Origin of the sequence: Nostoc sp. (assembly GCF_036917655.1) — a bacterium.
GTDB lineage: Bacteria > Cyanobacteriota > Cyanobacteriia > Cyanobacteriales > Nostocaceae > Nostoc.
In genome coordinates this window covers 1-85,094 of the sequence record NZ_JBALCY010000082.1, presented here as the reverse complement: position 1 = coordinate 85,094, position 85,094 = coordinate 1, and the positions used below count along the sequence as shown (strand labels likewise).

Genomic DNA, 85,094 nt, shown 5'->3' with positions numbered 1-85,094 from the left:
TAGGCAACCCCTTTTCTCCCCCTTAAAATGATTATCATTCTTGAAAAAACCTGTCTCTTGTTTTTCTTGGAATAATTTATTCTTTGGAAGTCCCTCAGAAAAACAAAAATTTGCATTATTATTACTAGAAAAAATTAAGAGCGCTCAATCTTTTAAGCGAATTTAACAAAATCTTACTTGCGATGGCTTCAGTAAATTTACTAAGATAACATCGATGTAAATGCTATTACGCAAATCATGTTCAAGACATTGTGGACTTTAAGACAATACACCTTAGCGAGGCAGCGATCGCCGCTAGTTAGAGGCTCATATCTTGCAACTATTAGGAAAGTTTACATAATTCCAACTTAACAAACATTGCTATCTATTCTGCTCAACTAACTCCCGATCTACAATCGCAACATCCCATTGCGGAAACTTCGCTAGCAATTTCTTGATCACAATCTGCAATGCCGGATCATCCCAACACTCCTGCAAGTACTCAAACCCCGGATTCTGCCCTGAATTCGCCGCAACGCAAGAATTTTTGCATACGCTCCGGTCGCATATTTGACAAAAGCAACAATCGCCTCATGCGACCATTTTTCAGTTTGTGACACGGGCAGCGCGGAATTTTCGCCTTCATGAACTGCTTTGACTTCATCACAAGAAACTGAGTTTTCAGCCGTAAACGTTGCAGAGGGGCAACTCAGTTCTATTTTCTGATCTGCGATCGCTGAAGTTGAAGATTTTTTGTAATTGTTCGGCTCGATAGGCGATCGCAGATGGTGTTGGTTCACTCCCCAAGATTATGGTACCAGCTTCAAGCGCTTGGGTGTTGTTCATAGCGCTGGCAAGATTCTTCAACGCCATACCCATGAGTCGTAAGCATTCTTGGGCATTTTTCTTGGGGGGTTCTGCTGCAAGCGATCGCAAATCAATAGTTTTCTCCAAGGCTTGCTTCACTTGCTTGCCATTTTATTAAACCTGCTCTACATATACTTTACGTCAGGTTTTCTTTAATATCATTGTTGTCAATGACACGGAATATTCGCCAAGGGTCGGCGGGAGAGTTGCGACGAAGAAGCCAGCAGTTAACACCGACCACGTTAGTACCAAGAGTATATTTACCAATCGTATAAAAAGTGTTGCCGTCCAAAGGGATGTATTCCCAATTTTCGTATTCCATAACGAGAAGGTTTTTTTGCTCTCCATAGGCATTAACAATTCCTTCATAATATTTATCACGCCCATAGATAAGTCCAGATAGCTCTTTCGAGTCTTTTGCGTTGGCAATTCCCACATCCTCTGTCGCCAGATATTTCATCTCCTCAAACTTTTCCTCTGCGTACAACTCGTTCCAACGTTTGGCAAACTGTTTCAACTGCTCGATCACCTGCTTAGTCTCTTCACTTGTCATTTTTTTCTCCTTTCTACTGAGATGACCATATACTAATATCCTAGAAATACCTTTGCCAGAACGAGAATGAGTTTTTAGACGGGATAAGGGTTTCAGAACAAAATTTGTGTAATTAATTTTGTATTACCACTTACTTGTATCCATTCTTTAAAAGCCAGCAACAGATAGAGCCTTGTATCATCTGTTGCCAAATTTTAGCAAATTGGTATTAGTCAGGACATCCTTGTTGATACAAGCAGCATTCTTTCGGCTGCTCTGGTAACATTTTTGCAATTTTGCTCCAAATCTTTGAATCTGGCTGTTCCATCCGGAAATTTGTATAGTTCTGACTTACTAATGGGGCTTTAGCTTCATTGGGATTACCAGAGAAGTAGAAAGATTGGGGATGGCGATAAGGTTTAGCCGTCTTGTCAAAACTGTCTGGAGTGGGGTTTTTATAAAAAGCGTATCCAAATAAAATTTCTAGTTTATCTTTTGGAAGAAACATGGAGTATGCTTGCAGAGAATTATTGAGATGAGTACTTTGTTTTGGTTGATAAGGCAAATGCTTAATAAAATCAGTGCGTGGAGGGTGGTTATGAGGTGAGAACAAACAGATCCTTGGCTTCTGGTTCGGTTCTTGACCATAATTCAGAAAATAGGCTTTATTCCCCAAAGACACAAAGGCACAGGTATATTTATTGCTACGTGGGAAGATAGGCAAACACCGATCTTGATAATATTCCATCATCGCCCCAGTCCCATCTTTCTGATCTTTGGGAATGTAAGTGGAATCGTAGTACGTTGTACCATACGAAACCTCGTAATCACTGGGGGTCAAATTTTCAGGTGGTGAAGTGTAGGGAGGACGAAACTTATCCTTTTTATAATCTTGAAATACCCGATACATTCTCCAATCACTAATCCACCACTTTGGGTATTGTGGATCGGTTGGTTCACCTTCCTTTCGCTTTGCTAGACAATTATCATCAAAATTTTCTGATTCTTGGCAAGTCTCATTATGTACGGTTCGAGTGGGGTATATATCGTCGGAGCCATCAGAGGCTGTGCGTAATCCAGAGGCACTCGCGTCACCACTGCCTAGAAAGACTATAGTAATTAAAAAACAAACCACTAAGGAAAATAAGACTCGCTTTGTTATCAATAGAATCCAACTGAAATTGTTCATGAAGCCTCTTAAATTTGATGTTGGGTGTTCTTTTCACTAGGCTGTAAACCTGACTCCAAATCTTTAGATTTGGCTTTTCCATGCATAAATTAGTGTAGTTTTGGCTAGTGTAAGGACAGAGGTACTGTTTCCGAGTAAAAAATCTGTTCCACTACCAAAAAAGTGCCAAGTTCCGATTCTAGAAGTTGATTCGGAACTTCATTTGGGAAGTTGGCACTTGATGACACCGACTCTAACACTACCCCTATAAGCGTGCTAAATGACCCATTAGTAAATCTATTGTTGAGGTATGGTAGGGTTGAATTTAAATGAGGGAGCTAATTGCTTTTTCTGCCCTTGACAATTGGTATTCAAATGAAGGTGCAACACGCTTCTCAGCATCAGGCCCTGTTTTAATTTTCAGTTCTGCCATCTCCTCAGCTTGCAACTTTAATTCAAACATCACTCCGATAGTTGTATTTAAGTAATCTGGGTGACCATTGAAAGTCTTTTGCAAGCCGTTCAATAAACTTGTGTAAGAGTAGTTGAACTGATCTACTAAGCGACGCGCTCGGCTACCTTCGGGATACATCTCGGCTTTAGAATTCTTTACAAGTGGATAAATCTTTTCAGAGTCTAGATTGATTGGTTGATTCAGGTCGTAGACAAATCCACCTGGATTTTCTGGGTCTGGCACCAGGCGACCACCTTTGACGATTTGAGCAAAGCGATAGTAATGAGCAGGCTGATGTTGTGGATCAAAGGGACTAAACGTCTGGGTGGCTTGGCTTCTACCCTTACCGTTAAGAGAGCATACTCGTGTCTTCTGTACGGTTGTCGTTCCTTCGCCCTGCACAATAATCAACTTCAAGGCTTCATTGGCTTTGTCCACATCTGTGATTTCAAATAATTCCGTTCTTGGAAACCATTTTTCATTGACAACCTGATTGCGCCGTTGAATAGTTAATGCTCCCTGGTGATGTAAGTCTGTGATTTTTTCAATAATTGCTTGATAGAAGTCTCCAATCGTTTGATACTCTTCGGTTGCTCTCAGGGCGAAGGGGACGGGCTTGGCTGGGTAATCTTCCGGGTCTATAGAGGTTTCTATTTGCATGAAGGTCTTGGTGATTTGTTCTTTCGAGAGAGGCGCAAGTCCTACGATTAGATCCGGTTGCACCAATGGTAAGTGCCCTGGATAGGTGGGGATAAAGTCAGGTTTATTGACTTGGGGTGTACCACCAATGGCATTCAAAACATTGGCTGCAATGACCATATGCAGCATTTCTTCCCGCACCACTGAGAAAAGGATTTCGGCTACCTCCTGATTAGAGTTAGGTTGGATAGAATATAGTGCTGTCAGGTAAAGCGGAATGGTTGAATGTTCTAACTCGATCGCTGCTTGCAGATGTCGATAAAGATCCGCAGCTTGTGTGGCGTTGTGGATCTCTTGAATAATGCGATCGGGAATTTTTAACATACAGTTCTCCTTCTTGTGTAGAGCGTTTTTATTTTATGAGTTGCGTTGAATTCGCCGTAGGGCGATTTGCAAATTTTGGTAACCGTGTGCGGTGCTATCGTCTTCTAATGGTGCGTCTGCGACTTCAGGCTCTAGTGCAAATGATGGGATAGATTTTGTCTCAATTGCTTGTCGCCCTTCTGCTTGGGACGGTTTCTCTCCTAGCCGCAGGACATAGCTGCCATCGGCGTACTGCTCCCGCAACCATTGCAGAATTGTGACTCGCTTGGCACGAGAAAGGTCACGGGTAACGGGCATGGAATTGGGGTCATGAACATTTAAGGAGAAAGCCAATTCTAAAATGGCACGATTCTCCCGCACTGAATCGTAGTCTCCTAGGTCAACCAAGCGCTTACTCATAATCGGATAGAGGTTGCCGTACTGTTGGAAAATGGGGTGAATATGCTCGAACCAGGTAGGGCGATCGGGAATTGGATAGGCATCAAAGAGTAAAACGTAGATGGCATCAAGAAATTGTTTTTGACTGTCTGCTTGCCCTTGCAGAGAGTATAGCAGCGTATAAATTTGCCCATCAATGTAACCACGGGGATTACCAGGGTCTTGCGTTTCAATTAACAACTTGGCTTTACCAGTAGCATCTGTTGTCAGCGTTAGAGGTAAGTTTTTGAGTGCTTCCTGGGGCTTGTTTGTCCAAGGTATTTGAGCCTGGGGAGGTGCGGGATCGTTTGGCGAACCGCCGCCCTCAGTATTATCTGGAGGACTGAAAGCTATACTTACTGAGGCATGGGGTAGTGGCTTACCATAACGACTAGCAAAAAGTTCGATCTCAGCTGTTTCTGTTGGCTCAACTCGTTGCACAAACTTGTCGGCGCGAACAAATAACCCGTCAAGACTCTCTCGAACTAAGACTTTCCCTGTATTACTATCAAGCATCTGAATCAGCGCCAAAGGATGTTCGCGTATTAGCTCCAGTTGTTCGGGACGCACAGGCGTAGCCCAAATTCCAGCCGTTGTGTACAACCAGTCTGGTTTTCGATAGGGAATTAGGTTGCCTAATGCCACAAACCCTTCGTTTTTGGACAGGGTTTCAGACTCCTGAGTATTTTCATCTTTGAGAATTGCTAACTGGAGGTCACCAAGGTCTTGTAATCCCAACTTAAAAGTTAAGGGTAGAGCATTGCCAAAATCAACTAAGACAGAGCTTTTATGGTCATCAATTAAGGCATCAAAGAAGTTGATTTTGTTCAAGGGAGATCCCGTATTTGCATCAACATTCGGTACCATCCGTCGCCCTTTAACAAACGAGCGAGGCTCATTCTCATCGTAAGGGCCGATCGCCCCAATTACAGTACCCAGGGTAAACCGATCCGCGTTCTTGTCTGTACTATAGCCAAAGGTGGTAAACCGGATTGACAGTTTCCCATTTGCTGATGCAGCCTTCAGTGCTTCTAAAAAGCGAGACCCCCGTAAATTCTCCCCCCAGTGCAGGTCTGTCAGCACCGATTGAAAAGCAGCAGAGGCTCCTGTAGAGCCACGTGCTTCCTGACGACGACCAAACATGATATCCCGAAAAGAAGCTGGCTCGAACTGCCCAACTAGAAAATCTTCCTGACCGTCTGTTAACCGGATGGTTAACCCCCAAATTGCAGAGGCCATCTGGAATTGTGGGTCAAGATCCACCATCTTGCCTCCCACTCGGTTGTTAGAACCATCTATGACAAGATTTACAGCAGAATCCTCGCTCATTTCGCCATCAATAACGACGGACTTAACTCTACAGTTGATTAAACGGAATGCTCCTGAACCTGTGGGGTTCCACCAACCATTGAACACTTCGCCCATTTGAAAGTCTTGAAAACGCTGTTCAAAAGTTGCATTGTCATAATGTCTCACATCGTTGTTAACAGTTGAGACATCTGACTGAAAATCACCGGCAAACACCAGACGTAAGTTATTTTGATAACTCATTATTGTCTTTAATTATAAACAGAATAAGACACTACTATTTTTATACACGAGATGCGAATAGCCGAAACGATACTTAACATCAGATAACATCATATATGAGGGCGGAGAATGTCCCAATATCTACGGCTTATGTGAGATGCAGGGCAAACACATCTAAGTATTGACGAGTCTGAATCAGAGTGGGATTTAGCGAAACCCTTATTAAATTCTCATTTATATAGTAATGATAATCATTAGTGCTCTTTTATTACTCTCATGAGAGTATAATTAATTACTAAGAGTTTAACTTAGCAAGGGTATTTAATTGGGTTCAAGAACGGCTACCTCCACGATCACCGTGGTAGATCAGTACTGCGATGCCTATAGAGATTTGTTTCCAGAAGTGAGGACATTTGAAAATTTTAAACATCTTGGTTGAGTCGATGGGGGATATTATTCCCCGCACCTCTCAGTTAGATCCGGACATGCCCATTTCTGTGCATCCGGCTCCCGATGTTATCAGCTTGCGCTTTTGCTCATGTGTTTATAATCGTGGCAACTCTCATGAATTGCTTCCAGATTATTTTTCTTCCAGTTGGTGTGATTTTCATCGATGTGATGCAGATGAATCCTTTCCTCATCGATGAACTTTAAACCGCAGGAAGCACATCTATGGTTTTGCTTCTTAAGAGCAATAGAAGTTCCGCCGTCATAGAGTTTACTGTTACGTTCGCTCCAGTAGGCTGTATCTCCGTCATAGGGGGATTTTGTTTCTTTGACCATGACGTGTTTACTCTCGGAGTAGGAAACTTTTGGGAATGCTTTGTCTAGTAATTTCTTGCTAGAGTAGCGGTTTTGCTTGGTTTCCTTATTAAATACCGTATATGCTCTGTGACTTATGAACCAAAGTGAGAGCTTTGACCCGTCCATCTTGCAGAACTTATGGTAATTTCTCCAACCTCTAACTACCGGGGCTAATTTCTCCGCCTTTGTGGTAGCACCATAATTCGAGTTGTTGACGATGTGTTTTACTTTCTTACGGAACGCTTTGAAGTTGTCCACTGAGGGAATACATCTGAACTTTCCGTTTTTCTGGACTTTGAAGTGCCAGCCGAGGAAATCAAACCCATCTGTCGCGGCGGTAACTTTGGTCTTCTTTTGGCTTACATTCATTCCGCGATTGCGGAGAAACTCGCTGATTCTTTCAAGTATCTCTGTTGCGTCATCTTCGGGTCGGAGTATAATAACCATGTCATCCGCGTATCGGACTGATGGTTCTGTGATTGACTTATTTAAAGTCTTCTCGTGTACCTTGCAACCTTGTTTGTAGTTGTAATGGTATCTGTGTATACTCTCAATTCCGTTGAGCGCAATATTTGCTAATAATGGGCTGACCACTCCCCCTTGTGGGGTTCCTTGTTCAGGAAATTCTGGATTTACCCCTGCCTTGAGGCATCGGAAGATACCGAGTTTTAGTCCTTTAGGGGCGATGAGTTCGTCCATTATTGCCGAGTGGTTAATCTTGTCGAAGCACTTTTCAATATCGAGTTCGATTACTCGTTTTTCTATTCCATTGGCATCAGATTTGAGGTTATTAAAGATGTACTTTTGTGCATCGTGGGCAGAGCGCCCAGTTCTAAACCCATAACTCCTAGCATGGAAGGTGGCTTCGTGTGCTGGTTCTAGTGCATATTTTGCGAGGCATTGCCAAGCTCTATCCGCGATGGTTGGTATTTTAAGCATTCTGGTAGTTCCGTCCTTCTTTGGGATGGGGATTTCCCTTAAGCCTTGATGCTTCCAATTTCCACTATTGCCTCTTAGCCATTCTTCTAAGTAGAATCGTTCGCTAAAAGTCAGGGATTTCTTACCATCAATACCCGCCGTCTTTTTGCCAGCATAAAGCTTAGATACTTGTCTTATTGCAAGAAATCGAGCCGAGGTAGATTTAAGAATAAGCTTTTGCAGTGACCTAGCTTTCCGCTTGTCTCCAACAAGAACAGCTTTGTACACGCGCTTTTGAAGGCGGAAAAGGTTGCGGCGGAATTTCTTCCACGGTAGAGCTTTCCAAGATTCACTAGTTTTGTAACTGTGTCTAATCATTTTCTCTTCTAGAGTTTGTGCATTCTGAACACCTCAGACCAATTACGGTCTGTCCTACCCAAGTTGTGGGGATTCCTCCGCTCGTCTGGACTACTTGGGGTTCGACTGCCCCTTGACCCACAACTCGTTTTTATTCGTTCCCTCGGAGAGATTGATTGTTCCGTTAGATGTAGCCAATTCGATTACTGGATTCCCTAGACTCTTGCCGTTATTAGCACGATATTCGGCGGGATTGGCTCCAGTTAGGTCAGGGAAATTTACGTTGCGCCCTGCCCCATTCAAAATCGCTTTTCTAGGCTCGATTTCATCATAGGAACTCCCTGTTAGCGCCAGTGTCAACCCGCAACAGTCGTCTGATTGCACCCTGTTCCCAGCTTCACTCTACAAGAACCGAGCTTGTTCGGTGTGGGCAGATAAGGAGTCAATTCTGAGTCTGAATGGTAGGGCTTTCACCTACATCTGACCGAGAGTTCAGCCTTTTGGTGACAGTAATCTGCTGTCGGGCTGGATTAGTTATTTACGGGCTGAGTACCGTGATTCACTAATCAACGAATCGCACCACGCTGGAATGTTATCTGATATAGGTATTGAGCCGAGCTCCCCATACACGATTATCATTCTTATTGAGACTATTTTGAGTATTTTAGCTGATTGACAAAAGGCGCTTTATTGTAATCTCTCACGGATGACCCCAGCCAGTCTTGCATGAGTTGTGAATAGCCACCTGCAAAGCGCACTTCCACAGAAATGGCAATGGCTTTTTGCAATTCTTGAACCTGAAATATTGTATATTCAGTCATTTCCCGTTGAAGATTGGCAGCACCAACAGTTCCCAAAGCAGGTATCAGTCGGGTTTTTGTCTTACCTGGTTCTGGATAACGAGTAAAAATAATCAGGTGCTGTTTTGGACTTGCTGGTAAGTTCAGCACGCAATACCTTATTTGAATAAACTAAAAATATCTTAATAGCAATACTTCTCGTTTTCGTTGGCTGTAGCATGATCTTTTCCCGTTCGCATAGCCCCCAAAATTGTAGAAACATAGACACAACGTCTAGCTTTACCACCATTCAAGCTGTAGAAGGTTATCTGTCCTAATCCGCCTACTGTACACTGATTTCCAATTTCAGAGATAGGGCAACCGTGATAGTTAAATAAAACTCGCCACATTTGCTGTGAAGTGTGTTTTCGTAAAGTTGTCTCCTTTTTTCCTTTATTGTTTTCCTCTTCATCAATGCGAGTGTTTGGCTCAAGGTTATGCCATAGATTGTCATTGTTTTTAACAGCATCAGGAATGAATTGTCCTGCTTCTGCTTGATGAACTGCCCATTGCACGACACCATTTTGTATGCGAAAACTGGCTTGCTTAGTCAATTTATCTTTGCTGGCTTGGCTTTGGGCTTGGCGCATCGCATAGTAAACCTCATTTTGGGCAGTATTGAGGCGGCGAATCTCTACAAAAGTTAGCCAGTTAGGTATTCCCAGCGTAGCTAATATACCAATTAATAGAACAACTACTAACATCTCTGGTAAGGTAAAACCACTACTGGAATGCTTATTCAAAGGATTTTTTGCATTAGCTAGAGATTGTAGATGCACCTGGGTATCCATTTTTGTTTTCTGATCGTTTTTCAGCTACCCAGATATTGAGGAATGTTTCAGTTTGTTGGCTTCTTACTTCGCGCCGATTAGTAATACTGTAGAGCAAGGTGGGCGAGGTAAAAATTATGATGGTTTTCAATAACAATTTTAAGGTGAAATTTAGATTCTGAAGCCTTAAGGGGTCGTTAAGAAAATACTTCCACAGAAATCTAGCAGATGCTAGACCTTTTTGCCGATTAAATGGCTTTTGTAGGGCTTTGCAGGTCAAGTATTTGTATAAATTTGCTAGACTTATATTCCAACTCTGCTTAAGTGTAGAAGGTCTTTCTTTGTACGCTCTCTCAAGCACTTGCAAGCAGGCTTTTTCCTGCCTGATAACATTAGTAGAAACTGAATTAGCACTTATGCGATATAATATTTGTACAGATGGTACACAGATAAAATCAAACTTAGAGGCTAATCGCAGCCACATATCCCAATCCTGAGCCGCACTTAGAGATTCGTCAAAGCCACCTAATGTCATTAAAGCTTTTCTACAAATTAAGGGATTGGAACCATTCTCTAGAAAGTTATTTAGTAACAAATTTTCATAAGCACTTCCATTTACATTAATGCGCTTACCTGAAACTATGAATTGACCATTTGCGTCAATATAATCAGTCCAACTATAAGCAACTTTTGCAGTAATGTTTTCTTGCAGAGCCTTTAACTGAGACTGAAGTTTATCAGGTGTCCAAAGATCATCTGCATCTAAGAAACTAACAAATTCTCCAACTGCACGCTGTAGCCCTCGGTTACGGCTGACATTTCCGCCAGCATTGGAATAGGAAAATACTTTTATTCGTGAGTCTTGGATTTGTGTAACAACTTTTAAAGTGGAGTCTTGTGAACCATCATTAATTACAATTAATTCTAGGTGAGTAAAAGTTTGATTTAAAACAGATTGAATAGTGTAATTAATAGTCTTTTCACTATTATAAGCGGGGATAATTACAGAAATTTTTGGCGAATCTTTGCTGGCTTTCATCATTTTATAGGGCTAATTTATTTTTTAATACTCTGCCTAGATTACATTTTAAGTAGTAAAGAGGACTCATCATGCTAGCCAAGTAAAACTCCATCTCAAAAAGTGCAATTAGATTACTTTTCAATTGCCCTCTATACTGAATTAGGTGCTGTAATACTCGGCGTAAATTCCCTAAAATAGTTTTCACAAACACTATTGGTTTTTGCCAATTTTTAGTATTTATCAAGCGTAATTGGAAAATACACAAGCCACAGCCGCGTGCCAAAGTTAGGAGGTAATCTTTTTCAAGTCGCCAATGTGGTATTTGATGATAAGTATGCATAGTAGGGTTATACCAAATTTGCCAGCCTGCATAATGTATGTAAAGCAATGGTTCATAGTCATCACCCTGTACTAAAATACCAGGCAACTTCCCGCTTAAAGTAGGTCGTTGTGGTACATTCTCACACCATACTTGTTTCCGAACAACAAGCGCCGCACCAGGAGGAAGCCTTAAATTATCCGCATCAAACAAAAGTGGATTTGAGCCATGTTCTCTGATAGCTAAAAAAGCTTGAATTCTTTCAAAGTTTTCTGGCGGATTTACTTCAAAATCACCATGAATTTGTCCACTCCAAGCGCCTGCTTGAGGATGCTCTAATCCAAAGGTATATGCTTCTGATAACCAATCAGGAGCAGGTAAGTTATCATCATCTAAAAATGCGATTAGCTGCCCTCTGGCTTCACGTACTGCCCGCAGTCGTGCAAAAGCGGCTCCCTGTTCAGTTTCTAAAAAATATCTTAAATTGCAGTTTCCATCATATATTTTTTGGAAATTCTGGATTATTTCAGATGTGTTATCAGAACTATTGTTATCTACAATAATAATTTCCCAGTTAAGTTTTCCTACTCCTGTCTGGGTTAATAGTTTATCTAAAATTTTAGGTAAACGGGTTGCTCCATTATATGTAGGAATGGCTACACTAATATCTAGATTTTCAACTGCTAATTCAGTCATAATACCTAATATTTTGATAATTTATTTTTTAAAGTATCCATTTTTCCAAAGATAAAAAGGGCTAATGAAACTACTTAAAAAGAGTTCCATTTCGCAAGCAACTACCAAATCTTGTTTTAGCTTAGTTCGATATCTAAGTAAGTGGAGAGCAATTTTCCGCAGGTCATTTATCATATAAGATAAAAGAGCAATTGGTCTATATACCTGTTTTATATTAACCATTCTAGTTACATAACGGCTGAGTCCAATACCTCTAAAAAACGGAATTAAATAATCTTTTTGCAAACGAAAGTTGGGTATTCTGTGAGAAATTTCCATTTCTGGGTTATACCAAATTTCCCATCCTGATTTTTGGATATAAGACAACATTTCTAAGTCTTCACTGGCAAGCATATTGCCTTTAACCCTCCCAGTTAAAATAGGTTTATCTGGTACACTTTCTAACCAGGCTTGTTTACGGACAACAAGTCCGGCAGAAGGAGGTAGTAGTTTTTTGGCAGCTTCATATAATAGCGGTAAATTACCTCGCTCTGTAATTGCCAAGAATGGAGCAATTCGCTGAAAGTTTTCTGGTGGTTCTACTTCCCAATCAGGGTGAATTTGACTACCATAAGCTCCCGCCTTGGGATACTTCTCACCAAAAGCATAAGCTGCGGATACCCAATTTGATACTGGGTAATTGTCATCATCTAGAAAACCTATGAATCTACCTTTAGCTTCTGCAACTGCTTTTTTTCGGGCATAAGCTGCTCCCTGTCGCGCTTCAAAGCAATACTTTAAAGGGTAAGGACACTGCCAATTTTGTTGATAGGTTTGAACAACTTTAGCTGTGTTATCAGTGCTGTTATTGTCTACAACTATAATTTCCCAAGATAAATTTTCGGTGTGAAGTTGGTTTTGTAGTCGTTCTAGTAGTTCAGGCAAACGACTTTCACTGTTGTAAGTTGGAATAGCTACAGTAATATCAAGGTTCTCAGTCATTTGACAAAAGTTACATTTTTATATTTTGATTAGGACGCTTTTTATATGTTCAGCCAATGGCTAATTTATCAGTGGCTCTTAAATAAATCTATCTAACATTAAAACTGCACATGATGTTTTAATTTTGCTATCAATGTGCAGTTTTATGTACAGTATTATTGCGTGTTTTTGAATAAATATTGCTACCTGATGTACTTAACTGCATTTATCGTCTTTTGCTGTAAGCATTGAGCCTAAGAGAGTTTTCACAATGATGCATCGCTTTACGCTACTAGCCGATGTAGAATTTGCAGAGCTTGGTACAGCTACCACTATTTTTAACCCAGGTGGCTCTGTACCTGCTGTCACTGTTCCAAAGTTATTTGGCAGAGTCAGCGCTCCCATATAGTCAAAGGTAATTTTTGCTGATGCATTTAAAGGGTAGGATACAGGAGAATTAGTGGTAGTATTGGCAATATTTTCACCACTAAGATTTCCGCCCAGCAGTAATTTATCAGAATTGGCTCCCACATCTGTCCCTAAAGGTTTCCATGTGCTGATTCCAATATCGGTACGATAAATAGCAACCTCTACATTTTGGGTTGTGCTATTTTTCTGAAAACTAACACTGTAGCTAAGTTTTTTGTTTTTAGCTTCCCGCTGTGCATTTTGTAATGCAGCTAAAACAGCGTCGTTAACCTTATTTACCTGCTGTCGATTTACAAAGCCAACCCAACCAGGAGCAGCGATCGCTGCTAAAATTCCTACCATCAACAGTACTACTGTTAATTCTATCAGGCTAAAACCAGCATCCTTTCGATTGGAGCCATCGTTATAGTATCTATTTGCTAAATATTGCTGCTTTTGTTTTGTTTTCTGGCTATGTAACTGGAAATAATCTAATAATTTCAAACTAGGAATATTCCGCATACTATCCTGCTTTTAGTAATCTTTGTCAAAGATAGAAGCTATTTGGTAAAAATGAAGCTGCTTCCTTGAACCTTAATGTTTGCACTCGGAAAATAACTAGATTTGGTCTGGGCATAACGTACTTTAGTTTCATCATTTTGGATTAAACGAGCTTGTGCGTTACCCCTTAAATAAACTTCAGCAGCACTTCTATTATCTGTGCCAACTGAATTTACACAAGTATAGAAGCCTGTTATGATACTGGTTGCTGCTGCTGGAATTTGTGTAAAGCCAGTAGAACATGTCACTGCTGGCGCTCCCTGTGCTATTGTTGTTTGATCTATAAAATCAACTAGAACCACGGGAACTTGACTGTAAGTATCCCCTACTGCCAAACTATTTGTCCAACTATTCATTTTTACTTGTAATGTTATGCCCTTTTGTGACAAGTCAAATACTTTAAAACCTTTATCTGGACATAGGCTATATTTTTCAGTAAATCCAGTACAAGTACTACCACTACTATTTATAATGCCATCTTTAATTTCCCATCTGGCGATGCGGGCAGCTTGAGACCAGTTAGAATTAGTGTCTTTAATTAAATAGTAAGCTACCAATGAATATACAAAAGAATCGTCTTTTTGAACTACACCGGCAGTATTTGTACTTTGAACAGCTTCTTTGGAAAATTCTCGTTTCCAAAAGACAAGCACAGGAACTCTATCTGTTGTAGTTGAGCTAGCTAGTTGATTCCCACTTGCATTTGGGCAAGTACTAGTATCAGCAGTACCGGTTAGACAACTAATTCCAGTAGCATCATAAATATAGATTGCTTGTTGGAGATCGCGAGTAATATAGTCAAGCGCTGCTTTAATTTCTTGCTCAGAGTTGGCTTTGGCTTGTTCCTGGCCATCAGTGTTTAAAACGCTGATCATAAAACCTAGTAACGGCGTAATTACTAGGAATGCGAGGATCATAGCCACGAGCAGTTCAATGAGGGTGAAGCCATTATTTTTGTTTTGCTTCTGAGAGGGTTTTAGCTGAGTAGTTAACAGCCACCTCAACAATATATTCATTTTGCTACAGGTTCTCCTTAGTGACGGATACTGAGTCATGAAATTATTTATGTTTGCTGGGTTAATTATGGTTGACAACCACCAAGGCGATCGCACAAAGCGTTATAAGAGGGTTGACCTCTGGCAATTTCAGTTGTTATTTCCACCAGTGGTGCCTTGCGATCGCCTAATCCCCCAGTGAATGTTGCTGCTTTTTTTCCACCGCTACCCGCAGTTAAGGTACCAAATTCAGCATCTGAACGATATACCCGAACTCCCAAACGATAGCTTTGACCGCTATCAATTTGAGTGGTACTCGTGCTGATAGTTCCAACTGCATTGCCAAAAGCCTGAATGTAAAACTGAACTGGGCTGGTTGTTTTGTAGGTTGTACAGTCGCTTGGTATAGTGATTTTGCCATCGTTGTGAAAGCAATACAAACTAGTTGCGTCTGTGGGAACCGCCACACTGCTTAATAAATAGCCATTGTTTGAAGTTGACAACGTTCTAGAAGATGCAGCAGTGAGTACTGGGGTCATTGCATCTGTGATGCTGGCTTCTGAGATTGTTTTAGACTTAATAGCATCAATGAAGGCTTTAGCCGCTCCTGTTGCCAATTCCACCCGTTTAGCTTGCACACGAGTTGCTGTTGACATGACTAAGACAGGTGCGATCGCTACTAGCAAAATGGCAACCACAAGCATCGCCACCAGCGACTCAATGATCGTAAAACCAGACTCGTTAGACTGGGCAGATGATTGTTGTAGTTGGTGTGGGATCATAGTTTGTTACTCAATAGGGTTATGTCTTACATCAATTTGCGATCGGGTGTAATACACTCGTAACCTCACTTCCAAACCTCTCGCCCTACAAGGGAAGAGGCTTTGAATTTTCCCCCTTCCCTAGCAGGGAAGGGGGCTAGGGGGTTAGGTTTCTTAACGTGGTCTATTCACCCGAAAAGTGCTGTAAAAACTCTCATTCAGATACTTTAGGATGGTTGGAGTTGGCAGTTACTAGGACGTTCAGTTGCAGGTAGTGCAAATTTGAAACCGCTGCCAAAGTAAGTGGTGTCCGCAGCATCAAACCCATCCGCTGTTTGAGCTTGGACAGCACACAACAGAGTTTGCACCCAAAGGTCATCCCGACCTACTTCTCTGAAGTATTCATTCGGAGGATCTGTCGCTGGAATTACAAAGCGCTGGGCAAACAAGTCGGGGTTTTGCGCCAGTAGGGCCACATCATAACCCCAGTTACGGTTGGGAGGCATATAATAAGGCGCTTCACCAGAACCACTACTAATGAAAGTACTATCTGATGTGTAACCAGGTCTATCAGAATTCAGAACTCTGAAAAAGATACTGTTATTCTTAGCGAGGTTAGCAGCGGTAGTATCATTAGGGTCAGAAGTGGTTGCAGGAGCAGTTGTTGGCCCTGGTCTGACAAGAGCTTGGAATGGTGCAGTAGCATAGATACTGCGTTTAAATTGGATGAATGAACCGTTGATATTGGCATTAACCCCATCCCAGTTTTCTAAGAAGCGCACAAAGTTATGTAAACCCCCATTGATTTCGTAGGTAGTTGAACCCACACGAGCAGGACTATCACCAGCCGCAATTACTAGATTAAAAGTTGTTTCACTTGCCTTAGACAACCATCTAGTACTTTTAACGACACTAGATGATCCTGCTAAACTGGCGTAATCTTGATCTACAGGTGCTGCGGTTGTTACCTGTAATTGCAATACAGGTTCTAATAGCGGCTGGTATGACGCATTTCTGATGGGTGTAGTCGTGAATGGTGATATGGCTCCAGGAAAATCTCTAAGCGAACCAGAAACTGGTATTTTCGGGTATCTGTAGAATATACGATTAGTGCTGTTGTATTTGATCTCGCTCATGGTGGACGCTGGTGGGTTAGGAGAAGTACTTGTTGTGGTTGCAAACCATAGGGCATTAGTTGCTATGTCAGGTATGGGACTTGCGGGGTCTACTTGACCAGTTGCTGGGTTAATAAGTACTGGGAATTCTTTTACTACACCTGATTTAATACCTAGTGGAATAGGAGTAGCGCTACTAAAAGTTATGGGATTATTACTAGTATCAACAAGCTTGGCAAAATTAGCATCAGTCGTTAGTACATTGTATTTCCGTTTGAACGCAACCCTACGAGCAAATCGTTCAAAACCAGCCCTTGGCGATCGCGCAGTTGTACCAGCTAAGAGTTTGTCAGGATCTGCACCTACTACATCACTAGACCTTTTTAGGATTTCTGTGGTTAGGTCTAAAGGATTGGTTTTATTAGTATCACTATCTAAACCCACAAACCAGTCATCCTTATCCATTTTGCACTCTGAAACTGGTATTTTAAAGCACATTTCCATTACATACTCTGGGAAAGCTCCCCGGCGTTGAATGGGTGTGACGAAGTTGTTCAAGTAAGAACTGTTATAGCTTACTGAGTCGGTAGTAATGGGAGTACCTTTATAGTAGGAATCATCATTAGATGTAGTGAAGAAATTAGATGAAGTGACGAAGTTATTATTCCAGAAACCCACCTTCAGTCGGTCGAGTATGAGGTTAGGATCACTCCCTTGGTTATTTCGCAAATCGTAATCACCCTCATTGCGGAAACCTTCGCGGAAGTTAGTAGATAGCAAGGTGACAGCATCGGCAATTACTGATGCTGGTCGCCAGGTTTCGCCTGTTGTGCAATTGGGTAGTCTAGGGTCACTAGGCCGACAAGCAAAGTCAGGATCGCGATTTGTGGCAGCACGAGTGTAAAATTTAGTATCGTAAGTACTATCACTGGGAGCAGGTAAAACATCCGCACCTTTGAATTCTTGTTTAGTGTGCAGATTAAAATCGCCTTTAACATACACTGGTAGCTCAGTTGCTAAAATTAAGCCTTTTTCTTCTGCTCTGTAATTATTCAGGCGACTCACATTACTGCCATTAATCAACATAATGGCATTGGGTCGCCGTTCTGGATCGAGATTGTAGTCACTGGCGCTGACATTTTCACTAGTTGAGCTACTACGATCTTTTTGAGCATCATCACGAGAGGCATAGATAATGCCGCTATTGGGCAATAGATATTCGTTAACAGGTGTAGCAGTGATTGATTGTGTGCGAAGCAGACCTAAATCTATGGTAGTAGCACGAATTTCTAGAGGCTGACGCTGTTCTACTTCTAGATTGTAGTTTCCAGTTAATGCACCACCTTTATCTATAGCTTTAATTTGTCGGGCATCAAGAAATGCAGTTTCTTTGATTGCACCATTAGGAATGTAGGTAGTACTCTGAGCCAGAGTGCCATCGGCAATTGTGATTGCACAGATGGTAGAGTCAATTGCTGATTGCTCAGATAGAGTGAGCTTGCTGGTTGTTGCTTTGGCCAGTGCTTGCCGCAGTAGCGGATTGACGAGCCGACCATTGGGAAATACCAAGTTGGCTTGATGTTTCAAGCGATCTAGCAAAGCTACGCTAGTGTTAGTAACATCATCATCGTTAGTCACCGCTGCAAAAAAACCATTGCTATCTACTGTCTGTCCTCTAGTTATACCAGCGGCTGTAGTAGCGGGAGCAGCGTAAACAACCCCATTATTTGATCTAGCTTCAGTAGTTATGGCACCAACTAGTTCACCGCTCACATCCGGCAGTGTACTTATATTTCTTGCCGTATTCTTGTTTGTGGGATCATAGTAGCTACTTACACAGGCCATGGGTGTCTGATAATCGTCTGCTGTAGCCGCCAGAGGATCGTAGGAATCAAAATTGTAGTGATACACTCCCGTGGCACGCATTACCAAATGGCCGCGTGTTGGCGTACCGTTGAGAGGATCGGCGGATTTAGGCACAAGCATGGGCATTGTGTCAGGCCAGACTACATTTGTGGCGCTGGCATTATTTTCTAATACGCTTGTTGTACTGGGGTCGTCATTGACTGCCGAGGGAGGTGTCGGTAGATCAGAACCTGTACGTCTATATACTCCCGCACCTGTAATCACCCTCAGTCCACCGATCACATCAAGGATATTAGTTCGGGGTGAAGCGGCTGAAATTTCCCAAAAACCATCACGTCCTGTTACCCCTAAATCTGATAACTGTTTGACACGAGTGGTACGAGTCCGATCTTTGGTAGTGCTACTTGTCCACTTCACAGCAGGAGTGATGGGTTGGGGATCATCCTCTCCTACAAACTCTCCTTTTGTGTCGTCCCATATTAGTTCAGGTAGGTTGTTCCCTACTACGATGCGATCGCCTAACTCTATTTCTGTTACAGGAGTATTATCTACAATGTCTGGATCTCTAGTAGGTAGTTGCGCTGTATTTAGTGTTAGTGCTGTATTAGCATCTATTGGATAAATCCAGGCATCCATTGGACGTAGTGTATTAACAGAACCTTTCATAAAAGTTGCTGCATCTGCTATGGTGTAGTCCACACCAGCAGATTTTTGAATACCAGAAGTACCATAAGGAACTTCTTTAAATGGTACACGCCTAGTACGTTTACGGAACCAATTTTCTAATTCTTGCTTACGTACTGTATTCGCATCTAAGCTTGGATCATTTAGAGTCCGACTGCTTATATTAGTTTGGGTTTCTTGAGGATCAGTAGTAGTAGCATTGTTAAATTGTGCGTTCACTAATAAGTCTATGCGTTGAGCATAAGCCTGAGTATTATAGGCAATGTCACTCGAATTATTTGAGGTAGTTTTATTAGTAGGTCCCAAATATTTAGTTGTATCAGGTGCATTATTTTCTACAAATAAATCTACGCGTGTTCCACCTGTATTACTTGTACTGATTGGGCTACTAGTTGCAACATTACCACCAATAACTATCTTGCCATTTTCTCGTTCGTAGTAACATGAATACCTACTACTGACCTGGAATAGGGTTATATCTTGATTAGTTTTAGCAGTAAATAAGTTACTGTTGGTAAAGATGCGTCCATTGAGACGGAATCTAGGCCCGGGTGTAATATCTAAGTCATCTTCATAGACAACAGCATTATTAGTAATAGAAACTTGACTGCGATCTTGTTGCATTTCTAAAGCCGAGAAGCCTTTATTACCTCTATACTTCTCATATTTGGTTGTATCAAGAGAAGCATTATCACTAATGGGAACCGTTGCTGCATATACGAAAAAGCTTTTTTTCAATTCGCCAGTTGGTAGCTTATACCAACCTGAATTACCTACTAAGCTGGCGCTAGTGTCACCCGCTACATCACAAGCTCCACCTGCTTTAGCTGGCAGCATGGGAGGGGTTCTAGCATCTAGTGGGCTTCTTTTTCTCTCTTGAGTTGTACCAGTTTGGGGGGGAGTACGGAAGTAGATACCGTAGAGAATAAAACTATCAAATTTACCGTTATTATCTGTGTCGGCAGGAAATTTCCAGGCTGTTTGTAGGTTTTCTTTATTTTCTAAAGGGATACTACTACCTGCTTCAATTGTGGTATCTTTATCAAGATTGTAAGCCAGGGTTATCGGAGTTTCATCACCAAATGTATAGACAGGAAGTTTATTGGTTAAGGTATTGTATAGTGTTACGTTTGATGGGACAGAACGTGGTAGAGTCGGGTCGGCAAACAGTGCACTTATTTTGGCTTTAGCCCGCTCTAAGGCAGGGGTAGCGGCTTGCATTGTCGCTTCATTCACCCGAACATTACTAGCATTTTTGGAGCGTTCAAAAGACCGAAACAAAATTGCAGTTGTTAACAGCACGACGACCAAAGTTACCATTGCCACTGTTGGCAACAAAAACCCAGCATTCTCTGAGCTGCGTCTTCTTCGAGTGCCAAAAATAGTCCGCAGGAGCCAAATGATTTGCTTGTTAATTGCAGATAAAAACTGCTTGCTAATTTGTCTGAAGGTTTTTTGAATTGTCTTGGCTAGCTGACGTTTTCGAGACATAGCTGCTTCCCTGTCAAGTGATTTGTAGCGGATTTACTATTTTTTAGAAATCCTAAATTATGCCTGTCAAATATTTTTACAGGCAAAATATTAGGCTATATTTATCTAACTACTGCATCTGGTTTTACTAACCTATAAATGAAGTAGCTATAACAAAAAACAATTTATTCAAGTTATATCATTTATAAATTGTTCATTTTATCCGGTAAATACTGATTTTTTGATAATTATTTAATTCAATTCCGATAAAGAGTAAGAGCATAACTTCACAGTAAAATTGCGGAAATGTATTTTAAGTTAAGGCAAATTTATGAAGATGTTGTTAGCAGAGTAAACTTATAATACCCACCCGTTAAAGGAAAGATATCAGTTGGGTGCAAAATAATCAGATATAGCGGTTCTCACTTCGGTGCAATACTGTTGGAACCTCACCCTGTCCTGATTTTAATCCCTCTCCTTAGTAAGGAGAGGGACAGGTTTTGCGTAGCATAACCAGGGTGAGGTTTTCTTGAGCTATTCGATAAACCGTAAATTGCGTCGAGAGCGACTTGTGTGTACACCGCAGCTTTTTAGGGCTGGGGGAGAGGTTCAACTACTATCCCCTTAAATTTCGTATATTCTGAGCAATACTTTCCAGCACCCCAGACAAATTAGCATACACATCATTATTCGTAAATCTAATAAACTTAATTTCTACTGATTCAATAAATTCTTGTCTTGCCTTATCCGATTCAACAGCACCTTCTTGAAAATGGCTTTTGCCATCAATTTCTATAGCTAACTTAAATTCAGAACTATAAAAATCTATAACAAACTTATCCACACTATATTGTCTGCGAAATTTACAGTTTTCAAGCTGTCTATCTTTGATTTTATCCCAAATAACTTTCTCGGCTTTTGTTATATTTTGGCGTAATTGTCGCCTTTTTTCTATTTCAGTATTTTTGTTATAGAGTTTAGTCATTTTAACTTTGATATCTTGAAACTGATCTAAAAAATTGATTTATTTCCAATTACGGTTCCCTCTCCTTTATAAGGCAATACCCTTGGGTTAAGAAGAAAAGTAGGTTGGGTTGAGCAACAGCGAAACCCAACATCCTTCGGACTTTGTTGGGTTTCGTTCTTCAACCCAACCTACATCAGTTTTAGTTTTTAGCCTTAACCCAAGCGTATTGCTTTATAAGGATAGGACTTACGCATTGACAGAAAAGACCAAGTATGAGTGATTTGAAAAACCACATTCATCGTAGGGGCAATTCATGAATTGCCCCTACGACGCGAGTCTACTTACCATCCATGAATTGATTAATAAAAACCTGAAACGGCGTATTTACGTTCATACACAACATGATTATTTTGTACAGTGCGTAAGTCCTAAAGGAGAAGGTTAGGGTAAGGTAAAGCGATCGCTGTAAATGTTTATCCAGTCTTGATTGAGTTGCTCACAATATAATAACCTCACCCCGCCCTTCGGGCACCCCTCTCCTTATTAAGGAGAGGGGGTATGGATTAGGCGCTAAAGTATTTTGCTAGTGGGTGGTAAGCAATAATCGCAGTGGTAGACTGTTCTGGATAAAGTTGTTCACTTTCATCCATATACAAGTTAATTTTGTCAGTCTTCAATAACTCCAATTGTTTGTACTGATCCTGAATATTTGGGCAAGCGGGATACCCAAAACTATACCGTGAGCCACGATAGCGTTGTGCCAATATATCCCGAATATTATCCGGTTCTTCAGCAGTAAAACCCAACTCCCGGCGAATTCTGGCGTGTGTCCACTCAGCCACAGCCTCTGCTACCTGCACCGCCATACCGTGGAAATACAGATAATCTGTGTATTGATTGGCAGCAAACAGCTTTTGCGCGAACTCTGTTGCAATTTCTCCCACAGTCACAGCCTGCATTGGGAAGACATCAATAATTCTCGACTCCTTCGGTGCAAAGAAATCTGCTATGCACAGCCGCCTTAAAGACTTCTGTCTGGGAAACTCGAAAGTTGCAACTTGTTGTGATTGGTTTTCTGAGTCATATATATGTAGAGAATTTCCTTCAGACTGACAAGGGAAATACCCATAAATCACCTGGGGATGCAACAAATTCTCTTCAATAATCCGCTGTTTCCAAGTTTCTAAAACTGGGTATACTTTCTCAGCTAAGAAAGCCTGATATTCTTCCTTAGATTGCTCTTTTGGTTTGCGGAATTGCCACTGTCCAGCAATTAAAGCTTGTAAATCCAGATGCCAGAATATTTCCTCGATGGGAATATCACTAGGCTGCAATAACTGCGTTCCCCAGAAAGGTGGTGTCGGGCGTTCAATATCTATCGCTACAGCATCAGAACGTCTTGTATCTACTTCTTTTAGTTCAGCAGATGTCGTTTCTTCAACAGTTGTAACTTTTGGTTCTTTGTGACCATTCGTCGAAACTTCAGCAGTTTCGACTTCATTCAAAAATCCCTGCAAATCTTCCCAGTTACCAGCAGCCTTTGCTGGCATTAATTTATCCATGAAGTGCAAGTCAGAAAAGGCATCTTTGCCATAAACAACCTTACCTTTGTAGGTTTTTTGGCAATCTTCATGCACAAATTTGGGAGTCAGCGCCGCACCGCCTAAAATCACGGGGACGGTAATTCCTTTTTCGTTGAATATTTCCAAATTCTCTTTCATGAAGGCGGTGGATTTGACCAGCAAACCACTCATGGCAATACAATCAGCTTTGTGCTGTTCGTAAGCGTTGATGATGTTTTCCACTGGCTGCTTAATTCCCAGGTTAATCACCTTGTAGCCATTGTTGGACAAGATGATATCTACTAAGTTTTTACCAATATCGTGGACATCACCTTTCACGGTGGCAATAATAAAGCTTCCCTTCCCATTGTTGCCTGATTCTGACTTTTCCATGAACGGTTCGAGATAGGCTACCGCCGCCTTCATGGTTTCCGCAGATTGCAAGACGAAGGGTAACTGCATTTGTCCAGAACCGAATAATTCCCCGACAACTTTCATGCCATCTAGCAGGAAGGTGTTGATAATTTCTAAGGGGGGATATTCTTCTAAGGCTTTTGTCAGATGTTCTTCTAAACCAATGCGTTCGCCATCGATGATATGGCGCTTGAGACGTTCGGGGATAGGGAGACTTTCATCTAAGGAGCGATCGCGTTTTGTAGTTACCCCGGCAAATACTGTGGTAAGCTCTCCCAAGGGATCGTAAACGCAAACATTACCTTCAAACTTCCGTTCGTCATAAATCAATTGGCGACAGATTTCTTGATGACGTTCCTCAATCTTGGACAACGGTAAAATTTTGTTAGCGCTGACAATGGCTGCATCCATTCCCGCCGTCGTCGCCTCGTGCAAAAACACTGAGTTCAACACCATCCGCGAGGCTGGATTCAAACCAAAGGAAATATTGGAAACACCTAAAATCACATGACATCCAGGCAATTCTTGACGAATGCGGCGGATGGATTCAATTGTGGCCTTGCCGTTTTCTCGATCTTCTTCAATCCCGGTGGAAATTGGTAAAGCTAAGGTATCAAAGAAGATTTCGGTGGGAGCAATGCCATATTCTACAGCTTGACGGTATGCACGCCCCGCGATCGCAAACTTTTTGTCTGCTGTCCGCGCCATCCCATCTTCATCGATAGTACCAATGACTACACCAGCACCGTACTTTTTCGCTAACTCCAGCACTTTCAAAAAGCGCGGTTCCCCGTCTTCGTAGTTGGTGGAGTTCAGCAAACACTTACCACCGGCAACCTTTAAACCCGCCTCCATCTTTTCCCATTCAGTGGAGTCAAGCATTAATGGCAGTGTCACATTATTAACAATGCGCGAAACTAATTCGTGCATATCCCGTACACCGTCACGTCCCACATAATCGACGTTGACATCGAGGATGTGTGCGCCTTCTTTTACTTGCGCCCTCGCCATTGAAACGAGTCCATCCCAATCTTCCGCATTTAGTAAATCGCGGCATTTCTTGGAACCACTGGCGTTGAGACGTTCGCCAACAATCAAGAAGGAATTATCTTGGTCGTAGGGTTGAGTGGTGTAAATTGATGCTGCTGCTGGTTCTAAACTTGGATGTCTAACTTTTGGCTTCAAGTCTTTAGCAAGTTCTGCTAATTGTTGAATGTGTTCTGGACGCGTCCCACAGCAACCCCCGATCACTTGGACACCCAAATCTTCAACAAAATGCATCAATGACATCCGTAATTCCAACGGTGTCAGGCGGTAGTGTGCTTGACCGCCGACGTTCTCAGGTAAACCCGCGTTGGGAATACAGGAAACGATAAAAGGCGAATGTTCTGCCAGATACTTGATATGTGGTTTCATCAAGTCTGGGCCTGTGGCACAGTTCAGACCGAGAATGTCTATTGGGTAATGTTCCAAAATTGTCAGCACAGCACTGATTTCGGAACCTACCAACATTGTGCCCATGCTTTCCATTGTCACAGACACCATCAACGGACGGCGATCGCCTTTTTTGGCAAACACTTCTTCAATTCCATTCAGCGCCGCTTTAATTTGCAGCACATCTTGGCAAGTCTCCACCAGAAATAAATCGACACCACCATCCCACAGCGCTTCTGCTTGTTCAGCAAAAGTAGCTTTCATGGTGTCAAAGTCAATATGTCCCAAGGTGGGGAGTTTAGTTGTGGGGCCGATGGAACCTGCTACAAACCGGGGTTTTTCTGGCGTGGAAAATTCCGCAGCGACACGCTTCGCCAATTCTGCGGCAGTCCTGCTGAGGTAGTAGGCTTGGTCTGCCAAGTCATATTCTGCCAGCACCAGGGACGTACTGCCAAAGGTATCCGTTTCAATCACATCAGCACCAGCGGCGAGAAAGTCGCGGTGAACCTTAGCGACAGCTTCGGGTTTTGTGTGGACTAAGTATTCGTTACAGCCTTCATACTGTGGGCCGCCGAAGTCTTCAGCAGTCAGGTTTTGGGTTTGCAGGTTGGTTCCCATCGCCCCGTCGAATACGAGGACTGGGCTATCTGGACTACGCAGGCGTTCAAGGAAAGAATGAGTCATATTTTCCTAGAATAAATGAGCAAATCAAGTGAGTCTTGTGATACTCTACTTACTTTATTATTTTCCAAAATTTTGAGAGTTTCGGCAGTGTGTAATGGAAAAATTTTGATGCCGTACTGGAATTACTTATGTGTCTATAATATCACTGTATAGTGAGCTAGTTCATATAGAGGTTGTTCTATGGAAAGAAGGAAAATTTTGATTGCAACTAAAACGTACCCTTCAATTAGCACCAAATATCAAGAAACAGTCTGTACAGCAGGAGTTTTGTTAGATGATGAGGAGAAACCAGTTCAGTGGATTCGGATTTATCCCATTCGTTTTCGTCAATTAGATTTTGATAAGCGTTATCCAAGATGGTCAATTATAAGTGCTAAAATAGAGAGAAATGACAAAGATTATAGAGAAGAAAGTTTTCGTATAGATGATTCTTCGATAGAAGTAATACGAAAAATTGATCCTCGCAAGAATTGGGAAGAGCGAAAAGCCTTGGTTCTGCCACTTGAATTCAAATCTATTCGGGAGATTAAAGAGCAAGGTAAGTCTCTCGGTATTATTAAACCACAAACTATAAAAAAATACTTCTGTAACGAGACAGAACGAGAATGGAACCCAAAACAGCAAGGAATCTTGGATCAACTAGACTTGTTTGAGCCTTCAGTACAGTTAGATAAAATTCCTTACAATTTTGGTTACGAATTTATTTCTCAAGATGGAGATAAACATCGTTGTACAATAAGCGATTGGGAAATTCAACAACTTTATAGAGGCTGTAGAGATAGATCAAATGAAACAAGTATGGACAATAAAGAAAAGGAGGCTTTAGAAAAAGTACGCCAAAAACTAGAAGAGGAGTTTTTAAGCAAAAAAGATTTATACTTTATCATGGGAAACCTAAAAAGTCACAAAAATAGCTTTATGATTATTGGGATATTTTACCCACCATTAATAAAAATGTAATATTTAAATTTTATTGTTCCAGGAATTAAAAATGAAGATTAAAGATATTGCCAAAACAAGATGCATACTTACCTTCGGATATGGCAATCGCAAAGACTACAATGCCTTCTTGGAATACCTGCAAAAGTTTGATGTGGGATGTGTTGTAGATGTGAGGATGGTTCCTCGTGCTTGGAGCCGGAAATGGTACGGCGACAAAATTAAAATATTCTGTGAATTAAATAATATTGAGTATATTTCTAAAACTGCTTTAGGTAACACATCTGGTAAAGAAAACTGGATTCCAGTAAATCAAGAAGAAGCAGATAAAGCTCTACATGAAATTGCACAAGTTGCTCAAACGAGTAATGTTTTACTGTTGTGCGCTGAAATGAACCCGAATCGCTGTCATCGGAAAGAAGTTGCTGATTGCTTGGGAAACTTAGTATCAATGCCTGTTAAGCATTTAGAGTAGTAATCTAAAATTTTCTCGATATTTAGGGAAGAGTGTTTAATAAACCTCATTTCACAACAGACGATCGCCTGTTGTGTTGGTGGCGCGTAGCCGTAGCCTGCTAATTTAAACTTCCAGACTGGTCAACAGCTCTTTTAGCTCGGAGAAAGAGTAGATGTAAAAAGTTGCGTTGTCCGCACGCGGCACTCCCGCCCGGAGGGTTTGTACTGTTCTCATGCCTAGACGATTTCCTGCTAGGATTTCTGAATCGGAATTGTCTCCGAGCACGAGAACTTGCATCGGTTTCAATTGATAAGTATCCAAGATACACTCAAAAATTCGCTGCTTGCCTTTCCTGTTCGGCTCGTCAATTGCGTAACGCACCTTTGATACTCGTGAATGAGCCTTTGAACTCCGTTAACGAGTCTTTGAACTGCGTCGATGAACCTCAGAGCTTCGTGAATGAACCTCAGAGCTTCGTGAATGAACCTCAGAGCTTCGTGAATGAATCTCAGAGCTTCGTGAATGAGTCTTTGATACTCGTGAATGAGTGAATGTTATTGCGAGGTTAGCGATCGCACCCTGCTAATTTGACCATTAAAGGCGATCGCACCCTGCTAATTTGAACATCAAACCAGTTCTTATGTAGAACACACTAATCTAACCTCAATGCCCAATGCCCAATACAACTCTTGGAGAGGCTGCGCCAACGGCTTACCTTGGCTCCGCTCGGCACAAGTCGCTCAGTACAAGTGCCCTATGCCCTAGTTGGGCTAAACTATTCTGGTAAATATCGCTACAGAGTTGTTGAGGTTTACAGGTGACAAACGAAGAACTGTTGCAAATTATTGAAAAAGCTGCCAGGGAAAAGGAAACGGTGCTAAACCTCAATCACAATCAACTCAGCAGTCTGCCACCAGAAATCAGCCAACTCTCCAACTTGACTGAGCTATCCCTGTTTAACAATCAACTCAGCAGTCTACCGCCAGAAATCAGCCAACTCTCCAACTTGACTCACCTATACCTCGATAAAAATCAACTCAGCAGCCTGCCGCCAGAAATCAGCCAACTCTCCAGTCTGACAAGCCTATACCTCAATAACAATCAACTCAGCAGCCTGCCGCCAGAAATCAGCCAACTCTCCAGCCTGACAAGGCTATACCTCGATAACAATCCATTAACCTCGCCACCACCTGAAATTGTCGAGCAGGGAATACAAGCGATTTTCAGTTATCTGCGAGAAAGGTTAGAGGGTAGCCAACGGCAGTAGGTTTCTAAACTGCTAGTCGTCGGTGAAGGAGGTGTAGCTAAAAAACATCCTTATTAAGAGCATTGCGCGGTGAAGAGTTACGCGACAAGTAGCCCCAGATTATCGAACACTGTAAAATTAGCTTTGGCGTTGGAGAACTTCAGAAGGCGATCGCAGAATCAGCCACCAAGTTACCTGTGGCTATACGAACATCACATATCAGAGTATAAACGCTAACCATTTTAGATTTGAGATTTCGATTTTGAATTGTAGAGACACAATTCATCAACTATTCCTTAAACCAGTAGCAATGGTTTTAAGAGCATTTAAATAACTCCATAGACAGAGCAAGCATCTAAAACAATTACTTAGCATTGCAACCTATACTAGTAACAACGTATATTTGACTAGAATTAAGGTGTTATAGTGATTCTCGTTTGGATGCCATCTGTGGTAGAGGTTTACAGAAGTGCGCCTCTACCAAAGACATACCTTTTTAGCTATAAGTTAATATCTACCGTTTTACGGGTATTAGAAAAATGAGGTTTAAAGACTGGGCAACTAGGGTGCTACTAATCTCGCTGATGTTCATGGCTCTAATTGTAGTACTGCTAATTGGACGAGCGACAAAATTACACAATAATCCGACAATATCCCATACATCCAATCCACGAGTTACAGCCTGGAGTCAATATCCCCAAGTGCAATTCCAATCAGCGAAATACCCAGAGAAAAAATTTCAAAATGTTATCAAGTCCCCAGTCAAGACTAACAAGCCTGTAGCAAGGTATATAACCACTCAAGCTTTTGCACACTACAGACCTAGTTATCAAGTTGCTTCGGTTGACCCAAGTAACTATGGAGAACGTTACACCCAAGATGTTAACGGCGTTTCTCTCAACAACCAACCGATTATCGTCCTCCATGAAACTGGTTATTCTGCTTCCAGCGCCATTAATTTCTTTCAAGTAGCCCATAGCGATGAAAGTGTGCAAGCAAGTTACCACGCTTTAATCAAGTTAGACGGAACGGTGATTTATTTAGTACCGCCAGAAAAGCGAGCTTTTGGTGCAGCTAACTCAGTATTTGAGAGTCCAGAGGGAGTGGAAACTGTGCAGACTAATCCGAATTTGCCCGCTTCTGTGAATAATTTTGCTTATCACGTTTCTTTAGAAACACCGCCTGATAGTTATGACAGTAGCAGCCAACAAACCCATAGCGGCTATACGGAGGCTCAATATAATTCTCTTGCTTGGTTAATTGCTCAAAGTCAAGTCCCAGACTATCGCATCACTACCCACCATCTAGTAGACCGTTCCGGTAAAAAAGTTGACCCGATAAATTTTGATGGTCATAAATTCCTGAACTTACTTAATACTTATCGTCAAGTCAGACCAATCTATAGAGTGAGTAAATAATTTATTCTTGAATTTGCTTGCTGTTAGTTTTGTCAGGTGCGTTAGGGGGAATGTGTGTAACACATCTAATATTAAAAATGGTGCGTTAGCCTCTGGCGTAACACACCCGACAAAATTTATTGAAAAGAAAATTATCGAAGCTATTTGCTGAAGCTATAGATTTGCTGCTTTTCTAAGCGATCGCTTATTGATGAAGGCAGTCTACCATCTGGGAATGTCTGTCGATCTAGTTGCACTTGTAAATTACTTAAGGGATCGCAACCAGAGGAAATCAGAAATTCTAGTTTTTGGATGTATGGCAAAGTTGCGAGGTTATCCAGAATTTGGAAGATCGCGTGTATATAAGGATGACCACTTTGTTGATACCAATCAGAGCTAGCAACTTTTGCCTGATCGAAACCCAAGTGTACTGTTAAAGATGGCTCGTCAAATATAGCGATCGCTAAGGGACGCGCTTCTTCCTGTAACAATAAATCATTACTTATCGCTAAGTGTCGCAGTTTTTCTAAGCGTTCATAACGTTCCGTCACAGCTTCCGGGTCATCTTGCCAGTGAATTGCTACTGTTACCAGATAAGTCTGTAACAACATATGACCAAGCTTTTTCGCCTTTGTCGCCAGGTAATAGGAATTGTAGTCGGTTGCCTCAATCAATAACGGCAAGCGATCGACTACTTCCAACCCATAGCCCTTGACTCCGGCAATTTTACGGGGATTATTCGTAATCAGACGAATCTTTTTGATGCCCAAGTCCATGAGCATTTGTGCCCCCATCCCATAGTCTCGCAAGTCAGCAGGAAATCCCAAGCGCTCATTTGCCTCAACTGTATCCAGTCCCATATCCTGCAATGAGTAGGCTTTCAGCTTGTTAATCAAGCCAATACCCCGCCCTTCTTGCCGCAGGTATACAACTACACCTTGACCAGCAGCCTCAATCATTTTCAGTGCAGCTTCTAACTGCATCCGACAATCACAGCGCAAAGAACCCAAAGCATCACCAGTTAAGCATTCTGAGTGCATCCGCACCAGCACTGGCTCATCTTTGAAGTTAGCTGGATCACCCTTGACAATTGCAACGTGTTCTGTATTATCCAGAGTGTGGCGGTAGGCGTAAATTTCAAACTGACCAAATTGACTAGGTAGCTTGGTAATCACCTCACGATACACTAGGCGATCGTGCTGTAGGCGATAACTGATTAAATCCGCAATACTAATAATTTTTAAATTGTGACGTTTAGCGTATTCAACTAACTGCTGCAACCGCGCCATTGAACCATCGGAGTTTTGAATTTCACAAATTACACCCGCTGGGTACAGCCCTGCTAGTCGAGCTAAGTCCACAGCCGCTTCCGTATGTCCTGCGCGTTTGAGTACGCCTCCAACTTTAGCCCGAATCGGGAAAATATGACCAGGACGACGTAAATCGGTAGCTTTTGTGGCTGGGTTGAGAGTAACCTGGATAGTGCGGGCGCGGTCTTCCGCTGAGATGCCTGTGGTAACACCCAAATCTGGGCCAGCATCAATACTAACAGTGAAGGCAGTTTGGTTAGTATCTGTAATGTTGCTTACCATCAAGGGTAAGTCTAGCTCGTCTAGGCGATCGCCTGTCATTGCTAAACAAATCAGTCCTCTAGCTTCCACCGCCATGAAATTAATCGTGTCGGGTGTGGCAAATTGGGCAGCACAGATTAAGTCGCCTTCATTTTCTCTATTTTCATCATCTACCACTACAATCACGCGACCAGCTTTTAGGTCTGCTAAGGCGGCATCAATCGAATCAAATTTAAAAGCTTGTGTAGTATTAGGCTGTGACACAGAAAGATTTCCAGCTATCAACGTAAATTTTTTTAACAATTTCTTCTTTTAAATTGTAGCTCCTTTATAAGGCAGAGAAGTAGACTAGCAATGATTTGATAACGTGGCAAAAATTTCTGCCCATAAAATTGGGGGACACGGGGACAGGGAGCAAGGAGCAGAGGGGAAGGATTTTCCCTTCCCCCTTTCCTCTTCATCGTCAAGGGTCAAAAACTGTTTGTTGGACTTTTGACTTTGTGCGTTGCGCGTCTGGTCGCTGATATTGTTGATAGCTGAGAACGAATTAACCATTCATGGGATAAGGATTTCAGATCATGGGCAAATTTAGACGCGTACCCGTTGGGATTGTTGGCGCGTCGGGCTATGGCGGAGTACAGTTAGTACGACTACTGATGGATCATCCAGAAGTCGAACTGGTTTATTTAGGCGGTGAGAGCAGTATCGGGAAATCCTTCGGGGATCTCTACCCGCATCTGGCTCATGCAGCTAACCTGCCAATAGAGGCGGTAGAACCAGAAATAATTGCTCACCGCTGTGAAGTAGTTTTCCTGTCTTTACCAAATGGTCTGGCTTGCCAAATCGCGCCCAAACTATTAGAAAAAGAATGTAAGGTACTGGATTTGAGTGCAGACTATCGGTTCCGTGATTTGACAACTTATACAAATTGGTATGGCACAGAGAGAAGCGATCGCACAATTGCAGCTACAGCAGTTTATGGATTACCAGAACTTTATCGCGATCGCATTGCTGAAGCTCAACTCATTGGCTGTCCTGGTTCCTATCCCACTGCTAGTCTTCTTGCACTTTCGCCACTCTTAAAGCAAGGTTTAATCGTTCCAGAAACAGCAATTATCGATGCCAAGTCTGGCACATCTAGCAGTGGACGGCAAGCTCAAACCAACTTATTACTAGCTGAAGCAGACAACTCCATAGCAGCTTTCAATATCGGCCGTCACCGTCATACCCCAGAAATTGAGCAAATTTGCAGTGACTTAGCTGGTCACGAACTCATGATTCAATTTACACCCCACCTTATCCCAATGGTGCGCGGTATTTTGGCAACGGTATATGCCACACTGCGCGATCCTGGGTTAGTGCGAGATGACTTAATCACAATTTTCTCCGCCTTCTACCGCAACTCTCCTTGGGTGAAAATCTGCGGTAGCGGCGTTTACCCTCAAACCAAGTGGGCTAACGGCAGCAATCTTTGTTACATCGGTGTAGAAGTTGACCCGCGCACAGGTCGCGTGATTGTCATGTCAGCAATTGACAATCTAATTAAAGGACAGGCGGGCCAAGCGATTCAGTGTCTAAACTTGATGATGGGCTGGGATGAAACCTTGGGGTTGCCCAAGTTGGGGTTTTATCCTTAATTAGTGGGGAGTGGGGAATGGGGAATGGGGAATGGGGAGTGGGGATTGGGAAGAATTCTGTCCCTAGTCCCTAGTCCCTAATCCCTAGTCCCTAGTCCCCAGTCCCTACTTCGGCCCTAACCCCACAGCACCAGCATAAACGGCGCGATCGCCTAGTTCATCTTCAATTCGCAGCAAGCGATTATATTTTGCTACGCGTTCGCTGCGACACAGGGAACCTGTTTTGATTTGACCGGCACGGGTTGCTACAGCTAAATCAGCGATCGTTGTGTCTTCTGTTTCACCTGAACGATGGCTAATTACTGAACGAATGCTGTTGCGAGTTGCCAAATCAATCGTTTCCAAGGTTTCGGTGAGAGAACCAATTTGATTGAGTTTAATCAAAATGGCATTAGCGGCTTTTTCCTGGATGCCTCTTTGCAAGCGCGTGGCGTTAGTCACAAACAAGTCATCTCCTACCAACTGCACCCGCGAACCTAACTTTTGGGTAAGCAATTGCCAACTTTGCCAGTCTTCTTCGTGCAAGCCATCCTCAATTGACACAATTGGGTATTGGTCAACTAGTTGCGCGAGGTAATCAATAAACTCAGCCGGGGCGTGAGGTTTACCATCGTAAACATACTGCCCATTCTTATAAAACTCACTAGCTGCCACATCCAATGCCAAAGCTACTTCTTCCCCTGGCTTATAACCAGCTTTCTTAATGGCAGCAACTAGCAATTCCAAAGCCACCTGATTAGATTCTAGGTTAGGGGCAAAGCCACCTTCATCGCCTACACCAGTAAGCAACCCTTTCTCATCCAATACCTGACTGAGGGTAGCAAACACCTCTGCACCCCAGCGCAACGCTTCGCGGAATGAAGTTGCGCCAACTGGGACAATCATAAACTCTTGAAAGTCTACGTTGTTTGAGGCGTGTGCGCCACCGTTAATCACGTTCATCAATGGCACTGGCAACAAATTTGCTAAAGGCCCACCCAAATAGCGATATAGGGGAATTGCTAAAGACTCAGCACCAGCTTTAGCTGCTGCTAGGGAAACCGCCAAAATCGCATTAGCCCCCAAATTGGATTTGTTAGCAGAACCATCTATAGCGATCATCGTGCGGTCTAGCAGTTCTTGGTTAAGGGCATCCAAGCCTAACAATTGTGGCGCAAGTGCTTCTTTGACGTTTTGTACTGCCTTGAGTACACCTTTGCCCCCGTAACGGCTTTTATCGCCATCACGCAGTTCGTGAGCCTCAAAAGTGCCAGTAGAGGCACCACTCGGAACCTGCGCCAGTCCGACAACACCGTTGGCTAAATGCACTTCGGCTTCAATTGTTGGTCTACCTCGTGAATCAAGAATTTCACGGGCTGCGATCGCCTCAATGGCAGTATCTAAAATGTTAGTCATCTGTGTTTTGTCCTTTATTTGAGTGCGTTCTTAGCCTTTATCGCACACAGTCCAGTAGCTAACCCAATCGCTAGCATAGGCGTTTAAGTGACTTTGTAGGCTGAGATTAAAGAAGATTTCCAGAGTTGGAGTCAACTAACAGGAGAGTTGATCAGATTCTGGAACCCGCCTACACGGGATTTACTTATGTAGCAGGGAATTAAATAGACTTATTTCTGGTTTATCTCTTGATAGATGCAACATCTAAGTTATTCAACTTTTGAATTCCTGAACTCCTTTAAAATGTTGTTGGCAGAGAGTAACACTAAATCAATTACAGAGAACAAGTCAATATGCGATTACTACACACAATGCTGCGGGTGGGCAACCTTGAAGAGTCCTTAAAGTTCTACTGTGAACTTCTAGGAATGAAGTTACTGAGCCGAAAAGATTATCCAGGGGGAGAATTTACCCTAGCTTTTGTTGGCTATGGCGATGAAAGCAATGAAGCGGTGATAGAACTAACTTATAACTGGGGGGTAGAAAAGTACGAATTGGGTAATGCTTACGGTCACATTGCCCTTGGCGTTGATGATATTTACGCTACGTGTGAGGAAATCCGCAATCAGGGCGGTAAAGTCGTGCGCGAACCAGGGCCGATGAAACATGGTTCGACAGTAATTGCTTTTGTGGAAGATCCAGATGGGTATAAAATTGAACTGATTCAACTGGGAACTCAAGGGTTAGCAGTCAAACAGGAATCACAAGAGCAACTTGTGAGTCAGTAATTCTTATAATCAAGAATATAGGTGATGGAGTTGAGCTTCACTAGTGCTGAGTCACCGTTCGCCCTACAGCCCTTCTCCTAAAGGAGACGCTGTTCGCGTTCGGGCGTCTTACGCCACTTGCTCTACTTAGGGAAACCCCAGACGCGCAAGGGACGCGGACTCGCTCTAAGCGAATCTATGCCGTTGGCGTACCCCTTCCCTACGGGATGCTCCGCGAACGGGGAAGCAAGCTACGCCTTGGTGTCGCAGACAAGCCTCTCGTACCCCTACGGGGAAGCAAGCTACGCGTTAGCGTCTACCAAAGGAGAACAGAAGGCTTTACGCTCTGAACTTCTCCCAAAGGGAGAGGCTAGCGCCAAAGGAGAAGTTCAGAGCGACGGTTTTTGCCGCTCCTACTTTTCCCCGAGTGCAGAGTAAAACTCTATCGAAGGCAATAAAGCGATAGGAAAATCCACACCGATGTCTTGAAAAGTTGAGCTAGATACGGGGAAATTGATTCTTCCCGCACACTGGTGTCTCGCACTCCTGTTAACCAGACGCGCGAGACTTTTCACTTTTTGCCTCCTCTTTTTAGGCGGGTTAGGGGATCTCCTCTGCGTAAATCCTATTAGTATTACGCCCATACTGTCGTTGATCAGCAACACTAATAACGTCGCTCCAATAGTACCGTTTGGCAAAGTCGGCTCAGAACAGTATTTTCGTTTTAAATTAGAAAATAGGTAATGGATTAAACTATCACCAATTACCAATCCCAAATTGCCACCGGAGATACACGCGGATATACGCTGAGAATGTTTGGATAATTATCTGGGCATTAAGGAGTAAGGTTACAACCACTCCCAACTCCCTTTAATAATCCCCAATCCCTAAACTAAAAATCAAAATTCCAAAATTCTAAAGATGCAACCTACAGATCCGAATAAATTTACTGATAAAGCCTGGGAAGCAATTGTTAAATCTCAGGATATAGTCCGTGCTTATCAACAACAGCAACTAGATGTTGAACATTTAATTATTGCCCTGTTAGAAGAACCCACTAGTCTAGCAATACGTATCCTGGCTCGATCTGAGGTCGATCCAATCCGCTTGCAACAGCAACTAGAAGCCTTTACCCAACGTCAGCCGAAAGTTGGTAAAAGTGATCAGCTTTACCTTAGCCGTAATTTAGATGTTTTACTAGACCGAGCTGAGGAAGCTAGAGTCAGGATGAAAGACTCCTACATTTCTGTAGAACACATACTTTTGGCATTTACTGAAGACGATCGCATTGGACGAAAGATACTCAAAGGCTTTAATGCGGATGCAGCTAAACTAGAAACTACTATCAAAACCATTCGCGGTAGCCAAAAGGTGACAGATCAAAGCCCAGAATCCCGCTATGAAGCCTTACAAAAATTTGGCCGAGATTTGACAGAACAGGCAAAAGCTGGAAAACTCGACCCGGTGATTGGGCGGGATGACGAAATTCGGCGGGTAATTCAAGTATTGTCTCGTCGTAGCAAAAATAACCCCGTATTAATTGGTGAACCTGGGGTAGGTAAAACTGCGATCGCCGAAGCTTTGGCACAGCGAATGGTAAATGGTGACGTTCCCGAATCTCTGAAAAACCGCAAACTCATTTCTTTAGATATGGGTAGTTTGATTGCTGGGGCAAAATACCGGGGTGAATTTGAAGACCGTCTAAAATCTGTTCTCCGGGAAGTTACGGAATCTAACGGTGACATCGTACTATTTATTGACGAACTGCATACCGTAGTCGGCACAGGTTCCAACCAACAAGGGGCAATGGATGCGGGAAATCTGCTCAAACCGATGCTGGCGCGGGGAGAACTGCGTTGTATTGGCGCAACTACCCTGGACGAGTTCCGCAAGCATATTGAGAAAGATGCTGCCCTAGAACGCCGCTTTCAGCAAGTATTTGTGGATCAGCCAAGTGTGGAAAATACTATTTCCATTCTGCGGGGATTGAAAGAACGCTATGAAGTGCATCACAATGTCAAAATTTCTGATTCGGCTTTGGTAGCAGCAGCAACCCTGTCAGCGCGTTATATTAGCGATCGCTTTTTGCCAGATAAAGCGATTGATTTGGTGGATGAAGCCGCAGCACAGTTGAAAATGGAGATTACCTCCAAACCAGCAGAATTGGAAACCATTGATCGCCGCCTCATGCAGTTAGAAATGGAAAAGCTCTCATTAGCTAGCGAAGAAAAGGGTACTCCCCAAACGAGAGAACGTTTGCTACGAATTGAAGGAGAAATCACGAATTTAACGGGAAAACAGCAAATATTTAATGAGCAATGGCAAGGTGAAAAGCAGATATTGGAGGCAATAAGCGCCTTAAAGAAAGAAGAAGATGGGCTGCGAGTGCAAATTGAACAGGCGGAACGCGCTTATGACCTAAATAAGGCTGCCCAACTGAAGTATGGCAAATTGGAAGGAGTACAGCACGATCGCGAAGCCAAAGAAGCGAGCCTTTTAGAAATTCAAAACCAAGGTTCAACGTTGCTGCGAGAACAAGTTACTGAAGCCGATATTGCCGAAATCGTCGCCAAATGGACAGGAATCCCCGTTAATCGCCTGTTGGAATCGGAACGGCAAAAATTGCTGCAACTAGAAAGTCATTTACATGAACGAGTCATTGGGCAAGAGGAAGCTGTAGAAGCGGTAGCAGCCGCAATTCGCCGCGCCCGTGCGGGGATGAAAGATCCCTCTCGTCCCATTGGTTCATTTATGTTCATGGGCCCCACAGGAGTAGGTAAAACCGAACTCGCCCGGGCTTTAGCTCAGTTTCTCTTTGATTCTGATGATGCCTTGGTGCGCTTAGATATGTCTGAGTATATGGAAAAACACTCAGTTTCCCGTCTGGTGGGAGCGCCTCCAGGATATGTAGGATACGAAGAAGGCGGTCAACTTTCCGAGGCGATTCGCCGCCGTCCCTACTCAGTGGTGCTGCTGGATGAAGTGGAAAAGGCACACCCCGATGTGTTCAATATTTTATTGCAGGTGTTAGATGATGGGAGAATTACTGACTCTCAGGGAAGGACGGTAGATTTTCGTAACAGCGTTATTGTGATGACCAGTAACATTGGTAGCGAACATATCTTAGATGTATCTGGTGATGATTCCAAATATGAAACAATGCGGGTTAGGGTCATGGAAGCCTTGCGATCGCATTTCCGCCCGGAATTTCTCAACCGCGTCGATGATATTATTCTCTTCCATGCCCTCAGTCGCACGGAACTGCGGCATATCATCCGTATTCAACTCAAGCGGGTAGAAAATCTCCTGCGCGAGCAAAAAATCTTCTTTGAGATATCTCAATCAGCCTGCGATCACCTTGTCGAATCAGGCTATGACCCAGTTTATGGTGCCCGCCCACTCAAACGCGCAATTCAGCGAGAAGTAGAAAACCCCCTCGCCACCAAGTTATTGGAAAATACTTTTATCTCTGGAGACACGATTATCATTGACAAAAATGAAACCGGTCTGTCTTTTAGCAAAAAAACGTTGGTGAAAGTATCAGTACCACAGATTGCTACATAGCAGTTATTAATTGCGTGAAATACAGTAGGGGCGCACATCTGTGCGTCTTTACCATATATTGTATCAATTTGCTTCTTATGAATTACGAATTAGGATGAGAAACTGTTATTTTCAAAGTTTTTCCGGGAATCCTGTAGTTGTATACCCACCACATTTGTCAGTTCATTAGGTTAGGTAAGCATTATTTATGCAACTCATCACCTCGTTAGATATTAGAAATTCGGAATATTTATCAAAAAATCGGCTGATCAGTTACCACCACCAGTTGCGTCTAATTTTTTCGCTGGGTAATCAGGTAAAAAACGTTCTGGAAATTGGCATTTTTAATTCCCTGTTAACAGACATATTGAAGAACAATGGATACAACGTCACTACCGCTGATCTTGACCCCAATCTCAAGCCAGAAATGATTTTGGATCTGACAACAGATTTTTCATTACCGAAAGATAAATTTGATGCGATCGTTCTGTTTCAAGTGCTGGAACACTTACCTTATGAACAGTCAGAAGAAGCCCTGAAAAAACTTGGCATTGCAACAAAGAAGTTTTTGGTGATTTCGATTCCTTATTGCACTCAATACTTGGCATTTCAGATCAAAACCTCCTTCTCAGGCAGACCAAGGCATTTATTACTCAATGTGCCAAAATTTTGGAGTACAAAGCCAGTCTGTGACGAGCATTACTGGGAAATGGGTTTGAAAGGATATCCCAAAGAGCGGATTTTAAACTCTGTTGCCAAAGCTGGGTTAACTGTCAAGCAAGAATTTATCGATCCTACTTATCCCTACCACTATTTTTTGGTGTTGGAAAAAAATCCCAGTAATACTTAGACAGCAGTCTCAACTAGGTTAATAAACCTGCGGTGAAAATCGGGAGTAGGGAAATCCGAATCATAAAATGGGGGCAAACAATCCTCAAAAAACGAGCGTAGGCGCAGCCCCTCCTAGACATCGCCTAAGCTATGCTTTTAAAATCCTAATTGCTTGATGCCCTTCTGTGTTCTCCGGGTTTATCCTGGAAAACAGAGGGCTAGGCTGTATTAGCCACTATCATCATTTAAGATACTAACATCGAAGATTACCAATTATGCTAGAACAAGGCACTATCAGTATTCATACTGAGAACATTTTCCCGATCATTAAGAAGTCGCTCTACTCAGATCACCAAATCTTCTTGCGGGAACTGGTATCCAACGCTGTAGACGCCATCCAAAAGCTGAAAATGGTATCCCGCGCCGGAGACTACGCTGGAGATATCGGCGAACCGGAAATTGAAATTGCCATTGACAAAGATAACAAAACCTTATCCATTTCCGATAACGGTATCGGAATGACCGCAGAAGAAGTTAAGAAATATATCAATCAGGTTGCCTTCTCTAGTGCTGAAGAATTTATTCATAAGTATGAAGGCAAATCAGATCAACCGATTATTGGTCACTTCGGTCTTGGCTTCTACTCCTCATTTATGGTGGCGCAAAAAGTAGAGATTGATACCCTCTCATATCAAGAAGGGGCGCAGGCGATTCACTGGACTTGCGATGGTTCCCCAGCTTTCACTCTAGAAGAGTCGCCCCGAACAACTCGCGGCACCACTATTACCCTCAGCTTGCAAGGAGAAGAGGAAGAATTTCTAGAATCAGCACGAATTAAAAATCTTGTCAAGATATACTGCGACTTCTTGCCAGTCCCAATTAAACTCGATGGCGAAGTATTAAATAAGCAAAAAGCACCGTGGCGAGAGGCTCCGAGTAATCTGAGTCAAGAAGATTATTTAGAGTTTTACCGCTACCTGTATCCTTTTCAGGAAGAACCGCTGTTGTGGGTACATCTAAATACAGACTATCCCTTTATCATCAACGGGATTCTATATTTCCCGAAAATGAAGCCGGATGTAGATGTTACTAAGGGGCAGATCAAGCTATTTTGCAATCAAGTTTTTGTTAGCGACAACTGCGAAGAAATTATTCCGCAATTTCTGACTCCAATGCGGGGTGTGATTGATAGCACCGATATTCCCCTGAACGTATCGCGCAGTGCCTTGCAAGGCGATCGCACCGTGCGGAGAATCGGTGATTACATTGCCAAAAAAGTAGGCGATCGCCTCAAAGAACTTTTCCGCGATAACCGCGAACAATACATTAGCGCCTGGAAGGATCTTGGTACCTTTGTGAAATTCGGCGTTCTCAACGACGAGAAATTCAAAAAACAAATTGAAGATATTATTGTCTTCCGCACCACCGCCAAGCTGACAGAAAAACCTGCTGCTGAAACTCCAGTAGTTGAAGTCCAGTCTTCAGACGGGGATGCTTGGCAAGATGTGACTCCTCCCTCACCCAGTTCTGAGAACTCAGCACCCACCGCTCCTTATACCACGCTCAAAGAGTATCTAGAACGTAACAAAGAACGTAACGAAAACCGAGTTTTTTACAGCACCGATGGAGCAACCCAAGCTACCTATATAGAACTGCACAAAAATCAAGGCTTGGAAGTCCTGTTTATGGACTCCTTCATCGACACCCACTTTATCAACTTCCTAGAGCGGGAATATCAGGATGTTAAATTTACGCGGGTGGACTCCGACTTAGATAATACCCTGCTGGAACAAGACAAAGCTACGGAAATTGTTGATCCTAAGACGAACAAAACTCGGAGTGAGACGATCAAAGAGTTATTTGAGAAATCCCTCAACAAACCCAAACTCAACATCCGCACCGAAGCTTTGAAATCAGACGATCCTCAAGGGACACCACCTGCGATCGTACTTTTACCAGAGATTCTCCGGCGTATGCGGGAAATGAACGCCATGATGCAACAGCAGACAGTAGATTTTCCCGAAGATCACGTTTTGCTGGTAAATACTGCTCACCCGCTGATTCAAAATCTGGTAAATCTTAACCAAGGTAGTATCATTCAAGGTGATGGTCAATCGCCTACAGATCAGTTAGTGAACTTGATTTGCCAACACGTCTACGATTTAGCGCTGATGTCTCAGAAAGGATTTGACGCTGAGGGAATGAAATCCTTTGTCGAGCGATCGAATGAAGTACTCACCAAGCTGACGGAACAAGTTAGTAAGTAGTGGGGCATGGGGCATTGGGCATGGGGCATTGGGAGTGTAAAATTCTCTCTCCACTCCCCACTCCCCACTTCCCACTCCCCACTCCCCACTCCCCACTCCCCACTCCCCACTCCCCACTCCCCACTCCCCACTCCCCACTCCCCACTTCCCACTCCCCACTCCCCACTCCCCACTCCCCACTCCCCACTTCTCTTGCCTAAGACCTAAAATGGAAAGGCTGTATTAAAATAACAATCTGGAGATAGTTGCTATGTCCCGTCGCTGTGAACTAACTGGTAAGAAGGCAAATAACGCCTTTGCTGTTTCCCACTCCCACCGCCGTACAAAACGCCTTCAGCACGCCAATCTGCAAAGTAAGCGTGTTTGGTGGCAAGCCGGAAATCGCTGGGTAAAATTAAAACTGTCTACCAAAGCAATCAAAACCCTAGAAGTTAAAGGGTTAGACGCAATGGCAAAAGAAGCTGGCATTAACCTGAATCATTACTAAGTAATGTGGATTTCATAAGCTGAGACTATGTGCGGGAGACAGGATAAGCGGCCAAAGCCGCTGCTCATCCTGGTTCCCTACCAAAACAGGACTGAAATTAGGCGGATCAGCACCCAAAATTAATTCTTAATTACGAATTACTCCTGTTGTATCTGCTTTTGTACCCAAAGACGAAAAGCCTTGAGCGTTGCATTTCTGCCTGCTGTTGTACTTTGCTCCAGATATTGGGGAATCGTTTCAATTAGTGGGAATAGAGGAAAATTTAGGCTTTGCTGAGACTCTATATAATGCCCATCTCGTAGAACATTAATTTGTAAATTTCCTTTATCAAAACGCCAAAGCTCAGGTACTTTTAAAGCTTCATAAATATTAGGATGAGTGCGAGAAGTAATATCAATCTCTAGAGCTAAATCTGGAGGGGGGTCTACTGTTAAATCTAGTCGCTTCTTGCGGCGAATCTTAGATTCATTCTTTATATAAAAACACTGGTCAGGTTCTATACCTTGAGCCATTACTTGGTTTTTGAAAGTGGTAGAACCAAGGCATCTAAACTCAATATCTAATTCTTCCAGAAGCGCTTTGACTAAATCACCAATAATTTCTTTGTCATATTCATGTTCTGGCAGTGGTGCCATAATTTCCAGTATTCCCCTGTCATAAGCAATTCGTGCTGCCCGATGTTCCCCTAAATCTTCTAGAATTGTTTCCAATTCCTGCCAGGTTACATCTCGCAGTAGCACTCTTTGTCCTGGTGGAACATGGATGCGCTTTAATTCCCACAACATCATCTCCACTCCCAGTAGCTCAAACCTAAATTTAGCTTACTCCAGTAATCCGCTAGGACAGTTTTTGCTGCTTCATCACTAGAATTATCAGATGTTTAGACACGCAGCAGCTTGTCGTCGGACATCGCCTGCTTAAAAAACCCCTCATAGAAGTATATACAGGGGCGATCGCTCCTACATAGAAAAGCGGAGTTTAAAGAAAAAACCTCTGGAGTTCCCAGAGGTTTTGGTTCCTGATTTAGTTTCTACTTGTTACTACAACTTGCCCTCAGTCATTTCCCGATTGTGAAGGAAATGATTTGATTTGAGTAGTGACTCAAGTACTCATGGCTAAACGCCGATTACCAGGAAATCCAGAAAGAGATACCTCACCCTGGTTTTACTACGTAAAACCTGTTCCTCTCCTTATTAAGGAGAGGGATTAAAGATAGGACAGAGTGAGGTTTTAGAGGACTTTTGGGTAATCGGATAACTTGTGTGTACACCGTAGCCTTAAAAAGGAGGGTATCAAACCTAAATCGTTTCGATCGCAATTTGTGATTAATTCTTCGCCTGTGGTTGCGAACCAGGAATCGTTACATCTATTGGTGTCACCTGTGCTGCTAGCTGCGTCAATGGCGGTTGAATGGCGGTTTGATTCCCCACCACTAGAGTCACGATCTTTTCTGGCTTGAGGTATTCTCGTGCTACCCGTTGCACATCAGCAGCTGTGGTGGCGGCGACGGCTTTTTGATAGCGAAAGAGAAAATCAGCAGGATAGCCGTAATATTCGTATCGCATCAACCGTGATAAGGTTTGGCTGGGATCTTGAAAGTTGAATACAAAGGAGTTGAGTGTAGACTCTTTGGCAAAAGCTAGTTCTTTTGCTGTTACTCTTTGAGTTTGGGTACGCTTGATTTCTTCTTGTAAGGCTTTGACAAACTGGACGGTAGCATCCGATCGCGTTTGTCCACCAGCAATAAAAATCCCAGGATAATCGTAGCGGGGACTCCACTGGCCATAGACAGAGTAAGCTAAACCTTGACGCGATCGCACATCATTAAATAAGCGTCCACCAAATCCATTTAACACCCCATTCAATACATCCAGCGCTGCATAATCAGGATTGTCGAATCGTCCGCCTAAATGGCCGAGAAGCACACTACTTTGCGTTAGTTGTGGCTGGTTGACAAAAAACACTCCACCTGTATTAGCTGGCGAAACATCTGGTAATTTGGGTTTAGCAATACCTGGGTTGCGATTCCAGTCGCCAAACTTAGCTTGAACGAGCGATCGCATTTTCTTAGCGTCAAAATCCCCCACAATCCCCAAAATCATATTATTGGGGTGAAAATATTGCTGATAAAACTTGAGCAAATCCTCACGGGAAACCTGATCCACCGTTGCATACTCTATCGTGCGAGCATAGGGACTATCTTTCCCATAGATCAATTTCTTAAATTCTCGACTAGCAATCCCATCTGGATTGTCATTGCGACGGGCAATGCCACCTTTAGCTTGTGTCTTAGCCAAGTCTAGCTTTTCTTGAGCAAATACTGGCGATCGCAGCACCTCGGCAAACAGCCCAAACACCGTTTCTAAATCTTCACTGAGGGCGTCAAAGCTAGCACCACCAGAAGCTTCACCAATACTAGCTTCTACAGATGCCGCCCGTTGTTCCAACATCTCGTTGAGTTCATCAGCCGAATGCTTTTTAGTTCCCCCAGTTCGCATCACCGCGCCTGTAAAACCAGCTAAACCGACTTTTTCCAGTGGTTCCAAGCGATTTCCTGTCCGCACAAACGCCGTCCCATTCACCAACGGCAATTCGTGATCCTCCATTAAATAGACAACCAAGCCGTTTTGGAGAACAAACCGCTCATACTTGGGTAACTTAATCTCAGGTATCGGTGGCAACTGCAACTCAGTGTAATGCTTTGCTTGTGCCGTCGCCGCCAGAGAAAAGTTACAAGTTAAAAGTAAACACGCAAAAACAGCAACTAAAGCATAAATCAGCCCCTTGCCATTTTTGATTTTAGATTTTAGATTTGGGATTTTGAATTGTTTACCCTTCACCTTATACCTCTGCATATCTCTCTTCCTTTGCGATTCGTTTTTCATCCTTCTTTCGACAACAGCTTGCCAATCGTGCGATTTGTCGGCGTAAACGTCTCCTTAGCCACCCGCTGAATATCAGCCGTCGTCACCGCCGAAATGTCATCCAACTGCTTAAACAGATTCCGCCAAGAGCCAGTTTTCACTTCATATTCCAACAATTGTTGAGCCATGCCCATATTTGAATCGAGGGTGCGTAACAAACCCGCCCGTGCTTGGGTTTTCACTCGTTGCAAATCAACCGCCTCTACAGGCTCAGTTTTTAATTTGTCAATTTCTTGGCGCAAAGCCACCGCCAACTCATCAACTGTATGACCAGGAGATGTGAGAGCATAGAAAAATATCAGGTTTGGGTATTTATCTCCAGGAAATCCACTGTAACCTTGAGCATTTAGCGCCAAACGCTGCTTTTCTACCAAAGATTTATACAGCCGCGACGTGCGCCCATCACTTAATAAACTGCCGATGATTTCATAGACTGCATTATCTGGATGGGTAATTGCCGGACGATGATAACCTTCTAAATACCAGGGTTGAGAAGCTAGCTGTAAAGTCACTTCCCGTGTTTTTTGTTGTGGCGGCTCCACCGGGATTTGTTCAATAGCTTTGGTTTTTGCTTGATAGCGGCCAAAATAAGTTTGCGCTAGTTTTTTCACCTCAGTCGGGTTGACATCTCCGACAATGGCGATCGCTAAATTACTTGGTACGTAGTGAGTATCAAAAAACTTTTGGACATCATCTGGTGTCAGATTGCGGATATCTTCGTCATAACCAATCACCGGACGTTTGTAAGGATGGACTTTGTAAGCAGTATCGACAAATTTCTCCAGCATCAGTCCAATCGGTGAATTCTCCACCCGCATCCGTCGTTCTTCTAAAATTACATCTTTCTCTTTATAAAACTCACGACTAATTACCGGATCGAGAAATCTCTCCGACTCCAACGACATCCAAAGTTCCAGCTTATTGGCAGGAAAACTGTAAAAATAACGGGTGGCTTCGGTTGAAGTATTGGCATTTAAACCGACGCCTCCCGCTTGTTCGACAATTTGCCCCAATTCATTTTGCTTGACTAGTTTACCTGCTTGTGATTCCACTTGCTTAAACTCAGCTTGTAACCGCGCAACCTCATCTTTTTTGCCATCGGTTTTCGCGGTTTTAATTTGAGTATCTAACTGCTGTAAGCGCTCTAATAGAGGTTTTTCTGCCTTGTAGTCTTGTGTACCAATGCGCGTTGTACCTTTAAACGCCAAATGCTCAAGAAAGTGAGCTACACCAGTTTTACCATCTACCTCATCGACACCACCGACATTTGCGTAAGTAAGAAAGGAAACTACAGGCGCTTGATGTCGTTCTAAGACAATGAATTTTAGACCATTGTCGAGGCGAAACTCCGTTAACTGTTTGATCACTCGATCTAGATAAGGCTGAATCGAACTTTCAACTGATGGAGTTTGAGTTTTCGTAGGTTGTAGTCCTCTTTGCGGAGGAGGTGCCGTCTGAGTTTGAGCCAGAGCAATTTCTGGCAGCAATCCCCACCAGAGGATGAGCAAAGCCAACAAAGTGACAAACAACCGCCGCAATATGACAGATACAGGAGTTACACATAAGAGATCCCCCAACCCCCTTAAAAAGTGAGCTTTTGAGATCCCCCCCTTTTTAAGTCTCGTTAGGGGGGAATGCACGAAGCGCACGCTACGCGAACGAAGTTTCAGATTTTGAGTGCGTAAGTCCTGAGATACTTTATCTGACCAATCCAAAATCCAAAATCTAAAATCCAAAATTGACCGACTGATCTGGTTCATAAGCGAAAATTAAGATAAAGTTACACTACCTAAGAAAGAGGATACTTAGCAAAAGAGCGTTAATCTTGTATTAAGCTTGTTAGGCTTTTTTACTTGATGTTAGACAATAATGCTACAAATCGTGTTCCGCAAATATCACCATAACTGTTATGCGAGTTTTTAATTCTTCCCCACCCTCAGAGGCTCAGACGCGCACCCGAATTTTACAGGCAGCACAAAGGTTGTTCGCCGCTCAGGGATTTGACGGCACTACTACCCGCGACTTAGCACAGACAGCGGGTGTAGCTGAAGGCACTCTATTTCGTTATTTTCCTAACAAAAAGGCAATTTTAGTGGAAGTAGCCACGAGTGGCTGGGTAGAGATTCTTACAGATTTGCTGACAGAATTAAGTGAAATGGGCAGCTATAAAGCCGTAGCTCAGGTGATGCGTCGCCGGATGTGGAACTTCCAAAAAAATGCCGATTTAATGCGCGTTTGTTTTATGGAGGTGCAATTTCACCCAGATTTGCGCGATCGCATCCAATTAGAAGTGATTACCAAAATGACCGACGTGGGCGAAGCATTCTTTCAAACAGCGATGGATAAAGGCATTTATCGCAAAACGGACGCAAAGCTAGTTGCTAAAGTCTTCTTGGGAATGTTTGCGATCGCAGGTTTTTCTAACAATACCCTCATTGAACCTGACGCTTCCCCCCAACAAATGCAAGAAATGGCAGAAGGACTCGCTGATATCTTCCTTAATGGAGTCTTGGTTAAAGAGTGAGGAGTTATGAATTATGAGTTATGAGTTATGAGTTATGAGTTATGAATTATGAATTATGAGTTTTAACTCCAAACTCCAAACTCCAAACTTTTAACTCTCAACTCCTAACTCCTAACTCCTAACTTTTAACTTTTAACTCCTAACTCCTAACTTTTAACTCCAACCTCCTAACTTTTAACTAATGATGGCTTGCGCTTGCTGACTCCACTGTTGTACTAGTTCAATCGCTGGACACAAATCTCGTCGCTGCATTGTTGCTACTTGCAAGCGCATAATTTGTTGATGTAATCTGTGAGTTGGAGTTTGAGCTAACTGCACTACAGAACCAATACCCGCATGAAGCAATAAACCACAATATTGTGTCCCTACACTGGGAATACGCGCCAAGTCAGCCAAAGCTATCCATTTATTTACATACTGAAGATGAATTTGTAGTTTATTGGCTAACGCTAGTCTTTCCTCTAGAGTTTTTCCTTGTTTGACTAGCGCTACTGTGCTAGTAATGCCACAATTTTGCAGTTGAGATTGTTCCTCGTGGCTCAGTCCAGGTAATTCCTCGATTGGCCAGTCACGAGATTGCATCGGACTTCTACTATCTTTGTGTTTAGCAGACATTTTTGAAATTAAAATATAGGTTTGTTTAAATATTGTGACAGTTGCTTCTTTGCAAAAGTACTCTCTTGCGGTTTAGTATTTGTATTGTTTTGCCATTTTAACTAAACCTCTTACAATGCGATTGTATCGGCTGACAATGCGATTGCATCGCCTGACAATGCAATTGTATCAACTGACAATGCAATTGTATCAACTGACAATGCAATTGTATCGCCTGACAATAGCATTGTATGAACTAATAATTTCATTGCATCGCCTGACAATGCGATTGTATCGGCTGATAATGCGATTGTATCGGCTGACAATGCGATTGCATCGACTTACAAAAATTAAGTTAAAAGGGCGGTTAGAAACTGCGTCTACACGAGGCTTTACCCACCTCCGTGGGTTTCAAACACCCAATTTTTCCTTAGTCCGCGGAGGCGGACTTCTCTGCGAGACGCTGCGCGAACGTTTGTGTAGCCGCGAATTGTATTCGCCCTGGCTCTAAGTTGATACTTAAAATGGGTGGAAAATACTTCAAATCTAGCTCGTTCATAGTGGATTGCAAAAAGCTCATGACTCCGATTCCGAAAAGCGCAGCCCAGTTGTATGAAACAGACTTTGTAGGATGGACAGAACAGACTGTACAACTCATTCGTGCTGGACAATTTGGACAAGTAGACTGGGATGCTGTGATTGAGGAGATTGAAAGCTTAGGAAGGTCTGATCGGCGGGAGTTGAAAAGCCGCTTGGAAGTATTATTACAGCATTTGCTCAAGTGGCAACATCAGTCTAGTTTGCGGAGTGGCTCCTGGCAAAATACAATTGATGAGCAACGCAACCGAATTGCAGATTTGCTGCAAGAGAGTCCCAGCCTCAAGTCCTATCCAGAAGAAGTTTTAGCCCAGTGCTACGATCGCGGATTGAAAGCTGCTATTAATGAAATTGAACTACCAATAAATACGTTTCCAGTCGAGTGTCCTGATCTCATTGCCCAAGTTCTTGATGCTGAGTTTTTGCCGGATGCGATTAATTAGTAATATAGATTTATGCGGTAATTAACTCACCTCGCATAACAGTTACGGCTTGTCCGCCAAGAAAGACGCGATCGCCTCCTGTATAGCGTACTTTTACCACCCCACCGCGACTGGATGCTTGATAAGCCAAAAACTCATCTTTGTGCAAGCGATCGCGCCAGAAGGCAGCAAGGCAACAATGGGCAGCGCCAGTAACGGGGTCTTCATTAATACCTAAACTTGGTGCAAAGAAGCGAGAGATGAAATCATAATTTGGATCAGAGTGCGTAAGGCTAGTAACTATAACATTAGAAACAGGCAACGTTTTTAGTAGTTGAAAATTAGGCTGCATTTGCCGCACCAAATCTTCCGATTCCAATTCCACTAAATAACCTAGTGAATTCTGCAAGACAGATTTGTCCGGTACACCCAAAGCCTCCCTAAGTTCTGGAGGAGCGATCGTTTCTTGTGAGTGATTCACAGGAAAATCTAACTCAATCCACTCACCTTGCAACTTAGCAATCAGCACTCCGCTTTTGGTGGAGAAACGCGCAACTTCATTCGGTGACAAATGCCCTTCTGACCAAAGTACATGGGCACTAGCTAAAGTTGCATGACCACAAAGCGGTACTTCCACTGTGGGCGTAAACCAACGCAGATTAAAGCCATCATCCTGTTTAACTAGAAAAGCCGTCTCAGATAAATTCATCTCCTGCGCCACGTTCTGCATCCAGCGTTCATCTTGGGAAGTAGGCAAAACACAGACAGCAGCAGGATTACCTGCGAAAGGTGTATTGGTGAAAGCATCAACCTGAGTAATAATTTGTCCCATTAGAGTCACCTTGAAAGTTAAACAGCAATATATTTCTCAGGAGGGCGTTAAAGATTTATGCCGACCGTTACCATTATTCTGAGGCGGCGTATCGTTCGGAGGGTAACAGCCATGCTACCAAAGCGCGTGTTATATCCAAATCAGAACCGCCATATACAGTACCTGATAAATTAGGAATACAATCTCCAAAAACTAGGGTCAATGTTAAAGCAAAACGGAAACATGAGGATAAAAATCTTCAGAAGCATCTTTGCTGCTGTCAACTTAGCGCTAATTTCTGGAGGATTAGTTAGTTGTGTTGTTGAGGTACCGCAGCGACTTGCTCCACCTGAGCTACAAAAACCAGTCGTACAACCTAACCAACAGCCTAAGCAGACTAACCAGAAGGACAAAGATGACAACGACAAACATCACGATCGCAAGGATGATAAAAACGATGACGATAAAGAAGATAACGACTAAATAAAGGCAGAACTATCACCTTTATCCTTTTCTTTGAGTTTCCATTTATGCTTATCCAACAAACTTCTACTTCCCTCGTCGATACTTTACGCCTGCGACGGCAACAACTAGCTAACCTGATTGATTTTCCCGTAATTCTGTGGTCAGGTAGCAACAGTCCGCGCAACTTTTCAGCAAATTCCTTTCCGTTTCGCGCTAGCAGTCATTTTCTCTATTTTGCCGGACTGCCATTATCAAAGGCAGCAATTCGTCTAGAAGCGGGCAAGCTAGAACTATTCATCGACGACCCCTCACCCAGCAGCGCCCTTTGGCATGGACAAATGCCAACGCGCGACGAAATAGCCCAGAAGATTGGGGCGGATGTGGCTCGACCAATGGCAGAATTAGAGTCTTGGGTAGAAGATGCCGCCACACTTGCTGTACAAGATGCAGCTACTTGGACGCAGCAGACGCAGCTATTAAATAGATGGGTTTTACCACAAAGTCTTCCCGAAGGAATTGACTTGGAGTTAGCCAAGGCGATCGCTTCTCTCCGCCTCATCCATGATGAAGCTGCATTAATCCAGTTGCGAAAAGCTGCGGCTGTCACTGTTGAAGCGCACAAAGCTGGGATGGCCGCAACACCTCAAGCGAAGTTGGAAGCAGAAGTTCGGGCAGCGATGGAAGGGGTAATTATTGCCCACAATATGACTACCTCCTACAACAGTATTGTCACCGTTCACGGCGAAGTTTTGCATAACGAACACTATCACCACCCTCTACAACCAGGTGACTTACTGCTTGCCGATGTTGGTGCTGAAACTGAGATGGGTTGGGCAGGTGATGTAACTCGCACGTGGCCAGTTTCTGGGAAGTTTTCATCGACCCAGAGAGATATTTATCATGTCGTACTAGCAGCCCATGATGCTTGCATTGCTAAAATTCACCCTGGTGTAGAGTATGGGGATATTCATTTGCTAGCTGCCACAGTTATAGCTGAAGGTTTAGTAGAGTTAGGCATTTTACAAGGAAATCCCCAAGATTTAGTAGAAATGGATGCCCACGCGCTGTTTTTCCCTCATGGTATCGGTCATCTACTGGGTTTAGATGTCCATGATATGGAAGATTTGGGCGATTTAGCTGGGTATGAAGAGGGACGGGAAAGGAGCGATCGCTTTGGTTTAGGCTACCTCCGTTTAAATCGTCCATTGCGGAGAGGAATGTTAGTCACAATTGAACCTGGCTTTTATCAAGTACCAGCAATTTTAAATAATGTTCAACTGCGCTCAAAATATCAGAATGTAGTGAATTGGCAACGTTTATCTGAATTTGCCGATGTGCGCGGAATTCGCATCGAAGATGATGTTTTAGTTACTGAAGTAGGCAGCGAAGTTTTAACAGCCGCATTACCGAACGATGCCGATACTATAGAAAATTTAGTAGGTTGTTAATCTGTCCATCATGCCTTGCTAAGTAAACACATAGGATGTTACCTCATGATCAAAAACCCCATAGGATTACTACTGGGCGGAGTTATTGTCAGTTTAGGACTATTGCCATTATTAGCTCAAGCACAGCAATCGGTTTCTAATACCCAAGTTGCGGCGATGGTAGAGGCGTTGCGACGGGCTGCACCGCAGACAAAAAATCCCAACGATGGATATTACAGTGAATGGCAAGTTAAACCAGAAACCCTCAAAGGCTGGACAAGAACTTGTTTGAAACGAGAATTAACACCGACGCAGTTTGAAAACAGCCCTGCGATCGCCCGCCAAGTTGTATCCTGTATCACGCGCCGGGAGTTAACCAATCAGTTCCGCGCCACCAACAATAATGAAATTGCATCTGTGCGTGGCGCAGCTTGTTGGTGGATGACTGGTAACTATACAGGTTGTGACAAAGGTTTCACTGCTGACTATGTGCAAAAAGTTGTCCGTTTTTACCAACAACAGCGTGCAAAACCAGCAGCAACTCAATCATAAGAGTGCGATTACAGCAGTATTTATGGCAGAGTAAACTTATTTTGCAATCCTGTAAATATTTTCAGCGTCATGCTACGTGCTACTATGATTGCTCTAAATTACTAGATTGACCTTTGATGTAGCCGAGCATTTAATTTCACACATCACGCTCAACTCGTAAATCCAGCAAGATTCTTAACAAAGAGGCATCGCGTTCATCATCAGTGTTAGAGTACTGGGCTGGATCTCGATTTACCTGAACTTCAGCAATCTTTACGTTTTCTCCAACTACCTCAAAACGCACTTTGAAAATGCACAAACCAGTCCAACTACGATGCAAGTATACCCAAGGAGCCTCATAGAAAATGAACCACTTATCTTCCATCTGCTCTGGAATTACTCCAGCAGTAATTCGGTCGAATTCTTCCTGTGAGTAAAGTTTTTCTACCGTTATATTTGTGGATGTAGAAGGCATTGGTTCTGTTTTCCAATCATTTCGTTGGGTTATTCGCATAGTTTTGGTTTAATTCTATAGTTTTATATGTCAATACGCTTGGGTTAAGGATAGTTGTAGGTTGGGTTGAACGTTCGCGAACAGCGTCCCGTAGGGAAGTGAAACCCAACCTACGCTGGTTTTGGTTTTTGGCTTTAACCCAAGCGTATTGTTTTATATGTAACTCCTGATTACGAAAGCTATGTTCTGCTTCTGCTGTCACTTTATTTCACTAAGAAATAGCGCATTAGGAATTTACTCAGATAGGTGCAAAATGTAAGTTTACATAACAGCTGATTACAGCATGTTGCATAATTGTTTCACTTTCTCTGTTACCCAATCGACACGATCCTTTCCCCAAAATCTTTCGCCTTCCACTACCCAAGTTGGGACTCCGGGACAGCCAAATTGCTCGTATTCTGCCAAAGCTGCCACTGCTGCTTGTTTAGCTGCTTCACTGTGGATTAACTAAAGAATGCGATCGCCATTCAGCCCAACATCATTTGCCACTTTCCGAATCACAGACTCATCGTTAACATCAAGGAGGTCGATGTACGTCGCTCGAAAGAAAGCGGCATCAAGCAGATGCTCCTTCCCAGTTCCACAAGCAGCGTAATACGCTCTCGCGGTCAGTTCTTCCCGACCAAACTTCATTTTCTCCCAACGCTTGACCCACCTACCAAATTCTTCATACTCCTTGAGCCGAATTTCAATTTACGAATTAGCGATCGCGAGTATTCAAGCATCGGAGTCCCAATGCCCAATGCCCCATGCCCAATAAAGCTAAGTATCTGGTTGCTACAGTCGCGGTGAAAAATACTAAGCTGGTAGATAGCACGTTAAAACTTTAGCGGAAATTCCGAATCGCATTCATCGGCGGTTTAGAATTCTCCATTGGCGAACTACCTGTAATTACATTATGTTTGATGCTCTATCTGACCGTTTAGAATCCGCCTGGAAAAAACTGCGGGGACAGGACAAAATTTCTCAATCCAACATTCAAGATGCATTGCGCGAAGTGCGCCGCGCCTTGTTGGAGGCAGATGTCAATCTCCAGGTAGTCAAAGATTTTATTAGCGAAGTCGAAGCCAAAGCACAGGGAGCCGAGGTGATTACCGGCGTGCGACCTGACCAACAGTTCATCAAAATTGTTCACGATGAACTGGTGCAAGTGATGGGAGAAGAAAATGTTCCCATCGCAGAAGCCAAGGAACAGCCTACCATTGTGTTAATGGCTGGGTTGCAAGGTACTGGTAAAACCACAGCTACCGCTAAGTTAGCCTTACATCTGAGAAAATTAGATCGTAGCTGCTTGTTGGTGGCGACAGACGTATATCGCCCAGCAGCGATCGACCAGTTGGTGACGTTGGGTAAGCAAATTGACGTACCAGTATTTGAACTAGGAAGCGACGCAGATCCCGTAGAAATTGCTCGACAGGGTGTAGAACGCGCTAGGGCAGAAGGTGTAAACACAGTCATTATTGATACTGCTGGTCGCCTGCAAATTGACAAAGAAATGATGGCGGAATTAGCCCGCATCAAAGCAACTGTCCAACCCCATGAAACTCTGTTGGTGGTGGACGCGATGACTGGTCAAGAGGCAGCCAATCTTACCCGCACCTTCCATGAGCAGATCGGGATTACTGGGGCGATTCTCACCAAGTTGGATGGTGATAGCCGTGGTGGTGCAGCGTTGTCAGTGCGAAAGATTTCGGGAGCGCCGATTAAGTTTGTGGGCGTGGGTGAGAAAGTTGAGGCACTGCAACCGTTTTATCCCGATCGCATGGCATCGCGGATTCTGGGAATGGGCGATGTTCTCACCTTGGTAGAAAAAGCCCAGGAAGAGTTTGACTTAGCAGATGCTGAGAAAATGCAGGAGAAAATCCTGTCAGCGAAGTTTGACTTTACTGACTTTCTCAAGCAGTTGCGGATGCTGAAGAATATGGGATCTCTGGGAGGCTTGATCAAGATGATTCCAGGGATGAACAAGCTCTCAGATGATCAACTCAAGCAGGGAGAAACCCAGCTGAAGCGCTGTGAGGCGATGATTAATTCCATGACTCGCCAAGAACGCCACGACCCCGATTTATTAGCCAGTTCTCCCAGTCGGCGGCGGCGGATTGCTTCTGGCTCCGGCTATAGAGAGTCAGATGTCACTAAACTGGTGGGTGATTTCCAAAAAATGCGATCGCTCATGCAGCAAATGGGTCAAGGTGGCTTCCCTGGAATGCCGGGAATGTTCGGCGGGGGCGGTATGGGTAACGCCTTCGCAGGTGCAGGCAATCGTCCCGCAGCCCCCGGATGGCGAGGTTATGGTGGTGACGCCCCAGGCACCAAAAAGAAAAAGAAAGAGAAAAAGAAAAAAGGCTTTGGTAATCTTTAGCCATTGGGCATTGGGCACTTGTACTGAGCGAACGCGAGTGCGTCTCGTAGAGAAGCATGGGGCATGGGGCATTGGGCATTGGTAATTTGCAAATGACTAATGACTAATGACTAATGACTAATAGCAGCAAACGCTAGGTCAGTGCTAAAATTAGCATTTCAGCATAATTACCAACAGGAGAATGATTCTTCAACCATGATCAAACTGCGCTTGAAGCGATTCGGTAAAAAGCGGGAAGCAAGTTACCGCATTGTCGCTATTAACAACCTCGCTCGCCGCGATGGTCGTCCCCTAGAAGAGTTAGGATTTTACAACCCCAGAACCGATGAAGTGCGACTAGACGTTCCCGGCATCGTCAAGCGACTACAACAAGGCGCTCAACCCACTGACACCGTCCGTCGCATTTTAGTAAAAGCCAATGTTTTTGAACAGGTCAGTGCAACAGCCGCATCATAATTTCGGAACAATATCCCCAACAGCTAGTCCCAACTATCTTGGGCTGGTTCAGTTTTTGGTGCAGCCGTTTTTGGAATCTCCAGAGACTTTAAGCGTCGATTGTGAAATTTCTCAGGCCCTCAACCGGGTTTGGGTTCGCATCGCCTTTGAAAGCACAGATAAAGGAAAAGTGTTTGGTCGAGGGGGACGCAATATTCAGGCGATTCGTACAGTAATTGCCGCAGCCGCCGCCGCAGTTGGGCAATCAGTATACCTGGATATCTACGGCAGCACCACGCCGGGCCGTGAGGGTATGTCTTTTGATGAAGAGACAGAAGAGCGATCGCCACCGCCGACTAGGAGAGAACCGCGTGGAAATGATGGGCCTAGACCCATTGTTAAACCCCGCCTCCGCTAGGTTAAAACTAGAGAGCAAGTCTGAGCGGTTGTGCTTACCTCCGCTCAGAATTTTTGTAAAGATGGAAAGTAGCAAAAAGATTTTTGAATCTTTTTTTAGACTCTTCACCAGTAGGGGCGTACAGCTATACGCCCCTACAGCCAATTAATTTGTTGCAAAGATTTTTCTAAAATGTAAGTAAAAAAACGTAATTTCGCCTTTGGCGAGAAAATATTAACCTTTGTCAAAAATAGATCCTCACCAATTAAGAAATACTATGGCAGATGCCTTAACAATTCAGCTGCCGAATATTCCCAGTGCGATCGCTCTTGCGGGAGATGGAGAAGAAAATCTCAAAATCCTATCTCGGCAAACAGGAGCCACTTTAGTGCTACGCGGACAGGAATTAGTGATTTCTGGTACTGACGGGCAAATTGATCTGGCTTCTCGATTAGTGCGATCGCTTGAAGACCTCTGGATTAAAGGCAATGCCATCTCCAGTGCCGATATTTTAACAGCTCGTCAAGCCATAGATAGCGATCGGCAAGGGGAACTGCAAGATTTACAGCGAGATGTCCTCGCCAAAAGTCGTCGGGGTGAAGAAGTCCGTGCCAAAACTTTTCGCCAGCGTCAATATATCGACGCACTCCGTAGGCGTGACCTCACCTTTGGGATTGGGCCTGCTGGTACCGGCAAGACTTATCTCGCTGTTGTTGTTGCCGTGCAAGCACTCCTTGCTAACCAGTTTGAAAAGCTAATTTTAACTCGCCCTGCCGTAGAAGCCGGTGAAAAACTTGGTTTTTTACCTGGAGACTTACAGCAGAAAGTTAATCCCTATCTTCGCCCACTTTACGATGCTATTTATGAATTCATCGACCCAGAAAAAATACCCAGTTTGATGGAACGCGGTGTGATTGAAGTCGCACCACTCGCCTATATGCGGGGACGCACGCTCAATAACGCCTTTGTAATTGTGGATGAAGCTCAAAATACTACACCCGCTCAGATGAAAATGGTTTTGACTCGTTTGGGTTTCCGTTCTCGGATGGTAATTACAGGCGACATGACACAAACTGATTTACCACTTCACCAACAATCGGGTTTAGGAGTAGCTTTACAAATTTTAAAACACGTTGAAGGCATTGCCTTTTGCGAATTTTCCCAAAAAGATGTCGTGCGCCATCCTCTAGTTCAGCGCATTGTCGCTGCTTATGAACAATACGAAAAATAGGTATTGGGCATGGGGCATTGGGCATTAACAAATAACAAAGGATAACAATTTATGAGTACTACTTTGAAAGAATTTTTAGCAGCTTGCGAGACTTTGGGAACTTTGCGTTTAATTGTCACTAGCAGCGCTGCTGTCTTAGAAGCAAGGGGTAAGCTAGAAAAGTTATTTTATGCAGAATTGCCCAAAGGTAAGTACGCGAATATGCACACCGAAGGCTTTGAGTTTCATTTGAATATGGACAAAATTATTCAGGTGAAATTTGAAACAGGTGAAGCGAAGAGAGGCAATTTTACAACCTATGCTATCCGGTTTTTAGATGATAAACACGAGCCTGCTTTAAGCCTATTTTTGCAATGGGGTAAACCGGGAGAATATGAATCAGGTCAGGTGGAAACTTGGCAAGCTTTACGGGAGCAATATGGGGATATTTGGCAACCTTTACCAGCAGAAATTTAATATAGCTAAACTGATAGGGGTGGAGGAAATCGGATATCTGCACTGAACTGATCCACATTAACGCTGCGATGAATCGGTAAAACATATTCTAAATTTTCGTGGGGGCGGGGAATAATATGATAAGAAATTACCTCGCCGCCGTTAACTCGCAGAACCGCCTTTAGTGCTGCTGTCACCGCCACATTCACCTCGCCCACAACCCCCCGAACTAACACGGTAATTCGTCCTAAATCAGTATTTTCATAACCAACAAGGGTGACACGGGCAGCTTTACACATAGCATCTCCCGCTTCTACTGCTGTGGGAACCCCATAAACTTCAATCATGCCTAATGCCAATGTCATGCTGTTACCATAATTTGGGATTGTGGGGTTAAGTATCTTTAACTATGTCGGCTCCTTGTGATGGTAAATTAGTGACTAAACGATATTCTGTGGGTGAATAGCTAGCAGAATAATACACAATAGCTTAAGTGCATTATTATCTCATAAATTAAGTAAATTGGCGCAAATAAACTGAATTATCCAAAAAAAAGTAAAACTCTGTGGTTAGTTTATAGTAAGCGCTTGAGCGTTAAACCACTTACTATAAACTTTTAATTTTTTACAAAAACTTACTTAATTTTTAATCGATAAATACAAAACTGCTAATGCGTACAATGAAGGTAATTTGGAGTTTTTGCTTGCTGATTTTATTCCTATTGTGGAGTGGCGAAGCTCTTGCAGGAGAGTTGTCTGAACGGTTAGCAAATTTTCCCCAATGGGAAAAATTAACTTCAGTGCAATCGGCTTCGGGTGATTTAATTTACCCTGAATGGATGGCTGGTTCTTGGCAAGTTACGAGTACGTTGGTAGATTTGGTTGCGCCTTTAGCACCAGATATCGTAACTCCAGGGTTTGAAGGTAATCGCCGACAATTAAATCAGCCTGTGAGTTTTATAGTAAGATTTGTGAAAGAGCAACTACATGTAGCCGGGTTAAAAATATTTCCTCAGATAGATAAAAAATCACCAATTTTAGTAGCAGATAGAGCGTTTAATAGCTTGAATTTGGCTAGAGCTTATTTAGGGGATGAAGCAGTGTTATTAGTCAAAGTAGATCCAGATTCAGCTAATCGTCAGATTACATTTTTGCGTAACAGTCGCCAACTAGTTTCCATTGTGACTGCACGGGCTACAGAAACTACCCCATCAGGCAATTTCATCACAACAGAAGTTTTTCAACAACTATTCAAAGGCGGTTCACGCCCCTATTTAAACTCTGTAGAATCTACCACAGCTTATCATAAACTTCCAACAGCTAATCCGGCGATTGAGGCAAATCAAGTTACTGCTGTCTATCTTTCACCCCAAGATCCAGATTACTTTAAAGCTGGTTCTCGACCAGTTGCCCTCTATCGCTATCGTCTAGAATTTGTCCCTGCACAAATGCCTAGTACTCCAAAGGAGTGATTTAAACTTATAGCCCTTGACTAGTCTGTATTACGGTTGTAGTATATAAATTCCAAGCTTCCGATCGCGCTCTTGGACGGTGTGCATCATGGCCAAATTTCAAGATATTGTCAATTACTTTCGCTCTGACTGGAAGCTGAGTCTTTTCAGTATTACAGCATCTAGCATTTACGAAATTATTGATTTGGTTGTTCCTTATGCGATCGGGCAGATTTTAAATGTTTTGTCTAGTCAACCTTTGGATAAACCACTTCAAAGTGCGATCGCAACTTTTTCCAATATCATCAATTACCCAGTTAATAAATCTCTATCTTTGGGTGTATTACTGGGTTTAGTTTTCGTTGTCACCGTAGTGAGAGCGCCAACCCAATCTTGGATGACTGGTTGGTTTCACTGGGATATAGCTTTAAGATCGCGTCGAGAGAAAACTGAAGCAGCCATCGCCAAAATTCTTACTCTCCCACTGGAATTTTATGATGAAAATAACCCCGGACGCATTGCAGGAAGAATAGCTAGAGGTGTTGAGAACCACACTTGGGCATATCCCGAAATCGCCGGACAGTTGATTCCTAAACTGGCTCGTGTACTGGGAATTTTTGTGTTTATTTTGGTGATTGAGTGGCGAATTGCGATTTTATATCTAATTTCCTTTGTAATTATTCTCAGCTTCAGCTTGAAGAATTTACAGCAATTGATTAGGTACGAAAGTCGTCTGAATAAATATGCAGAGAACACCGAAAGCCGCAATTCTGAACTGATCACCAATATCAAAACGGTGAAAGCATTTGCTACAGAAGCTAGGGAACATAAACGGCAAAAGCAACGTTTAAATCGTGAACTAACGGTGCTTAATTATCGCATCCACAAAGGTTATACGAAACTGGGTACTTGGCAAAGAACCGTAATTCAGTTTTGTGTGTTTACAATTCTGGGTTTGACTTTAGCAGCAACAGTAAATGGGAGAATTTCTCTCGGTCACTTTGTCATGACCTTAACTCTTTCTAGCATGGCATATGCCGAATTACAACCTATTAGCACTTTGGCAGAAGTTTTTGCCCGTCGTTATTCTTCTATGCTGCGATTTCATGAATTTCTCCAAGAGCCAACTACACCTGATTCAGCTAGTCTTTTAGAAGAGAGCAACCAGACAGAATCACCTTATAAATTTACTGGAAAAGTTGAGTTGTCGCACCTCAGTTTTGGATATGATACCAACCGTCAAGTTTTGCAAGATATCAACTTGTTGATTGAGCCATACCAAACAGTGGCATTAGTGGGGCGTTCCGGTTCTGGTAAGTCTACTTTAGTGAAATTGCTGTTGCGATATTTTGAACCTCAATCAGGTCAAATTCTGATTGATGGTCAAGATATTCGCACTTTGGATGTGGGTAAGTATAGACGGAGATTAGCGATCGTTCACCAAGAAGTAGACGTTTTTAACGGTACTATATTGGATAATCTCACCTACGGTAGACCGGATGCCAGTTTGGAGCAGGTTCAAGAAGCCTGTAGAATTGCGAGAGTCGATGAAGTAGTGCAGCACTTACCCCAAGGTTATTACACCGTCGTGGGGGAACGAGGCGTCAGGTTATCTGGAGGACAAAGACAACGCTTGGGAATTGCCAGGGCGTTGCTAGTGGAACCAGATGTGCTGGTTTTTGACGAAGCCACCTCTAGTTTAGATTATGAGTCTGAGCGTTCGATTCAGCTAGCGATGCGATCGATTCAGGGTACTTGCACCACCATTATCATTGCCCACCGTCTAAGCACAGTGCGGGAAGCAGATAAAATTGTAGTTCTGGAGCAAGGAAAGATTGTAGAAGTGGGTAGCCATGATGAACTCTTGCGTCACGAAGGCATTTACCGCCGCTTGCACTCCCTGCAAGAAACAGGAGAACTCCTGAGTTAGGGGACATAGACATTTTGGATTTTGGATTTTGGATTTTGGATTTTGGATTGACCCCATGAATCAATCTGCTTGAGTGAACTACTCAGACTTGCCTAAGGCTGAAGTCGTAGCTCTCCCAATTCATCGGCAATAGCCTCAAAAACTGCGTAGTTTTTTTGGTCTGACATCCCCTCCAACCCAAGCAATTATATAATTTGGATATTTAATTTTTTGGAAGTCCTAATTAGAAGTAGCTATTCTCACCTAAGTACGAGAAATTTGCTCTTTCTTACAGTGGTTATTGAGAAGTTACAAAACTAAGTACAGCATTTAACTAATTCGTAGCAAATTAAATTTGGCAAGACTCTGCGTCCCTACCCTGCGGAAAGGCGAAACGCCTATGCACTTATTTTGCTACCTAGTGCGTTTAAAAACGCTACGATTTTACGCAAAACTCTACTAAGATTTACTCTTATCGGCTTCTTTTTGCGCCGCCTCACTGTATTTCTTATATAGTTGAGTCCGAATCTTAGCTTCCTGATAACGGCTGTGGTTTTGTGGCACCGTGCCCATTAAATCTGAAGCCCGTTGCCACTTAGCAGCGATCTCTAACCACTGAGTTGAGGTTGTGGCTGTTTTACCAGATGCAGAAGCAAGATTTGCAATTCGCACAGATATTGGAAATGGGTCATCAGATGGCTCTGAAAGGCTATTGTTAGCAGCACGGGATGGTATTTGGGCTTTTTTATCGTTAGTATTTTCTGTAGTTAAAGATTTGGAAGTTTCTAGTTGCATTAGGTTTTTCAGTTTATTACCTAACTGGGCATAAACAACCCAACTAAGCAACAATAGTGAGCAGAAACCAGCCGCTGCTAATATCCTTGTTTTAGGTTGATTTTTGTGTTTTTCTTTGTTAATAAGTACTAAAGGACGAGAGACTGAAGTTTTAGGAAAATTTGGTTTTCCTAGTTCAGCTTGAGCTTCTGTGAAATCTTTAATTAGTTGCTTTACAATATGGGGCTGAATTAATGTAATTTCCTGTGACCAAAGCAATTGGTTTTCGCGATCGCTATCTATTTCCTTTAACCAAAGCAATTGTTGTTCCCGAACAATCCGACTGTTGATATTAACTCGGCGAATGTGACGCGGGGCGATAAACTCAAGAATTTGCTGGATTTGTTCTACGAGGGGAGATTGCTCAAGTTGTTCTACCCTAGCCGCCTCGCACAGAAGTTGTAAGACACCATCAGAAAAAATGGCTCTAGTTCTGACACCAGACTTGGCTAGCTTTTCATTCAATAGTTGAATAATCGCAGCAACGCTACCTTGGTGAGCTTGCCAAGCGATATCGTTTATCCTGTCTACCATCTGAAATTTAGTGATAGCTCTTCCACCCGGACTGATTAACGTACTCATTAATTTAGGGACTCTTTTCTACTGACCTTGATCTTGTCTTCGATTTTACGAGTAAAAAGATGAGTTGCCAAATAAAATCATAAATATAGAGCCTCCCTTCTCGGTTCGTCAAGGACGTTCGCTCACGCTCAGTTAATTTGACACCCCCACACCTTGAGAGCGTGGGATTCTTGGGCTGAAACTGCCCTTTCAGGGTAACGCCCATGCTGGCGGACGAGCTACCTGTTTGACATAGTACATGATGATGTCTTTTTGCGATCGCCTTTGGTCAAGTTGAGGCAGGTGAATGCACTCTACCGCTAAGAGCGATCGCAAATCTATGGCTAAATAGTATCAGGGTCAACACCAAGCGATGTCTAACGACAAGCCGCTTCTCTACGAGAGGCTACGCCAACGCGTCTACGTAAATGTTCTTTCAACCTTTCCACCTGCGATTCTGCTTGTCTTGCTTGCTCTTGGGCTTGTTCCCTCGCTAATCTTTCCTGTTTCAGCGCCTCTGCCAACTCCTCTGGAATCAGCAACTTTTCCCCAGTGTCTTCTTGATAAAAACCAATCAGTTGCCCCTCTATTTGCAAACGCAGCTGCAAAGGTTCACATCGACTATCTGTAATTGGCTCATACACCTCGCCTCGCAGCCGATACCCTTGCAATTGCTCCTTAATCCACTCTCCCTTGGGGTCAAATAACCAGTATTCTAGTACCCCTAACTGCTCGTACAGCGTCTTCTTGAAACCCGTGTCCTGGTTTTTAGTGCCTTCCGAGGTCATTTCAAAGATTACTACAGGCACTTGTCCTTCTTCCCATATCTTGTAATTATCCCTACCTCCAGGAGCGACATTAAAAATCACCATTACATCTGGAGCTACCCGTAACTTCGGAAAACCCTGAGCATAGTAGAGAAACTGGTTACTCAAAACCGTTGCTTGCCTACCCAGCAAATATTGCCTCAATACTTCTAAAGTTGCCAGTAGAACACATAAATGAATATAACTTTCTGCCAATGGTTCACGATCCGAGCTTGGGTAAAAAACTTCTGTTGGTTGAGAACTGGGTAAGAGGCTAGTCATAATTAGCCACCTGATTGAGAATATGGGTGGATGACTATATTATCTCAGAGACTTTCGCTGATATTTCTGGAACTGTTGCCTGTCAGGTATCGTTCACATACCAAACAAAATAGCTGTATCAGGATGATTTTGTCAGTAACTCTCGCTTATTTTGCTATTTTGCTAGAATTGCAAGACTATTAAGCACAGCGATGGCTACATTAGAAGATATATAAATAAAAATCATCAATGATTTTTATTCGTCCGCAGTTCACACAAAACCATGAGTGCAAGTACCATTATTTCCGAGAATCCCCTACTCCAAGGCATTGGTTTACCTCCCTTTGCAGAGATTAAACCAGAACGAGTAGTACCAGCCTTCAATCAGTTGCTGGCAGAACTTGACCAGCAGCTTGCCACCTTAGAGGCTAATGTAGAGCCTAATTGGAGTGGTTTAGTAGAACCCTTAGAAAAGCTGACAGAACGGCTTACTTGGAGTTGGGGGGTGGTGAATCATTTAATGGGTGTTAAAAATAGCCCAGAACTGCGCGAAGCTCATGAAATCGTACAGCCACTAGTCGTACAATTTATCAATAAGCTCGGTCAAAGCCAACCCATCTACAATGCTTTTAAGGCACTCCGTACCAGTAATATTTGGGCAACTTTAGAATTAGCCCAACAGCGCATTGTTGAAGCCGCAATTCGAGACGCAGAACTTTCTGGTGTTGGCTTAGAAGGAGAGGCAAGAGAGCGTTTCAACGCCATACAAATGGAGTTAGCAGAACTTTCTAGCAAATTTTCTAACCATGTACTTGATGCCACTAAAGCCTTCAGCTTAACCCTCACAACCCAAGCGGAAATTGACGGTTTACCACCAAGTTTAGTAAGTTTAGCAGCCCAAGTTGCTCGTGCAGCTGGCGAAAGCAACGCCACACCAGAAAATGGCCCCTGGCGGATTACTTTAGACTTCCCCAGCTATGGCCCTTTCATGCAGCACAGCACCCGTCGAGATTTGCGTGAAAAGCTCTACAAAGCTCATATTACCCGCGCTTCTAGTGGCGATTTGGATAACAACCCCCTAATTGAGCGCATTTTGAAGTTGCGCCAAGAACTCGCAGATATATTAGGCTTTAAAAGTTTTGCCCAATTGAGTCTGGCTAGTAAAATGGCTCCCAACGTTGAGGCAGTCAACGCCCTCTTAGAAGAACTACGCCGCGCTAGTTATGATGCTGCTGTCAAAGACTTGGCAGAACTCAAAGCTTTTGCCGCAGCACAGGGAGCAGCAGAAGCTACGGATTTAAAACACTGGGATATCAGCTTTTGGGCAGAACGCCAACGAGAAGCAAAATTTGCCTTTACTGCTGAAGAATTGCGTCCCTACTTCCCCCTTCCCCAAGTGTTAGACGGCTTATTTGGACTAGTCAAGCGGCTGTTTGGCGTCACTGTCACCTCTGCCGATGGTCAAGCGCCAGTATGGCATGAGGATGTCCGTTATTTCCAAATTGCTGACGAAACTGGTTCTCCCATAGCCTACTTCTACTTAGACCCCTACAGCCGTCCAGCCGAGAAACGCGGTGGTGCTTGGATGGATGTGTGCATCAATCGGGGCAAAATCACTGAGAATGGTGTCACTGCCATCCGCTTACCAGTAGCTTATTTGGTGTGTAATCAAAGTCCTCCCGTAGATGGTAAACCTAGTTTAATGACCTTCTATGAAGTAGAGACTTTGTTCCACGAGTTTGGTCATGGATTGCACCATCTGCTCACCAAGGTTGACTATCCCGGAGCCGCAGGCATCAATAACGTGGAGTGGGATGCAGTGGAACTACCTAGTCAGTTTATGGAAAACTGGTGCTATGAGCGACCCACTTTGTTTGGAATGGCGAAGCATTACGAAACTGGTGAAGCCCTACCGGAGCATTATTATCAAAAGCTGCTAGCGGCGCGTAATTATATGAGTGGTACTGCCATGTTGCGGCAGATCCACCTGAGTAGTCTTGACTTAGAACTACACTACCGCTATCACCCTGGTAGTAATGAAACCCCCTCAGATGTGCGTCATCGCATAGCCAAGACTACGATGGTTTTACCACCACTTCCAGAAGATTCAATTTTATGTGCTTTTGGACATATTTTTGAGGGTGGTTATGCAGCGGGCTACTATAGTTACAAGTGGGCTGAGGTACTGAGTGCTGATGCTTTTGCCGCTTTTGAAGAAGCTGGGCTAGAAGATGAAGAGGCTATAAAAGCTACAGGTCGGCGTTATCGAGATACGGTGCTAGCGCTTGGTGGTGGTCAGCATCCAATGGAGGTGTTTAAAACTTTCCGGGGTCGTGAACCAAGTACGATCGCTTTGCTCAGGCACAATGGTTTAGTCAGTGCTGCTGTAAACTAAACAACACCTCTGTAGGGACGTTGCAATGCAACGTCTCTCGCGTAAATAGACCTGCGTTGTAGGGGCAATTGATGAATTGCCCCTACGACTCAATCCCAATAAGAAACCCCCTTTGCTTTGGTCATAGTAAAGTGATTACAAGGCAGAGGGGGTTCATTTTTTATTTTTGTATAGGCAGATTTTAAGGATAATGCTGGCAAAAAACCAGTTTCTCTGATTTCAAACTTGCAAAAACCTATATTGTGTTTATTTTAATCTGCCTACTCAGTTCAGCCTATTTCCAATCGGGAATCTCGGCATCTTCTCCACCGATCCCGATTCCAGTGTTAAATATTTCGGCATCAGTAAGATTTAGATCATTCATTGATGCTTTATACACATTAGAATCGTGGATCGTAGCGCGAGTAAAATTTACCCCGTTGAGATTGACTTGCTTCAAATTCACATTGCTTACGTAAGCTGATGTTAGGTTAGCACCTGCCAAGTTTGCACCCGTTAAGTCAGCACCTTCGAGGTTAGCCCCTACAAGGTTGGCTCCTTGGAGCTTCGAGCCTCTCAAGTCAGCACCAATTAAATGAGCGCCACTGAGGTTAGCTCCCGATAGATCACACTGGATACATTCCCCAGTTGAAAGCAGCTTTTGTAAGTCCTGCGGATTTTCGGCTCTAACCGAGCTAGCGAAAAATAGGGGAGTTGCTAAGGCCATGGCCGCTAATAGCTGGAGTTTCATAATTTTCCCCCTTAATAATCAAGTTGCGTCCGTTCTGTCCCTCACAACTCTATTATCTCACTAAACTTCATAAGGTCAATCTATCTATGTGCTAACAAGTTAGTTGTGATATGAGACAGCTATAATCGTGAGGAAAAAAAAGCTATATATCCTGTTTTTGTCCGATTTTTACTCGATAAACCCAAAAAAAGTACCAGTGTTAAATCACTGTTAAATCTTTTTAAGAGCTTCCACTACTCGCCATAATTTGGCTACCTTGATAAGTATTTATACTTTATCAATTTATTTCATCACATATTAGCAAATACTGTTAAGTTAAGTCTTCAGAAATTCTCGCATATACTGATTAACCAATTCAGGTTGTTCTTGCTGCACCCAATGGCCACAATTGGGAATGTACTTGATTTGAAAGTCCTTGACATAGGCTGCGGTGTCGTAGGTTAGTTCCTTGCCGAGTGCAGTGTCATTTTCTCCCCAAATCATTAGTGTTGGCACTTCCAGAATGCCCCAACTTGGATTTAGCATTCTCTGTCGAAAAATATTGCGGTAGTAGTTCAACATTGCTGTGAGGGCGCCGCGTTTTGCAGCAGCATGTTTATAAGCGTCAATATCCGCTTTGGTGAAAGCACTCTTGTTAACTGCTGTACCTTTAAAAGTTGTTTCAATTGCTTGGTAGTCTGAAGATTGTATAAGTAATTCTGGGAACCACGGTAGTTGAAAGACAAACACGTAGTAACTACGCAGCAACTGTTGGGGAGTACGTAAACCTTGGGCAAATTTAGCAAGATGAGGCAGATTAAGGATAATTAATCGCTCTAGCATTTCAGGGTGAGCATAGGCAAAACTCCAAGCGATCGCACCTCCCCAATCATGTCCAACTAATACACATTTTTGGTATCCTAATGCTTTAATTACTCCTTCTACATCTTTGATAAATTCATCCATTACATAAGCTGATTGCTCTGTTGGTTTATCACTATCGTTGTAGCCACGTAAGTCAAGGGCGACGACTTTAAAATCTTGGGCAAATTCTGGTATTTGATGCCGCCAAGAGTACCAAAACTCAGGAAACCCATGCAACATCAACATTAAGGGCCCTTCACCTTGGGTAACGTAGTGTAGTTTCAACCCATTGGTAGTTATATAATCGTGTTTCCAAGTCAGTTCTATTACAGACATATGTAGTATTTTTTGTTGGTGATGGTTATTATGTATAATGTTTTTTGTCAAGAGGATGTTTTAAAAGTCCTATTGTAGGTATCAAAACGTTTTAGATCCTCCTAAATCCCCCTTTTTAAGGGGGACTTTGATTCTGGTTCCCCCCTTTTTAAGGGGGTTAAGGGGGATAAATAAGTGCCTAAAGTCACAGCCAAATCTTTTTAAAAGATCCTCTAAGAGATAGGTTTAAAATTGCAATTCTCCTTTGGATAGATATTGGTAATAAATCAGCAGAGTTTCATGTTTGATACAAATACTAGAATATATCAACCTAGATTAATAAACTGCCCTTCATGAAATTTATTTAACGGTTTCTTCAGTCAAGGCAAGGGCAATAATATGATTATTTGAGACACAAATAAAATGAGCAAAATAGAAACGCGTGGTGTTTGGCTGACCACTACTGATAGTAAAGTTCTCAGGTCAAAGCAACGCATTGCCGAGGCGATGGATTTCCTTGCCGAGACAGGATTTAATGTGGTGTTTCCCGTTGTTTGGAACAAAGCTGTAACTCAGTATCCTAGTCAAACAATGCAGCAGACTTTTGGAGTCGAAATTGACCCTGTGTGTATAGGCCGTGACCCCTTAGAAGAAGTGGTGATTGAGGCGCGGCGAGTTGGGTTAAAAGTTATTCCTTGGTTTGAATACGGTTTTGCCAGCTCTTACAATTTGAATGGTGGTGTACTTTTACAGAAAAAACCGGAATGGGCAGCGCGTGATTGTAACGGCAACTTACTGAAGAAAAACGGCTTTGAGTGGTTGAATGCACTCAACCCACAGGTGCAGGAATTCTTGTTAAATTTGGTGCTGGAAGTTGTGAAGAATTATGATGTGGATGGTGTCCAAGGTGACGATCGCTTCCCAGCATTCCCCTCTGAAGGTGGCTATGACGAGGGAACTGTCACCCGCTATCGCCAGGAATTTAATCACAATCCGCCACAGAACCCCAAGGATAGGCAATGGTTACAGTGGCGTGCAGATATTCTCACTGACTTCTTGGCGCGTCTCTACCGCGAGGTGAAAGGGGTGAATCCTAATTTATTAGTAGCGATCGCACCCAATATCCATGATTGGGCATTCCAGGAATATCTGCAAGACTCGCCCGCATGGCTGAAGCGGGGAATAGTTGATATGATTCACCCGCAGATTTATCGCCGTGATTTTAGGAGTTATCAGGCGATCGCTGATAAACTAGTAAACCAGCAGTTCACAGATGCGACGTTGCCGAAGTTAGCACCAGGAATATTGATGAAGCTTGGCAGTTATTGTATTAGTCCAGAATATCTGGTGCAGGCAATTGAATACAATCGCCAACTTGGCATTCATGGAGAAGTATTCTTTTTTTACGAAGGTTTGCGCGAGAATAACAATACCCTAGCTAAAGTTTTGCGAAATGGCCCTTATGCTAAGTCTGCATCATTTCCCACTCTGTCAGATTTGAGTGCAGGTGGTGTGAGTAACAAGAGGTCATCTTCTATTTGGCAAAAGTTGTTAAAAAATATTTTTTAAGGAAAAATGCGCGTGGAATCTCAATTATCGGTGGAACGGGTAATTAAAACTTTAAAAGAGGATTTACCAACACTTTTTGAAAAAGATATTTCTTATGACATTTATACACAGGATATCTATTTTAAAGACCCGGTAAATACATTCAAATACAAATTTAACTACCGGATTATATTTTGGACTTTGCGATTTCACGCTCGGCTATTTTTTACCCAAATTTACTTTGATGTACATGAAGTATGTCACTCAGCCGAAGACACGATTTCAGCAAAGTGGACAGTGCGGGGAGTGTTACGCGTTCCTTGGAAAGCAGGTTTGCTTTTTAATGGCTATTCAACATATAAACTCAATCAAGATAATTTGATATACGAGCATATCGACACCTGGGATCGCAAACCTGGCGAGATATTAAAGCAGTTTTGGCAAAGGGGAGAGATAGCTAATTAGATACATGATGAGTTAAAATTTTATCCAGAACAAGCTGAGAAACGCCGAAATAAGAAATTAATGCACCTCATCAGTCGGAAAAAGCTACGACAATTCTGCCAAAAACACGCTGATTGCTGTGAAGCACTTGATGACTGGTACATAACTGCTAGTAAAGAAGACTGGGCTAATTTGCTAGAAGTTCAAACTATTTATCCTAAAGCCGAAGCAGTAGGTGAGTTTATAGTTTTCAACATCAAAGGTAATAAATACCGCTTATATCATGTCCGCTTGATTGCTTATTAAACCCGAAGAACCCCACCCCTTAATCCCCTCCCCGCTCTTCGGGAGGGGAGACAAAGCATAGCTTTGGCGGGGTGGGGTGCAATGACTGTGGGAATCGTAACTAATTATGCGGACATGATATTAATTGCTAGTATTAACGATGAAAAACAGGTCATCTATATAAAATATGTCTTAACTCATGCAGAATATGACAAAGACTCCTGGAAAAATGACCCTTACTTTTAACTCAGACATTTACAGCCAATTGCTGTCTCAACATCAACCTCGCATTATCAAGACAGAAGAGGAAAACGAGAAGTTTTTAGAAACTGTTGAAGAACTGCTTTCTCGTTCCCATCTGACTCCTGAAGAAGATGCTTTGTTGGAATTATTGGTAAAACTGATTGAAGATTTTGAAGATAAGCACTATCAGCTTAATGTTTCAACACCTCAATCAAGACTCAAGCATTTGATGGAAGCTAGAAGTTTGGAACAAGCTGATTTGGTAGAAATTCTTGGTTCAAGCGAGATTTTTACTAAAATCATTAATGGCGAGTTAGAAATCACGAAAGAACAAGCTGAGGCTTTGGGAAAATTTTTTCATGTTGATGCAAGTTTATTTATTTTAGGATAGGCGATCGCTTTTTCGTAGAGACAACTAGTTTATCTATATATAGCGATAATTTGCGTTAGCTCATTTTGGAAAGAGGTGCGTAGGCATAGCCCACCGCAGGCATCGCAATTTTGTTTGAATAATAAAAAAATACTTTTACGTTTGATAATAAATGGAATTATGAGATTCCCACTTGCGTTTGTTCTGCTATCTTATAAGCTAATTTCTTAAAATCACCATAAACGTTTTTCACTGCTTTAGTATGAGCGCCAATAGCACCATCAGCAGGTTTTAAGTGGAACATCGGTTTATGAGCTTCTTGAGCCATTAGCATCAGGCTGTGGTAGCTTTTTATTAATCCTAAACAGTTTGGATCATTTTCGATAGCGACTTGATTTTCAATAGGCTGATTTGAAATTATTTCTTGATAAGTATTTTGAATTTCAAATATTGCTCTATTATATACTTTTGCTGGACGGTCTAATCGCATTGGCATCTGCCAAACAACGTAACCAATAGGCTGTATATCACCAATTGGTAAAGACAAACTTGTAGTATGGTTTTTACTTAATATATACTTCCAATCATTTTTCCAAGATTGCAAGATATCACCAAGACTGCGTAAACCTACCAAAGAAAAGTAATCTAATCCAAGTGGTATCACCAAATAATCTGCTGCGATTAATGCTGCACGATTGATTGCTCCTAAAGTTGGACTTAAATCCATCAATATTACATTTGCTTTATGATTAACGGCTGCTTTTTGGAGAATTCTCCAAAAAGCAGAAGTTACCTGCAAAGCTCTTTCTTGACCACCTCCATCAAGGCAATTAGTCCATTGTGTTGAAAATTCATCTTCAAAACTAGAAAGCATTAAGTCTCCAGATAAAAGAGCTAATCTTCCCACTTCTGTAGACAAAGATAATGAGGCTATATCTTCTGAGAACTGATTTTCTTGGATATATTCTAAATGTGGATTATCAATATCGCCAATACCCATTAACAGGGGTTTCACACAATCAAAAATAGTATCTATTTTATTTTCGTTTAAGGAAAATAATTCTAAGCGTTCCTCATCTAAGAAAGTAGTAGTGAGGTTAGCTTGGGGGTCTAAATCAGCCACAACTACCCGCAGCCCTAAATCTTGATACATCCATGCTAGATGATAAACTAGAGTAGTTTTACCAACACCTCCCTTAGTATTAAAGAAAGCAATAATTTTTGCACTCATAGTTTTTTCCTAAGAATGACCAATAAATGAGCATCTTCCACAGTGAATTCCAGAGGTGGATTACCATTTTTTTGAAGTTGCTGTCGAGCAAGTTGAATTCCTACCCCAAATTTCTGAACATAGCCAAGATTTTTCATCGCTTCGGCAAGGTGAGGATTTCGATAGTCTGTTATGCCTGGTTGTCCAAAGTTTTGCCGATTTACTTGACCAAAAGGGCCGCCGGGATTTTGAATTTCGATGCGATCGCTAAACCATGTAATTCTTACTGGGGCATTTGTCCCTTCATAAGTGCGATGCATAACCGCATTTCTTCCTAATTGTTGCAAGGCAACTCTTGGATAGTCAGGCTGTTGCAACTCTATTGGTTGAGCAGTGATGTCTGTTGCCACTGAAATATTAACTTGGAAAGTTTCGTCCAGCATCCGCAACAAATCTGGAAGCGGGCCGCCAATTTCTTTTTGGTCTTTAATTGGGTCTGTTAACTCGATGCCATCAATGCGAAGAAATTGAATATAGGCACTGGGAACAAATTGTCTAGGATCGTTACCCACAACTAGCACGCCCAAGATAGTTGGTTTAGGCAACAGATCAACTGTTGCAAAACGCATTGATTGAAGTTGTTGTTCAACAGTGCGTTGATTCTCTTGAAGAATATCGTTTGCTAAGGCAGAAGGCAAATAAACTCGACGAAAAATTTCTAAATCGAGGTCATCTAAACTGGCTGATGATAGGGGTCGTAAATCGAAAGGCAAGTCTTTTGAGCGTCTTTTTTCAGCTAAACGACGTTCTTCTTCTGCTGTAGCAGTAGCTCGACGGGGGCCAACTCTGATCCAAACACGTCCATTAAAGCGTACAGGTGGAGCATCTGATGGTTCTACAATTAAAACTGCTAGTTCACATCCGCCAATAGTCCGTTTTTGGACAATCATTGTAGGAAAAGGCAAAATGTTCCCATCAGACCGCATATCGGAGAGTGTAAGCAAAAGCTTATCGTCTATGGCAAGGTTAGCGCATCTGCCATTATCGTGAACCCCAATAAATAGGACTCCTGCTTGTTGGTGATTCGGTAAGTCATTGGCAAATGCACAAATAGCCTGACGAATTACATTCCGGTCAGATATTGAAGCCTTACATTCTACCCGATCTGATTCCAGGTCGTTCAGGAGAATTTCTAACTCCCGATCATTCATTGAGCTTCTCCTTTTAAAGACCCCTTAGCTTGTCTATCTATTTTTCATAATAGTTGTATTTGCCGGATACTGTTTCAAAACCTGCTGCAAATATTGCCCAGTATAAGACCTGGGATTTTTTGCAACTTCCTCCGGTGTACCCACAGCAATCAATTCTCCCCCTTTGTCCCCACCTTCTGGCCCCAAATCTATCACCCAATCAGAACAACGAATTACATCTAAGTTGTGTTCAATTACTAAAATTGAATTACCTTTATCTACCAATCTTTGCAACACATCTAACAATTTGTGGACATCGTAAAAAGATAACCCTGTTGTCGGTTCATCGATTAAATAAAGTGTCTTACCTGTGGCGCGTCGAGATAATTCTGTTGCCAATTTTACCCGTTGCGCTTCACCACCCGATAAGGTAGTCGCAGGTTGTCCTAGTTGGACATAACCCAACCCGACATCAAATAAAGTTTGCAAACGCGCGATCGCTTTGGGAATATTCTGGAAAAAGTCCAAACTTTCCTCAACTGTCATTCTCAGTACATCAGAAATTGACTTATCTTTGTACTTCACTTGCAAAGTTTCGCGGTTGTATCTTGCACCTTTACAAATTTCGCATTGCACGTAAACATCTGGGAGAAAGTTCATTTCAATAACATTCACACCCTGACCGCTACAAGCTTCGCAACGTCCACCTTTAACGTTGAAGGAAAATTGTCCGGGTTTGTAACCCCTAGCTTTGGCTTCTACTGTTTGGGAAAATACATCTCGAATGGCATCAAAAATTCCTGTGTAAGTTGCAGGGTTAGAACGTGGTGTGCGTCCAATGGGAGATTGATCGATAACGATCGCTTTATCAATCGCGTTTAATCCCTGAATTTTATCCAAATGTCTGGGTAAGGGAACTTTCTTTGTTAAATGGTGTTGCAGAGATGGGTAGAGTAACTCGTTAATCAGGGTAGATTTGCCAGAACCAGACACACCAGTAATGGCGACAAGTTTACCTAATGGAATTTCTACATCTATATTTCTTAAATTGTTGCGATGGGCATTTTTAATTCCCAAACTGCGCCCATTTCCTTCTCGGCGTTCTGGTGGTGTGGTAATTACTCGCCTTCCTGATAAATACGCACCCGTCAAGGAATCTTCTGCTGCTAATAACGCCTGAAAATCACCTTGGGCGACAATATTTCCGCCGTGAATTCCTGCACCAGGGCCAATATCAACTATGTAGTTAGCTGCACGAATTGTTTCTTCATCATGTTCAACGACAATTAATGTATTACCCAAATCGCGCAATTTAGTTAAGGTTTTCAGCAACCTGCCATTATCTCGTTGATGCAAACCAATACTCGGTTCATCTAAAACGTAGAGAACTCCTGTTAAACCAGAACCAATTTGCGTTGCTAGACGAATTCGTTGGGCTTCGCCACCAGAAAGGGTCATGGCAGGACGGTCAAGGGTGAGGTAATCTAAACCGACATCTAACAAAAATTGCAATCTTGCTTTGATTTCTCGGAGGACTAAATCAGCAATTTGTAACTGGCGATCGCTCAACTTAAATTGCTCAATTCTCTCCCGACAATCCCGAATTGATACGGTAGTCAATTCTAAAATTCCATATTGTCCCAACTTCACCGCCAAAGCTTCCGGTTTTAACCGTTTTCCTTTACAAACTTCACACGGTTGATCAATTAAATACTGCTCTAATTTTTGCTTAACTAATTCCGAACCACCCTCATATTGTCGTTGCAAAATTGGAATAGCACCTTTAAAACTCTGCTTTCTCTGTGCTTCTGCGGCTCGTTCATCTTTCTCTCCATACAGAACAATTTGCTGCTGTTCTTCTGTCAGCTTGCTCCAATTTGTCTGTAACTCAAACCCATAAATCTGTCCCACACTATAGAGTAATTCTAGATAATAAGAATTATCTTTTTCTGACCAAGGCGCGATCGCAGCATAAACTGGCGCTTCCCAGTCGGGTATGATCAAATCAGGCGCAAATCTTCTTAAAGTCCCGATTCCATGACAGTGCGGACAAGCACCATAAGGTGAGTTAAACGAGAACAATCGCGGCGATAGTTCCTCCATTACCGCGCCATGTTCTGGACAGGCAAAATTTTCCGAAAATACTAATTCTTCTTCTTTTTCTTGTCCGTCGTCACCTAGCAGACTCACAAGAATCGCCGCAATCCCACCTGATTGCTTGAGACACGTAGACAGAGAATCAACCAAACGCTCCTGAATATCAGCCTTTTTCACCAAGCGGTCAATTACCACTTCTATGCTGTGGGTAAAATTTTTATCCAATTCAATGGAATCTGACAGTTCGCGGATCTCGCCATTGATCCGCACGCGGACAAAACCTTGAGAAGCCAGACTTGACAAAAGCTTCCGGTGTGTGCCTTTTTTCCCCCGGACAACGGGTGCAAGGATTTGGAAGCGGGTGCGGTCTGGTAATTCCATGATGCGATCGCACATCTCATCGATTGTCTGGGGTGCAATACAGCGATCGCATATCGGACAATGGGGTTCGCCAGCTCGACCAAACAACAGCCGCAAATAGTCGTAAATTTCCGTCACCGTACCCACAGTGGAACGGGGGTTATGAGAGGTTGACTTTTGGTCAATGGAAATTGCTGGACTTAAGCCTTCGATCGCCTCCACATCCGGCTTATCCAGTTGTCCTAAAAATTGCCGTGCGTAGGCGCTGAGGGATTCCACATAGCGACGTTGCCCTTCAGCGAAAATGGTATCAAAGGCTAGGGAAGACTTACCAGAACCAGAAACGCCAGTGAACACAATCAGGCGATCGCGTGGCAATTCCAAGTCAATATTTTTCAGATTATGCTGCCTAGCACCCCGAATCCGAATGGTATTCTGGCTGTTGTGGCTGGGGTCGGGAAGATGTCCATTCAAGGATGCTGCTAGCTGTTGGTCTGACATATTGGGCGGCGAAGAGGGAGTTTCCTGTGAAACAGTCCTTAATAATACTATCTTTAATCAGTTTATAGTAGAACAATCGTACTGTTTTAATTAGTTCTTCCTCTAGATTCATGCCGCAGACATCCTTAAGAGTCTGCTAATTTGGAAGCATCCCGATTTAAATCCTTCTGAGGGCGAAGCTATGGTATTGCAAATCCAACCGCCGACCCAGTCAGAGGTCATCTACCCAGATAGTGACGGACAACCAGTGGCTAATAATACCATACAGTTTGGCTGGATTGTAGAAATCAAGCAGAATATAGAGTGGCTATTTGCTGACGATCCAAATGTATTTGTCGCCGGGGATTTATTTTGGTATCCGGTAGAGGGACGCAACAAAATTGTTAACACCCCAGATGTGATGGTGGTATTGGGTAGACCAAAAGGCGTAGGCGTAGCCCGTCGTAGACATCGCCTCTGCTACCAACAATGGAAGGAGGAGGGAGTTGCACCACAAGTAGTGTTTGAAATTCTTTCTCCCAGCAACACACAAACTGAAATGTATAAGAAATTACTTTTCTACGATCGCTATGGCGTGGAAGAATACTACATTTACGATCCCGATCGCAATAATTTGCGTGAATGGTTGCGTGGTGAAGACGGTTTAGATGTCATCCCCCAAATGGAAGATTGGGTAAGTCCTCGGTTAAAAATTCGGTTTGCTCCATTACCAGAGGGTTTACAGCTTTATCGCCCTGATGGAGAACAGTTTTTAAATTATACAGAAATTTCTCGCAACGCCGACCAAGAACGGCAAAGGGCTGAACAAGAACGGCAACGGGCGGAACTTGCAGAACAAGCCAGAAAAGATGCTATACCCCGATTATTGCAAATGAATTTGAGTATTGAACAGATTGCCCAAGCTTTAGGATTGTCAGTGGAAGAAGTGCGTAGGCGTAGCCCGTCGTAGACATCGCTTGCTCAGGAGTAACGCCGTGGGCAATTTTTTAATCAAACCATTAGAAATTGAAGTTGTACTTGAGATATTCTGATTATGCTAGCCAATGCAGCCACCCATGAAGTTACTTGGGAAAAGTTACCTGATGATTTTGTTTTAGACAACGAGCCAGTGGATAACATTAATCAGCCACTCTTGGCTGCTGCTTTAACAGAAAGCTTGGAACTTGCCGCCAGATTGCCCGCCGATGCTTTAACCATCACTAACTACGGCATCTGCGCCACCTTGAATAATCGATTTGTGGTCAAAGCACCAGATTGGGGATATGTATCATCTATTCGAGTCTCACGAGAAGAAGTGAAGCGCAGTTATACCCCACGACTGCAAGGTGATATTCCCGTAATTGTGATGGAATTTCTCTCAGATACCGAAGGTGGAGAGTATTCAAGTAAACCGACCTATCCCCCAGGTAAATGGTTTTATTATGAGCAGATTTTACAAGTGCCAAACTATGCCATTTTTGAACCAGAGCAAGGAGAGTTAGAAGTTTATCGGCGAGATGATTTAGGACATTATGAACTGCAAACACCAGATGCAAATAATCGTCACTGGATTGCCGAAATGAACTTGTTTTTAGGTGTATGGCAAGGAAGCCGAGAAAACCGTACAGGCTATTGGTTACGTTGGTGGGATGGCAACGGCGAACTATTACTATGGGGTTTGGAGTTAGCAGCAAAAGAACGCCAAGAGAAAAACGCTGTTCAACAGCTTGCAGAACAAGAAAGTCAACGTGCAGAGCAAGAACGCCAGCGTGCGGAACAAGAAAATCAGCGTGCAGAGAGATTAGCCGCTCAGTTAAAAGCGTTGGGAGTCGAACCGGAGGTTTAACTCGAAACTTTGAGATTGGAAGTGCGATGCCTGCGGCGGGCTGCGCCTACGCATTTCTTTTTTACCAAGCGATCGCCTTTTACTCTACATTTAAACTCAGGATTACAGCGTTTCCTAATCACATGAGGTATATCATAGCCCCCTCCTCGCCTGCGGGGAGGGGGTTGGGGGTGGGGTTCTTGTGCCATCGCCTTTGACTCTACATTTAAGCTTAGAATCACTACAAACAATAGATCCCCGACTTCTAAACTGCCGCAGCTACGCCCCTGCCCCTCTGCTTCCCCTCTACCTACTGCCTTGGACACTCCTTAGCCGCATCAGGATGGCTAGCCAAATAACCCTTAAGCCGACTGCAACCCTGTGCTAATAAATCATCAAGATTCAGATTCCACAATTTGATGGTCTTGTCAAAACTTGCGGAAGCTAAAGTTTTGCCATCCGGGCTGAACGTGACGCGCCTGACCAAATCGCTATGCCCTTTCAGAGTGGTAATTTCTTTGCCCGTCTCCCGATTCCACAATTTGATGGTCTTGTCAAAACTTGCGGAAGCTAAAGTTTTGCCATCCGGGCTGAACGTGACGCTGATGACCCAATTGCTATGCCCTTTCAGAGTGGTAATTTCTTGACCCGTCTCCCGATTCCACAATTTGATGGTGTTGTCAGCACTTGCGGAAGCTAAAGTTTTGCCATCCGGGCTAAAGGCGACGCTGATGACTGCATTGCTATGCCCACTCAGGGTGGTAATTTCTTTACCCGTCTCCCGATTCCACAATTTGATTGTGCTGTCAGCACTTGCGGAAGCTAAGGTTTTGCCATCTGGGCTGAACGTGACGCTGAAGACTGTATTGCTATGCCCTTTCAGGGTGGTAATTTCTTGACCCGTGTCGATATTCCACAATTTGATGGTCTTGTCATCACTTGCGGAAGCTAAAGTTTTGCCATCCGGGCTGAACGTGACGCTGTTGACTGCATCGCCATGCCCTTTCAGGGTGGTAATTTCTTGACTCGTCTCCCGATTCCACAATTTGATGGTCTTGTCAGCACTTGCAGAAGCTAAAGTTTTGCCATCCGGGCTGAAGGCGACGCTGTTGACCCAATTGCTATGCCCTCTCAGGGTGGTAATTTCTTGACCCGTGTCGATATTCCACAATTTGATGGTCTTGTCAACACTTGCAGAAGCTAAAGTTTTGCCATCCGGGCTGAACGTGACGCTGAAGACTGCATCACTATGCCCGTTCAGGGTGGTAATTTCTTGACCCGTGTCGATATTCCACAATTTGATGGTCTTGTCAGCACTTGCAGAAGCTAAAGTTTTGCCATCGGGGCTGAACGTGACGCTGATGACTGCATTGCTATGTCCTTTTAGGGTGATAATTTCTTGACCCGTCTCTCGATTCCACAATTTGATGGTCTTGTCAAAACTTGCGGAAGCTAAAGTTTTGCCATCCGGGCTGAACGTGACGCTGAAGACTGCATTGCTATGCCCTTTCAGAGTGGTAATTTCTTGACCCGTCTCCCGATTCCACAATTTGATGGTCTTGTCAGCACTTGCGGAAGCTAAAGTTTTGCCATCCGGGCTGAACGTGACGCTGATGACTGCATTGCTATGCCCACTCAGGGTGGTAATTTCTTTACCCGTCTCCCGATTCCACAATTTGATGGTCTTGTCAGCACTTGCGGAAGCTAAAGTTTTGCCATCCGGGCTGAACGTGACGCTGATGACCCCATTGCTATGCCCTTTCAGGGTGGTAATTTCTTGACCCGTCTCCCGATTCCACAATTTGATGGTCTTGTCATCACTTGCGGAAGCTAAAGTTTTGCTATCGGGGCTGAAGGCGACGCTGTTGACTGCATCGCTATGCCCTTTCAGGGTGGTAATTTCTTGACCCGTGTCGATATTCCACAATTTGATGGTCTTGTCAGCACTTGCGGAAGCTAAAGTTTTGCCATCCGGGCTGAAGACGACACTGAAGACCGAACTGCTATGCCCTTCGAGACGATTTTGTTCACGAATATTAGTACTAGATAGAATTTTCTGTAAACTAAACAAAGGGCTGTATGCTGGATAGTCTGCTAAAGATTGTTTATCCTTGACCAGACTTTTTAATGTTCCTGCCGCCTGCATTGCTAATAGCAAAGCATCAAATTCGCTGGAAGTGTCAAACAGCTGCAACGCATTTGTTCCGTCTTGTTCCAATCGCGTAGCCGTTAAAGCAACTTTTCTGGCTGCTTCTGCCTTTTTTAGTTCCTCAAGAGAAGTTTTACGGGCATTGACTGCCTCTTGCCGTTGTTGAATTGCTTGGCTTGCCTGTACTTCAGCTTGACTAACCTTTGTGTTGGCTGCTGCCACTTTGTTTTGGGCTAGTTTCAGGTTTTGCTGTGCATGATTCACTTCGACATTTGCTGTATTCAGTTTTGAAGTTGCATTACTAAGATTCCGTTTTACCTGTGCTGCCTGTTCCGATATCTTTTCATTGTCACGTGATATTTTTTTATTGTCTGCCGATATCTGCTGATTCTTTTGCTTGGTTGCTTCAGTTTCTCTCTTCGCCTGATTTAATTCTGTTTGGGCATTATCTGTTTCTACCCTTGCTGTTCGTGCTTGTCCCAATTGATATTCAGCAAATATTAATGATGCAACTGCCCCCAGCACAGTCAGTCCTAACACCAAATAACTAATACGAATTCGTTGATTAACTTTATGGTTCGCTTCTGCTAAAACTTGCTTTGCCTGTTCCTCTGCCTTCAGTCGTTTCTGCACATCGCGTTTTTCCAACTCCTGGCTAGCAGCTAAAAACTGATAATCTAAATCACTCAAACTTTTACCGACTGCCCATTCTTGAGCATCTTGCAAAGTCTTTCCTAGCAGCAAGCGCGATTCATCTTGACGTTCCGACTCAACCCAAGCGTTCAATGTATCGGAGTAGGGGCGCAACTTTGCTAAAATCTTGTTGCACCATTCCTGTTTAAACACCTCCTTATATATACGGTTATAAATTCGCAGTTTCCCATCGCGCTTCACCACCAAACCCGTCAGCCGCAGTTCCGTTTCTTCAGCACTATCATCAGCTACTATCTCTCCCTGCTGCAAAATCTGCTGATACAACCCCAACAATCGCCCAGTCCTCTGTTCCCCACTCCGCAAAATTCTGTCTCGAATCGTCTTCAAATGCTCCGGCTCATCCTGCGTCTCCCAATTCTCAATAATCCCCTCGCATACCAACTCTTCCACCCACCCTTCCGCTCTCCCCTGCTCCCCTGCTCCCCTGCTCCCCTGCCCCTCTGCCCCTCCACTCCCTACTCCCCACTCCCCAACCACCAACTTACAAACCTTCTGCGTCAAAAACGGCTGTCCCCCCGTCCAATCCAGCAACGCCTGCATCAACTCTTGGGCATTACCCACCGCCGCCAATCCCCGCGCCAAAGGTTCCGCCTCCGCGAGTTTAAACCCAGTTAAATCAATTGCCTGTCCAATATTAAAAGGTGTCCGCCCTTTATCTTGAATCAAATCTGAAGGCGTAGACACCCCAATCAAAGCAAAGGTGAGGCGATTATATTCAGGATGGTCTGCTCGTCGGTTGTAGCAATCTCGGATAACTGCAAAAAAGTCATCCAAGTTGAATGAAAGACTCAGAACGCTGTCAATTTCATCAATAAAAATAACAATCTTTGCAGTAATTGTTTTTAGTAAAATTGTTTCAATAAACTTGCTCAAGCGCTGTACTGGTGAAAGCAAACCGTTATCAGTCCACCAAGTATCTAAATCAAAAGTTGGATAAATATTAAAACTTCCCACCAGAGTATCAATCACCCCGGCATACCACTGTTCTGGGGTAATATCTGCCGTGCCAATAGCTGTAATATCAACAGACGCACAAGCAAATCCCTCAGTTTGCAACTGCTGCATTACTTGCACCCGCAAGCTAGATTTTCCCATCTGCCGGGAATTGAGTACATAACAAAAATCCCCAGCCTTCAAGCCTTCATAGAGGTCATGGTCAGCTTGCCGTCTAACATAAGTTGGGGCATTTTGAGGAAGACTACCACCGACTTGATATTGGTACTGGGTCATAAACAATTCAAAATTCTAAATTCTAAATTCTAAATTATGAAATACAAGCTAGTTTGGTATTGGGATGGTGCGTTAGCCAAGGGCATAACACACCCTACAAGATTACGAATTACGTTAGCGTAGCGCGAAGGAGTCCGCGTACTCCTACGCAGAAGCAAGCTACGCGCAGCGTCTCGCAGAGAGCGTCATTACGAATTACGAATTAAATCGGCTAGGCGTTTTAACACTTTTACAACAGTATGTAGGTCATCCCTACGATTAAGCGACAGTGTGTAAGATAATGCATATCTTGGTGTGCCCTGTTTTGTCAACTTAATAAATTGAAATTCCCGACCATTGGTTACAAAACCATACGTAGGTTTATCATTACCAGGATTAGCCAACATATAAGCTAATGCTTGAGGAATTGCTACCTCCAAAGAATATTCTGCTCGTTTCGCTTCTATTACGAGAACCCAAAATGGAGGATGGAACACCAAGATGTCAATACCTCCTGTGATAATGGTGCCTTCATCTTCAGAAGAGATTTTTACCTCTTGTTCTGAGGCGATGTAAAAAGGCGGTTGATAAAAACCTGCTAAATGCAATAGTGGAGATAGCACCACCATTTTGACTACAGGTTCCAAAATAGGATATTTCGATAGATGCAAATATTCTGCTTTGACTTGGTTGAGAGATTGCTTTTCTAAGTCACTCAACTCAGGTAAATCATGCTGCCACTCTGAGAAAAACTGTTCGTTGTCTACAAGTTGTAGCCCAAATTGATTGATGAGTTCGGCTAGGGTGATATCTCTTCCTTGAATAACCTCAACCATTGTTGATCCTTCTTGTTAAATGCTAATTGGAGATGATATTATGTCCGCTCGATTACTTATTAAACCCCAAGAACCCCACCCCGCCAAAGCTGTGCTTTGTCTCCCCTCCCCGCAGGCGAGGAGGGGGCTATGATGTACCTCATCTGATTTGGAAACGCTATATTGCCCTCCTAATGTAATTTCTTAATTTTTAATTCCCAAGCGATTCAAAAAATATTGACGATACAATTCACATAGAGGTATCACTTCATTGCCTTGAAACTTAACTAATCCCATACTGCGGAGTTTAAACGCTTCAGTTGTGCCTACATCCACGGGGCGATTTGCTGTCATCACTTGTTTAACCGCAGCTAGCAATTCTGCATCCTCTTGCAAATTCAGCCAATGGCGGCGGAGATGGTCACTGTAAGGGCCTTGCTCAGTTGCAGCGATTTTTTGCAGATTTTCCAGCGTCATCCTATCACGGGCAATTTCATAAAGCGCTACCCGCACTAAATAAGGATGACCACCCACCAGTGTCATTAATTCTTCAATTTGTGAGTTAGACCAATTGAGGCTGTGACGCTGTACCAAATCTTGTACTTGTATTTGATTTAAATCTGGCAACTCAATGGGTAAACCCACATTAAAAGGTGACTGATTAATATTGAGCGGAATATAAACTTCCTTAGAATGCACAATCACCAACCGGAGATTTTTCCAAACTGTCTCATTCTTTGACCGCTCATGCCAAGCTCGTAGTAATCCAAAAAAATCAGCAGCAATTATGGGATGCTTAAAGACTTCATCGACTTCATCCAAACCCAAAGCGATGGGGCTATTAATCGCGGGTAATAAATACCGTTGAAAATAATTTGTAGATTTATTCTTGCTACCTAAAACACCTTTCCAATATTCGTCTAACCTATCGGTTAGATTCAATTCGTAAGTAATGCTGGCGCAGAACCACTGCAAAAACTGATCTAAATTGCTGAGAAATTCTGCATCGGCTGATTGGAAATTCACGGATACTGCTTGATAGTCATGTTGACTAGCATGATGGAGAACCCGCGACATGAGCGAAGTTTTGCCCATCTGCCGGGGAGCTTTGATGCGAATTAAGGCCCCTGGTTGAAGAATCGCTTCATAACAGTCTACCTCAATAGGCGATCGCTCGACATAGAAAGCAGAGTTTAGAGATACCTGCCCTTCTGGATTTTCTAAGGAGACTGCTTGTTTTATCTGGTTATCTGGAATAGTTTCGTTAGCAGAAATAGCACCTTTGGAATTATTCCGACTTTTCAGCACTGGGGTGGAAGACTCTGGAATACTTTCTAAGTCAATAGCGCTACAGCCGAACTCGTAGGCATCCTCATACGACCTGTCAGCGCCTAGTGCATCATAAAAGCCTACCGCAAATTTAATTGCGGCGCGATCGCCAATTGCCCGATTCATCCCAACCACGCAGTTAATGTGTTGGTAAATTGCCTCAGCTTGCACCTCGCTATAGCAGGCATTTAATAAGATACACTCAACCTTGTCCTTAAATAACTTAAATAGCCTTACCAGTGACTCTGTACTCACCAGCTGCATTTGCCCTGTATTATTTTCCAAGGCTAAACCTTGATTTCCTCCACCATGTCCTGAAAAATGGATAATATGAGGATCGTGATCTAAAAGCGCCCGCCGCAAATCGTCAGGACGCACTGCCCATTTAGTAATAAGTTCAAACTTATCTCGGCTGCGAGAGCGTTGCAACCCTTCCTGAATTTCCCTTACTTCCTCGTCCAAGCGTAGTTTATCTGTCGTCGTGGGATTCGCTGACACAATCAGGATTTTTTTCACAGCGCTATCAACTATTGAATGCAGGCTTCTGACTTAGATGTAGTTTACTACAGCAGATAACTAGACAATTACTGATATAGCGCTTCTCGTTTGTATGCAATATACTTTGACCTCTCTCCTTTTAGGAGAGAGGCTTTGAATTTTACTCCCCTTCCCTTGCAGGGAAGGGGCTGGGGTTAGGTCTGTATTTGATTCAATTGAGAAGCGCTATAGCGCATTACCTTTAACGAGTCTTTAATACTCATGAATGAGTCTTTGAACTCCATGAATGAGTCTTTGATACTCGTGAATGAGTCTTTGATACTCGTGAATGAGCCTTTGAACTCCATTAATGAGTCTTTGATACTCGTGAATGAGTCTTTGAACTCCATTAATGAGTCTTTGAACTCCATTAATGAGTCTTTGAACTCCATTAATGAGTCTTTGAACTCCATTAATGAGTCTTT

At 43.1% G+C, this 85,094-nt stretch carries 72 protein-coding genes and 2 pseudogenes; 30 read left to right on the top strand and 44 right to left on the bottom strand.

Annotation, left to right across the window (positions count from 1 at the left end; all coding sequences use genetic code 11):
- Positions 1-732 precede the first annotated feature (732 nt).
- From V7K30_RS31425 to metH, 17 genes and pseudogenes are all read right to left on the bottom strand, one after another.
- A pseudogene (locus tag V7K30_RS31425) lies at positions 733-951 on the bottom strand (hypothetical protein); the annotation flags it as partial.
- 31 nt (positions 952-982) lie between these two features.
- Positions 983-1,399, bottom strand: coding sequence for a hypothetical protein (locus V7K30_RS31420; protein ID WP_335006122.1), 417 nt, complete (start codon positions 1,397-1,399; stop codon positions 983-985).
- A 208-nt stretch (positions 1,400-1,607) separates the two neighbouring features.
- Positions 1,608-2,567 carry a hypothetical protein gene (locus tag V7K30_RS31415; RefSeq protein WP_335006120.1) on the bottom strand — a complete coding sequence of 320 codons (960 nt, stop codon included), beginning with the start codon at positions 2,565-2,567 and terminating at the stop codon, positions 1,608-1,610.
- A gap of 304 nt (positions 2,568-2,871) precedes the next feature.
- On the bottom strand, positions 2,872-4,023 hold the full coding sequence (locus V7K30_RS31410; protein WP_335006118.1) for a ferritin-like domain-containing protein: 1,152 nt from the start codon (positions 4,021-4,023) through the stop codon (positions 2,872-2,874).
- Positions 4,024-4,056: 33 nt separating this feature from the next.
- Entirely contained in the window at positions 4,057-5,991 is a 1,935-nt protein-coding gene (locus V7K30_RS31405; protein WP_335006116.1) for a hypothetical protein, read from the bottom strand.
- 498 nt (positions 5,992-6,489) lie between these two features.
- Positions 6,490-8,070 carry a group II intron reverse transcriptase/maturase gene (locus V7K30_RS31400; protein WP_335006114.1) on the bottom strand — a complete coding sequence of 527 codons (1,581 nt, stop codon included), beginning with the start codon at positions 8,068-8,070 and terminating at the stop codon, positions 6,490-6,492.
- Between the two features lie 680 nt (positions 8,071-8,750).
- Positions 8,751-8,999, bottom strand: a pseudogene (locus V7K30_RS31395) (TIGR04282 family arsenosugar biosynthesis glycosyltransferase); the annotation flags it as partial.
- A gap of 32 nt (positions 9,000-9,031) precedes the next feature.
- Entirely contained in the window at positions 9,032-9,679 is a 648-nt protein-coding gene (locus tag V7K30_RS31390; RefSeq protein WP_335006112.1) for a pilus assembly FimT family protein, read from the bottom strand.
- On the bottom strand, positions 9,645-10,700 hold the full coding sequence (locus tag V7K30_RS31385) for a glycosyltransferase (protein ID WP_335006110.1): 1,056 nt from the start codon (positions 10,698-10,700) through the stop codon (positions 9,645-9,647). Before V7K30_RS31385 ends, V7K30_RS31390 begins: the two co-directional genes overlap by 35 nt.
- 1 nt (position 10,701) lies before the next feature.
- Positions 10,702-11,694 carry a hormogonium polysaccharide biosynthesis glycosyltransferase HpsE gene (gene hpsE, locus V7K30_RS31380; RefSeq protein WP_335006108.1) on the bottom strand — a complete coding sequence of 331 codons (993 nt, stop codon included), beginning with the start codon at positions 11,692-11,694 and terminating at the stop codon, positions 10,702-10,704.
- A 21-nt stretch (positions 11,695-11,715) separates the two neighbouring features.
- Positions 11,716-12,675 carry a hormogonium polysaccharide biosynthesis glycosyltransferase HpsE gene (gene hpsE, locus V7K30_RS31375; RefSeq protein ID WP_335006107.1) on the bottom strand — a complete coding sequence of 320 codons (960 nt, stop codon included), beginning with the start codon at positions 12,673-12,675 and terminating at the stop codon, positions 11,716-11,718.
- Between the two features lie 195 nt (positions 12,676-12,870).
- The gene (locus V7K30_RS31370) at positions 12,871-13,584 is read right to left on the bottom strand and encodes a pilus assembly FimT family protein (protein WP_335006105.1); all 714 of its coding nucleotides are present in this window, start codon (positions 13,582-13,584) and stop codon (positions 12,871-12,873) included.
- A gap of 38 nt (positions 13,585-13,622) precedes the next feature.
- On the bottom strand, positions 13,623-14,639 hold the full coding sequence (gene hpsC / locus V7K30_RS31365; protein ID WP_335006103.1) for a hormogonium polysaccharide secretion pseudopilin HpsC: 1,017 nt from the start codon (positions 14,637-14,639) through the stop codon (positions 13,623-13,625).
- A 65-nt stretch (positions 14,640-14,704) separates the two neighbouring features.
- A complete protein-coding gene (hpsB, locus tag V7K30_RS31360) occupies positions 14,705-15,400 on the bottom strand; it encodes a hormogonium polysaccharide secretion pseudopilin HpsB (RefSeq protein WP_335006101.1) in 696 nt (231 codons plus the stop codon).
- A 206-nt stretch (positions 15,401-15,606) separates the two neighbouring features.
- Positions 15,607-20,535 (bottom strand): hormogonium polysaccharide biosynthesis protein HpsA, encoded by a 4,929-nt coding sequence (hpsA, locus tag V7K30_RS31355; protein ID WP_335006100.1) that lies wholly within the window; start codon positions 20,533-20,535, stop codon positions 15,607-15,609.
- Between the two features lie 595 nt (positions 20,536-21,130).
- Positions 21,131-21,499 carry an endonuclease domain-containing protein gene (locus V7K30_RS31350; RefSeq protein ID WP_335006098.1) on the bottom strand — a complete coding sequence of 123 codons (369 nt, stop codon included), beginning with the start codon at positions 21,497-21,499 and terminating at the stop codon, positions 21,131-21,133.
- Between the two features lie 545 nt (positions 21,500-22,044).
- Positions 22,045-25,575 (bottom strand): methionine synthase, encoded by a 3,531-nt coding sequence (gene metH, locus V7K30_RS31345; RefSeq protein ID WP_335006096.1) that lies wholly within the window; start codon positions 25,573-25,575, stop codon positions 22,045-22,047.
- 180 nt (positions 25,576-25,755) lie between these two features.
- Between metH and V7K30_RS31340 the strand changes: the two genes are divergently transcribed.
- Positions 25,756-26,535: a hypothetical protein gene (locus V7K30_RS31340; protein ID WP_335006094.1), complete on the top strand. Its 780-nt coding sequence runs from the start codon at positions 25,756-25,758 to the stop codon at positions 26,533-26,535.
- 31 nt (positions 26,536-26,566) lie between these two features.
- Positions 26,567-26,989: a DUF488 domain-containing protein gene (locus V7K30_RS31335; protein WP_335006093.1), complete on the top strand. Its 423-nt coding sequence runs from the start codon at positions 26,567-26,569 to the stop codon at positions 26,987-26,989.
- A 105-nt stretch (positions 26,990-27,094) separates the two neighbouring features.
- Here V7K30_RS31335 and V7K30_RS34465 read toward each other — a convergent pair whose 3' ends face one another.
- Positions 27,095-27,352, bottom strand: a complete 258-nt coding sequence (locus V7K30_RS34465) for an HAD hydrolase-like protein (protein ID WP_442941124.1) — start codon at positions 27,350-27,352, stop codon at positions 27,095-27,097.
- A 436-nt stretch (positions 27,353-27,788) separates the two neighbouring features.
- Between V7K30_RS34465 and V7K30_RS31330 the strand changes: the two genes are divergently transcribed.
- Positions 27,789-28,238, top strand: a complete 450-nt coding sequence (locus tag V7K30_RS31330; protein WP_335006091.1) for a leucine-rich repeat domain-containing protein — start codon at positions 27,789-27,791, stop codon at positions 28,236-28,238.
- A 139-nt stretch (positions 28,239-28,377) separates the two neighbouring features.
- Here V7K30_RS31330 and V7K30_RS31325 read toward each other — a convergent pair whose 3' ends face one another.
- Positions 28,378-28,503: a hypothetical protein gene (locus V7K30_RS31325; protein WP_335006089.1), complete on the bottom strand. Its 126-nt coding sequence runs from the start codon at positions 28,501-28,503 to the stop codon at positions 28,378-28,380.
- Between the two features lie 253 nt (positions 28,504-28,756).
- On the opposite strand from V7K30_RS31325, the gene V7K30_RS31320 reads away from it, so the two are divergent.
- Entirely contained in the window at positions 28,757-29,635 is an 879-nt protein-coding gene (locus tag V7K30_RS31320) for a peptidoglycan recognition protein family protein (RefSeq protein WP_335006087.1), read from the top strand.
- 140 nt (positions 29,636-29,775) lie between these two features.
- Here V7K30_RS31320 and ribBA read toward each other — a convergent pair whose 3' ends face one another.
- Complete coding sequence (gene ribBA, locus V7K30_RS31315; protein WP_335006085.1) at positions 29,776-31,449, bottom strand: bifunctional 3,4-dihydroxy-2-butanone-4-phosphate synthase/GTP cyclohydrolase II; 1,674 nt, start codon at positions 31,447-31,449, stop codon at positions 29,776-29,778.
- A 314-nt stretch (positions 31,450-31,763) separates the two neighbouring features.
- Between ribBA and argC the strand changes: the two genes are divergently transcribed.
- Positions 31,764-32,822: an N-acetyl-gamma-glutamyl-phosphate reductase gene (gene argC / locus V7K30_RS31310; RefSeq protein ID WP_335006084.1), complete on the top strand. Its 1,059-nt coding sequence runs from the start codon at positions 31,764-31,766 to the stop codon at positions 32,820-32,822.
- A gap of 105 nt (positions 32,823-32,927) precedes the next feature.
- Here argC and eno read toward each other — a convergent pair whose 3' ends face one another.
- Complete coding sequence (eno, locus tag V7K30_RS31305) at positions 32,928-34,217, bottom strand: phosphopyruvate hydratase (protein ID WP_335006082.1); 1,290 nt, start codon at positions 34,215-34,217, stop codon at positions 32,928-32,930.
- A gap of 332 nt (positions 34,218-34,549) precedes the next feature.
- On the opposite strand from eno, the gene gloA reads away from it, so the two are divergent.
- The 5 genes from gloA (at position 34,550) to rpmB (ending at position 42,091) form a co-directional block, all read left to right on the top strand.
- The gene (gene gloA / locus V7K30_RS31300) at positions 34,550-34,984 is read left to right on the top strand and encodes a lactoylglutathione lyase (protein WP_335006080.1); all 435 of its coding nucleotides are present in this window, start codon (positions 34,550-34,552) and stop codon (positions 34,982-34,984) included.
- Positions 34,985-35,884: 900 nt separating this feature from the next.
- Entirely contained in the window at positions 35,885-38,527 is a 2,643-nt protein-coding gene (gene clpB, locus V7K30_RS31295) for an ATP-dependent chaperone ClpB (protein ID WP_335006078.1), read from the top strand.
- 187 nt (positions 38,528-38,714) lie between these two features.
- Positions 38,715-39,356, top strand: coding sequence for a class I SAM-dependent methyltransferase (locus V7K30_RS31290; protein ID WP_335006076.1), 642 nt, complete (start codon positions 38,715-38,717; stop codon positions 39,354-39,356).
- Positions 39,357-39,612: 256 nt separating this feature from the next.
- Positions 39,613-41,604: a molecular chaperone HtpG gene (gene htpG / locus V7K30_RS31285; RefSeq protein ID WP_335006075.1), complete on the top strand. Its 1,992-nt coding sequence runs from the start codon at positions 39,613-39,615 to the stop codon at positions 41,602-41,604.
- A gap of 250 nt (positions 41,605-41,854) precedes the next feature.
- Positions 41,855-42,091 carry a 50S ribosomal protein L28 gene (gene rpmB, locus V7K30_RS31280; protein ID WP_335006073.1) on the top strand — a complete coding sequence of 79 codons (237 nt, stop codon included), beginning with the start codon at positions 41,855-41,857 and terminating at the stop codon, positions 42,089-42,091.
- A 137-nt stretch (positions 42,092-42,228) separates the two neighbouring features.
- Here the strand turns inward: rpmB and V7K30_RS31275 are convergent, their stop codons facing one another.
- The 3 genes from V7K30_RS31275 to V7K30_RS31265 form a co-directional block, all read right to left on the bottom strand.
- The gene (locus V7K30_RS31275; RefSeq protein WP_335006125.1) at positions 42,229-42,876 is read right to left on the bottom strand and encodes a Uma2 family endonuclease; all 648 of its coding nucleotides are present in this window, start codon (positions 42,874-42,876) and stop codon (positions 42,229-42,231) included.
- Between the two features lie 540 nt (positions 42,877-43,416).
- A complete protein-coding gene (locus tag V7K30_RS31270; protein ID WP_335006072.1) occupies positions 43,417-44,946 on the bottom strand; it encodes a M16 family metallopeptidase in 1,530 nt (509 codons plus the stop codon).
- Positions 44,947-44,972: 26 nt separating this feature from the next.
- Complete coding sequence (locus V7K30_RS31265; protein ID WP_335006070.1) at positions 44,973-46,592, bottom strand: M16 family metallopeptidase; 1,620 nt, start codon at positions 46,590-46,592, stop codon at positions 44,973-44,975.
- 332 nt (positions 46,593-46,924) lie between these two features.
- On the opposite strand from V7K30_RS31265, the gene V7K30_RS31260 reads away from it, so the two are divergent.
- Positions 46,925-47,539, top strand: a complete 615-nt coding sequence (locus V7K30_RS31260; protein ID WP_335006068.1) for a TetR/AcrR family transcriptional regulator — start codon at positions 46,925-46,927, stop codon at positions 47,537-47,539.
- A gap of 174 nt (positions 47,540-47,713) precedes the next feature.
- Here the strand turns inward: V7K30_RS31260 and V7K30_RS31255 are convergent, their stop codons facing one another.
- Together V7K30_RS31255 and V7K30_RS31250 are read right to left on the bottom strand one after the other, a co-directional pair.
- Complete coding sequence (locus V7K30_RS31255; RefSeq protein ID WP_335006066.1) at positions 47,714-48,154, bottom strand: DUF4332 domain-containing protein; 441 nt, start codon at positions 48,152-48,154, stop codon at positions 47,714-47,716.
- Between the two features lie 110 nt (positions 48,155-48,264).
- Positions 48,265-48,459, bottom strand: a complete 195-nt coding sequence (locus V7K30_RS31250) for a hypothetical protein (RefSeq protein WP_335006064.1) — start codon at positions 48,457-48,459, stop codon at positions 48,265-48,267.
- Positions 48,460-48,711: 252 nt separating this feature from the next.
- Between V7K30_RS31250 and V7K30_RS31245 the strand changes: the two genes are divergently transcribed.
- Complete coding sequence (locus V7K30_RS31245; protein ID WP_335006063.1) at positions 48,712-49,173, top strand: DUF29 domain-containing protein; 462 nt, start codon at positions 48,712-48,714, stop codon at positions 49,171-49,173.
- 10 nt (positions 49,174-49,183) lie between these two features.
- Here the strand turns inward: V7K30_RS31245 and V7K30_RS31240 are convergent, their stop codons facing one another.
- Both V7K30_RS31240 and V7K30_RS31235 read right to left on the bottom strand, forming a co-directional pair.
- Positions 49,184-49,984: a PhzF family phenazine biosynthesis protein gene (locus V7K30_RS31240; RefSeq protein ID WP_335006061.1), complete on the bottom strand. Its 801-nt coding sequence runs from the start codon at positions 49,982-49,984 to the stop codon at positions 49,184-49,186.
- 73 nt (positions 49,985-50,057) lie between these two features.
- Positions 50,058-50,186, bottom strand: coding sequence for a hypothetical protein (locus tag V7K30_RS31235; RefSeq protein WP_335006059.1), 129 nt, complete (start codon positions 50,184-50,186; stop codon positions 50,058-50,060).
- Between the two features lie 20 nt (positions 50,187-50,206).
- Here V7K30_RS31235 and V7K30_RS31230 point away from each other — a divergent pair, with 20 nt between their 5' ends.
- The 3 genes from V7K30_RS31230 to V7K30_RS31220 are packed head-to-tail and all read left to right on the top strand — an operon-like array spanning position 50,207 to position 52,407.
- Positions 50,207-50,446 (top strand): hypothetical protein, encoded by a 240-nt coding sequence (locus V7K30_RS31230; RefSeq protein ID WP_335006057.1) that lies wholly within the window; start codon positions 50,207-50,209, stop codon positions 50,444-50,446.
- A 47-nt stretch (positions 50,447-50,493) separates the two neighbouring features.
- Positions 50,494-51,876, top strand: a complete 1,383-nt coding sequence (locus V7K30_RS31225) for an aminopeptidase P family protein (protein ID WP_335006055.1) — start codon at positions 50,494-50,496, stop codon at positions 51,874-51,876.
- Positions 51,877-51,921: 45 nt separating this feature from the next.
- Entirely contained in the window at positions 51,922-52,407 is a 486-nt protein-coding gene (locus tag V7K30_RS31220) for a hypothetical protein (protein WP_335006053.1), read from the top strand.
- 136 nt (positions 52,408-52,543) lie between these two features.
- Here V7K30_RS31220 and V7K30_RS31215 read toward each other — a convergent pair whose 3' ends face one another.
- From V7K30_RS31215 to V7K30_RS31205, 3 genes are all read right to left on the bottom strand, one after another.
- The gene (locus V7K30_RS31215; RefSeq protein ID WP_335006051.1) at positions 52,544-52,900 is read right to left on the bottom strand and encodes a hypothetical protein; all 357 of its coding nucleotides are present in this window, start codon (positions 52,898-52,900) and stop codon (positions 52,544-52,546) included.
- A gap of 276 nt (positions 52,901-53,176) precedes the next feature.
- Positions 53,177-53,344, bottom strand: a complete 168-nt coding sequence (locus V7K30_RS31210; protein WP_335006123.1) for a DsbA family protein — start codon at positions 53,342-53,344, stop codon at positions 53,177-53,179.
- Between the two features lie 3 nt (positions 53,345-53,347).
- Positions 53,348-53,533: a hypothetical protein gene (locus tag V7K30_RS31205; protein WP_335006049.1), complete on the bottom strand. Its 186-nt coding sequence runs from the start codon at positions 53,531-53,533 to the stop codon at positions 53,348-53,350.
- 265 nt (positions 53,534-53,798) lie between these two features.
- Here V7K30_RS31205 and ffh point away from each other — a divergent pair, with 265 nt between their 5' ends.
- From ffh to V7K30_RS31180, 5 genes are all read left to right on the top strand, one after another.
- Complete coding sequence (gene ffh / locus V7K30_RS31200) at positions 53,799-55,262, top strand: signal recognition particle protein (protein ID WP_335006047.1); 1,464 nt, start codon at positions 53,799-53,801, stop codon at positions 55,260-55,262.
- 195 nt (positions 55,263-55,457) lie between these two features.
- Complete coding sequence (gene rpsP / locus V7K30_RS31195; protein ID WP_012409382.1) at positions 55,458-55,718, top strand: 30S ribosomal protein S16; 261 nt, start codon at positions 55,458-55,460, stop codon at positions 55,716-55,718.
- A complete protein-coding gene (locus V7K30_RS31190; RefSeq protein WP_335006045.1) occupies positions 55,681-56,115 on the top strand; it encodes a KH domain-containing protein in 435 nt (144 codons plus the stop codon). Before rpsP ends, V7K30_RS31190 begins: the two co-directional genes overlap by 38 nt.
- A gap of 256 nt (positions 56,116-56,371) precedes the next feature.
- Positions 56,372-57,325, top strand: coding sequence for a PhoH family protein (locus V7K30_RS31185; RefSeq protein WP_335006043.1), 954 nt, complete (start codon positions 56,372-56,374; stop codon positions 57,323-57,325).
- A 51-nt stretch (positions 57,326-57,376) separates the two neighbouring features.
- Positions 57,377-57,781, top strand: a complete 405-nt coding sequence (locus V7K30_RS31180) for a ChuX/HutX family heme-like substrate-binding protein (RefSeq protein WP_335006041.1) — start codon at positions 57,377-57,379, stop codon at positions 57,779-57,781.
- A gap of 5 nt (positions 57,782-57,786) precedes the next feature.
- Here the strand turns inward: V7K30_RS31180 and V7K30_RS31175 are convergent, their stop codons facing one another.
- Positions 57,787-58,125, bottom strand: coding sequence for a carbon dioxide-concentrating mechanism protein CcmK (locus V7K30_RS31175; protein WP_335006039.1), 339 nt, complete (start codon positions 58,123-58,125; stop codon positions 57,787-57,789).
- 305 nt (positions 58,126-58,430) lie between these two features.
- Here V7K30_RS31175 and V7K30_RS31170 point away from each other — a divergent pair, with 305 nt between their 5' ends.
- Positions 58,431-59,231: a DUF6816 family protein gene (locus V7K30_RS31170; protein WP_335006037.1), complete on the top strand. Its 801-nt coding sequence runs from the start codon at positions 58,431-58,433 to the stop codon at positions 59,229-59,231.
- Between the two features lie 88 nt (positions 59,232-59,319).
- Positions 59,320-61,140, top strand: coding sequence for an ABC transporter ATP-binding protein (locus V7K30_RS31165; RefSeq protein ID WP_335006035.1), 1,821 nt, complete (start codon positions 59,320-59,322; stop codon positions 61,138-61,140).
- A gap of 438 nt (positions 61,141-61,578) precedes the next feature.
- Here the strand turns inward: V7K30_RS31165 and V7K30_RS31160 are convergent, their stop codons facing one another.
- The 3 genes from V7K30_RS31160 to V7K30_RS31150 all read right to left on the bottom strand — a co-directional run bounded on the left by V7K30_RS31160 (position 61,579) and on the right by V7K30_RS31150 (position 63,602).
- On the bottom strand, positions 61,579-62,535 hold the full coding sequence (locus tag V7K30_RS31160; RefSeq protein ID WP_335006033.1) for a hypothetical protein: 957 nt from the start codon (positions 62,533-62,535) through the stop codon (positions 61,579-61,581).
- 189 nt (positions 62,536-62,724) lie between these two features.
- Positions 62,725-62,850 carry a hypothetical protein gene (locus tag V7K30_RS31155; RefSeq protein WP_335006031.1) on the bottom strand — a complete coding sequence of 42 codons (126 nt, stop codon included), beginning with the start codon at positions 62,848-62,850 and terminating at the stop codon, positions 62,725-62,727.
- 41 nt (positions 62,851-62,891) lie between these two features.
- The gene (locus tag V7K30_RS31150) at positions 62,892-63,602 is read right to left on the bottom strand and encodes a Uma2 family endonuclease (RefSeq protein WP_335006029.1); all 711 of its coding nucleotides are present in this window, start codon (positions 63,600-63,602) and stop codon (positions 62,892-62,894) included.
- A 262-nt stretch (positions 63,603-63,864) separates the two neighbouring features.
- Here V7K30_RS31150 and V7K30_RS31145 point away from each other — a divergent pair, with 262 nt between their 5' ends.
- Positions 63,865-65,976 carry a M3 family metallopeptidase gene (locus tag V7K30_RS31145; RefSeq protein ID WP_335006027.1) on the top strand — a complete coding sequence of 704 codons (2,112 nt, stop codon included), beginning with the start codon at positions 63,865-63,867 and terminating at the stop codon, positions 65,974-65,976.
- A gap of 274 nt (positions 65,977-66,250) precedes the next feature.
- Here the strand turns inward: V7K30_RS31145 and V7K30_RS31140 are convergent, their stop codons facing one another.
- Positions 66,251-66,706 carry a pentapeptide repeat-containing protein gene (locus V7K30_RS31140; protein ID WP_335006025.1) on the bottom strand — a complete coding sequence of 152 codons (456 nt, stop codon included), beginning with the start codon at positions 66,704-66,706 and terminating at the stop codon, positions 66,251-66,253.
- A 315-nt stretch (positions 66,707-67,021) separates the two neighbouring features.
- A complete protein-coding gene (locus V7K30_RS31135) occupies positions 67,022-67,885 on the bottom strand; it encodes an alpha/beta fold hydrolase (RefSeq protein WP_335006024.1) in 864 nt (287 codons plus the stop codon).
- A 402-nt stretch (positions 67,886-68,287) separates the two neighbouring features.
- On the opposite strand from V7K30_RS31135, the gene V7K30_RS31130 reads away from it, so the two are divergent.
- From V7K30_RS31130 to V7K30_RS31110, 5 genes are all read left to right on the top strand, one after another.
- On the top strand, positions 68,288-69,433 hold the full coding sequence (locus tag V7K30_RS31130; RefSeq protein ID WP_335006022.1) for a glycoside hydrolase family 10 protein: 1,146 nt from the start codon (positions 68,288-68,290) through the stop codon (positions 69,431-69,433).
- 12 nt (positions 69,434-69,445) lie between these two features.
- On the top strand, positions 69,446-69,877 hold the full coding sequence (locus tag V7K30_RS31125) for a DUF2358 domain-containing protein (RefSeq protein ID WP_335006021.1): 432 nt from the start codon (positions 69,446-69,448) through the stop codon (positions 69,875-69,877).
- A gap of 60 nt (positions 69,878-69,937) precedes the next feature.
- Positions 69,938-70,162, top strand: a complete 225-nt coding sequence (locus tag V7K30_RS31120) for a type II toxin-antitoxin system HigB family toxin (RefSeq protein ID WP_335006019.1) — start codon at positions 69,938-69,940, stop codon at positions 70,160-70,162.
- Positions 70,163-70,243: 81 nt separating this feature from the next.
- The gene (locus V7K30_RS31115; RefSeq protein WP_442941125.1) at positions 70,244-70,387 is read left to right on the top strand and encodes a type II toxin-antitoxin system HigB family toxin; all 144 of its coding nucleotides are present in this window, start codon (positions 70,244-70,246) and stop codon (positions 70,385-70,387) included.
- Complete coding sequence (locus V7K30_RS31110) at positions 70,371-70,775, top strand: helix-turn-helix domain-containing protein (RefSeq protein WP_335006017.1); 405 nt, start codon at positions 70,371-70,373, stop codon at positions 70,773-70,775. Before V7K30_RS31115 ends, V7K30_RS31110 begins: the two co-directional genes overlap by 17 nt.
- A gap of 157 nt (positions 70,776-70,932) precedes the next feature.
- Here the strand turns inward: V7K30_RS31110 and V7K30_RS31105 are convergent, their stop codons facing one another.
- Genes V7K30_RS31105 through uvrA form a run of 3 tightly spaced genes read right to left on the bottom strand, consistent with a single transcriptional unit; the run spans position 70,933 to position 76,112 of the window.
- Positions 70,933-71,985, bottom strand: coding sequence for a ParA family protein (locus V7K30_RS31105; protein WP_335006015.1), 1,053 nt, complete (start codon positions 71,983-71,985; stop codon positions 70,933-70,935).
- On the bottom strand, positions 71,982-73,175 hold the full coding sequence (locus V7K30_RS31100) for an ATP-binding protein (protein WP_335006014.1): 1,194 nt from the start codon (positions 73,173-73,175) through the stop codon (positions 71,982-71,984). The genes V7K30_RS31105 and V7K30_RS31100 overlap by 4 nt, the downstream gene beginning before the upstream one ends.
- 33 nt (positions 73,176-73,208) lie before the next feature.
- Positions 73,209-76,112: an excinuclease ABC subunit UvrA gene (gene uvrA / locus V7K30_RS31095; RefSeq protein WP_335006012.1), complete on the bottom strand. Its 2,904-nt coding sequence runs from the start codon at positions 76,110-76,112 to the stop codon at positions 73,209-73,211.
- 181 nt (positions 76,113-76,293) lie between these two features.
- On the opposite strand from uvrA, the gene V7K30_RS31090 reads away from it, so the two are divergent.
- Together V7K30_RS31090 and V7K30_RS31085 are read left to right on the top strand one after the other, a co-directional pair.
- Positions 76,294-77,061, top strand: coding sequence for a Uma2 family endonuclease (locus V7K30_RS31090; protein WP_335006010.1), 768 nt, complete (start codon positions 76,294-76,296; stop codon positions 77,059-77,061).
- An 84-nt stretch (positions 77,062-77,145) separates the two neighbouring features.
- Positions 77,146-77,937, top strand: a complete 792-nt coding sequence (locus V7K30_RS31085) for a Uma2 family endonuclease (protein ID WP_335006008.1) — start codon at positions 77,146-77,148, stop codon at positions 77,935-77,937.
- On the opposite strand, the gene V7K30_RS31080 is transcribed toward V7K30_RS31085, so the two are convergent.
- The 4 genes from V7K30_RS31080 to V7K30_RS31065 all read right to left on the bottom strand — a co-directional run bounded on the left by V7K30_RS31080 (position 77,934) and on the right by V7K30_RS31065 (position 84,648).
- Positions 77,934-78,242, bottom strand: a complete 309-nt coding sequence (locus V7K30_RS31080; protein WP_335006006.1) for a hypothetical protein — start codon at positions 78,240-78,242, stop codon at positions 77,934-77,936. The genes V7K30_RS31085 and V7K30_RS31080 overlap by 4 nt on opposite strands.
- Complete coding sequence (locus V7K30_RS31075; RefSeq protein WP_335006005.1) at positions 78,227-82,009, bottom strand: AAA-like domain-containing protein; 3,783 nt, start codon at positions 82,007-82,009, stop codon at positions 78,227-78,229. Before V7K30_RS31075 ends, V7K30_RS31080 begins: the two co-directional genes overlap by 16 nt.
- A 188-nt stretch (positions 82,010-82,197) precedes the next feature.
- Positions 82,198-82,824: a type I restriction endonuclease gene (locus V7K30_RS31070; protein WP_335006003.1), complete on the bottom strand. Its 627-nt coding sequence runs from the start codon at positions 82,822-82,824 to the stop codon at positions 82,198-82,200.
- A gap of 183 nt (positions 82,825-83,007) precedes the next feature.
- On the bottom strand, positions 83,008-84,648 hold the full coding sequence (locus tag V7K30_RS31065) for an AAA-like domain-containing protein (protein WP_335006001.1): 1,641 nt from the start codon (positions 84,646-84,648) through the stop codon (positions 83,008-83,010).
- Positions 84,649-85,094: the final 446 nt, after the last annotated feature.

What these genes read in the sequence shown, in the direction of transcription:
- rpmB (WP_335006073.1), top strand. Translation starts at nt 41,855, where the DNA reads ATGTCCCGTCGCTGTGAACTAACTGGTAAGAAGGCAAATAACGCCTTT.
- V7K30_RS31165 (WP_335006035.1), top strand. Translation starts at nt 59,320, where the DNA reads ATGGCCAAATTTCAAGATATTGTCAATTACTTTCGCTCTGACTGGAAG.
- V7K30_RS31145 (WP_335006027.1), top strand. Translation starts at nt 63,865, where the DNA reads ATGAGTGCAAGTACCATTATTTCCGAGAATCCCCTACTCCAAGGCATT.
- V7K30_RS31320 (WP_335006087.1), top strand. Translation starts at nt 28,757, where the DNA reads ATGAGGTTTAAAGACTGGGCAACTAGGGTGCTACTAATCTCGCTGATG.
- V7K30_RS31340 (WP_335006094.1), top strand. Translation starts at nt 25,756, where the DNA reads ATGGAAAGAAGGAAAATTTTGATTGCAACTAAAACGTACCCTTCAATT.
- hpsB (WP_335006101.1), bottom strand. Translation starts at nt 15,400, where the DNA reads ATGATCCCACACCAACTACAACAATCATCTGCCCAGTCTAACGAGTCT.
- V7K30_RS31390 (WP_335006112.1), bottom strand. Translation starts at nt 9,679, where the DNA reads ATGGATACCCAGGTGCATCTACAATCTCTAGCTAATGCAAAAAATCCT.
- V7K30_RS31385 (WP_335006110.1), bottom strand. Translation starts at nt 10,700, where the DNA reads ATGATGAAAGCCAGCAAAGATTCGCCAAAAATTTCTGTAATTATCCCC.
- gloA (WP_335006080.1), top strand. Translation starts at nt 34,550, where the DNA reads ATGCGATTACTACACACAATGCTGCGGGTGGGCAACCTTGAAGAGTCC.
- V7K30_RS31185 (WP_335006043.1), top strand. Translation starts at nt 56,372, where the DNA reads ATGGCAGATGCCTTAACAATTCAGCTGCCGAATATTCCCAGTGCGATC.
- V7K30_RS31150 (WP_335006029.1), bottom strand. Translation starts at nt 63,602, where the DNA reads ATGACTAGCCTCTTACCCAGTTCTCAACCAACAGAAGTTTTTTACCCA.
- uvrA (WP_335006012.1), bottom strand. Translation starts at nt 76,112, where the DNA reads ATGTCAGACCAACAGCTAGCAGCATCCTTGAATGGACATCTTCCCGAC.
- argC (WP_335006084.1), top strand. Translation starts at nt 31,764, where the DNA reads ATGGGCAAATTTAGACGCGTACCCGTTGGGATTGTTGGCGCGTCGGGC.
- V7K30_RS31160 (WP_335006033.1), bottom strand. Translation starts at nt 62,535, where the DNA reads ATGAGTACGTTAATCAGTCCGGGTGGAAGAGCTATCACTAAATTTCAG.
- V7K30_RS31170 (WP_335006037.1), top strand. Translation starts at nt 58,431, where the DNA reads ATGCGTACAATGAAGGTAATTTGGAGTTTTTGCTTGCTGATTTTATTC.
- V7K30_RS31100 (WP_335006014.1), bottom strand. Translation starts at nt 73,175, where the DNA reads ATGAATGATCGGGAGTTAGAAATTCTCCTGAACGACCTGGAATCAGAT.
- htpG (WP_335006075.1), top strand. Translation starts at nt 39,613, where the DNA reads ATGCTAGAACAAGGCACTATCAGTATTCATACTGAGAACATTTTCCCG.
- V7K30_RS31120 (WP_335006019.1), top strand. Translation starts at nt 69,938, where the DNA reads ATGCACCTCATCAGTCGGAAAAAGCTACGACAATTCTGCCAAAAACAC.
- rpsP (WP_012409382.1), top strand. Translation starts at nt 55,458, where the DNA reads ATGATCAAACTGCGCTTGAAGCGATTCGGTAAAAAGCGGGAAGCAAGT.
- metH (WP_335006096.1), bottom strand. Translation starts at nt 25,575, where the DNA reads ATGACTCATTCTTTCCTTGAACGCCTGCGTAGTCCAGATAGCCCAGTC.
- V7K30_RS31245 (WP_335006063.1), top strand. Translation starts at nt 48,712, where the DNA reads ATGACTCCGATTCCGAAAAGCGCAGCCCAGTTGTATGAAACAGACTTT.
- V7K30_RS31215 (WP_335006051.1), bottom strand. Translation starts at nt 52,900, where the DNA reads ATGCGAATAACCCAACGAAATGATTGGAAAACAGAACCAATGCCTTCT.
- V7K30_RS31335 (WP_335006093.1), top strand. Translation starts at nt 26,567, where the DNA reads ATGAAGATTAAAGATATTGCCAAAACAAGATGCATACTTACCTTCGGA.
- V7K30_RS31290 (WP_335006076.1), top strand. Translation starts at nt 38,715, where the DNA reads ATGCAACTCATCACCTCGTTAGATATTAGAAATTCGGAATATTTATCA.
- V7K30_RS31110 (WP_335006017.1), top strand. Translation starts at nt 70,371, where the DNA reads ATGACCCTTACTTTTAACTCAGACATTTACAGCCAATTGCTGTCTCAA.
- hpsC (WP_335006103.1), bottom strand. Translation starts at nt 14,639, where the DNA reads ATGAATATATTGTTGAGGTGGCTGTTAACTACTCAGCTAAAACCCTCT.
- V7K30_RS31415 (WP_335006120.1), bottom strand. Translation starts at nt 2,567, where the DNA reads ATGAACAATTTCAGTTGGATTCTATTGATAACAAAGCGAGTCTTATTT.
- V7K30_RS31400 (WP_335006114.1), bottom strand. Translation starts at nt 8,070, where the DNA reads ATGATTAGACACAGTTACAAAACTAGTGAATCTTGGAAAGCTCTACCG.
- V7K30_RS31135 (WP_335006024.1), bottom strand. Translation starts at nt 67,885, where the DNA reads ATGTCTGTAATAGAACTGACTTGGAAACACGATTATATAACTACCAAT.
- V7K30_RS31275 (WP_335006125.1), bottom strand. Translation starts at nt 42,876, where the DNA reads ATGTTGTGGGAATTAAAGCGCATCCATGTTCCACCAGGACAAAGAGTG.
- hpsA (WP_335006100.1), bottom strand. Translation starts at nt 20,535, where the DNA reads ATGTCTCGAAAACGTCAGCTAGCCAAGACAATTCAAAAAACCTTCAGA.
- hpsE (WP_335006107.1), bottom strand. Translation starts at nt 12,675, where the DNA reads ATGACTGAGAACCTTGATATTACTGTAGCTATTCCAACTTACAACAGT.
- V7K30_RS31410 (WP_335006118.1), bottom strand. Translation starts at nt 4,023, where the DNA reads ATGTTAAAAATTCCCGATCGCATTATTCAAGAGATCCACAACGCCACA.
- clpB (WP_335006078.1), top strand. Translation starts at nt 35,885, where the DNA reads ATGCAACCTACAGATCCGAATAAATTTACTGATAAAGCCTGGGAAGCA.
- V7K30_RS31205 (WP_335006049.1), bottom strand. Translation starts at nt 53,533, where the DNA reads ATGAAGTTTGGTCGGGAAGAACTGACCGCGAGAGCGTATTACGCTGCT.
- V7K30_RS31180 (WP_335006041.1), top strand. Translation starts at nt 57,377, where the DNA reads ATGAGTACTACTTTGAAAGAATTTTTAGCAGCTTGCGAGACTTTGGGA.
- hpsE (WP_335006108.1), bottom strand. Translation starts at nt 11,694, where the DNA reads ATGACTGAATTAGCAGTTGAAAATCTAGATATTAGTGTAGCCATTCCT.
- V7K30_RS31325 (WP_335006089.1), bottom strand. Translation starts at nt 28,503, where the DNA reads ATGAATTGTGTCTCTACAATTCAAAATCGAAATCTCAAATCTAAAATG.
- V7K30_RS31090 (WP_335006010.1), top strand. Translation starts at nt 76,294, where the DNA reads ATGGTATTGCAAATCCAACCGCCGACCCAGTCAGAGGTCATCTACCCA.
- V7K30_RS31350 (WP_335006098.1), bottom strand. Translation starts at nt 21,499, where the DNA reads ATGACTAAACTCTATAACAAAAATACTGAAATAGAAAAAAGGCGACAA.
- V7K30_RS31190 (WP_335006045.1), top strand. Translation starts at nt 55,681, where the DNA reads ATGTTTTTGAACAGGTCAGTGCAACAGCCGCATCATAATTTCGGAACA.
- V7K30_RS31405 (WP_335006116.1), bottom strand. Translation starts at nt 5,991, where the DNA reads ATGAGTTATCAAAATAACTTACGTCTGGTGTTTGCCGGTGATTTTCAG.
- V7K30_RS31070 (WP_335006003.1), bottom strand. Translation starts at nt 82,824, where the DNA reads ATGGTTGAGGTTATTCAAGGAAGAGATATCACCCTAGCCGAACTCATC.
- V7K30_RS31140 (WP_335006025.1), bottom strand. Translation starts at nt 66,706, where the DNA reads ATGAAACTCCAGCTATTAGCGGCCATGGCCTTAGCAACTCCCCTATTT.
- V7K30_RS31230 (WP_335006057.1), top strand. Translation starts at nt 50,207, where the DNA reads ATGAGGATAAAAATCTTCAGAAGCATCTTTGCTGCTGTCAACTTAGCG.
- V7K30_RS31175 (WP_335006039.1), bottom strand. Translation starts at nt 58,125, where the DNA reads ATGACATTGGCATTAGGCATGATTGAAGTTTATGGGGTTCCCACAGCA.
- V7K30_RS31260 (WP_335006068.1), top strand. Translation starts at nt 46,925, where the DNA reads ATGCGAGTTTTTAATTCTTCCCCACCCTCAGAGGCTCAGACGCGCACC.
- V7K30_RS31370 (WP_335006105.1), bottom strand. Translation starts at nt 13,584, where the DNA reads ATGCGGAATATTCCTAGTTTGAAATTATTAGATTATTTCCAGTTACAT.
- V7K30_RS31105 (WP_335006015.1), bottom strand. Translation starts at nt 71,985, where the DNA reads ATGAGTGCAAAAATTATTGCTTTCTTTAATACTAAGGGAGGTGTTGGT.
- V7K30_RS31115 (WP_442941125.1), top strand. Translation starts at nt 70,244, where the DNA reads ATGACTGTGGGAATCGTAACTAATTATGCGGACATGATATTAATTGCT.
- V7K30_RS31075 (WP_335006005.1), bottom strand. Translation starts at nt 82,009, where the DNA reads ATGACCCAGTACCAATATCAAGTCGGTGGTAGTCTTCCTCAAAATGCC.
- eno (WP_335006082.1), bottom strand. Translation starts at nt 34,217, where the DNA reads ATGACTAACATTTTAGATACTGCCATTGAGGCGATCGCAGCCCGTGAA.
- V7K30_RS31255 (WP_335006066.1), bottom strand. Translation starts at nt 48,154, where the DNA reads ATGTCTGCTAAACACAAAGATAGTAGAAGTCCGATGCAATCTCGTGAC.
- V7K30_RS31225 (WP_335006055.1), top strand. Translation starts at nt 50,494, where the DNA reads ATGCTTATCCAACAAACTTCTACTTCCCTCGTCGATACTTTACGCCTG.
- V7K30_RS31085 (WP_335006008.1), top strand. Translation starts at nt 77,146, where the DNA reads ATGCTAGCCAATGCAGCCACCCATGAAGTTACTTGGGAAAAGTTACCT.
- V7K30_RS31220 (WP_335006053.1), top strand. Translation starts at nt 51,922, where the DNA reads ATGATCAAAAACCCCATAGGATTACTACTGGGCGGAGTTATTGTCAGT.
- V7K30_RS31420 (WP_335006122.1), bottom strand. Translation starts at nt 1,399, where the DNA reads ATGACAAGTGAAGAGACTAAGCAGGTGATCGAGCAGTTGAAACAGTTT.
- V7K30_RS31240 (WP_335006061.1), bottom strand. Translation starts at nt 49,984, where the DNA reads ATGGGACAAATTATTACTCAGGTTGATGCTTTCACCAATACACCTTTC.
- V7K30_RS31270 (WP_335006072.1), bottom strand. Translation starts at nt 44,946, where the DNA reads ATGCAGAGGTATAAGGTGAAGGGTAAACAATTCAAAATCCCAAATCTA.
- ffh (WP_335006047.1), top strand. Translation starts at nt 53,799, where the DNA reads ATGTTTGATGCTCTATCTGACCGTTTAGAATCCGCCTGGAAAAAACTG.
- V7K30_RS31130 (WP_335006022.1), top strand. Translation starts at nt 68,288, where the DNA reads ATGAGCAAAATAGAAACGCGTGGTGTTTGGCTGACCACTACTGATAGT.